We start from the raw sequence: 108,462 nt of genomic DNA, 5'->3' as shown, positions 1-108,462 counted from the left end.
CAGCCCAGGTGGCAAACGGTGTGTAGGTTGTCGCGCATTCTGCGTCGGCGATCCTACAAGACACACCGCCTTTGCTTTTCAGTCCGGAGTGATGCGTATAAGGCGCGATAGCCGACACACCGTTTGCCACCTGGGCGGCCTGGGCCGAACTGGTAAGGCCCGCTGAGACGCGGATGCTTGAAGAGGGTGATGCGCCCTTTAAGAGCGTGGGCAGCGGGCATCAAGAAGAGTGATGCCGTGTGAAGGATAGGACCGGCTGCGGGCCCGCAGGCAAGGACCGTAGTGGGTGGTGTTCAGCGGCTTTCTTTTGCCTACTTTTCTTTGCCGCGGCAAAGAAAAGTAGGTGCTGCCCCGCACAGGGGCGACGCATGAAGTACCAGTAAGAAATCGCGGACGCCAGCGAAAGCAAAACCAAAACCAAAACCAAACCCTAACTCTCTTCAAACTCCCGCCACATCCCCTCCAGCGCGTCCTCAAAATTCCGCGCAAACCTCTGCGCATCACACATCGGCGACACCATCACCTGCTCCCGTAATCCAGCCCGCAGCGCAGCAAGCGCATCGACATCACTCACCAGCTCGCAAACCTTACGCACATACCCATCCTGATCACCGCAAATCCACTCACCAAACCCGGCCGAATGCAAAACGCTCTCGCAGATATGCCCAAGAAACCGGTCACCCTTCATCGCCACGACAGGCACCCCCATCCACAAGGCTTCCGCCGTCGTCGTCCCGCCAGGATACGGAAAAGGACTCAACACCACATCCACGCGATGGTACGACTTGAAGTACTCGTCACGCTTGGCTCCACCCTCAAACACAAGCTGCGAAGCACCAACCCCACGTGCCGCGAAACGCTGCAGCGTCGCGTCAACAGCATGCTTGCGGTCGAGTTCGTGCGCCTTCACGAGCAGTCGTGAGCCGGGCACCGCGCGCAACACGCGCGCCCACAGATCGAGCACGTCGTCCGTCATCTTGGCGAGCTTGCCCAGATAACCAAAGGTCACGCAACCATTCGACTGCATCGGCAGCGGCCCGACCTCAACATCATGCGCAGGCGGCGTCATGCACAGATAGCCGTCAGGCAGACGCCACGGCTTTTCGATGAAGTGATGCGCCTCGTCAGGCGGCAACACATAACGATCGCCGAGCACGTAATCCATCGCGGCAATGCCCGTCGAGGCGAAAAAGCCCAGCCACGTCGCCTGCACGGGTGCCGGCTTCATCGCGAACACAGGCAAGCGGTTGAATGCAGTGTGACCCGCCATGTCGAGCAGAATGTCGATGCCGTCATCGAAGATGCGCTGCGCCGCCGCGTCGCGTGAAAGCTTCCACAGCGGTGTCCATGCGTCGAACAACGGCCGGATGCGATGCGTCATCTCATCGACGACTTCGCTGGTCGGATAGGCAATCAGCTCGACCCGCAAAGGATCGATGTGCCGCAGCATGCTCTCGGTGAAAATGCCCACCGGGTGCGTGCGCAAATCGCCTGACACAAACCCGACGCGCAACGGCCGCTTGCCACGCGGCGCACGTCGATGCGTGAAGCGCTTCACGTTTGCCGCGATCCGCTCGCCAAAATAGATGGCGTCGGCCAGATACGCTTCGACCGACCGCTGCGACATGCTCGCTTCGCAGAACAGCAGCGCCGTGTGCGCGGTATCGGCATCCGGCGATCGCTCGATCGCGCTGCGATAACTCGCTGCGGCAGATTCCAGATCGCCTAGCGCACGCAACACGTCGCCGAGATTGATGTGCATCCGCGACGAGCCGTCTTTCAGCGTCAGTGCCTTGCGGGCGTACTGCACGGCTTCACCGGCACGTTCCGTCTTCAGATACGCGACAGCAAGGTTGTGATGCACTTCGGCATCGTCTTCCGCAAGTTCGATGGAACGCAGATAGCTTTCGATCGCTTCGTCATAGCGATAGAGTCCGTACCAGGCGTTGCCGATCGTCGCATACGCTTCGGCAAGCGTCATGCGCGGCTCCGCAGCGCGCGATTGCGCAACCGGCAACGCGCTGTCCGCATCGTACTGGTACGAATCGACGATCGCCTGCGCGAGTTGCAGCGCTTTCCTGTAATGCATCACAGCGCTGTCGCGATCGCCCAGATCGCGCAACGTGTTGGCCAGATTGTTGTGCACGCCAGGGCGCCCGGAATCCAGTTCGATGGCCCGGCGCAGGCTCGCTGCGGCATCCTCGAGTTCACCGCGCGCAAGCAGCAGCGTGCCCAGACTGTTGTGCATCAGCGCGCGGTCAGGGTCGAGTGAAATCGCGCGGCGATAGCTCTCGATGGCCTCGTCGTACTTGCCCTGCTCCATCAGCGCGTTGCCAAGATTGTTGTGTGCGTCCGCGTAGTCGGGCTTGAACGAAATCGCCTTGCGATATGCGAGCACAGCGCTGTCCGCTTCGCCGAGATCTTTCAGCGCATTGCCGAGATTGTTGTACGCCTCGACATATCCGGGACGCAACTCGATCGCCTGTGCGCAGCTTCGCATCGCCGCGTCGGGCTGCCGGTCCTCGCGCAGCGCGTTGCCGAGGTTGTTGTGCGCTTCGGCATAGTCGGGATTGAGCGACACCGCTTCGCGATAACCATCGATCGCCTGCTTCAGTTCGCCATGCTCGCGCAACGCGTTGCCGAGATTGTTGAAGTAGATCGCGTTCGGCAGGATAGCAATCGACTGCCGCATCAGCGTGATGCCAGCCTCGTGCTGCTGGATCTGGCACGCGAGCAATCCGAGAAAATGCAGCGCATCCGAATGCCGCGGATTGGCGCGCAAGATCGTGTCGTATATCGCCTTGGCTTCGGCGAGACGGCCAGCCTGATGAAGCGCGAGCGCCGAGTTGAGAAGATTAGCGTGGTCCACTGTGATCCCTTGATTCTTCAGTCGAAGCGGGCACACGCCCGTTTCGCATCATCGCGTTTGCGGCACGGCGTACTGCGCCCACATGCCTTCGAACGCCGTCTTCAGATTCCGTGCGAAACGCCGCGCGTCGCATAGCGGTGACGCAAGCGTCTGCGCGCGCAAACCCGCGCGCAACGCCGCGAGACGCTCGGGTTGTGCCGCCCATGCGCTCGCCAGCGTGCGATAGCTGTCTTCATCGCGCGCGATCCAGTCGGCCAGTCCCGCCGCGCTCAGCACGCTTTCGCAGATGTGCGTGACGAAGCGGTCGCCCTTGAGCGCGACGACTGGCACGCCCATCCACAGCGCTTCCGCTGTGGTCGTGCCGCCCGGATACGGAAACGGACTCAGCATGATGTCGACGCGGTTGTACGACGCGAGATACTCGTTGCGCGGCGAGCCGCCTTCGAGAATCAGGCGCGATGCATCGATGCCCTGCGCGGCGAATCCCTCCAGCGTCGAGCGGCACGCATGCGCAGCGCCGAGTTCGTGCGACTTCATCATCAGCTTCGCATCAGGCACGGCATGCAGCAGGCGCGACCATTCGACGATCACGTTCGGCGTGATCTTCACCAGCTTGCCGAAATAGCCAAACGTCGCGTAGCCGTTGCGTGCCATCGGCAACGGGCCGACGCGCACGTCATCGCCGGGCGGCGTGAAGCACAGATAGCTGTCGGGCAGGCGCCAGACTTTCTCCACGTAATGCGATTCTTCATCGACGGGCAGCACATGCGGATCGCCCAGCACGTAGTCCATTTCCTCCAGCCCCGTGGTGCCGAAGTAGCCGAGCCAGCTGACCTGCACCGGCGCGGGCTTCCACGCGAATACGGGCAAACGGTTATGCACCGTATGGCCCGACAGGTCGACGAGAATATCGATGCGATCGTCGCGAATCATCTGCACGGCCTGCCCGTCAGGCACGTTCACGAAACTGCGCCACGCGGTGAAGCGTTGCTTCAGACGCGCCGTGATGTCGTCTTCACTGGCGCGAGTCGAATACGCAATCAGATCGAAGCTGCCGTCCGCGAAATGCTCCATCACCGATTCGATGAAAATACCCACGGGATGCAGTTGAAGATCGCCGGATACGAAGCCGATGCGTAGCTTGCGCCCATCGTTTTGAGGCGCCGCATGCGAGCAGCGATGCGCACGCGCAGTCATGCGTGCGCCGAAATCGCGTGCGGCAGCGAGCGTGACGGACGGCGCTGTCGGTGCGTGAGTCGCGAGATCGAACAACAGGCGGTTGTGCGCCAGTTCCATCTCGCCGTCGAACGCGATGCCACGCCGATAGCTGGCAATCGCGCCATCTGCGTCGCCGAGCACGCTGAGCACATCGCCCATGTTCACGTGCAGCACAGCGGAATGCGGTTCCAGCGCAAGCGCCTGTTGCGCGCTCGTGAGCGCTGCGTCGGCACGGCGATGCTTGAGCCATGCGACAGCCAGCCGATGATGCGCATGGGCATCGCGTGGCGTGAGTTCGGTTGCCGTCCGATAGCAGAGAATCGCCGCGTCGTATTTCTCGGCCTGTTCGTATGCATCGCCCAGATCGATGTATGACGACGCATCATTGGGCGCGCGTTCGACTGCACGCGTCAGCACCTGCGCCGCTTCGTCCCAGCGCCGGCGGTCACGCAGCCATTGCACCAGCTTGCGATGACGCGCGACATTGGCAGGTTCGCGCTGTGCAGCGCGTTGCAGCACCTCGATAGCACCATCGACGTCGCCCTTCGCATGCAGCAGCGTCGCGAGACTGTCGTGGCTTTCGACGTGACCGGGATCGAGCGCAACGGCGCGACGGAACGCGGCGATCGATTCATCTGCATTGCCGCGCCCCGCTTCTGCACGCGCAAGATTTCCGAACGCGGCCGCGTAGTCGGGCCGAAACGTCACAGCCTTGCGATACGCGAGCACTGCGTTGTCGAGATCGCCGAGATCCTTCAGCGCGTTGCCGAGATTGTTGTACGCCTCCGCATAGCCGGGCCGCAATTCGATGGCCTGCGCGCAGCTGAGCATCGACGCGTTCGCGTCGCCCGCTTCGCGCAGTGCGTTGCCCAGGTTGTTGTGCGCTTCCGCGTAATCGGGACGCAGCGTGACGGCGTGCCGGTAGCTGTCGATGGCCTCGCCGGGCAGCTTGCGTCCGAGCAGCACATTGCCCAGATTGTTGTAGTAGACGGCATTCGGATTCGCAGCGATCGACGCGCGCATCAGCGCGATGCCCGTGTCCGCCCGATCCGTCTGGCAAGCGAGCAATCCCGAGAAGTGCAGCGCATCCGATTGCGCCGGCTCGCTTTGCAGAATGGCGTCATACAGCGCCTGCGCATCGGCAAGTCTGCCTGCCTGATGATGCGCGAGCGCCGCGTTTAGAAGGCCCGGAATATCGTGCATGTTCGACTGTCCTGCCGCGCTCAATACGGATGCGTTTGCGCGAAGAAATCGACCAGGCCGCCTTCGTGCTCGATCATCACGCTCTTCGTCGCGATGCCTTCACGCGTCATTTCAGCGATGATGTCGCGCGCGCGCCATTGCGTCGGAATCACGATCACATCGACGTCGGTCTGTTTCAGCACGTCGCGGTACTCGATCCGTTGTCCGGTGCCCGGCACGAAGGTGCCGACCTTGCCCAGGTCCGAATCGACCACGAGGGGAAAGCGCTCGGCGTCCGCGCCGAAATGATGAATGAACGCCGCTGCCTTGCCCGTGCCGCCCCAGATCGCAACGCGCTTGCCCGACGCACTCAATTGCGACAGTTGCTGCGCGATCGTTGCGCGGCTTTCGACCGTGCGCGCAGCGAAACGCGTCGCCGCTTCCGCACGCGAACGCGCCTGCGCAGGCACCGCGAGCTTGACGAGCGCGTACACCACTTCGCCGTCGTAGCCGTGATCGAGCGCGACGACATCACCCGCGCGCGACATCAGCGTACGGAACGATTCCGTCGTGAAGTGCGACACGTGTTCATAGAAAAAGTCGGCGAGACGCTGTGTGTCGAACACACGGTCGATGCACGGCACTTCTGCAAACAGCCACGCGTCCTTGCCCGCCGACATCGCGCCCCATGCAAGCGCTTCGAGGAGCCGCGCGGGTTCCGTCAGATGATCGAGCACGTGGCGAATCACCACGGCATCCGGCTGGAACGCCTTCATATCCGCGAGCGGTTCGAACAGGCGGGGATGAAACTCGACACCAAGCCCTGTCTCAGGCGTCGCATTCGGATCGAAGCCGATGAAGCGTCCGCCAGGTTTCGCTTGCGCCAGTCCGCGCACAAAATGCCCTTCACCACAGCCGATCTCGACAACATTGGGTGCATCAGGCAACTGCGACAGCACGAGATCGCGCGTATGCGCGAGATGGCCTTTCCAGATGCTGCCGTTGTTGAACATCCGGTTCGGATTGCTTTGATACGGAATCGCGTCGTATTCGAAGCGGTGATTCCACACGTGCGTGCACGACGGGCACTGCACGAAATCCTGCGCATGACGCGGCAGCGATTGCGCGGCGTGCGCGGAATCGGGCCACGCGAGCGTCGCCAGCGTCTGCTCGCCTGCCGGGAAAAACCGTGCGGCCACCGTGTTCGAGCAAACGGGGCACGTCGCTTCGATCAGATCGCAATTCATTGCTTCACTACCTTTTTGAAGTACGCGATGGTCTCTTTGAGACCATCTTCGAGCATCACGCCCGGCTCCCAGTCGAGATGTTGACGGGCCTTCGCGATGTCGGGACGCCGCTGCACGGGATCGTCCGACGGCAGCGGGCGATATTCGATCCGCGAGCGCGAACCCGTCAGCCGCAACACCGTTTCCGCCAGCTCGCGAATCGTGATCTCGCTCGGATTGCCGATGTTGAACGGTCCCGGCTCGCCTTCGTGATCCATCAGCCGCATCAGCCCTTCGACGAGATCGTCGACGTAGCAGAACGAACGCGTCTGGCTGCCGTCGCCGTACAGCGTGATCGGTTCGCCTTGCAGCGCCTGCATGATGAAGTTGGACACCACGCGGCCGTCGTCGGGACGCATGCGCGGGCCATACGTGTTGAAGATCCGCGCGACGCGAATATCCACACCGTGTTGCCTGTGATAATCGAAGAACAGCGTTTCCGCGCAGCGCTTGCCTTCGTCGTAGCACGCGCGCGGACCGTTCGGGTTCACGTTGCCCCAATAGGTTTCCGGCTGCGGATGCTGCTGCGCGTCGCCATACACTTCACTCGTCGATGCCTGCAGAATGCGCGCGCCGCAGCGCTTGGCGAGCCCGAGCATGTTGATCGCGCCGAGCACGGCCGTCTTCACCGTCGATACAGGATCGCTCTGGTAATGCACCGGGCTGGCCGGACACGCCATGTTGAACACGCGGTCCGCTTCGACGTACAGCGGCAGCCACACGTCATGGCGGATCACTTCGAAATTCACCTTGCCGATCAGGTGATGAATGGTCTGCTTGCTGCCCGTGTGAAAGTTGTCGACGCACATCACGTCGTGACCGGCCGCTACCAGCCGGTCACACAGATGCGAGCCGAGAAAGCCCGCGCCGCCCGTAATCAGGACCGACTGCGCACTCACTTACACGGCCTCCGAAACCTGCGCGACGCGCTGTTCCCACATGCCGTGCAAGGCAGTTTCCAGATTGCGGGCGAAACGCGCCGCATCACACAGCGGCGACGCGAGCAGTTGCGCGCGCAGGCCAGCGCGCAGCGCGGACAGATGCGCCTGGTCTGCGGCGAACGCGACGGCCTTGTCGACGTAAGCCGCGTCGTCTTCGGCGATCCAGTCGGACAGGCCTGCCGTGTGGCACAGCGTTTCCGCGATATGCGTGACGAAGCGCTCACCGTGGCGAACCAGCACGGGCACGCCCATCCAGAACGCTTCCGCTGTGGTGGTGCCACCACCGTACGGGAACGGACTCAGCATCATGTCGACACGTCGATAGGCAGCGAAATACGCATCGCGCGCCGAGCGACCTTCGATGATCAGGCGCGAGGCCGGAATGCCGCGCGTCGCAAAGCGGCGCACGAATGCGTCGCGCACGTGCGCGTCGTCGAACTGACCTGATTTGAGGAACAGCACTGCATTCGGCACTTTCTGCAGCAGCGCCGACCACACGCCAACCACATGATCCGTGACTTTCGTCACGTTGCCGAAGTAGCCGAACGTCACATGACCGTTCGCGAGCATCGGCAGCGTGCCCGTTTCGACGTGCTCGGCGGGCGGTGTGAAGCACAGATAGCTGTCAGGCAGACGCCACGGCTTTTCGATGAAGTGCGATGCTTCGGCTTCCGGCAGCACATGCGCATCGCCGAGGATGTAATCGATCGCGCGCACACCCGTGCTTGCGAAATAGCCCGGCCAGCTGACCTGCACGGGCGCCGGCTTCCACGCGAACAGCGGCAGACGGTTATGCGTGCTGTGGCCGGATGCGTCGATCAGAATATCGATGTTGTCTTCACGGATGCGCTGCGCAGCCGCTTCGTCGCTTACGCCGGCGATGCTGGTCCACGCGGAGAACGACGGCTTGATGCGCGCCGTGAGTTCGTCGGCGATATCGCGTGTCGGATAGGCAACCATTTGCACGCGCGACGCATCGAGATTCGCCAGCACGCTTTCGATGAAGTAACCGACCGGATGCTTCTTCAGATCGCCGGACACGATGCCAACGCGCAGCGGACGGTCGACGCGCGAGCCTGCATCGACCAGCCACGTCGTGAACGGCGTCGCGCGCGCTTCCATCACTTCGCCGTAACGCAGCGCTTCGTCCAGATACGCTTGCGGCGTGGTCTGCTGCTGATAGTTCAGCGCAAACAGCAGATTGCTGCGCGGCTCCGCGAAATCGGGGCGCAGCGCGATCGAGTTACGCCAGGCCTCGATGGCCGCGTCGAGCTCATCGAGCTCCATCAGCGTGTTCGCGAGGTTGTTGTAGGCACGCGCGTCATCCGGCTTCAGGTTGATCGCCTGGCAGAACGACTGCACGGCCGCGTGATGATCCTTCAGCGCGCGCTGGGCGTTGCCGAGGTTGTTGTGCGCATCCACGTATTCCGGCTGCAGTGCGAGCGCCTGGCGGAAACATTCGGCAGCGGCGGCAGGCCGGTTGTTCGCCTGCATCACGTTGCCGAGGTTGTAGAAGTAGAACGCCTGCGGATTGCGCGTGATGGCAGCCATGATCAGATCGCAAGCCGTCGCGTACTGGCCGAATTCATGCGCGATCAGGCCGAGCAGATGCATGGCGTCCGCGTGATTCGGATCGATCGCGAGAATCTGCCGATACAGCGTTTCTGCTTCATCGAAGCGCTCGGCTTCGTGATGCTCGCCGGCCGTTTGCAGCATCGCTGCGATCTGCGCCTGCGCAGTCGCATCCGGTGCCGGTTGCGGCTGCGGTGCCGTGCCGAGGTTGGTGGGCGTCGGCATGCGCTGCCACGAGCCATTCTGATTCTGATTGAAGTCTGTCATGCGATATTGCGCTCCACGCGATGGCGGGCGTCTCCTGATGAAAGTCGATCCGTTTGGGCAGAGCGCCCGTTACTGGCGTGATGACATGCGACGTGGTGCGCCCACATGCCGTGAAATGCGTCTTCGAGATGGCGTGCAAAACGCGGCGCGTCGCACAGCGGCGAAGCAAGCAGGCGTTCGCGCAACGTGCTTCTGAGCGTCGCCAGTTCATTGCGCTGCTCGCTGAAGCGAACCGCTTTGGCGACGTAGTCGTCATCGTCTGCGGCGATCCATCCCGGCAGGCCCGCCGTGCTCACGATGCTTTCGCCGACGTGCGACAGAAAGCGTTCGCCGCGCCGCGTCAGCACGGGCACGCCCATCCACAACGCTTCGACACTCGTCGTGCCGCCTGCATAAGGGAACGGATCGAGTGCGATGTCGACGCGCTGATACGCCGCGAGCAGTTCGTCGCGCGGCGACTGTCCTTCGAGCAACAGGCGCGCAGCGTCGATGCCGTGCGCGTCGAATCGCGCCAGCGTGGCGTGGCGAACGGCGGGATCGTCGAGTTGCCGGGTTTTCAGCAGCAGACGCGAAGCGGGCACGGCGTCGAGCACGCGCGACCATAAAGCGACCACGGCATCGTTGAGCTTCACCAGATGGTTGAAGCAACCGAAAGTGATGGCACCGTGCTCACCAGCGGGCAGCGGGCCGGCATCGATAGCGAACGGCGGCGGCGTGAAGCAAAGATAGCTGTCGGGCAGATGCCACGGCGCTTCGACGAATTGCGATGCTTCTTCGAGCGGCAGCACGTGGCGATCGGCAATCACGTAATCGATCGATGCGAGTCCCGTCGTCGCGAAGTAGCCAAGCCATGTGGCCTGAACGGGTGCGGGCTTACGCGCGAACACGGGCAGACGGTTGTGATTCGTGTGACCCGACAGATCGACGAGCACATCGATCGCGTCGTCGCGGATGCGGCACGCGCACGCTTCGTCGTCGAGCCGCGAGACATCGTGCCACGCGCTGAAGTGCGGCATCAGACGCTGCGATACTGCATCGTCGCGCTTGCGTGTCGCGTAGGCGATGAGTTCGATGCGTTCGCGGTCCAGATGGCCGAGCACGCTTTCGAGGAAAAAGCCGACAGGATGCGAGTTCAGATCGCCGGATACGAAGCCGACGCGCAGGCGCTTGCCTTCAGTCGCGACGTGCGCGGTGTGGTCGATGCGTTGTGCCCTCGCCGATTGCTGTTCACCAAACGCGCGTGCTTCGTCGAACTGCTCTCGCAAGCTCACGTCCGGTCGCGTGTTGACCAGCAGCAGCAGATTGCTGTGCGCCTGCGCGAAGCCGGGGTCGAGTTCGACGGCGCGACGATAGCTCTCTGTCGCTTCCTCCGTAAGCCCCTGATCGCGCAGCACGTTGCCGAGGTTGTTGTGCAGCGACGCGCGCATCGGTTCCAGTGCGAGCGCGCGTTGATAGGCGTCAGCAGCGCCCGCGGCGCGGCCATATTTCTCCAGGATGTTGCCGACGTTGTTGTGGGCGTTCGCGTCATTCGGGTTCAGCGCGATTGCCTTCATGTAGCTGTCGAGCGCGCCTTCGTCGCTGCCCAGATCCAGCAGCGCGTTGCCGAAATTGATCCACGCCTGCGCAAGCCCCGGCTCGAGCCGAATGGCCTGCTCGCAGCTGGCGAGGGCAGCCGTTGGGTCACCCGCCTCGCGCAATGTATGGCCGAGATTGCTGTGCGCCTGCGCATACCCGGGTGCCAGCGACAGCGCCGCGCGATATGCAGCGATCGCGCCCTGCTGGTCGCGCGCGCGGCCGCGCATGTTGCCGAGGTTATTCAGATAGATGGCGTTCGGATGCAACTGGATCGATTTCTCGATCAGATCGATGCCCGCCGGCAGATCGCCGACGTCACACGCGAGCACGCCCAGAAAATGCAATGCATCGGCATGCGTGTCGTCGTGCTGGAGAATCAGCTTGTAAAGCTCGGCCGCTTCGCCCATGCGACCCGTCTGATGATGCGCGAATGCAGCCTGCAATGCGGCGGCGGGATCGAATGCGGGCACGGCCGGCGGCGGCGCGTGCAGCGTCCCGTCCATCCGGACGTCGCCGCTTGTGGTGGATGCGTGATCGGCTGGCGCTTGCATCGGAAACCTTGACGTGACGCGTTGACGACGCGCTCACACGCCCATGTACTTCTGCATGTAGCGCTCGTAACCGCCGCGCCACGACGGACTGCCGAAAGATCCACCGCTTTCGTGGACCACGCTCATCGGCCAGGTTCCCATGCGCAATCCGCGTGATTCGGCCTGGCGGCAGAAATCGAGATCGTAGAAGTGGAAGTCGAAGCGCTCGTCGAAGGTGAGACCGCTGGCGATCAGGCGCTCGCTGTCGGCGGCCAGCAGCAGGCCGTCGAGCAGCTTGCATTCGCGGCCAGGCGGCCCGTAAATCGACATGTTCGAGCACGGGAAGCCACTGCCGTGTCCGACCACGCCGCTTAGATATTGCGGCTCGTCGCGCGTCAGGGATGCATCCTTGAAGAACCACGAAGGCTGTCCCGGCAGACGGCGCGTGTTACCCGCCAGACCGACGATGTCGAACTGCGTGACCGCTTCGCGGATGCGGTCCATCCAGTAGAAGTCGCACAGATGCAGGTCGTCGTGCAGGAACACGAGGATGGCGGGATCGTGGCGCGATTGCTCGATCGCGTAGTTATAGATCGACGAAAGTCCGGCCCGGTTGTTGTCGAACAGCATCAGCTGCGGCGGCGTCGCATGACGGAACAGCGAGAGCGAGCGGCCGAGGGCTGTCTTCAGCGGAAAATCGTCGTAAGAGGCGCGCGTGCCACAAACCAGGCGAATGGGCTTCATGAAAGCGGAAAACAGGAAAAGAGTCGATCGGGCGCGCGGTCGGCGCGGCGCTGCCATACGACGGCGCGACGCAGCCGGACACGCACCGGCTTCAAGGGCAACTCGACACGCAATGAGCTACCGTGACGCTATTCTGTCCGCGAGGGCGATAGGGTGATCGGTGGATCAGATGGAGTTAATGGCCGTATTTCGGCGAACTGTCACAAAGCCGCGGGGAGGGAGTGCGGGCCGTTGCGCGGTGAGACGCGCAAACAGATGGCGTAAAAAAACCCGCTCGGGGCGGGTGCTGGATGGTGGCGGGTGGCAGCTTTGGGTGCCGTTTCGGTTCGGGTTTTGAACCACCACGCTTGATGTATTCTTGGCGCGCCCGGCTGGGATCGAACCAGCAACCCCTGCCTTCGGAGGGCAGTACTCTATCCATTGAGCTACGGGCGCATTCGGCAAAGAATCGGCAAAAGCGCTGCAAAATCACACAGTTGATGCAGATTGCGGCGCCAAAGCGAGACCGAGAGCATACCCGGTTTCGTGATGCCCGTCCACCGCAAGCCCGTCAGCGCGTGCTTCCCCCGCCTTCGCGGTGTTCCCGGCATGCGGGCCATCTCGCACGCCAGGTGCAACAAATCCCACCCAAAGCGCAAAAATGTTCGCGTAAACGCCTACTGAACACCTTCCGGGCCCGCTCGCCCGCGCCGAAACCTTCCGTCTATAATCGTTCGTGGCTGATCAAGAACAAGATGTTGCCGTCGCGCTGTACCGCTCACAATACCCACGGGAGACGAGACAAGCATGAGCGAAGCACCACACGGAGCCCCGATCAAGACCCCCGGACAGCTCATCGCCGCAGTCATCGCTGGCTTTGCTGTCCCGATCATCATCATCATTCTGCTCGCGTATTACGTCGACAATTCGACCCGCACGGGCGCAGGCACGGACAGTCTGTCCGACGCCGCCGTCGACGCGCGCACCGCACCGTTTGCCCAGGTCGACATCCGCGACGCCAACGCGCCGCGCGTCTACAAGACAGGCGAAGAGGTCTACAAGGCCGTCTGCTCGGCGTGTCACGCGTCGGGCGCAGCGGGCGCGCCGAAGTTCACCAATACGGGCGACTGGGCGCCGCGCATCGCCGAAGGTTTCGACACGCTCTGGCACAACGCGCTGATGGGCAAGGGCGCGATGCCTGCGCGCGGCGGCACGAGTCCGGACGATTACAGCGATTACGAAATCGGCCGCGCCGTCGCCTATATGGCGAACAATGCGGGCGCGAAATTCGACGATCCGCCGAAGCCCGTGCCGGGTCAGGCAGCCGCCGCTCCAGCGGGCGCTTCGGGCGCAACGGCAGCCGGTGCCGATGCGGCGTCGGGTGCGACGGCAGCAGCAGGCGCCTCCGATGCCGCAGGCGCGCAAGCCGCCGCCGCGATGGCCGCCATGGCCAACGTACCGCAAGCCGCAGCGCCCGCCTCGGGCGCGACGCAAAGCGCGGATGCCTCGCAGGCAGGCAAGGCGCTGTATCAGCAGGTTTGCCAGGCGTGCCACGCAGCAGGCGTGCTGAACGCACCGAAGTTCGGCGACAAGGAAGCCTGGGCGCCGCGCCTCAAAGACCCGATCGACACGATCTACAACTACGCGCTGCACGGCAAGGGCGCGATGCCGCCGAAGGGTGGATCGAATGCATCCGATGCCGACGTGAAAGCCGCCGTCGATTACATGATCAGCGCGGCGAAATAAGCAGCGCGCATTTTTTCAGCGCGCAAAAAAAAATCCCCGCTCCATGCGGGGATTTTTTATGTCGTCAGCATCGACGAATCAAGGCTTCTGCAACAGCGCCTTGAGACTCGCGAGCCGATCTTTCGGCGACATCGGCGCTTCTTCGGGTGTGGGCGGCGGCGCTTCGTCGAGTCCCATTTCGGGGATGAAGCGCGACGGCTCGCACACGACTGTCTCGCGCGCCCGCTTGCGCTTCTTGCACCAGTTCAAATGCAGGCTGCGCTGTGCGCGCGTGATCGCCACATACATCAGGCGGCGCTCTTCCTCGATGCGCTCGTCGTCGATCGGGCCGTCGTCTTCGGTGCCGCCGCGATGCGGCATGATGCCTTCCTCGACGCCCACCAGAAACACGTGCGGATACTCCAGACCCTTCGACGCATGCACCGTCGATAACCGCACCGCATCGGGATCTTCATCCTTGCCTTCGAGCATCGACATCAACGCGACAGTCTGAATCAGTCCGAGCAGATTCTTGCCGGTGTCGGTCAGGCCATCAGCGGTGTCAAAGCCGGTCTGTTCCGCGCCCGCTGCCGGTTCAGGCTTGGTGCCCTTCCGCTTCAGCCATTCCAGGAACTCCAGCACGTTTTGCCATTTCGCCTGAGCCTGACGTTCATCGAATGCGTCGTACAGATAGGCTTCGTAGTGGATCGCTTCCATCAGGTCGTCGAGCACGGTACTGGCAGGATCATGCTCAGCGCGATCCCGCAGACGCTGCATGAAATCGCAGAACATGCGCAACGGCTCGACCTGTCGCGCCGACAGTCGCGCCTCGAGGCCGCCCATGTACACGGCTTCGAACAGCGACACCTTCGCCTGCCCGGCAAACGCGCCGAGCGCTTCGAGCGTCGTGTTGCCGACGCCACGGCGCGGCGTCGTGATCGCACGGATGAACGCGGGATCGTCGTCCGCGTTGGCGATCAGGCGCAGATACGCGCAGAGATCCTTGATCTCAGCCTTATCGAAGAACGACTGGCCACCCGACAGCACATACGGAATCCGCTCGCGGCGCAGCACCTGTTCGAAGATCCGCGCCTGGAAGTTGCCGCGATACAGGATCGCGTAATCGCGGAACTGCGCGCGGCGCTCGAACTTGTGCGCCGACAGCCGAAACACGACGGATTCCGCCTCATGCTCCTCGTCGTTGCAGCCGGTGACGGTGATCGAATCGCCCATGCCGTGTTCGGACCACAGCTTCTTCTCGAACAACTTGGGATTGTTCGCGATCACGTTGTTCGCCGCCGTCAGGATGCGCACCGTCGAGCGATAGTTCTGCTCGAGCTTGATCAGGTGCAGCTTCGGAAAGTCCTTGCCGAGCTGCGCGAGGTTTTCGAGCGTCGCGCCGCGCCAGCCGTAGATCGCCTGATCGTCGTCGCCCACGGCCGTGAACGCCGCGCGCGGACCGGCCAGCAGCTTCACCAGTTCGTACTGGCACGCGTTGGTGTCCTGATACTCGTCGATCAGCAGATAACGCAGCTTGTTCTGCCAGCGGTCGCGCACCTGCTCGTTGTTCTTGAACAGTTCGGCGGGCAGGCGGATCAGATCGTCGAAATCGACGGCCTGATAGGCGTGCAGCGTCGCCACATAGTTGCGGTAGACGATGGCCGCCTGATGCTCGTCCTCGTTCGACGCAATTGCCATCGCCTCGTCCGGCATGATCAGGCCGTTCTTCCACAGGGAGATAGTCGTCTGGATCTTGCGGATAAAGCCTTTATCCGTCGAACCGACCTGCTCCTGGATCATGCCGAAGCAGTCGTCGGAATCCATGATCGAGAATTGCGGCTTCAGGCCGACGTGCTCCGCTTCCTGACGCAGAATCTGCACGCCGAGCGAGTGGAACGTGCTCACCGTCAACTGATTGACGGGCACCTTGCGGCCTTCCTTGCCGGGCGCGCTAAGCGTCTTGCCTTCGAGCAGCTTGCCGACGCGCTCGCGCATTTCCGCCGCGGCCTTATTCGTGAAGGTGACGGCGGCGATATGGCGCGGCTCGAAGCCTTTGTTTTCGATCAGGTGCGCGATCTTCTGCGTGATCACGCGCGTCTTGCCGCTGCCCGCGCCCGCGAGCACGAGACACGGACCGTCGAGATAGCGCACCGCTTCGCTTTGGGCGGAATTCAGGCCTGCGGACATCGTGTGTGGATGAGTAATCGATTGAGGGCGCGATTCACGAGGAATGGCCGGGGAACATGCAGCGAAACGGCGCGAGCCGCGCACCGTGGCGAAATGCGCCACGCAATTGATTCCATGCGCTTTTTGCCGTTCGCGTGAGAGCCGCGATGTTAACACGAATGGCCTTTCCGATGCCTCGTCTTATGCCTTCCGGCCAAAGCGGAAACCATGTCGCGCGGCGAGCCGATCAGGAACCGAAAGGCGTCCGTGTAACAATTATGTCGTTGCGCGCCGCCCCCGCGGCGCGCCGCTATTGCAGGGAACACGCATGTCTTCATCGCTGAAAATTGGCTTGATGGGCTACGGGTTCGCCGGCGCCACGTTTCACGCGCCGGTGATCGAACATTGCGGACGCGCGAGCGTCGCGGCGATCGCGACAGGTCAGCCGGACAAGGCGCGCGCAGATTATCCGGACGCGCAGATCGTCGCCGATATCGACGCACTGCTCGCACTCGCCGACATCGAATGCATCGTGATCGCGACGCCGAACGACACGCACTTCGACCTCGCGCGCCGCACGCTCGAAGCGGGCAAGCACGTCGTGGTCGATAAACCCGTCACGCTCTCAGCCGCCGACGCGCGCACACTCGCCGCTCTCGCGACAAGCAAAGGGCTGCTGTTCGCGCCGTTCCACAACCGGCGCTGGGATGGCGATTTCATGACAGTGCGCGAACTCATCGCGAGCGGCGAACTGGGCCGCATCACGCATTTCGAATCGCACTTCGACCGTTTTCGTCCGGGCATCCGGCAGCGCTGGCGTGAGGAAGCGTCACGCGGCGGCGGCCTGTTATTCGATCTCGGCCCGCATCTGATCGATCAAGCGTTGACGCTGTTCGGCGCGCCCGAAACGGTCTACGCGACGGTGAAGGCGTATCGCGATAACGCGAGTGCACCGGATTACGTGCATCTGCTGCTGGGCTATGCGAATCACGAAGTCGTGCTGCACGCGAGCGCGCTGACGGCGATCGTCGCGCCGCGCTACACGATTCACGGCACGCGCGGCAGCTATGTGAAATTCGGTCTGGATACGCAGGAAGACCAGTTGAAAGCGGGCCTGCGTCCGGGCGAGGCGGGCTTTGGCGGCGGCAACGAGGCAGGCACGCTGCGTGTGCTCGAAGGCGAGCAGGAAACGCAGCGCGCACTGCCGACGCGCGATGGCGCCTATGCCGACTTCTATCGCGCGCTGGCGGCTTCGATTCACGATGGCGTGCCGTTCCCCGTCAGCACGGATGATGCGGTCGATGTGATGGCCATCGTCGAACTGGCCAATCGCAGCGAGCAGGAAGGCGTGCGGCTGCCGTTCCGGCGCGGCGCCTGACGCGGCGGCGGCGTTCGAGCCGCTGTCTCACGTTTGGCCTTCATTGCGCCTTCAGCGGCATTGCATTTCGACGTCCCCTCGCCGCAGATCACCCTGATCAGCAAACATTAGTTACAAACTGTGCCTGCGATGCGTCATCGCGCATTGCGGGCCGACCGTTGCTTCCCATACCTACCGGAAACAACCAGAAAAGGAGAACTTCATGCAACGTATCGTTCGCGCGCTCGCCTGCTGTGCGCTGGTTTCGTCGCTTGCCGCGTGCGTGGTGCCGCCTGCCCAGCAGATCGCCGAGCCGTCACCTCCGCAGAATCCGCATGAAGCGGCTGCGCGCCGCTTCGATCAGGTCAATGGCCGCATCGACAACATGAGCCGCCGCATCGACACACGCGTGAACCAGGGCTATTACCCGCCGCCCGAAGGCGGTGCGCTGCATCGCCGGCTCGATACGATCCGCCAGGAAGCACACGACATGGCCGCACAGCACGGCGGCGGTCTTTCCGGCGACGAACAGCGCGTGCTGAATCAGGAACTGGATACGGCTGCGGCGGCGATCAACCGCTGATCGGCGAGCAGGCTTTTCCGGAGCGCGGTCCCGCGAGGGTCCGCGCTTTTTTTCGCCCGCGTTTTTGCACTCTGTGGGCGCGTAAGCGCAAACCCCCGTTTGCCCGTTTCGGGGTGTCATTTTTGACCACCGGAATACCGCCGCAGCCCTGCAACGCAAGCCAGACACAGCCTCCATGTCGCAATTTGACAACCCTCCCACCCTCGCGTACATTCGCCGCACGCGTCGGGAGAGCGTGCTTTTTGCTGTCGTCTGATGGTTCAGGATCATCCAGCAGCGAGCGCCGCCGAAGGGGCATACCCGCAAACTCTCAGGCAAAAGGACCGACCGCGTCGAAAAACCCGCTTGTTCGAATGAGCGTCCGTTTTTCGCACTCTGGAGAGCGGCAGTAGCGCCGGTGCACTCAACTGCACGCGCAGGCTGCCCACCGAAGGGGCGCGCGCCTCGCCAGTCAGCACTCGCTGACAGCAGCGCAATCTCTCAGGTATCGAGGACAGAGGGGGCATGCAGTTATCGCTCGTTGGCCCGAGATGGATCCGGCCGCGAGGGGTTTCGCCGCATGGCCTTTCCTGTTTAGCGATGCACGAGGCCCCGATGACCGAACTCAAACACACCCCGCTCCACGCCACGCACCGCGCGCTCAATGCCCGCATGGTCGATTTCGGCGGCTGGGACATGCCCGTCAACTACGGCTCGCAGATCGAAGAGCATCGCGCCGTGCGCACCGCCGCCGGCATGTTCGACGTGTCCCATATGTGCGTGGTCGATTTCACCGGTCAACGCGTGCGCGCCTTTTTCGAGCGCGCGCTGGCGAACAACGTCGGCAAGCTGCAAACGCCCGGCAAGGCGCTCTACTCCTGTCTGCTGAACCCGGAAGGCGGTGTGATCGACGATCTGATCGTCTACTACTTCGGCGAAGATCATTTCCGCGTGGTCGTGAATGCCGGTACGGCGGAAAAAGACGTCGCGTGGTTCAACCAGCTCAATGAAAAAGAAGGCTTCGGCCTGACCATCACGCCGCGCCGCGACTACGCGATCGTCGCCGTGCAAGGCCCCAACGCGCGCGAAAAAGTCTGGTCGACGGTGCCGCACGCCCGCGCCGCCAGCGAAGCGCTCAAGCCCTTCAACGCCGCACGCGTCACCGATACGCCGTTCGGCGAACTCACCGTCGCGCGCACCGGCTACACGGGCGAAGACGGTTTCGAAATCATCGTTCCCGCCGCTCACGTCGAAGCACTCTGGAACGCGCTGCAGGCGCAAGGCGTGCGCCCGGCCGGTCTCGGCGCGCGCGACACGCTGCGCCTCGAAGCGGGCATGAACCTGTACGGCCAGGACATGGACGACAACGTCTCGCCGCTCGACGCCGGTCTCGCATGGACCGTCGATCTGTCGGCACCGCGCGATTTCATCGGCCGCGCGAAGCTGGAAGCGGACGGCTCGCAGGCGTCGTTCGTCGGCCTGATCCTGCACAAGGACAACGGCAAGGCAGCGGGCGTGCTGCGCGCGCATCAGAAAGTCGTCACGCCGAACGGCGAAGGCGAAATCACCAGCGGCACGTTCTCGCCGACCATGCAGGAATCGATTGCGTTTGCGCGCGTGCCGAAGGGCGTGCAGCCGGGCGATGTCGTGCACGTTCAGATCCGTGACAAGGCACTTCCCGCCAGCGTGGTTAAACTGCCATTCGTGCGCAACGGCAAAGTGCTCGTCGGCTGATCGTTCATACGATCCGCGTCACGACACCGTCACCAGACAGACACGAAAGCGTCGCGTGCGTCCCACCATTTACATCAACCGAATTACCGCATAGGAGCATCCGATGAGCATCCCGGCCGATCTGAAATACACCGAATCGCACGAATGGGTCCGCACCGAAGCAGACGGCACGCTGACGGTCGGCATCACCGATCACGCGCAGGAAGCGCTCGGCGACATCGTCTTCTTCGAAGTGCAGCAACTGGGCCAGACCGTCTCGGCAGGCGACACCGTTGCCGTCATCGAATCGGTGAAGGCCGCGTCCGATATCTACGCACCCGTTTCGGGCGAGATCATCGAAGCAAACCAGAACGTCGCCGACACGCCGGACGCCGTGAACAGCGCCCCCTACGACAACTGGCTGTTCAAGATCAAGCCGGCTGCAGGCGCATCGGAAGATCGTCTGATGGACGCTGCCGCTTACGGCAAGTCGATCGGCGAATAAGCCCGCGCTCAAGCCACTCACCCACGAAGGGCGCGGCGTTTGCGCATATGAACGCACGCCGCGCCAGCAGGAACACTCAATGAAGCTCGAACACCCGGATCGTCTGATGAACCGCACTCCCCTCTCGCTCGCCGCGCTCGAAGTGCATGACGCCTTCGCTGAACGGCATATCGGCCCGGACGGCGCCGATCAGCAGTCGATGCTCGAAGCCCTTGGCTTCGCATCGCGCGCCGCGTTGATGGACGCGGTGATTCCGAAGGCGATCCGCCGCCAGGACGTGCTGCCGCTCGGCCCCTTCGCGCAGCCGAAGAGCGAAGCCGAAGCGCTCGCCGCCCTGCGCGAACTCGCGGACAAGAACCAGGTGTTCCGCACGTACATCGGCCAGGGCTATTACAACGCCCACACGCCGACGGTGATCCTGCGCAACGTGCTCGAAAACCCCGCCTGGTACACGGCGTACACGCCGTATCAGCCGGAAATCTCGCAAGGCCGTCTGGAAGCGCTGCTGAACTATCAGCAGATGATCGTCGACCTGACGGGTCTCGCAATCTCGAATGCATCGCTGCTCGACGAATCGACGGCCGCCGCCGAAGCGATGACGCTGCTGCAACGCGTCGGCAAGCCGAAGTCGAACATTTTCTATGTGGCAGACGACGTGCTGCCGCAAACCATCGAAGTCGTGAAGACGCGTGCGAAGCCGGTCGGCATCGAGGTCAAGGTCGGCCCGGCTGCCGACGCAGCGACGTCGAATGCATTCGGCGTGCTGCTGCAATATCCGGGCGTAAACGGCGACGTGCGCGACTACCGCGCGCTGGCTGACGCGATCCACGCAGCGGGCGGCCACGTGGTCGCCGCCGCCGATCTGCTCGCGCTGACCATGCTCACGCCGCCGGGCGAATGGGGCGCGGACGTGGCTGTCGGCAACTCGCAGCGCTTCGGCGTGCCGGTTGGCTTCGGTGGCCCGCACGCGGCGTATCTCGCCGTGCGCGACGAATTCAAGCGTCAGATGCCGGGCCGTCTGGTCGGCGTCACCGTCGATGCGCAAGGCAATCCCGCGCTGCGTCTCGCACTGCAAACGCGCGAACAGCATATCCGCCGCGAAAAGGCGACGTCGAATGTGTGTACCGCGCAAGCACTGCTCGCGATCATGGCCAGCATGTACGCCGTCTACCACGGCCCGCGCGGCCTGAAGATGATCGCGCAGCGCGTGAACCGTATCGCTGCATTGCTCGCGGAAGGCGCGAAGCAACTCGGCTATACGCTCGTCAACGAATCGTTCTTCGACACGCTCACGTTCGAAACGGGCGCACGCACGCAAGCGCTGCACGATGCCGCGACGGCTCGCCGCATCAATCTGCGTCGCGTCAGCGACACACGCGTCGGCCTCTCGATCGATGAAACGACTTCGCGCGCCGATCTCGCCGATCTGCTGGCAGCATTCGCACAAGCCGCATTCGTCGAAGCCGTGCCGCAAATCGATGAACTCGACGCGAAGCTCGGCGCATCGAATTCGTTCCCGGCTGCGCTCGAACGCGAAAGCGCGTATCTGACGCATCACGTGTTCAACCGTCACCATTCCGAAACGGAAATGCTGCGCTATCTGCGCAGCCTGTCGGACAAGGATCTCGCGCTCGACCGCTCGATGATCCCGCTCGGCTCGTGCACGATGAAGCTGAACGCGACGTCGGAAATGCTGCCCGTCACGTGGCCCGAGTTCGGCCAGATTCACCCGTTCGCGCCCGCTGAGCAGACCGTCGGCTACCGCGAAATGATCGATCAACTCGAACAGATGCTGGTCGCGGCGACGGGTTATGCAGCTGTGTCGCTGCAACCGAACGCCGGTTCGCAAGGCGAGTACGCTGGCTTGCTGATCATCCACGCGTATCACGAGTCGCGCGGTGAAGGTCATCGCAATGTCTGCCTGATTCCCGCTTCGGCACACGGCACGAACCCGGCGTCGGCGCAGATGGCCGGCATGCAGGTTGTCGTCGTCGCGTGCGATGCGCAAGGCAACGTCGATCTCGAAGACCTGAAGAAGAAGGCCGAACAGCATTCGGACAAACTCGCGGCGATCATGATCACGTATCCGTCGACGCACGGCGTGTTCGAGCAGAACGTCCGTGAAGTCTGCGAGATCGTGCACGCGCACGGAGGCCAGGTGTATGTGGACGGCGCGAACATGAACGCGATGGTCGGCCTCGCAGCGCCGGGTCAGTTCGGCGGCGACGTTTCGCACCTGAACCTGCACAAGACGTTCTGCATTCCGCACGGCGGCGGCGGACCGGGCGTTGGCCCTGTCGCTGTCGGCGCGCATCTGGCGAAGTTCCTGCCGAATCAGACCTCGACGGGTTACGAGCGCGATGCGAACGGCATCGGCGCTGTCTCCGCTGCGCCTTACGGCTCGGCATCGATCCTGCCGATCTCGTGGATGTACATCGCGATGATGGGCGCGAAGAATCTGACGGCCGCCACCGAAACCGCGATCCTCAACGCGAACTACGTCGCGAACAAGCTCGCACCGCACTACCCGGTGCTGTACTCGGGTCCGGGCGGACTGGTCGCACACGAGTGCATTCTCGATCTGCGCCCCATCAAGGAAACGAGCGGCATCTCGGTCGATGACGTCGCCAAGCGCCTGATGGATTACGGCTTCCATGCACCGACGATGAGCTTCCCGGTGCCGGGCACGCTGATGGTCGAGCCGACGGAATCGGAATCGAAGGAAGAGCTGGATCGCTTCATCGAAGCGATGATCGCGATTCGTAACGAAATCCGCGCTGTCGAAGAAGGCCGCAGCGATCGCGAAGATAATCCACTGAAGCACGCGCCGCATACGGCGGCTGTCGTGGTCACGAACGACTGGAAGCACGCATATGCGCGTGAAACCGCGGCGTATCCGTTGCCCTCGCTGATCACGAAGAAGTACTGGCCGCCCGTTGGCCGTGCGGACAACGCGTATGGCGATCGCAATCTGTTCTGCTCGTGCGTGCCTATGGCGGATTACGAGTAACGAACCAGCCTTCGCCCGCCCCAAGGCGGGCGCACCGGAAGCAGACGTAAAAAAGCCCGGCAACGTTTCGTTGCCGGGCTTTTTTGTTTGCAGGCGGGCAATGGCCGTCAGCCTTTCAGCGGATCCTTTTCGATCAGCAGATGGAACTGGATCGTGCACAACTCCATCAACTCGTCGCGCGTCACGTCCTTGAGCTTCATCCGGTCCATGTTGATCTCGGTGAGGCCGGGCTTCGCCTGGTTCTGGTTCCAGAACTCCCTGAGTCTCCCGTCGATCGCATGTTCGGCGCGCACGATGCGGTAGCCCGTCTCCGCGACGAACTTCACGATCTCCGCAAGCGTGAAGAAACGGATATGCGTGATGTCGAGCAGTCCGGCTGCGGCGTAGGTCCAGTTGCCTTTGCTCAGATCGTCCATCAGCATCAGGTTGCGCACGTTGGGGATGCTCAACACCAGCTGACCTTTCGGCGACATGTACGGACGCAGCTTCACCATCACGTCCCACGGGTTGTACATGTGCTCCAGCACGTCGGCGAGCAGCACGCCGTCGAGCGTGCCTTTCGCGATACCTTCGCGCTCGAGATCGAAATCCTCGAACTTGCCGACCAGCACGCGATCGATCCTGCTGCTCGCCACCTCTGCGGCGGCACGGTTCATTTCGATGCCCCAGACGCGGCTCGCGGGAAAGCGCTGCTTGATCAGCGCCGCCGTGCTGCCTGCCGCGCAGCCGATATCGATCACCGTGGCGGGATCGTTCGAATACATCGCGACCAGATTCGGGCGGCCCGGCGTGTGATAACCATCGGCGATCTCACCGGATTCGACATCCAGATACTGCTGCCACACGTGGCGCTGCATGCGCGGCTGGAACCCTTTCGCGGTCGACGCGAGCACCTGCGCGACACGCGTCGACGCCATGCCGTCGCCGTCGTTGTGGTTGTAGTGCGCGGCGCGCTTCTGGCCGAGTTGCAGCAGGCCGGCGCGCAGTTCCGGATTAGTGAGAATCTGGTGGAGCGCCGAAGCCAGCTCATGCGCCTCGACTTCGACGACGCCCGTTTCGGCCTCGAAGCACGGACCCATCAACATGCCGGCCGTGTTCATCAGATTCACGACGGGCGTATGCGCCAGCATGCCTTCGACGAGATAGTTCGAATCCACGGCAACGAGCACGTCGGCACCCGCCGCGAACTGCTCCGTGTCGTCGCTCGCGTAGTAGTACCCTTCGCCCGATGCACCCAGCTTCGCGAGAATTTCAGCGCAACGCTTTTCGCCAAACGCGGTATTCGAGGGACGATCCTTGATGACGGCGTTGATGCGCAAGCCCGCTTTTTTCAGGCTCTCGCACGCGATCAGGAATGCGCGCACCGACTCGTCGTAGATATCTTCGATGCAATGCGCGCTGAGATTCGCGGCCCACGTCGTGCCGAACACGACGAGCGGCCATTCCGGCTTCAAGCCGTACTTCGCGTTGAGTTGCTGACGGCACGCGGGCTTCTGGTTGCGCAGCGCGGCGTAGCCGTCCCACGCGGGATTGCCCGTCGGGATCAGCCGCTCCGGCGCGACACCCAGATCGCGATAACCCTCGACGCCACGCTGACCGTACACAACCAGCTTGTCGGCGACCAGTTCGTTGTGCACGGTGTACGGATCGACCAGCGCAATCGAGTGCGCGAGATGCACGCTCGGAATGCCTTGCGCACGCGCCCACGAGGTCGCCGTCTTGCCGGTGCGCGTCATGTCGTCGTTGGTCGCGAGCAGGGTGATGTCGTACTGCGCAGCCGCGCCTTTCAGGCATTCGAGCAGATGTACGATGGCGGGCAGATCGCTCTTGACGCTCTCGAACACGATGGGCCGCAGCTTGTCCGACGCATCGGCAGCGAAGCCGCAGAATTCCGGCTGCTGCTGGATGTGACGCTCGAACGCGCCCAGCAGATGTTGTGTTTCTGCGCTGATGGTCTGCGCAGCGCTCGCGTCCTGCGCAAAGCTGTCGATCGACACCAGCGTGCATCCCGTCTGCGCAATGGCCGCCTGCATGTGCGACGACAGCGAACCCAGCGACGCGATAACCGTCAGCGGTTCCTGCATCTGCAGGAACTGCAGCAGCGCGTTGAAATGCTTGCCCCAGAGCAGGCTGATAATGGCCTTTTGCTTCATTGCCGGCCCTCGTTAAAAATGCCGAAGTATCGGGACAGCAGTGCCCGAACCAGGTTGTATTCCGCGCCGACGGTCACGTCGGTGCCTGCCTTGAATTTGTCCGCCAGTCCCGCCGACCAGCTGCGTGCGATTTCCGTCGACTTCTGGTCGAGCGCATTGCTGACCAGCCATGTCGACAGTTCGCGCAGCATCGCGGGTGAAACGGCGCCGGCGAACTCGACGTTCGGAAGGCGCGTCAACAGGCACTGGAACAGCAAAAAGAAAAAGTGACGGCTGCGCAGCGGCTTGAGCAGCTTGTCCAGTTCTGCGCTGATGGCCTCGGGCGCCAGCGGCAGCCAAGGCGCGAGCTTCGCGACGTCGAGCGAATCGAGCGCTGCATCGCGCGCGGCCATGTCCGCGGCAAAACGCGCGTTGGCAGCGGGATCGGCCCGGTTATCCATCACCACGAACATGCGGCCCGCGATCTTCGGCGCGAGATGGGCGACGATCGATTCTTCGATGAACAGCCCGAGATCGGCGAGACCCTTGTCGCGCGCGAACCACGACAGCGTGCGCTTCCAGCTCGCCTTCTGTTCCAGCGATTCGTACAGCAGCCAGTTCGTGTTGCCACCGCCGAGAAAGGCGCCGTAAGGCACGACTGTTTCGATTGCAAAGCCTTGCGCGTCGGCGAATTCGACCAGATCGGCGACACTCGCGCGCGACATGTAGAGGCCGAACTTGCCGGCTTCATCGGTGGCGCGCAGCGCGTCGGGCCAGCGGGATTTGTCGGCACCGTAGGCGGCGACGACGTGATCCTGCGTGTGAATGTCGAAAATGATCCGGCCGCCGGGACGCACCACGCGCTTCCATTCGAGCAGCGCTTCACGCCAGTTCGGAAAATGCACCAGCACGTTCAGCGAGACCGCGCAGTCGAACGAAGCGTCGTCGCACGGCAGGCTCGTGACGTCGCCGACCTGCAGCCGGATCGGCGCGCCGTTGGCGAGGCGCCGGGTTTCGTCGAGCATCGCCTGGGAACTGTCCACGCCCATCACGTCATAACCATCGGCGACTAGCGGCAGCGCGGCGCGGCCGGTGCCGACGCCAATGTCGATGATCTTCGGCCCGCGCGCATGACGGCGGATCGTATTGACCTCGACGGCGTTCTTCAGCAGGTTGGTGGTTTCGCTTTGAACCATCCGGCCCGAGTACCAGCTCACCATGCCGGGATCTTTCCAGGCATCGGTTTTCCACTGGATCAACTCTTGCCGGCCTTGCGGCCCAGCGTTGTCGGGTTGTGCGCTCATTTCAGAATGTTCCACGTAAGAGGTGTGCCGCGCTTGATCGGCGCACGCGCCGTCATGCCGATCACCGTATCCAGATGCTTGGGCGCCATGCCGAGTCCGGGCCTGATCGCGCGCACATGGTCGGGCGTGAGCGCTTCACCCGCGCCGACGTCCTTGACCACATACAGCGAGCGCCGGAAGACCATCGACTTGCGTTCCTGTTCGTTGGTGCCGTAGGTGGCCTGTCCGAGCGATTGCCACGCGCGCTCGGTTTCGATCACGAGCGAGCGCATTTCCTCCGGCTCCAGCGAGAACGCCGAATCGACGCCGCCGTCGGCACGCCGCAACGTGAAGTGTTTTTCGACCACGGTCGCGCCGAGCGCGATGGCAGCGACAGCCGCGCCGACACCCATCGTGTGATCCGACAGGCCGACCTGGCAATCGAACAGCTCGCGCATATGCGGAATCGTGCGGATGTTGCTGTGCTCGGGCGGGGCGGGATACGAGCTGGTGCACTTGAGCAGGATCAGGTCATTGCAGCCGGCGCCGCGCGCTGCGCGCACGGCCTCGTCGAGTTCCGCGACGCTCGCCATGCCCGTCGAGATGATCATCGGCTTGCCCGTTGCCGCGACGCGCCTGATCAGCGGCAGATCGGTATTTTCGAAGCTCGCGATCTTGTACGCGGGCACATCGAGCGTTTCCAGAAAGTCGACCGCCGTTTCGTCAAACGGCGTCGAGAAGGCGAGCATGCCCAGTTCGTTCGCACGATCGAACAGCGGCTTGTGCCATTCCCACGGCGTATATGCCTGCTGATACAGCGCGTAGAGCGATTTGCCCGCCCACAGGCTGTTCTCATCGCCGATATGGAACTCGCCTTCGTCGATGTCGAGCGTCATCGTATCGGGCGTATAGGTCTGCAGCTTGAGCGCATGTGCGCCGCTGCGTGCCGCTGCCTCGACGATTTCCAGCGCGCGTTCGAGCGACTGGTTGTGATTGCCGGACATTTCCGCGATCACGAACGGCTGGTGGCCGGGTCCGACGGACCGGTTCGCGATTCTGATTTCTTTCATCGATAGTTTCCTCACGCCTTGCCGTGCGGCCCGTCAGCGGGGCGCGCGGTTCCTCTGTTTTGCGCTTTTGCGCGTCATCCGTTCGATTGCGCGAGCGCCCGCAGCGCCGCGAACATCAGTTCTGCGCGCCGCCAGTCTTCGGGTGTGTCGATGTCCTGCACGAGATGGCGCGGCAGCACGACGGGCATCGACAGCGGCGAAAAGAGCGTGTCGCCGCGCTGCCATGCCTGCGTGCGTCCCCAGTAGAACTGGCCGGCGTCATGCCAGGTTTCCGGCAAGTCCTGCGAACGCGTCAGACGATGCTCGGGATACACGGCATCGAGCCCGCCGTCGGCCGTCAGGCGCAGCGCCCGTTGCACGGGAAACGCGAAAGTCGTCACCGAAAACGCATACGACTTGTCGCGCTGCGCTTCGAGCATCGCGATACCCTCGCGCAGATAGCGCACGTCGATGAACGGCGCGGTAGCGTAAATGCAGCAGGCGTAGTCGTAGGGTTCGCCCAGCGCGCTCAATGCGTGCTGCACGACTTCGAGCGTGCCGGCATGGTCATTGGAGAGTTCGGCAGGACGCATGAACGGCGTCTGCGCGCCGTACTCGCGCGCGACCGCGGCAATGTCTTCACTGTCGGTGCTGACCACGACGCGATCGAACAGCTTGCTGTCGAGCGCTGCGCGGATCGAATGCGCGATGATCGGCACGCCGTCGAACAGGCGAACGTTCTTGTGCGGAATGCGCTTGCTGCCGCCGCGCGCGGGAATGATGGCGACGCGGCTCATCCGAGCACCCGTTTCAGTTGCGCGACCACGCGATCCTGCTGCGCATCGGTCAGCGTCGCGAACAGCGGCAGGCTGAGCGCCTCGCGGTAGTACTGCTCCGCTTGCGGAAAATCGCCGGGCTTGAAACCGAGCCGACGATAGTACGGCTGCAGATGAACAGGGATGTAGTGCACGTTGACGCCGATATCGGCGCTTCGCAACGCATCGAACACTGCGCGGCGATCGGTGTCCTTCACCCGCACCACATAGAGATGCCACGCCGATTCGTCGAGTGCATCGAGTTGCGGCAATTGCAGCGGCAAGTTCTTCAGCAGCGTGTCGTAGCGCTGCACGAGCGCGCGGCGCCGTGCCAGAAACCCGTCCAGCCGCTTGAGTTGCGACAGGCCGAGCACGGCCTGGATATCGGTGATGCGGTAGTTGAAGCCGAGTTCCTGCATCTCGTACGCCCACGCGCCTTCGTCCGGCTCATCCATCTGCGCGGCGTCACGCGTGATGCCGTGACTGCGCAGGCGGCGCAGGCGGTCGCACAGCGCGGCGTCGTTGGTCAGCACCACGCCGCCTTCACCCGTCGTCACGATCTTCACGGGATGAAAGCTGAACACCGTCATGTGCGCAACGTCGCCGCAACCGACAGGGCGCCCTGCGTACGTTGCACCAACGGCATGCGAAGCATCTTCGATCACCGTGAAGCCGTACTCGTCGGACAGACGCTTCACGTGCTTCATGTCGCAACTGCGGCCGGCGAAGGCGACAGGAATCACCACCTTCGGCAAGGTGCCCGTCTGCCGCGCGACCTGCAACTTCGCTTCGAGCGCGGCGGCATCCATGCACCACGTCAGCGGATCGATATCGACGAAATCGACGTCCGCGCCGCAGTAACGGCCGCAATTGGCCGATGCGACAAACGTATTCGGCACGGTCCACAGGCGGTCGCCCGGCCCCAGTCCGGCGGCGGCACACGCAATGTGCAGCGCCGCCGTCGCGTTGCATACGGCCACGGCATGACGCGCAGTCGCGCGGCGCGCCAGTTCTTCCTCGAAGGCGGCGATCGCCGGGCCTTGCGTGAGCCAGTCGGAACGCAGCACCGCTTCGACTGCCGCGATGTCCTCGGCGTCGATCGATTGCCGGCCGTACGGAATGAACTCGCTCATGGATGTTGCTTGTCGAGGGCAGCCAGTTCGTCCACCGTGAGGACCCAGCCGTTGTTATCGGACGTGTACTTGAAGCCTTCCGTGACGCGCTTGCCCGTTTCGCCCATGCCGTTCGTCTCGTACTCGCTTTGCACGACAAAACGGATGGCCGGCGTGATGACGTAGTGATCGTGATATTCGAGCGTGTGCAGGCTGTCGTCGCGCGCGATCATCATCTCGTGCAGTTTCTCGCCGGGACGGATGCCGATCACATGCTGATCCAGTTCGGGCGCCATCGCTTTCGCCAGATCGACGATCTTCACCGACGGAATCTTCGGCACGAAGATTTCGCCGCCCTGCATGCGCTGGAAGTTCTTCAGCACGAAGTCGACGCCGTGATCGAGCGTGATCCAGAAACGCGTCATGCGCTGATCGGTGATCGGCAGGCTCTTCGCTTCTTCGGCAATCAGCTTGCGAAAGAACGGCACCACGGAACCGCGCGAGCCCACCACGTTGCCGTATCGCACGACGGAGAAACGGGTGCGATGCTTGCCGACCAGATTGTTGGCGGCTACGAACAGCTTGTCGGACAGCAGCTTGGTCGCGCCGTACCGGTTGCTCGGGCTTGCGGCCTTGTCGGTGGACAGCGCGATCACTTTTTCGACGCCGTTCTCGATGGCCGCGTTGATCACGTTTTCGGCGCCGGTCACGTTCGTCCGGATGCATTCCGTCGGGTTGTATTCGGCGGCGGGCACCGGCTTGAGCGCGGCGGCGTGAACCACGTAATCGATGCCGCGCATGGCCTGGCGCAGACGCTCCGCGTCGCGCACGTCGCCGAGGAAGTAACGCATGCACGGCGCGTCGAACTTCTGCTGCATTTCGTATTGCTTCAGCTCATCGCGCGAAAACACCACGACGCGCGACGGCTTGTATTGCGCCAGCACAGCCGAAATGAACTTGTGGCCGAAGGAACCCGTGCCACCCGTGATCAAAATTGCCTTGTTGTCCAACATTGTTCGCTTCCTTGATATCGAGCCGTACTTCGCGTGAACCGCGTATGCGTCCTGGTTGCCCGTCTAATCCTTGCCATGCCCTTGCACTGTCTCCGCGAGCAGCGCGCGATGACGCCGCCGCAGAACCGGGATAGGCACGTTCCATCCTTCGTTGCCCAGCAGCGCATCCTTGAGCGCCGCCAATTCGCTCGCGCGGTGAAACGTGCCGCTGCCCGTTTGCGCGCGCGGCGCGATGCGTCCGTCGCGCAGCGAAGACCAGTTCTCCATGAACAGTTCGCCGATCGTCTGCTGCAATTGCGCGTAGCTGCTGCCGAGCGTCTCGCTGTCTTCGTCGAACGACACTTCGCGCTGCAGCAGCAGCGCGCCCGTGTCGATACCTTCATCGATCAGGTGGATCGACACGCCTTTGGGGGTGTCGTCGAGAAACGACCACAGGTTTGGATCGGCGCCCCGGTTGTAGGGCAACAGCGAGATATGGAGATTGATGAACCGGTCCGGCGCGGCAGCCAGCACGTCGCGCTTCAGAATGTGGCGGTATGAGTGACTTACAATCAGGTCCGGCGCGAGCGCTGCGATCTCGTGCGCGCTCACGGGCGTCTCCCGCACGGTCAGCGTCTCGCGTTGGCCGAGCCACCCGGCCAGCGGCCGCGCTGCCTCGCCACTCGTCAAAAACAGTACTTTCATTTGCCTATGCCGAACCTTAAAGATTTCACCGACGCCCGCTACGACGCCGTCGTGGTCCTCGCAAATCTGATGGATGCGGACGGAACCCTGAACGACGAAACCCGCGCACGCGTAGACCTCGGCATCGAGTCGATGCGATCGGCCGAGGCGCCACTGCTGGTGATGTGTGGCTGGGCCTATCGCGAAGACTCGGATATCTGCATCGCCGACGCCATGCGCCGCTACGCACTCGATCACGCCCACCTCGATGCATCGCGCGTGATCGCGGAGACCACTTCGCGCGATACCGTCGGCGACGCCGTCTTTACGCTGCGCAACCTTGCCGCCACCTTCGGCGGGCCGCGCATTCTGGTCGCCACCAGCCGCTATCACGCTGCCCGCACGCTCGAAATCTTTTCCTTTGTCTACGGTCCTACCTTCCACATCGACGTCGTGGGCGCGGGCGATCCGCCGACGCAGGCGCAACTGACCAGCGAGGCGCGTTCGCTCGACGCCTTCCGCACGACTTTTGCGGGCGTCCCGCCGGGCGATGCCGACGCGGTCTTCGAGCGTTTGCGCGAGCGCCATCCGTTCTACAACGGCGACGTTTATCCTCGGGTCTGATGCAGCGTGCTGCCTTGCGGCATCCGTCCACTCAAGACGCAATCCCTGTAACACGGTAGGCAGTATCGGGGACATCCGGAAAAAACGACGCGTGGAAATGCGGGCGAAAAGACCGCTAATTCGGCCTATGAGGCGGCACTGTGCGACGCGCGGGGAACCGGCCAGCAGTGCCGCCGGACGCCTGCCAGGCAAGGGCCACGGTATGCACGGAGCACTCGCAGGCGCCCGTCGGGCTGTCGCTTTGCGCGGCGGACGGTTAACATCTCACCTTGGATCGAACCAGAGGAGCCATGCATGAAACGAAACGGTCAGGCGCCGATGCGCCCCAGCGCGCGCATATCATCGACGCATCCGTTTCTTCCGCGCATTGCCGCCACGTTGCTCGCCACGGGTGTATTCGCGCTGTCAACGAGCGTGGCCCACGCCGCCATGAACCTCTGCGCCGCGCCCGCGCTGCAAACCAGCGAGCGCACGAATTCCGATCCAGGCGTGAAGGCACTGGTCAGCAATGTGCAGGCGCAGCTGAACATGCCCGCGCATGCCGTGCGCCAGTTACATACAGAAGGCACACTGCCGCACGAAGGCATCTACGACCAGAGCAAGGAAGCCGAGAAAGATCTCGATCTGCTGCGCGACGCCGCGCTCGCCTGGCGCGCCACTAGCGACGACCGCTATCTGAAACTGGTCGACCGCCTGCTGTACGCTTGGGTCACGACCTACCAGCCGTCATTCAATCCGATCGACGAAACGCCATTCGAAGGGTTGATCCTCGCCTACGACATGACGGCGAGCGCGCTGCCCGTGAAAACGCGCAATGCGACGATGGCGTTCCTCACGAAGCTCGCGAACGGCTACATCGCGCAGATCGACGCGCAAAAGCGCCCGCTGACCGGCACGTTCCGCAACAACTGGCAGAGTCATCGCGTAAAACTGATCTCGATGGCCGCCTTCACGCTCGATAATCGCAAGATGATCGAAGCCGCGCAGCGTCTGTACGTCGAGCACATCAACGACAACATCGCGCCCGACGGCACGACCGTCGATTTCGGTGAGCGTGACGCGCTGCACTATGTGACGTATGACCTTCAGCCTCTCGTGACGGCCGCGCTGGCGGCGCGCCGCCACAACCGCAACTGGCTCAACGAGCGCGCGCCGAGCGGCGCGACGCTGGCGGCGGCGCTGAACTGGCTGACGCCTTACGCAACAGGCGAGAAAACGCACGACGAATTCGTGCGATCGAGCGTACCTTTCGACGCCAAACGCCGCGAAGCCGGTTTGCCTGGCTATAGTGGTCAGTGGGATCCCAAAAATGCGGCCGAGTTGTATCACCTCGCCGCACGGCTCGACGGACGCTATACGCCCGTCGCGCTGAAACTGGCACCGACGCCGCCCGCGTGGCTCGCCGTGTGTCTGCCCTTGCCGGCGCGTTGATCACGCGCGGCATTTTCTGCTGCCGCGTTACCCGCGCCGTGCAGCACAAACGAATTTCCAGTTAGCAGGAGCAGTGATGGCAGTCAGCGTTTTCGATCTTTTCAAAGTCGGCATTGGCCCGTCGAGTTCGCACACGGTCGGTCCCATGCGCGCGGCGCTGATGTTCGCGCAAGGACTCGAGCGCGATGGATTGCTGGCGAACACGGCATCGGTGAAAGTCGATCTGTATGGCTCGCTCGGTGCAACGGGCAAAGGCCACGGCACCGATCGCGGCGTGATGCTCGGTCTGCTCGGCGATGCGCCCGATACCGTGAATCCCGATACGATCGCGGCCTGTCTCGAAGAAGTCCGCACGTCGCGCAAGCTGTCGCTGCTTGGCACGCATCCGGTGCCGTTCGTGCTGAAGGACAACATTTCGTTCTATCGACAGGCGCTGCCCGAGCATCCGAACGGCCTCAAGCTGCGTGCCTTCGACGCGAACAGCGAGACGCTGCGTGAATCGACCTATCTGGCGGTGGGCGGCGGTTTTGTCGTGACGGCAGGCGCGCCGAATACGAAGGTGCTGTCCGCCGTCGAGCAGTTGCCGTATCCGTTCCGCTCGGGCGCCGAACTGCTGGAGATGTGCAAGACGACGGGCAAAAGCATCGCGCAACTGATGTGGGAAAACGAGCGCGCGTGGCATACGGAAGAAGAACCGCGCACGGGCCTGCAGAAAATCTGGGACGTGATGCAATCGTGCGTCTCGCGTGGCTGTGGCATCAACAATCCGGCCGCGGACGGCAATCTGCCCGGCCCGTTCCAGGTGAAGCGCCGCGCGCCGCAGCTGTATCGCGCGCTGACGGGCAATCCCGAACGCGCGTTGCAAGATCCGCTGTCGATGGTCGACTGGATCAACCTGTACGCGATCGCCGTCAATGAAGAAAACGCGGCGGGCGGCCGCGTGGTGACCGCACCGACCAATGGCGCAGCGGGCATCATCCCCGCGGTGCTGCATTACTACACGCGCTTCATGCCGAACGCGAACCAACAGGGCGTGTTCGACTTCCTGATGACGGCCGCCGCGATCGGCATTCTCTACAAGCTGAACGCGTCCATTTCCGGCGCGGAAGTGGGTTGTCAGGGCGAAGTGGGCGTCGCGTGTTCGATGGCGGCGGGCGCGCTCGCCGCCGTGATGGGCGGCACGCCACTGCAAGTGGAAAATGCCGCGGAAATCGGCATGGAACACAATCTCGGCCTCACGTGCGACCCCGTCGGCGGGATGGTGCAGATTCCGTGCATCGAACGTAACGCGATGGCGTCGGTGAAAGCCGTGAACGCCGCGCGCATGGCGCTGCGCGGCGACGGCAGCCACTACGTCTCGCTCGATTCCGTCATCAAGACGATGCGCGAAACAGGCGCCGACATGAAGACCAAGTACAAGGAAACGTCGCGCGGCGGCCTTGCAGTGAACATCATCGAATGTTGACGCTTTTGCGAATGACATCGGGAAGGCTCTCGGCGTAAGCTGTCGGAGCTCTTCTGACTGGAGGTGTCTTCGCAATGTCGCTGTCTTCCGATGCTTCAAATATGACTACCGGCGCGCGGCTCATGGTCGACGCGCTGGTGACGCATGGCGTCGAGCGCGTGTTCTGCGTGCCCGGTGAAAGTTTTCTGGCAGTACTCGATTCGCTGCACGACGAGACTTCGCAAATCCAGACGGTCGTCTGCCGCCACGAAGCGGCAGCCGCCAACATGGCGGAAGCCGTCGGCAAGTTGACGGGGCGGCCTGGCGTCGCGATCGTCACGCGCGGGCCGGGCGCGACGCACGCATCGATTGGCGTGCACACCGCGTTTCAGGATTCGACGCCGATGATTCTGCTGATCGGCCAGTGCGCGCGCGAGCATCTGGACCGCGAGGCGTTCCAGGAAATCGACTATCGCCGCATGTTCGGCCAGATGGCGAAGTGGGTTGCGCAGATCGACGACGCGCGCCGCATTCCCGAGTACATGAGCCACGCGTTCCACACGGCGACGTCGGGCCGTCCTGGTCCCGTCGTGTTGTCGTTGCCGGAAGACATGTTGAGCGATGCATGCGCGGCGATGCCGGGCGCGCCTGCTTATCAGCGCGTCGCAGCAGCGCCCGCGCCGCAACAGATGGAACGCCTGCGCAGCCTGCTCGAAAGCGCGAAAAAGCCAATGGTGATCGCAGGCGGAAGCGGCTGGACGCCGGAGGCGTGTGAAGACTTGCGCACGTTCGTCGAAAGCTGGCAGTTGCCGATCGGCCTTGCATTCCGCTTCCAGGACACGCTCGATAACGAGCATCCGAACTATGCGGGCGATGTAGGTCTCGGCATCAACCCCGCGCTGGCCAAACGCATCGAAGATGCAGACGTGTTGCTGGCACTTGGCCCGCGTCTGGGCGAAGCGACGACGGGCGGCTACACGCTGCTCGACATCCCGAAGACGAAGCAGACGCTGATCCACGTGCATCAGGGCGCGGAAGAACTCGGCCGCGTCTACGCCGCCGATCTGCCGATCGTCTCGGGTATGCCGGAAATCGCATCGATGCTGGCGCAACTGAAGCCATCGACGAAACTCGCGTGGGAAGGCTCGGCAAAGGAAGCACACGACGCCTACCTCGCATGGCGCAAGCCGCGCGCGATTCCGGGCGACGTGCAGATGGGCGAGATCATGTTGCAACTGCGCGAGCACTTGCCGAAGGACGCGATCCTGACGAACGGCGCGGGCAACTATGCGACGTGGTTGCATCGGCACTTCGCGTACCGCCATTTCCGTTCACAGCTGGCGCCGACGAGCGGCGCGATGGGCTACGGCGTGCCGGCGGCGATTGCAGCGAAATCGATGTATCCGGACAGAACGGTGGTGGCATTCGCGGGTGACGGTTGTTTCATGATGTCGTCATCGGAAATTGCGACGGCGATGCAATACGATCTGCCGGTGATTTTCATCGTCGTGAACAACAGTCAGTACGGCACGATCCGGATGCACCAGGAGCGGCATTATCCAAACCGCGTACACGGCACGGGCCTGACAAACCCGGACTTCGCGGCATTCGCAAGATCGTTCGGCGCGCACGGCGAAACGGTGGAGCGCACAGAAGACTTCATGCCTGCATTCAAGCGTGCGCAGGAATCGAAGAAACCGGCGGTGATCGAAGTGCGCATGATTCAGGAAGCGAGCACACCGGGCGCAACGCTGGAGCAGGTTCGCGAGCAGGGCAAGAAACTGCGAGGCGAATAAGCCAGAAGCACGGTCGCCCACGGCGCCGTGCAGCAGGAGCCACGGGCCGATGGCGGCCTGTGGATAGAGGTCAAGCGGATCGGTGTGAGCGGCTTTCTTTTGCCTACTTTTCTTTGCCGCTGCAAAGAAAAGTAGGTGCCGCCCCGCACAGGGGCAACGCGTGAAGAACCAATACCAAATCGCGGACGCCAGCGACAACCTTCGCAAAAAGAAAAAGCCTCGCAGAGCATTAACCCCACGAGGCTTACATAAAATCAGCAGCGCCCAGCTAAAAAACCAAAGCGCCGCACGGCAAAAAACCCTTACTTGCCACCCACGCTCTGCAGCGTAGTCCACTTCCCATCGACAACCTTATACAGCGTAATACCACCGTTCTTCAGATCACCCTTGCTGTCATAAGCGAGATCCTTGGTCGTCACAGCAGGCATGCTCGTCTTCGCCAGCATCGGCAGATACTTCGCCGGATCCGTCGAATTAGCCTTCTTCATCGCATCGAACAGCGCCATTGCGCCATCGTAAGCGTACGGCGAGTACGTCTGAACGTCTTCACCAAAACGCTTCTTGTACTTCGCGACATAGTCCTTACCGCCAGGCATTTCTTCCAGCGGCAGACCAGCCAGCGAAGCCACCGTACCATTAGCCGCATCACCAGCGACTTGCAGGAACGTCGGCGTGTGGACCATTTCGCCGCCCATCAGCGGCGCCTTGATACCCAGCGTCTTCATCTGCTTGACCATCGGTGCAGCCTGCGAATCGGCGCCACCGTAGTAGATCAGATCCGGCTGCACCGACTTGAGCTTCGTCAGAATTGCCTTGAAGTCGACAGCCTTGTCGTTCGTGAACTCACGATCGACGATCGTGCCGCCCGCTGCCTTCGCTGCCTTTTCGAACTGGTCGGCCAGACCCTGGCCATAAGCCGTGCGGTCATCGACGATTGCGATCTTCTTCACGCCCAGGTTCTTCACAGCGAACGTGCCCGCGACGGAGCCTTGCTGCGTGTCCGACGTCATCATGCGGAAGGTCGTCTTGAAACCTTGCTGCGTGTATTCCGGTGCCGTCGCCATCGCGATCTGCGGAATGCCCGCGTTCGCGTAAATGCGCGATGCCGGGATCGTCGTGCCCGAGTTGAAGTGGCCGAGCATGCCCTTGATGTTGTCGTCGACGAGCTTTTGCGCAACCGTCGTGCCCGTGCGCGGGTCAGCCTGGTCGTCGGCCACGTCCAGCACGAAGCGAACCGGCTTACCGCCGATCGTCGGCTTCGTCGCGTTCATGTCTTCGACTGCGAGCGTGATGCCGTTCTGGAAGTCCTTACCGTAGTGCGCCTGTGCGCCCGTCATCGGGCCGGCGAAGCCGATCTTCACGTCTTCGACCTGCTGTGCATGCGCAGTCCCCGCCAGCGACATGGCAGCGAACAGCGTCGCGCCTGCCAGCTTTTTCATCGTATGTTGCATAGCTTCTCCTTGGTACCAGGTGTGGACGGCGCGGTGATCGGGGTCGCCGTCTCGCGCCATTTTTTTGAATCGATCGAGCGAGGTTCGCTCAGCCGATCGTCATCAAATTCGCATTACCGCCTGCTGCTGCCGTATTCACGCTCACCGAACGCTCGGTCAGCAGACGCTCCAGCGCGTAATCTTCGTCGCCGCTTTCGAGCGCGCGCGCCGCAACGCCCTGCACCGACACGATCGGACCCGCGCGCTTCGCGATGTCCTTCACGAGTGTCAGCAGTTCATCGCTGTCGCCTTCGAAGAGCACGGCATCGAACGATGCTTCGGCGTTCTTCTTCACGCTCGCGTACTGCTTCAGCGATGCGGGCAACGCAGCATACAGCTGCTCGCCTGCCGCGCCTTCGAACAACGCCTTGTTGCCCGTCGCCAGCGCCGCCGCGAACTGCACGCGCGCGCCGCTTGCCGTCGATGCCACGCACAGCACCGTGCCGCGTGCGCCGAGCGTGTACGTGTTGCGCTCGCCCGTCGGACCGGACAGCACCGCCGTCGCGCCCGCCGGAATGTGCGACAGATAGCCGTCGCAACGTGCGGCCAGCATCGGCTCGCGTTCGGCGATCAGCCAGTCGCGCAGCGCGGTCAGCGCAGCGGCAGGATTATCGCTTGCGGCGTTGCCGTTTTGTGCGCCATTCGATGCAGCTTGCGAATTGTCGACCATCAGCGTCTGCGCCAGCGACTTCGGCAAGCCCGCCGGACGCGTCGCCAGCAGACGTTGCAGATACAGCGCGCCGCCTGCCTTCGGACCTGTGCCCGACAGCCCTTCGCCACCGAACGGCTGCACACCGACCACGGCGCCGATCACGTTGCGGTTCACGTAGATGTTGCCCACGTGCGCGCGGCTGATCACATGCGCGATCGTTTCGTCGATACGCGTGTGAATGCCGAGCGTCAGACCGTAACCCGTCGAGCGGATCTGTTCGAGCAGCTTGTCGAGCGCGCTGCGGCGATAACGCACCACATGCAGCACCGGACCAAACACTTCACGCTTCAATTCGTCGATGCTGTCGAGTTCGATCAGCGTCGGCGGCACGAACGTACCGGCATTGCAGCCTTCGGGCATCGGCAGTTGCGTGACCTTGCGGCCCTTTTCGCGCATCGACGCGATGTGCGCATCGATACCGCGCTTCGCTTCCGTGTCGATCACCGGGCCGACGTCCGCCGACAGACGGTCCGGATTGCCGACAGCCAGTTCCTTCATCGCGCCCGTCAGCATTTCCAGCGTACGGTCTGCAACATCGTCCTGAAGACAAAGAACGCGCAGCGCCGAACAACGTTGACCTGCCGAATCGAACGACGACTGCAGTACGTCAGCTACAACCTGTTCAGCAAGTGCCGAAGAATCGACGATCATCGCGTTCTGGCCGCCCGTTTCGGCGATCAGCGGAATCGGCTTGCCGTCCGGATCGAGGCGGTTCGACAACGTCTTGTTGATCAGACGCGCGACTTCCGTCGAGCCGGTGAACATCACGGCACGCGTGCGTGCATCGGCAACCAAAGCGGCGCCGACCGTTTCGCCATCGCCCGGCAGCAATTGCACCGCACCTGCCGGCACGCCGGCTTCGCGCAGAATCCGCACGGCTTGCGCGGCGATCAGCGGCGTCTGCTCCGCGGGCTTCGCGAGCACCGTGTTGCCTGCTGCAAGCGCAGCCGCAACCTGACCCATGAAGATCGCCAGCGGGAAATTCCACGGGCTGATACACACGACAGGACCAAGCGGACGGTGCGTGTCGTTCGAGAATTCGTCGCGGATCTGCGTCGAGTAGTAGCGCAGGAAGTCGATGGCTTCGCGGATTTCGGCAACCGCATTCGGCAGCGACTTGCCCGCTTCACGCACGACGAGACCCATCAGCGTGTGCATCTGCGCTTCGAGCAGATCGGCGGCACGCGCAAGGCAATCGGCGCGCGCTTCGACGGGCGTCGCCTGCCAGATCGGCGCAGCAGCCACTGCATGCGCGAGCGCGGCGCTCACGTGTTCCGGCGTGGCTTCCACAACCGTGCCGACGAGATCGCGATGATCGGCGGGATTGCGCACGTCGCGTGCATTGCCGACGGCGATCTCGTTGTCTTCGAGCATCGGCGCGGCGCGCCACGGATGATTCGCGCTCGCCAGCAACGCCGACGACAGCGACGCGAGACGATGCTCGTTCGACAGATCGAGACCCATCGAGTTGGTACGTTCCGCGCCGAACAGATTGCGCGGCAGCGGAATCTTCGCGTGCGGCGCGCCGAGCGGCACGACCTTCGACGCTTCTTCCACCGGATCAGCAACCAGATCCTTGATCGCAACCGTCTCATCAGCGATGCGATTCACGAACGACGTGTTCGCGCCGTTTTCCAGCAGACGACGCACGAGATACGCGAGCAGCGTTTCATGCGTGCCGACGGGCGCGTACACGCGGCACGGACGGTTCAGTTTCTCGCGGCCCGTGACTTCTTCGTACAGCGGTTCGCCCATGCCGTGCAGGCACTGGAACTCGTACTGGCCGGGATAGTAGTTCTGACCCGCGAGGTGATAGATGGCCGACAGCGTGTGCGCGTTGTGCGTCGCGAACTGCGGATACACAGCATCCGGCGCGCTCAACAGCTTCTTCGCGCACGCGAGGTACGACACGTCCGTGTAGATCTTGCGCGTGTACACCGGATAGCCTTCGAGACCATCCACCTGCGCACGCTTGATTTCCGTATCCCAGTACGCGCCCTTCACGAGACGCACCATGATCCGGTGACGGCTGCGGCGCGCCAGATCGACGATGTAGTCGATCACGAACGGGCAGCGCTTCTGATACGCCTGCACCACGAAACCGATGCCGTTCCAGCCTTGCAGTTCCGGATCGAAACACAGCGCTTCGAGCAGATCGAGCGAGATTTCGAGGCGGTCGGCTTCTTCCGCGTCGATGTTCAGGCCGATGTCGTAACGGCGCGCGAGGATCGCAAGTGCACGCACGCGCGGCAGCAACTCGCTCATCGTGCGTTCCTGCTGCGAACGTGAGTAGCGCGGATGCAGCGCCGCCAGCTTGATCGAGATGCCCGGACCTTCGTAGATGCCACGGCCGCCGGCAGCCTTGCCGATCGCGTGGATCGCCTGTTCGTACGACGCGTAGTAGCGCTGCGCGTCGGCTTCCGTCGTCGCGGCTTCGCCGAGCATGTCGTACGAGTAGCGGAAACCGCGCGCTTCGAACTTGCGGCTGTTCGCCAGCGCTTCGGAAATGGTCTCGCCCGTGACGAACTGCTCGCCCATCAGGCGCATCGCCATGTCGACGCCCTTGCGGATCAGCGGCTCGCCGCCCTTGCCGATCATGCGCGTCAACGCCGACGACAGACCCGTTTCGCTATTCGTCGTCACCAGCTTGCCGGTGATCATCAAGCCCCACGTCGCCGCGTTCACGAACAGCGACGGCGCGTGGCCGACGTGCGAACGCCAGTCGCCCTTGCTGATCTTGTCGCGGATCAGCGCGTCGCGGGTCGCGCGGTCGGGAATGCGCAGCAGCGCTTCGGCCAGACACATCAGCGCGACGCCTTCCTGGCTCGACAGCGAGAACTCGTGGATCAACCCTTCGACGCCGCCGCCGGTGCTCTTGCCGCGCAGCGTTTCGACCAGCTTGCCTGCCAGCGTCTGCACGTCGTTCGCGATGTTTGCGGGCAGACGCGCCTGGCCGAGCAGGAACGGCACGCATTCCGGCTCGGGACGGCGATACGCGGCCGTGATCGCCGCGCGCAGCACCGACTGCGGCTGCACGTTCTGCGCGAATTCGAGGAACGGATGCAGGCCGTCACTTTCGTCGTGATCGGCGCCGTCGGCCAGTTCGGTTGCGCCGTGATGGCCCGACAGTTCGGCGGGAAGCTGGCCGTGTTCGATCTTTTCCAGATACGCGAAGATCGCCTGCTTGATCAGCCAGTGCGGAGTGCGCTCGAGACGTGTGGCGGCAGCTTTCAGCCGGGTACGCAGCAGGTCGTCGACTTTGACGCCAAGGGTGGTGCTCGCCATGGTTCCTTCTTTATGCGCCGGGCGGACGCCGGCCAAAGACTAAAAAGTTGGGCGAATCGTACCCCTCTCAATAAAAAGGTGCAACCAGTTACGAGAATCGGTTGCACCCTTTGCTGAGGCTTGTCACATAAGGGTTTGCGGGCAATGTGCACCGTCTGGAGGCGCGCGGTTGCGCTCGGTGTTTTCCCTGGATCGGTATTTTTTTTGACAACCCTTATCGAAATGGAAAACGCGCCGTTATACCGGTCATGAGATGCGCAATGACGCACGGTACGGGGTTTGAAGTTTCGCTATACGGGGTGACCAAAATGGAAAAATGGCTGGTTGTTGCAGGTGTCTGGATGATGTTCGCGACGTGCATGGTGCTGTTCATTCGCGGCGCGACGGGTATATCGCGGCGTGAATTGATCCCCGTCGAAGTCAGCGACGGCGAGCACGATGCAAAAGCGGAGACGATGCGCAGCTAAGCGCGTCGTCAGCCGAAACGCGGCGCCATACGCGCGCGTTTCGGTGACGCAGGTGCGCTCAACGTAGCGGCGAGAAGCGGCGGCAGCTGTCGCGCGGTGCGACGAGCTGGTCGTGAATCAGACACAGGCGGCTGTCGGCGACACTCGCGCCGAAGCCCGAACTGAAGACAACGAGGCCCGGAATGCTTTGCTCCAGCGAATGCCGATCGTCGGCACGAAACCGGCAATCGGCGCAGCATGGCCGGCGCTCGCCGGGCGTGGCCATGTCGTCGAGAACGGCGGGCGCGCTCATCAGCTTTACCCCAAGCTATTCCAATACGGTGCGAACACGTGCGCGGACAGCGCGTAGCCGATGGCGATATTGACGGCCACGCCCACCGTGAACGCGATGAACGGCTTGATGCCCGTGGCCGCGAGTGAACGCACGCGCGTCGTCAGTCCGATGCTGAAGAAGCAGAAGATGAACGCCCACGTGCGCAGCGCGGTAATCGGTGCGACGAACTCTGGCGTGACGACCTTGCGGTAATCCGCGAGCGAGTAATGGCTCGCGATCCACGTGACCAGCGCCGACGCGATCACGAAGCCAATCACGAACTTCGGAAAACGCGCCCAGATCTCACGCGCGTCGGCCTTTGCAGCGACGCCGCTTTCGCTGGATTCCCAACGCGTCGTCGCGACGATCGCGAGCAGGAACGCCCAGATGCCGATCCAGATGTCGCGGCCCACCACTTTCATCAGCGTGAAGGCTTGCAGCGACGCTTCGGGCGATCCGGCGATCGCGCCGCCGGCGTGCTTCGCGAAGTCTCCGTAGGCTTGCGCGGCGGCGATGCCCGCGGCGTCAGCGAACTCTGACGTGCCGATCCATGCGCCCGCGACGGCAGTCGAAAGACCAAGCGAGCGCGACGCGAACGGCAGCACGAAGATCATCACGATCGCCCACAGAATCACCAGCGTGATCGCCACCGATGCCTGCTCGCGCTTTGCGCGCACAGCACCCGCAATCGCGATGGCCGCCGACACGCCGCACACCGCGCCGCCCACGCCGAGCACGGCAGCGAAGCGTTTGTCCAATCCGAGCGATTTCGCAGCAAAAAAGATCACGAAGAAGGTGACTAGCGAGACGATGGTCGCCTGTCCGACGGCGACCGGGCCTGCCCAGACTAAAAGCGTGAACGGCAGCGTCGCGCCGAGCAGCACGATCCCGACCTTGATGTAAAACTCGACGCGCAATCCTGCCGAAAACCATTCGGGCAACTTGAACACATTCGAAATCAGCAAGCCGAGCGCAAGCGCGACGAGCGGCGGCTCGAGGTTGTACTTCGACGCGTTAGCCCACGCGCCGACTTCGAAGATCAGCACCGACACCACGAACAGGATCGCGAACGACGCCAGGAAGTGGCCGATCCGCTGCCTCAGCACGCTCAGGCTGACGCCGAACAGCACGGCGAACACGACAAACAGCGCGACATAATTCGGCAGATGCCTGACGAGGTCTTGCACGGCCACACCCGGATCGCTCCATTTGGCGGGCGCCGTCGCGAGCCACTTGATGCTGCTGCCGGACGCGAACAGCGCCCACGCCACCACGATCACCAGCAGGCCGACCCACACGGCCCACCAGTCTTCCGTCGAAAACAGCCCACCGCCGCCTGTCGTGCCTGCCCGTCGCGAAAGCTGTGCGCCCGCCGGCAAGGTGTGTCTCGTTTCGCTCATTGCTGTGCCCCGGTCGAAGTTGCGGCGCACGCGCTATCGATTGTTGTGAGTCATGCGCCGATTCGGCGAAATATAGTCGAGCGTCGATGCGAAACGAAACGACCTTTCGTTTGATCGATATGACTTAAAGGGATTTGCACGCAAATGCGCGCGAATTGGCGCTAAAAGCTTGCTTAAATATCGAGAGGATCGACTTCGATGCTCCAGCGCAGCACGCCTTTCAGCGTGCGCAGCAGCAGCTGCCAGTCGCGCAAGGTCGCCTGCAGCGCCACACGCGACGCGCTTTCGAGCAGTAATTGCGCGCGATGCACGTGCATCACCTTGACGATGGTGAGCGGCACGGCGTCGTAGACGGTCACGCGGCTCGCGGCGGGAATCTCGCTGAGCGCGGTCGCTGCCTGTTGTAGGAAGGTCAGCGCGGCATCGAGCGTGCGGCCTTCGGCGCGAAGCATCGCCTGATAGACGAACGGCGGCAGATGCGCGTCGCGCCGTTCCGCGAGCGTCGAATTGGCGAAGCCGATGTAGTCCTGGCGGCCGAGCGCGTGATAGAGCGCATGCGTCGGATAGCGCGTTTGCACCAGCACTTCGCCCGGCAGACCGGCGCGGCCCGCGCGGCCGCTCACCTGCATCAGTTGCGCGAAAAGACGCTCGCTTGCGCGGAAATCGTGGGAAAACAGCGCCGTGTCGGCGTTCAGCACGCCGACCAGCGACACGCGCCGGAAGTCGTGCCCCTTCGCGATGATCTGCGTGCCGACGAGAATGTCCACTTCGCCCGCGTGTACGTCCGAGAACAGCGCCTGGGCGCTGCCTTTGCGGCGCGTGCTGTCGGCGTCGATGCGCAGCACGCGCGCGCCGGGCACGGCGCCCGCCAGCGCTTCCTCGATGCGCTGCGTGCCGCGTCCCATCGGCGCGATATCGACGTTGCCGCATTCCGGACACGAACGCGGAATACGCGCTTCCCAGCCACAGTGATGGCAGCGCAGCGCACGCTCCGGCTTATGCAGCACGACGTAGGCGCTGCAGCGCGGACAGCCGGCGACCCAGCCGCATGCGTCGCAGGCGAGTTGCGGCGCGTAGCCGCGGCGGTTCAGAAACACGAGGCTCTGTTCACCGCGTTCGAGGCGGGTTTTCAGTGCGGCGATCAGCGGTCCCGACAAGCCTTCCACCGAAGCACGCCCACGCCGCCGCTCATCTTCGAGATCGATAAGGCGCACGGTGGGCAGCACGGCGTCGGCAACGGCACGGCGCGACAAGGTAAGCCGCGTATAACGTCCTTGCTCGACCTGCCACCAGCTTTCCAGCGACGGCGTCGCGGAACCAAGCACGACAGGAATGCCGAGTTGCTTCGCCCGCCAGACGGCCAGATCGCGCGCGGAATAACGCAGACCTTCCTGCTGCTTGTAGGCGGGATCGTGCTCTTCATCGACGACGATGATGGCCAGATGCGGCAACGACGCCAGCACGGCCAGGCGTGTGCCGAGCACGATGCGTGCGCGGCCGGTGTGCGCAGCGAACCAGTTGCGGGCGCGTTCGCCTTCGGCGAGTCCGCTGTGCAAGGTCACGATGCCCGTGTCGTCCATCGACGCGAAACGTGCGCGGAACGCGGCTTCGAACTGCGGCGTCAGGTTGATTTCCGGCACCAGTACGAGTGCCTGCGCGTGTGGATTGGCCGCCAGCAATCCCGCCAGCGCACGAAGATAGACCTCGGTCTTGCCGCTGCCCGTCACGCCGTGCAGCAGAAAAGGCGCAAAGCCCTGCGCACTGCCGATCGATTCGACAGCGGCTGCCTGCTCATCGGTGAGAGTTGGCAGGGCTGCGCTTTGCGGCGTGACATCTTGCGCGATGCGAGCCGCTGCGGGATCGATGATGTCGAGCGCCACCCAGCCTTCGGCTTGCCATGTTTCGAGGGTGGCGGTTGCCTTCGCGTGAAGCGCTCGGGCTTCGGTAGCAGGCAGCGACTCGGCGTCGGCAAGTGCAGCCGCGAGGCGGCGCAAAGCAACCGCGCGCACTGGAAGCGCATCGGGCAGCGCGGCACGTCCCGCGGGCAATAGGCGATAGTGTTCTTCAGGCGCAAACAGCCGCGTCCAGCGCGCCGCATCGCGCAAAGCCTGAGGAAGGGCAGGCAACGCAACTTCACCGATACCGCGCTGGTAATACTCGGCGGCAAACTGCGCGAGGTCGAGCCAATGCGCCGACAGTGGCGGGCAAGCGGCACACACGCTATCAACCGATTTCAGACGGTCAGCGGGTACCTCACTGTGAGCGGTCACTTCCATGATGAGGCCCACGACGTGCCGCTTGCCGAAAGGCACGCTGACGAGCATGCCCGGCGCAGGCGCCCGCGCGGCGTCGCAGCGGTAATCGAAAAGCGTCGGCAGCGGGTGATCGAGCGCGACGCGGACGTAGACGCCCGTCAGATCGTCGATCCGCATAAACGCTGTTTGCACGAGAAGTTATCCACAGGTCGGAAGCCGTGGTCGTCACACTTAAAGTAAAACTTCAACTTTGGCGCTAAGTTTTGGTTTTGCATCGACAATTGCGCCCGACCTCGCCTGCCTGTGGATAACTTTGTTGAGAACTTGGCCTGGATAGCCCGTAAGTGGCGCGGGACGGGCCTCTTTGTGGGATAGCGCACATTCGTCTTAGGAACCCGGAAACCCTTGTCGCTCAAGGCAGTGAACAGATTTCCGCGTACTTTTCAAGTTAGTTGCGACGATCCATCCCTCTACCGCGCCGCAGCGTGACAAATGTGCATAAGTCAAGTCTTGACAACGCGAGGAGCGCCTCGGGGCGGCGTCTGGAACGCTATTTTCCCCCTTACGCCGAGAGCCCACGTCGCTGCGCCGCAACAAAAACGTCACACTTCGAAAGACTGCTTCAAGCTTTGGCAACCCCGCCCGATGCCCGCAGCGCACGGCTATGGCGATGCACCTCGTCGACCAGTTCGGCGACATGCTCCGGCGGCGTGAACTGCGAAATACCGTGCCCCAGATTGAAGACGTGGCCGGGGAAGTTGCCGAAGCTTTCCAGTACCGCGCGCGCTTCCATGCGAATGGTCGCAGGCGGAGCGAACAGGACGGACGGATCGATATTGCCCTGGAGGGCAACCTTGCCGCCCACGCGCTCACGCGCCTTGCCCAGATTCACTGTCCAGTCCAGCCCGACGGCATCGACGCCCGTCGCGGCGATTTCTTCGAGCCACAGGCCACCGCCCTTCGTGAACGTGATCACGGGCACGCGGTTGCCGTCGTGCTCGCGCTTTAGCTGACTGACCACTTGCTGGATGTAGTGCAACGAGAAGCGCTGATAGATGCCGTCTGCCAGCGCACCGCCCCACGTGTCGAAAATCATCACGGCTTGTGCGCCCGCTTCGATTTGCGCATTCAGATACGCAGCGACGGCTTTCGCGTTGACGTCGAGAATGCGGTGCATCAGGTCAGGACGTGCGTAGAGCATCGATTTCACGGTGCGGAAATCGTCCGAGCCGCCGCCTTCGACCATGTAGCACGCAAGCGTCCACGGGCTGCCTGAGAAGCCGATCAGCGGAACACGCTGACGGCCTTGCGCGTCGGTCAGCGCGGTGCGGATCTGGCGCACGGCGTCAGTAACGTAGCGCAGCGTGCTGTCGATATCGGGTACGGCGAGGCGCGCGACATCCTCTTCGGTGCGCACCGGCCGCGCGAACTTCGGCCCTTCGCCCGCCTGAAAGTCGAGACCGAGGCCCATCGCGTCGGGAATGGTGAGGATGTCCGAAAACAGGATCGCGGCGTCGAGCGGATAGCGCTCGAGCGGCTGCAACGTGACTTCCGTCGCGTAATCGGGATTCTTCGCGAGTCCGAGGAAACTGCCGGCACGGCTGCGCGTGGCGTTGTACTCAGGCAAGTAACGTCCTGCCTGGCGCATCAGCCAGATCGGCGTGTACTCGGTCGGCTGGCGCAGCAACGCGCGCAGGAAGGTGTCGTTCAGGAGGTTATGGGCCACGTTGCTTGCGACTGAAGGCAAAGGCTTATTTTAACCGCTGAGGGCGCAACGCCGTGTCCGTAATCCTGGCAATTGCTGTTTGTCCTATGCCTTCCAGTCGATAGTCACAGCTAGTTGCGCGGACTATGATCGGTTCCGTTGCATGACGATAAACAACGATAAAGGAGACTCAATGAAGAAAGCTGCTCTGGTCCTTGTGAGCGCGCTGTGCTGTGCCGGCGCGGTCCATGCGCAAAGTGCCGCACCCGCGGCGGCATCGACGTCTGCGTCGCGGCTCGATGACGTTCTGGCACGCGGTACGTTGCGGGCGTGCACGACGGGGGACTACAAGCCGTATTCGTTTTACAGACAAGACGGTCAGTTCGAAGGCATCGATATCGACATGGCCGAGTCGCTGGCCAAATCGCTCGGCGTGAAGGCGGAATTCGTTAAGACGTCCTGGTCGAATCTGATGAACGACTTCGTCGCAAAATGCGATGTGGCCGTGGGTGGCGTATCGACGACCCTCGACCGGCAAAAGCGCGCTTTTTTCACGGACGCTTATCAGATCGATGGAAAGTCGCCTATCGTGCGTTGCGGTGACGTCGACAAATATCAGACGGTCGCGCAGATCGACCATTCGTCTACACGCGTGATCTTCAATCCGGGTGGCACCAACGAGCGTTTCGCCAGGCAGTATTTCCCGCATGCGAATCTCACCGTCTATCCGGACAACGTGACCATCTTCAAGCAGATTCTGGCTGGAAAGGCCGATGTGATGGTGACCGATGCCTCGGAAACGCTCTTGCAGCAGAAACTCAATCCGGGGCTATGCGCCGTGCATCCGGACAAGCCTTTCCAGTATGGCGAGAAGGCGTGGCTGGTGCCGCGCGGTGATGTGGTGTTCCAGCAATACGTCGACCAGTGGTTACATCTCGCTCGCGCAACGGGCGAATATCAGGCAATTTCCGACAAGTGGTTGAAGTGATACCGAGTTTGTGACGATCGGGGCAGTCGCACTTACCGATTGGTCTGAGCGACTGTCTGCGGGTCGGAGGGAGCGTGAATCACGTTAGTCTGATGAATGACCAGTCTCGTCGGGATGGTCGGTTATTGCGGCAGCGCAACAATCCATATGCTCAATGGCAAACGACAGTTTCAAACAGATAGCCGCGCAATCCGTATGAGCATTGGACTTTGCGGATTTGTGCCGATGAGAAAAGTGCTGCGCAAGCAGTCGAATTGTTGATCACGCAGCGCAATATCCAATGCGAACGGTCGCGCGAAAGTTGTCCCGATTGACTCGAAAGGTATCGGTATAAATTGCCGAATAAGCGTATCGGGTTCGCAAAAAATCCCGCAGCGCCTTATCTGGCGGGCGTTACAACCTGAAACACTTTGTTACCGCGCGCGCCGGGTAATTCGCCCACAATGCCTTTCACGGGTTCAGCACGGATGCGGCCGGGTAGTAGTGTCTTTGTACACAACTTCTCTGGCGGTCGGCAAAAATTGGCCGAAGCTCTCCAAAGGGGCATCTCTGCTGGAATCGTGATCGGTGTTAGTAGCACCGATAGTCGGTTCCTCCAATGGTCTCCTCGCGCTAACCCCGTAGCGTGTGGTTTTTAGCGGGCTCCAGGCCCGCTTTTTTTTTGCCTCGCCAAACGTTTGCGCGCTATCTAGCAGCCCTGCGCGAACGGGCGTCTAGTACCAAAAAGGAAACGCCGTGTGCAGTGCACACGGCGTTTTTCTTTTCGTCCGGCGAAGTTGCGTCAGGCCGTCTTGCCTTCCTTCAGATGCAGTTCATCGATCATGCGCTCGCGCATCACGAACTTCTGCACCTTGCCCGTTACCGTCATCGGCAGTTCATCGACGAAGCGGATGTATTTCGGAATCTTGTAGTGAGCAATCTGGCCGCGGCAGAATTCCTGCACGTCTTCCGCCGTGAGTGATTCACCGCCGCGCAAGACGATCCACGCGCACACCTCTTCGCCATACTTGGCGTCCGGCACGCCGAATACCTGCACGCTCTGAATCTTCGGATTGCGGAACAGAAACTCTTCGATCTCGCGCGGATAAATGTTCTCGCCGCCGCGGATCAACATGTCCTTCAGCCGGCCGACGATGTTGCAGTAGCCGTCGGCGTCGATGGTTGCTAGATCGCCGGTGTGCATCCAGCCATCGACGATGCTTTCGCGTGTTTTCGCTTCGTCGCCCCAATAGCCGTTCATCACCGAATAACCACGTGTGCACAGCTCGCCCGTTTCACCGACGGGAACGATATTGCCGAGCGGATCAACCACTTTCACTTCGAGATACGGCTGAATCCGGCCGACGGTTGTCGTGCGCTTGTCCAGCGGATCGGTCGTCGAACTTTGGAACGAGACCGGACTTGTCTCTGTCATTCCATAAGCGATCGTGATTTCAGCGAGATGCATCTGCGACACGACGCGTTTCATCGTCTCGATCGGGCACGGGGAACCCGCCATGATGCCGGTACGAAGGCGCGTCAGATCGAAGCTGGCGAAATCCGGATGATCCAGTTCGGCGATGAACATGGTCGGCACGCCGTGCAACGCCGTGCATTTCTCCTCGGAGACGGCACGCAGCGTCGCGCCCGGATCAAAGGCTTCGCCGGGGAAGACCATCGCGGCGCCCACGGAGACGCACGCCAGCACGGCCAGCACCATTCCGAAGCAGTGATAGAGCGGCACGGGAATGCACAGCGAGTCCTCTTCGGTGAGTCGCATCGCCATCGCGATATAGCGTGCGTTGTTCACCACGTTCCGGTGCGTCAGCGTCGCGCCCTTTGGATTTCCCGTCGTACCGCTCGTGAACTGGATGTTGATCGGATCGTTCGGATTGAGCGTCGCGCCAATCGCATCGAGCCTGGTGGGATCGAAGACCGCACGCCCGCTTTCGATCACGTCGGAGAAAGTCAGCATGCCCGGCGTTTCGGTGTCGCACATGCGAATCACGATACGCAGGTCAGGCAATCGCGCTGCGTGAAGATCGCCGGGAGTGGCTGTCGCGAGCTCGGGAGCGAGCTCCTGCAGCATCTGCAGATACATCGACGTCTTGAACTTCTCGGCGGAGATGATCGCCTTGCAACTCACCTTGTTCAGCGCGTATTCGAGCTCGGCAAGCCGATAGGCGGGGTTGATGTTCACCATGACTGCGCCAATCCGCGCCGTCGCGAACTGCGCCATCAACCATTCGATGCGATTCGGCGACCAGATGCCGACGCGGTCACCCTTCTGGATGCCCAATTCCAGCAAGCCCGTCGCCAAAATGTCGACTTCCTGCTGAAACTCCCGCCAACTCCAGCGAATGTCCTGCTCGCGAAACACCGCGGCCGGGCGTTCCGGGAAGCGCTGAGCCGTCTCGACAAGGAACTGCCCGACGGGCAATTCGCTGAGCGGCACTTCCGTGGAACCGCGCACGTACGACAGCCCATCTTTCGGCTCGATGAGCGCGCCCTCTCCTGCAGCTTGCGTTGCCATGCTGTTGTCTCCAGAGGTGAATCCAGTATTGAAATGCGTTTGCGACCGATTGTGCTCCGGCGACGATTCGTCCGGCATCAAGTCTTACCCGCAGCTTTCTAGCTGTTTCGGGCATCGGTATGATTTTGCTGACCTTTCCGTAAACGTCAAGTAGAAGACGAAAAAAAAAGCAGCCACAAGGGCTGCTTTCGATTGTGCTGCTTACTGCTGTCCGCGCAGCTTGCGCAGACGCTGGATCGCCGCCAGCTGTGCCGTCGCGTACGCCAGTTCTGCTTGCGCAGTCGCGTATTCGAGGTTCGAGCCGGTGTTTTGCAGCGCTTCTTCTGCGCGCTTGCGTGCCTGCTCGGCCTTCGCTTCGTCGAGATCCTTGCCGCGGATTGCCGTGTCGGCCAGAACCGTCACCGCGCCGGGTTGGACTTCGAGAATGCCGCCAGCGACGAACACGAACTCTTCTTCACCGCTTTCCGATTCGATGCGCACCGCACCCGGACGAATCCGCGTGATGAGCGGCGTGTGGCCCGGCAGAATACCGAGCTCGCCCGCTTCGCCCGGAAGCGCAACGAACTTCGCCTGGCCCGAGAAGATCTGCTCTTCCGCGCTGACGACGTCTACCTTGATGGTTGCCATTTATGTCGACTCCTGTCGGCCAGAGTTGACGCCTGAGCGTCCGCCTCTGGGCCTTTGGTTGAGTGTATGTCGAGGCGCCCGCTTTGCCCGGTGGCCGTCTTTCGACAACCACCGTGCGCGAGCCGGCGCCCGCTTCGTTACACCCAGCCTTTACTGGATCTTCTTGGCCTTTTCGAAGGCTTCGTCGATCGTGCCAACCATGTAGAACGCCTGCTCCGGCAGGTGATCGCACTCGCCTTCAACGATCATCTTGAAGCCACGGATCGTTTCCTTCAGCGGCACGTACTTGCCCGGCGAGCCCGTGAACACTTCAGCAACGTGGAACGGCTGCGACAGGAAACGCTGGATCTTACGAGCGCGCGCGACCGACAGCTTGTCTTCCGGCGACAGTTCGTCCATGCCCAGAATCGCGATAATGTCGCGCAGTTCCTTGTAGCGCTGCAGCGTTTGCTGAACGCCACGCGTGATCGAGTAGTGCTCTTCGCCGATCACGTGCGGGTCGATTTGACGCGAGGTCGAATCGAGCGGATCCACTGCCGGGTAGATACCCAGCGAAGCGATGTCACGCGACAGAACGACGGTTGCGTCCAGGTGGCCGAAGGTCGTAGCCGGCGACGGGTCGGTCAAGTCATCCGCAGGGACGTACACGGCCTGAACCGACGTAATCGAGCCCGTCTTCGTCGACGTAATACGCTCTTGCAGCTTGCCCATTTCTTCAGCCAGCGTAGGCTGATAGCCCACTGCCGACGGCATACGGCCGAGCAGTGCCGACACTTCCGTGCCAGCCAGCGTGAAACGGTAGATGTTGTCGACGAAGAACAGCACGTCGAGGCCTTCGTCACGGAAGTGCTCAGCCATCGTCAGACCCGTCAGCGCGACGCGCAGACGGTTGCCCGGCGGCTCGTTCATCTGGCCGTACACCAGCGCGACCTTGTCGAGAACGTTCGAGTCCTTCATTTCGTGATAGAAGTCGTTCCCTTCACGGGTACGCTCGCCAACACCGGCGAACACGGAGTAACCACCGTGTTCCTTAGCGATGTTGTTGATCAGTTCCATCATGTTGACGGTCTTGCCCACGCCGGCACCACCGAACAGGCCAACCTTACCGCCCTTCGCGAACGGGCAGATCAGGTCGATAACCTTGATACCCGTTTCGAGCAGTTCCGTCGACGGCGACAGTTCGTCGAACGCCGGAGCCTTCTGGTGGATCGAGCGCGTCGTTTCGCTCGAGATCGGGCCAGCTTCGTCGATCGGACGGCCCAGCACGTCCATGATGCGGCCGAGCGTCGGCTTGCCGACGGGCACGCTGATCGGCTTGGCCGTGTTCTTGACGATCACGCCGCGGCGCAGACCATCCGACGAACCCAGACAGATGGTACGGACAACGCCGTCGCCCAGCTGCTGCTGGACTTCGAGCGTCAGTTCCGAACCTTCGAGAATGAGCGCGTCGTAAACCTTCGGCATCGATTCACGCGGGAATTCCACGTCGATCACCGCGCCGATGCACTGTACGATCTTGCCTTCTACCAAAGCAGTAGTACTCATCGCTTTTCCTTTAGATACTCAATTCTTCACTCGCGCAGGGCGCAGTTCCGGTGGACTCGCCTGATGGCGCTTCCGCGTGTCGACGTTAGCGTCAGACTGCCGCGGCGCCACCGACGATTTCCGACAGTTCCTTCGTGATCGCTGCCTGACGGCTCTTGTTGTACACGAGCTGCAGTTCGTTGATGACCGTCTTCGCGTTGTCCGAAGCGGCCTTCATGGCGACCATCCGTGCCGACTGTTCCGACGCCATGTTTTCCGCGACGGCCTGATAGACCAGCGCTTCGACATAACGCACCAGCAGTTCGTCGACGACGGTTTGCGCGTCCGGCTCGTAGATGTAGTCCCACGAGGTAGCCGGCGTCGGGTTGTCCGTATCGTCCTTGCGCTCGAACTGCTCAGCCGACAGCGGCAGCAGCTGCTCGATCACCGCTTCCTGCTTCATCGTGTTGACGAAGCGGGTGTACGCGAGGTACACGGCGGAAACCTTGCCTTCCGAGTACAGGTCGAGCTGAACCTTCACCGCGCCGATCAGCTTCTCGAGGTGCGGCGTGTCGCCCAGTTGCACGACATTCGACGCGACCTTTGCGCGCAGACGGTTCAGGAAACCCAGACCCTTGCCACCGATTGCCGTCGCTTCGACCGTCTTGCCCTGGCCTTCGAGCTCCTTGAACTTCTGGAGCGAAGCGCGCAGCACGTTCGTGTTCATACCGCCGCACAGACCCTTGTCAGTCGTGACAAGGATAAAACCTGCCGACTTCGCGCCTTCGTTCGTCACCATGAACGGGTGACGGTATTCCGGCGTTGCACGGCTCATGTGCGCAGCGATATCGCGGACCTTGTCGGCGTACGGGCGAGCAGCGCGCATGCGCTCCTGAGCGCGGCGCATCTTCGATGCGGCCACCATCTCCATCGCTTTGGTGATCTTGCGCGTGTTTTGCACGCTCTTGATCTTGCCGCGAATTTCCTTCATTCCAGCCATTGCTTGCTCCTTGATCGAAGCAGCACGGACATGCTTTCACGTGCCCACGCTGCTTCAAGGTCCGTTTATGCCTTGCGGATCACTCGCGGATCAATAAGCGCCCGACTTCTTGAAGTCCTTGAGTGCGGCATGCAGCGCGCCCTCGTCGTCCTTCGACAAGTCTTTGTTGTCTTCGATGCGCTTGACCAGGTCAGCATGCTTCGACTTCAGGAATTCGCGCATGCCCTTTTCGAAAGGCAGCACGCGCGACACTTCCAGATCGTCGAGGTAGCCGTTGTTCGCTGCGAACAGCGACACAGCCAGTTCCCACACCTGCAGCGGCTGATACTGCGGCTGCTTCAGCAGTTCCGTCACGCGGCGGCCGCGCTCGAGCTGCTTGCGGGTGGCTTCGTCCAGGTCCGATGCGAACTGCGCGAATGCTGCCAGTTCACGGTACTGTGCGAGGTCGGTACGGATACCGCCCGACAGCTTCTTCACGACCTTCGTCTGAGCCGCACCACCAACGCGCGACACCGACACGCCGGCGTTAATTGCCGGGCGGATACCTGCGTTGAAAAGGTCGGTTTCCAGGAAGATCTGGCCGTCGGTAATCGAGATCACGTTCGTCGGAACGAATGCCGTCACGTCGCCTGCCTGCGTTTCAATGACGGGCAGTGCCGTCAGCGAGCCGCTCTTGCCCTTCACTTCGCCGTTCGTGAACTTCTCGACGTACTCTTCCGAGACGCGAGCAGCACGTTCGAGCAGACGCGAATGCAGATAGAACACGTCACCCGGGTAAGCTTCACGGCCCGGCGGACGGCGCAGCAGCAGCGAGATCTGACGGTATGCCCAAGCCTGCTTGGTCAAGTCGTCATAAACGATCAGCGCGTCCTGGCCGCGGTCGCGGAAGTATTCGCCCATCGTGCAACCGGCGTACGGCGCGAGATATTGCATCGCTGCCGATTCCGAAGCCGAAGCCGCGACGACGATCGTGTATTCCATCGCGCCCGTTTCTTCGAGCTTGCGAACCACGTTCATGATCGACGAAGCCTTCTGACCGATCGCGACGTAGATACAGAAGAGGTCTTTGCCCTTCTGGTTGATGATCGTGTCGACTGCAACTGCGGTCTTGCCGCACTGGCGGTCGCCGATGATCAGCTCGCGCTGGCCACGGCCGATCGGCACCATCGAGTCGATCGACTTCAGACCCGTTTGCACCGGCTGCGACACCGACTTACGCCAGATCACGCCCGGCGCGATCTTTTCGATTGCGTCGGTCTTCTTTGCGTTGATCGGACCCTTGCCGTCGATCGGGTTACCCAGTGCGTCGACCACGCGGCCGATCAGTTCCGGGCCAACCGGCACTTCGAGAATGCGGCCCGTCGTCTTGACGATGTCGCCTTCCGAGATGCTTTCGTACTCGCCCAGAATCACCGCGCCGACCGAGTCACGCTCGAGGTTCAGCGCGAGGCCGTACACGTTGCCCGGGAATTCGAGCATTTCGCCCTGCATCACTTCCGACAGGCCGTGGATACGCACGATACCGTCGGTCACGGAGATCACGGTGCCCTGGTTGCGAACGTCTGCGCTCGCTTCAAGGCCCTGGATCCGGCTCTTGATCAGCTCGCTGATCTCAGAGGGATTGAGTTGCATTATTCGCTCCTGATAGTCAATTCTGTTGCGTGCCAGCCGCCACAGCCACGTGAGGGCTTCAGGCGGTCAGAGCCGTCTGCATGCTGGCGAGCCGCGCGCGGACCGAGGTATCGAGCACTTCGTCGCCGACCGTCACGCGAACGCCGCCGATCAGCGACGAGTCCACCTGGACTGTCGGCTTCAGCTTGCGTTTGAATTTGCGTTCGAGGCTTGCGACGAGGTCGTCCAGCTGCGCACCTTCGAGGGGGAATGCGCTGACGATCAGCACATCGGCCGCACCTTCGCGGGCGTTCTTCAACTCTTCGAACTGCGTGGCGATTTCCGGCAGAAGCGGCAGACGATGATTGTCGACCAGCATCTGAACCAGATTCTTCGCTTGCGCATTGTCCTTGAGCGGCGATTTCACCGCGGCGAGCAGCAGGTCGCTGATCTGTGCACGGCTGACTTTCGGGCTCGAGGAAATCGACAGCACTTCGGGCAGACGCGCAACCTGTGCCAGCTCCTGCACGAGCGTGGACCAGGCGGCGATGTCACCAGCTTCGGCCACGCCAAACAGCGCTTCTGCGTACGGACGGGCGATGGTTGCAAGTTCGGCCATGATCAGAGCTCGGCTTTGAGTTGATTCAGCAGGTCGGCGTGAGCCGCCTGGTCGACTTCGCGCTTCAGGATCTGTTCGGCACCCTTCACAGCGAGCGCTGCGACTTCGCCACGCAGCGTTTCACGCGCCTTGACGATCTGCTGGTCAGCGTCAGCCTTCGCCTGAGCGATGATGCGTGCTGCTTCAGCTTGCGCCTGTGCCTTGATTTCGTCGGCGACCGCGACTGCACGCTTTTCTGCGTCAGCGATGCGTTGCTGGCCTTCGTTACGTGCCGAGGAGAGTTCCTGGTCGACGCGCTTGTGCGCGGCTTCGAGTTCCGCTTTGCCCTTTTCAGCGGCCGAGAGACCGTCGGCGATCTTCTTTGCGCGCTCGTCGAGGGCGTTGATCAGCGGCGGCCACACGAACTTCATCGTGAACCACGCGAGGATCAGGAACACGACCATTTGCGCAAACAGGGTTGCGTTGAGATTCACGGTGTTTCCTTAAACGTTGCTTGATCGGAGGGGGAAACGGCAAGGCGCTCATCGATTCAGTCGATCAGCGCCTTAGTGCCCGTTCCGCTTTGCGCCCTTACCAGTTATAGGTCAGGCGCGCACTTCCGAGGAACCTCAGCCTGCCAGCTTCGACAGCAGCGGGTTCGCGAACGCAAACAGCATTGCCACACCAACGCCAATCAGGAACGCCGCGTCGATCAGACCAGCCAGCAGGAACATCTTGGTTTGCAGCGGGTTCATCAGTTCCGGCTGGCGAGCGCATGCTTCGATGTACTTGCCGCCCATCAGACCGATACCGATACAGGCGCCGATAGCACCCAGGCCGATGATGATGCCGATACCGATGGCGGTCAGACCCTGGATGTTGGCGATGAAAGCTTGCATGATCACTCCTTGTGAAAAGTCTTTTTGGAACTGGGATTTAAAAAACTACGATTCTAGAAACTCTGATTCTTTCTCTACGACGCCACGTTAGTGAGTGTCGTGTGCCTGGCCGATGTACACCAGCGTCAGCATCATGAAAATGAACGCTTGCAGCAGAACGATCAGGATGTGGAAGATCGCCCACACGCTGCCTGCGATCACGTGGCCGATGAAGCCAAGCACCGTCGTGTCCGCGCCGAAGCTCCAGATGCTGCCGAGCAGGGCAATCAGCAGGAACAACAGTTCGCCCGCGTACATGTTGCCGAACAGCCGCATGCCGAGGGAAACCGTCTTCGCGACGAACTCGATGATGTTCAGTGCAAGGTTCGGGATCCACAGCAGCGGATGCGCGCCGAACGGAGCGGACAGCAGTTCGTGAACGAAACCGCCTGCGCCCTTGATCTTGAAGTTGTAGTAAATCATCAGCGCGAACACACCCAGCGCGATACCGAGCGTGCCGTTCAGGTCGGCCGTCGGAACGATGCGGTGGTGCGGGATGACTTCAGACAGACCCAGCCAGCCGATCACGCGGCCCGGCAGGTCGACGGGGAGAAAGTCGAGCGAGTTCATCAGCGCGACCCAGACGAACACGGTCAGCGCGAGCGGCGCGATGAAGGTGCGGTTGCCGTGGATCATCGACTTCGATTGATCTTCGACCATCTCGACCAGCATTTCGATTGCGCACTGGAAACGGCCCGGGACGCCCGGCGTTGCCTTACGCGCTGCGAGACGCAGGATCAGAATGGTGGCGAGACCGCACACGATCGACCAGAAGAGCGTATCGAGATTCCAGACGTGGATGTCGAAAATCGACGTCTGATGAGCGGTGGAAAAATTCTGCAAGTGGTGCGCAATGTACTCGGACGGATCCAGAGCGCGCGTTCCTTCGCTAGCTGCCATATCGTTAATGCCACCCAAATTGTCGAAAATCTTTCCGGGCCGCTCCCGCCGCAATACTGTATTGCGGGAACACGCCAGCGCGAGTCTTTGTCGAACCCGCGCGCCTCGTTGCCGATGTCGCGTTGTGCACGCCGTACACCAGCCTAGTGTCTCGCTTGCTTCAGCGCCAGGCGAGCGCGATCCAGTACGTCTTGAGAGCGATGAGGTACGTGACGAGTAGCGGAATCCACCGTACGTCGTGATACCAGAACGCGATGGCTACGAACATCGCGATCGTTGTCCCCATCTTGAGCGCTTCGCCGATCATCCAGCTCATCGCTGTCTGTGCGCCGCTCAACTTCTTAAGACGTGCCGCGAACAATGCGCTTGGCACCCAGCAAATCGCTCCTCCCAGGAAGGCGGACAGCGCAGCATCGCCCGGCGGCTTGTAGAACAGCCACCACAACAGCGTCGCACCCAGGGACAAAACCATTTGCGCAATCACGACCTTGAACGGTGTGACACGCGATGGACGACTCACGTTTGGACCGAAGAGCTTCTCGGCTTCAGCCCGCGTGAGCGGAACGATATTGTTATCTTGCTGCCCGGCATCCCATGCGTCGTCCTGCATGGCGTGCTGACCCTCAGTTGACTGCGAACCACTGCCATTTTCGCGGTGTTCGTCGTGCCGTTGTTGCGGCGTTTGGTTCGACGCTTTGACCGCCATCGCAGTGTTCCGCAAAGTCCTGTTCAGCCCGCCAGCTTTCGCAGCGCTTACGGGGTTGCCTAGCAAATAAATCCGGGCGATTGTAAGCGATAGTTGCAGGCAATTCAAGACTTTAGCCCGACCAATAACCCGCATGAAACGGTGCTTCACGATACGGGAAAACTCTGATGTTGCGGGTGTCGCACTTCAAATGTAAGGCGGTCGCGGGAGACCGGGAAATGCGGGTCGGGGTGTGGTAAAGCAGCGCGATTGCAAGTGTCATTTTGCCGCGCGCAGGAGTGTCAAAAATGCAACAGGAGCCAGCCGCCGAGCGCACCGCCGACCACCCAGAACGGGATCGAAAATAGGTGGAATTGCGTCCACATTCCACGCTCTCCTGAAAGCCTCATTGCAATCAGATTCGCGAGCGAGCCGATCGCGAATCCAAAGCCGCCGACGCTGACGCCGAACGCGAGCGCACGCCAATCCTTCGAGAACTCGGCGAGCATGATGGCAGCCGGCACATTGCTGATGAATTGCGACAACACGGCGCCCGCCGTGTAGGCACGCAGCGGCGTCGCAAGGTGCAGTTGGCCGACAGCGTGATGCACCCAAGGCAACGCTGCGACGCTTCTCAGCACGATGAACATGAACACGAAGATGAGCAGCAATAGCCAGTCGATCTTCAGAACGATCTTGGGGCGCCAGAAGATAAATCCGACGCCGACACCGATCAGTCCTATCCCTGCCCTGTGCGCATCGGCTAGCAGAACAAACGCTATGAACAGCACAGCGGCGACAGCGAGCAACGGTCGATCGACGGGGTGCGGTTCCGTGTCGTTGGAAAGATCCAATGTGGTGCGCTTGAACGAAAACGTGGCCAACAGGTACAGCATGGCCATCAGCACGATACACAGCGGCGCAAGCGCCACGACGAAACCGCCAAATGAAACGCCGCTCGTCTGCCACAAGAACAGATTCTGTGGATTTCCCAATGGTGTGAGGATCGAGCCCGCATTCACCGCAATCGCGATGAAAATGACGAGGCGCTTGAGCGGCAGCGGCGTCAGCTCATTCAGCGACAACGCGAGCGGCACGACGACGAACAACGCGACATCGTTGGTGAGCAATGTGGACAGTGCTGCTGCAAGCGCAATCAACAGATACGCGAGCGCTCGCTGCGAGCGGATACGATGGACCACGCGATGCGCGAGCCACATCAGGAATCCTGAATATTCGACAGCTTTAGTCAGAACAAGAAGACCGGCAAGCGTCATCACCGTTTGCCAGTCGACCAGCGCCGGCAACGTTCCCCACGGACGTGGATGAAAAACCTGCAGCACGATCAATGCAGCGACGAGCACGGTAAGGACCGGCTCTTTCGCTACATAGTGGATGATCGTGCGGAACAGGTTGCGATGTGGTTTTAGCGCGTGCTCGGCTGCCGGCATCAGTGGGATTTTTATGCAGGCGCCGTGTTGCCGCGCAAGCGGACGAGAATGCCTTCCAGCGCGTCGAGATCGCCGAAATCGACGAGCACCTGCCCTCGCCCGCGGCGTCCGAGCTTGATCTTCACCGTTGCGGCAAGCAGATCGGACAATTCTTCTTCGAGTCGTCGTGTGTCACGGCCGCCGTCGTTGCTTGCTTTCGCCTTGACGGCAGGCACGGCTTTCGTGGTCGCCGTGACCAGCTTCTCGGTTTCACGCACCGACATGCGTTTGTTGACGACCTGATTGGCCAGCGTGATCTGCGTGGCGGCATCGACGGCAAGCAGTGCGCGCGCGTGGCCCATGTCGAGGTCGCCGGCGAGCAGCATCGTTTGCACGGGTGAAGCGAGGTTCAGCAGACGCAGCAGATTGGACACCGCACTACGCGAACGGCCAACCGATTCGGCCGCCTGCTCGTGCGTGAAATTGAATTCGTCGAGCAGGCGCTGGATACCTTGCGCCTCTTCCAGCGGATTCAGATCCTCGCGCTGGATGTTCTCGATGAGCGCCATCGCGGCCGCGGCCTGATCGGGCACGTCGCGCACCAGAACCGGCACTTCTTCGAGGCCCGCAAGACGCGCAGCGCGAAAACGCCGTTCACCAGCAATGATTTCAAACTTCTCCGCGGAAACCGGTCGCACGAGAATCGGCTGCATCAAACCCTGCGCGCGAATGCTGGCCGCGAGTTCCTGCAGCGCGCCCTCGTCCATGCGCGTACGCGGCTGGTACTTGCCCGCCTGCATCTTGTCGAGCGGCAGCGTGTGAGGCGCAGTGTCGATCTTCACTGCTTCCGTGATGTCCGCGCTTCCGCCGAGCAACGCTTCCAGTCCCCTGCCCAACCCTTTCTTCCGTGCTACTGCGTTCATCGTGGTTCCTCGATCCGCTTTGGATGATTGGCGTTGCGTCATAGCGCGCGCACCCGTTCGATCATTTCCGCGCCGAACTGCACATAAGCCTGCGCGCCTCGCGACGCGCTATCGAACACGACGCCAGGCAAGCCATAACTCGGCGCCTCGGCAAGCCGCACGTTACGCGGAATGACGACGTCGAATACCTTGTCGCCGAAGTGCTCTTTCAGTTGTTCCGACACCTGCTGTTGCAGCGTGATGCGCGGATCGAACATCACGCGCAACAGGCCGATCACCTTCAGGTCACGATTCAGGTTAGCGTGCACCTGTTTGATCGTGTTGACCAGGTCCGACAGGCCTTCCAGCGCAAAATATTCGCATTGCATCGGAATGACGACGCCGTGCGCGGCGCACAAGCCGTTCAGCGTCAGCAGAGACAGCGCGGGAGGACAATCGATCAGCACGAAGTCGTAGTCCTGCACGACTTTCGCGAGCGCCTCCTTGAGTTGCCGCTCGCGGTTGTCCATGCTGACGAGTTCGACCTCGGCGCCCGCCAGTTCACGGTTTGCGGGCAATACGTCATATGAAAGTGATTCTGGCTTCACGCGCGCGTCGGCAACCGACACGCCGTCGACCAGCACTTCGTACACCGTGTGTTCGCAAGCCGCCTTGTCGATGCCGCTGCCCATGGTGGCGTTGCCTTGCGGATCGAGATCGATGAGCAGGACTCGTTGTCCCTGCGATGCGAGGCTCGCGGCGAGATTGACCGCGGTCGTCGTTTTGCCGACTCCACCCTTCTGGTTCGCAACGCAGAAGATTTTTGCCATCTTTTAGGTGTCCCTTTGCAGCCTGTTTAATCAAGTTTCGATTGGAAATTCAGTGCACCGTGACTTCGACCAGATGCCGTTCAGCGTCCAATGCCGGCACTTTGAGGCGAATCACCTGCTTCGCCTGCGCGCCGTCGGGCAAACGTTCGATTTCCGCATCGGGTCGCACGCCCTTCATCGCCCAGATCGCGCCATGGTCCGCAACGAGGTGACGGGCCAGTGTAACGAAATCCGCGAGCTCTGCGAATGCGCGTGAGACGATCACATCAAACTTTCCTGACACCTCGACGCCCGGACGCAGCGTTTCGACGCGCCCCGTAACAACCGACAGGTTGCTCAAGCCAAGTTCCGCCTTGGCCTGCGACTGGAAGGCGGATTTTTTGTGAACAATGTCGTTGACGGTGATCGACCAGTCCGGAAAAACAATCGCGAGCACGATGCCAGGCAAACCACCACCCGATCCGACGTCGAGTAATGTCGCCGGGCCGAGCGCGGCCAGGTGCGGAACGATCGAAAGAGAATCGAGGATGTGCTGAATCAACATCTGGCGCGGATCGCGGATCGCCGTCAGGTTGTAGACGGCGTTCCACTTGGCGAGCAGCGCGACGTAGTCGAGCAGCTTGCCCTTCTGATCTGCACTGAGATCAATGCCCAGTTCGCGCAGCCCTTCGTCCAGCAAACTGGCGAGCGCGTCGCGCCCGCCATTCACGTTCGAGCGCGCCGTCATTGAACCACCGGCGGGTTGTCGGAACCTGCAGCAGGCTTTTGTGAGCGCCGTCCAAGACCTCGCTTAAGGTGAACCATCAGCAGTGAGATCGCAGCCGGCGTGATGCCCGAAATACGGGACGCCTGACCGATTGTTTCCGGGCGGAACTGCATCAGCTTCTGACGTGCCTCGAACGACAATCCGCGAACTTCTGCGTAGTCGAGATTCTCGGGCAACCGGGTGCTTTCGTGCGCCTCATTCCGCTCGATTTCACCAGCCTGCCGCTCGATATAACCCTGGTATTTGACGCCGATCTCGATCTGTTCCTTGATCTGTGCGAGCAATACTTCGTCTTCAGCCAGTGGTTCTGCAGGGCCACAAGCGCCCTCTCGCAGACCACAAACGCCGTCGTACGAGACGCCCGGGCGACGCAGCAAATCGGCCAGACTGTATTCGTGGTCGATCGGCTTGCCGAGCAAAGCGGTCGCTTCCTCAAACGAAAGCGTCTTCGGATTCACCCACGTCGTGCGCAGCCGCTCTGTTTCACGTGAAACAGCGTCGCGTTTACGGCTGAATGCGTCCCAGCGCTCGTCATCGACAACGCCAAGCTCGCGACCGATTTCCGTCAAACGCATATCTGCGTTGTCTTCCCGCAGGCTCAGGCGATATTCGGCGCGGCTGGTGAACATCCGGTACGGCTCAGACACGCCACGCGTCACCAGATCGTCTACGAGCACGCCCAGATAAGCCTGATCGCGACGCGGGCACCACGCTTCCTTGCCCTGCACATACAGGCCAGCGTTGATACCGGCCAGCAGACCTTGTGCCGCCGCTTCTTCGTAACCCGTCGTGCCGTTGATCTGGCCGGCAAAGAACAAGCCGTTGATCACCTTCGTTTCCAGCGACGCCTTCAGCCCACGCGGATCGAAGTAGTCGTACTCGATCGCATAGCCCGGACGCAGAATGTGCGCGTGCTCCAGACCGACCATCGAACGCACCAGTTCCAGCTGCACATCAAACGGCAAGCTGGTGGAGATTCCGTTCGGATAGAACTCGTTGGTCGTCAGCCCTTCGGGCTCAAGAAAGATCTGATGCGATTCTTTCGAAGCAAACCGGTGAATCTTGTCTTCAATAGACGGGCAGTACCGCGGTCCCACGCCTTCAATCACGCCCGTGTACATCGGCGAGCGATCGAGACCACTGCGAATAATGTCGTGCGTCTGCGAGTTCGTGTGCGTGACCCAGCACGGAACCTGACGCGGATGCTGCTCGACGCGGCCCAGGAACGAGAACACGGGAATCGGATCGAGATCGCCCGGCTGCTCTTCCAGCTTCGAAAAATCGATCGTGCGGCCGTCGATACGCGGCGGCGTACCCGTCTTCAGCCGGCCTTGCGGCAGCTTCAGCTCTTTCAGCCGCGCCGACAGCGACACGGCAGCAGGATCCCCTGCCCGTCCGCCCGTATAGTTGTTGAGACCGACGTGAATTTTGCCGTCGAGGAACGTGCCCGCCGTCAGCACCACAGCGCGCGAGCGAAAACGCACGCCAACCTGCGTAATAGCGCCGACAACACGGTCACCTTCGACCATCAGATCATCGACCGATTGCTGGAAAAGCCAGAGATTCGGCTGATTTTCCAGGCGGTGACGGATCGCCGCCTTGTACAAAATGCGGTCGGCCTGAGCGCGCGTTGCCCGAACGGCCGGCCCTTTCGACGAATTCAGAATACGGAACTGAATGCCGCCTTCGTCGGTGGCAGCCGCCATGGCGCCGCCGAGCGCATCGACCTCTTTCACCAGATGGCCTTTGCCAATGCCGCCGATCGACGGATTGCAGCTCATCTGGCCGAGGGTTTCGATGTTGTGCGTCAGCAAAAGCGTCTTGTTGCCCATGCGCGCGGACGCCAAAGCGGCTTCCGTGCCGGCATGACCGCCGCCAACGACGATTACGTCAAACTCTGTGGGATAAAGCATCGCGGATCTCACGCAGGACGTCGCGCGAGCCTAAAAAAGAAAGGTATGGGCGAAATTATAGCGGTTTCGCTTTTGGCCCGAATTCAGTCGAAAGCAATAGGACAAAAAAAGCGGTGTGTTTCACGTGAAACACACCGCTCATTTGACAGCCCAACAGCCAAAAATTCCGTCGGCTACGCGACTTTCTTCGTCAGACCCAGATACGTTTCGATCACGCGCGGGTTTTGGGCCAGCGCACTTGCCTCACCTTCCAGCGCAAGCTCGCCCGTTTCGAGAACATAGCCGTAGTCGGAAATCTGCAACGCTGCGCGTGCGTTCTGCTCGATCAGCAGCGTGGCCACGCCCGTCTGACGCAACGCGCTAATGATGTGGAAAATCTCCTTCACGATCAGCGGCGCCAGCCCCAAACTCGGCTCATCCAGCATCAACAGATCCGGCTTGCCCATCAACGCGCGGCCGACCGCAAGCATCTGCCGCTCGCCACCGGACAACGTCCCCGCCGCCTGCTTGCGCCGCTCCTTCAGGCGCGGGAAAAGCGTGAACACAGGTTCGAGCTGATCCAGAAAATTGCGCTCGCCGGCGCGCTTACGTCGATAGGCACCCAGCACGAGGTTGTCCTCGACCGTCATCGCGGAGAACAGCTCCCGCTTCTCCGGGACGAGGCACATGCCGCGTGCGACGCGCTTCTCGACAGGCACATGGCTCACGTCCTCGCCGCGATACATGACGGCGCCCTTTGCGTGCCCGGTCACGGGCAGCGCGCCCATGATGGCATTGAGCAAGGTCGACTTCCCTGCGCCGTTCGGACCGATCACCGAGACGATCTGCCCCGGACGAACCGAGATCTTCGCGCCATGCAACGCTTCGACCTTTCCATAACGCACGGAAAGATCGCCCACCTCGAGAATCGGCGCAGCAGTCGTTGTCTGATTCACCATCACTCCACCCCACCCAGATAGGCTTCCAGCACCGCCGGATCGTTCTGCACATCCTGCGGCAGGCCTTCCGCAATCCGCGTCCCAAACTCCATCACGACGAGCCGATCCGTCAGATTCATCACGAAATCCATGTCGTGCTCAACCAGCAGCACACTCATGCCCTCTTCGCGCAGCTTGCGCAGCAAGGTCGCGAGTTGCTGCTTCTCCTGATAGCGCAGACCCGCCGCCGGTTCGTCCAGCAACAGCAGCGTCGGATCGCAGCACAGCGCACGTGCGATCTCCAGAATCCGTTGCTTGCCGAGCGCGAGGCTGCCCGCTTCGTCGTACATATGCTCTTCGAGACCGACGCGGCGAATCTGGCGAGCCGCTTCCGCCATCAGGCGCGCCTCTTCCCCGGCATTCAGCCGCGCCACGCTGCGCCAAACGCCCGCATGCCCGCGCAGATGCGCACCGATTGCGACGTTCTCAAGCACCGTCATGCCCGGGAGCAATTTGACGTGCTGAAACGTGCGCCCGATTCCCCGTTTAACGATTTCACGTGAATTGAGTGCATCGATACGCTCGCCCCGGAACGTGATCGCGCCGCTCGTCGGCTGCAGAACGCCTGTGACCAGATTGAACGTCGTCGACTTGCCCGCGCCGTTGGGGCCGATCAGGCCGATGATCTGCCCTGCCTTCACCTCGAAGCTCACGTCGTTGACAGCAACCAGACCGCCGAACTGCTTGCGAGCCTTCTCAACAGTGAGCAGCGATTCCCCCGCCGTCGGCTTGCTGCGCTGCGGTAACGCTTCCGCGTGATCCGGAACGTGTGCACGCGGGCCGCGTGGGAACAGTCGCGCGACGAACGGCCAGACGCCTTGACGCGCGTATTGCAGCAACAGCACCATCAGGATGCCGAAAACGATAATTTCGAAGTTGCCGTTCTCGCCGAGCAGTTTCGGCAGTAGCGTCTGCAGATAGTCCTGGAGGATCGTCAGGATCGCTGCGCCGAGCACCGCGCCCCAGACGTGCGCGACGCCACCGACCACCGCCATGAACAGAAACTCGATGCCGTGATTCAGCCCGAATGGCGTCGGATTCACCGCACGCTGCAGATGCGCGTACAGAAAGCCCGAAATCGACGCCAGCACCGCCGCGTAGACGAAGATCGTCACACGCATCCACGCCGTGTTGACGCCCATCGCTTCAGCCATCAGGCCGCCGCCACGCAGTGCACGAATCGCGCGTCCCGGACGGCTATTAAGCAGATTCTGAACAGAGATAACTGCGCCGAGCACGACGACCCAGATCAGGTAATAGATATGGCGGCCCGATTCCAGGTTGATACCGAGCACGTTCAGCACGGGAATTCCGTTGATGCCGTCGTACTTGCCAAGGATCTCCATATTGCCGAACAGGAAGAACAGCGCGAGACCCCACGCGATCGTGCCAAGCGGCAGGAAGTGACCCGACAGCCGCATCGTGACGGCGCCCAGCAGCAGCGCGATCAACGCAGTCAAGACGACGCCGACGATCAGCGCGAGCCACGGCGACACGCCGAACTGCGTCGTCAGATACGCCGTCGTGTAGGCGCCGACGCCCACGAACGCAGCCTGCCCAAAGCTTGTCATGCCGCCGATCCCCGTCAGCAGCACGAGACCAATCGCGACGATCGAATACAGCCCGATGTAGTTGAGCAGCGTCACCCAGTACTCAGGCACGCGGATCGGCTGCGGCAGCACCGGCAGCGCGAACATGACGATGAGGAACAGCCAGAAGAACCTGTTTTTCATGATCCGATTCATCGCGTCACTCCTCCTCTTCTTCCGCATGCGGGCTGGCGAGACTCCGCCAGAGCAGCACGGGGATGATCAGCGTGAACACGATCACTTCCTTATACGAGCTGGCCCAGAACGACGAATACGACTCCAGCAGGCCGACGAGAATCGAACCCGCAGCCGCGAGCGGATAACTGACCAACCCGCCGATAATCGCCCCGACGAAGCCCTTCAGACCAATCAGGAAGCCCGAGTCGTAGTAGATGGTGGTCAGCGGTGCGACGAGGATCCCGCACAACACGCCGAGGCCCGCTGCAAGCGTGAACGCCAGACGCCCCGCCTGCGTCGTGCCGATGCCGACAAGCCGCGCTCCAAGCCGGTTCACCGACGTCGCACGCAAGGCCTTGCCCGAAATCGAGCGATCGAAATAGACATACAGCACGCCGATCATCACGAGCGCCACGCCGATCACCCAGATGCTCTGCCCCGAGATCGCCATGCTGCCGATGTTGAACGTGGAATCGGTGAACGCGTTGGTACGCGAGCCTTCCGCACCGAACATCACCAGCCCGAGTCCGACCATCGCGAAGTGCACAGCAACGGACACGATCAGCAGCAGCAGCGTCGTTGCTTCCGCAACCGGTTCATAGGCAAGCCGATACACGAACGGCCCCATCGGCACGACGATCAGCAATGTGAGCGCAATCTGCGCCAGCATCGGCAGCGGCTGCATGAACACGCCGCGCGTGACGGCATAGACGGCAACGGGAAACAGCAGATACTTGCCGACCAGCATCACCAGCGTGCGCGCCGCGTGACGCCGCCGCTCCGCGTGCCGCGCCATGCCGATGATCTCGACGACAAAGCACGCCAGCCCCATCGCCATCAGCAGCCAGCAGGTCGCGGGAAACTTCTGCGTCTGCAATGCAGCCAGCGTCAGCGCGCCGTACGAAACGAACTCCCCTTGCGGGATGAAAATGGCGCGCGTCACGGAGAACACGAGCACCAACGCGAGCGCGAGCAATGCGTAGATCGCGCCGGTCGTGATGCCGTCCTGCGCGAGGATCGCCGCAATTGATAGATCCATACTTCCTCGTCCTGGAACGTCGATATCGAAACAGAGAAACAATGAGAGCCGGCTTAACGACCACCAGCCACGAAGCGAAGCAGCAACACATAAAACAACTGCCGCGCCTGAGATACGGCGCGGCAGAGCTTGCCATTGTTATCGATCAGAATTGGCTACGTGGCATAAGAGCCGTCTCATATGCTCGTCACCACGTCTTGCGCGAGAGGCGCGTACCTTCTTGGTCGTTTAGTCGTTCTGGAGTTTCCACTTGCCGTCAGCAATCTCGACGATCACGCGAGCGCGTTTGTCGAGACCATTGTGGTCAGCGGGTGTCGTATTCATGATGCCGTGCGAGAGTGGCAAGTCCTTGACGTTCTCGAGCGCATCACGCAGTGCGACGCGGAATGCTTCCGTACCCGGCTGGCCCTTCTTCAGAGCCTCTGGAATGGCTCGCTGGAGCATCTGGCCAGCATCCCATGCATGACCGCCGAACGTCGCCACAGAACCCACGCCATAGGCCTTCTCGTACGCCTCCTTGTACGCGAGCGACGACTTCTTCACCGGATTCGAATCGGGCAGCTGATCGGCGACGAGAATCGGGCCTGCGGGCAGCAATTCGCCTTCGCAGTCCTTGCCGCAAACGCGCAGGAAGTCGTTGTTGGCGACGCCGTGCGTCTGATAGATCTTGCCCTTGTAGCCGCGCTCCTTGAGCGCCTTCGCAGGCAGCGCGGACGGCGTACCCGCGCCGGCGATCAGCACCGCATCCGCGTTCGACGCAACGATCTTCAGCACCTGACCCGTCACCGAAGCATCGGTGCGGTTATAGCGTTCGTTCACGACGAGCTTCAGATGATGCGCGTCGGCCGCCTTGCTGAAGACGTTGTACCAGCCCTCGCCATACGCGTCTGCGAAGCCGATGAAGGCCACCGTCTTCACGCCGTGCTTCTCCATGTACTCGGCGATCGCGTCGGCCATCAGGCTGTCGTTCTGCGGCGTCTTGAAGGCCCACGTGCGCTTCGCATCCATCGGCGCGATGATCGCCGCCGATGCCGCGAGCGAGATCATTGGCGTCTTGCCTTCGGAAACGGGATCGAGCATCGCGAGCGAATTCGGCGTGACGGTCGAACCGATAATCGCGTCGACGTGATCTTCGTCGATCAGCTTGCGTGTGTTCTGCACGGCGCGGCTCGTATCCGATGCATCGTCCAGCACGATGTATTGCACGCTCTTGCCAGCGATCTCCTTCGGCAGCAGCGCAATCGTGTTCTTCTCAGGAATACCGAGCGATGCCGCCGGCCCCGTGGTGGAGAGCGTGACCCCGATCTTCACCTGCGCCATGGCGGCGCTTGCACCGCAAACGAGCGCCATCGCGATCGCATTGCGGACCCACTGCTTTGTCGTTTTCATTGCTTGTCTCCAAACGCTTTAAATGCGTGTCGTAATCCAGTTCGAGAACCGGGTAACTGAATCTAGTTATCGGGTATAAGCCTGCCAAGCATGGTTTTCCCTGCTCGTTGCAATTGCGTCAAACGTGAAACGCAGGCCTTACCGCTTTAGTCTTCTCCCCTCTCCATGCACGTGTTTTTTATTTAAACATCTCGCGTGCAATAAAAAAGACGCGTCAACTGCTCGCGTCTTTTTGTTCATTCGAGTTCGTTAATTCGCCTCGCTTAGTCGGAAGCAAGCTTCCACTTGCCATCGACGATCTGCACCATTACGCGCGCCCGTTGATCGAGGCCCGAGTGATCGTTCGTGCTCATGTTGAAGATGCCGTGCGAGCCCGGCAAATCTTTCGTGTCTTCGAGTGCTGCACGCAGTGCTTCGCGGAATTGCGGCGTGCCCGGCTGGCCCTTCTTCAACGCGATAGGAATTGCATGTTGCAGCAGCAAGCCTGCGTCCCATGCGTGACCGCCGAACGTCGAGATCGAACCCGCGCCATTTGCGCCTTCATAAGCGTGCTTGTACGCGAGCGATGCCTTCTTCACCGGGTTCGAATCGGGCAGTTGATCCGCGACGAGCAGCGGGCCGGCGGGCAGATACGTGCCTTCGCAATCCTTGCCGCACACGCGCAGGAAGTCATTATTGGCAACGCCGTGCGTCTGGTAGTACTTGCCCTTGAAGCCGCGCTCGCGCAGCGTCTTTTCCGGCAATGCGGCTGGCGTGCCCGCACCGGCGATCAGCACGGCATCCGGATTCTGCGACATCATCTTGAGCACCTGGCCCGTCACCGACGCATCGTTGCGCGCGAAACGTTCATTCGCGACGATCTTGATCTTCTTGAGATCGGCGGCCTTGGTGAATTCCTTGAACCAGCTCTCGCCGTACGCATCCGAGAACCCGATGAAGGCCACCGTCTTCACGCCGTGGTTCGACATGTGCTGCGCAATCGCCGTGGCCATCAGAATGTCGTTCTGAGGCGTCTTGAAGACCCACGCGCGCTTCGCATCCATCGGCTCGACGATCGACGCTGCCGCCGCCATCGAGATCATCGGCGTTTGCGTTTCATTGGCGATGTCGATCATCGCGAGCGAGTTCGGCACGACGGTCGAACCGATCAATGCATCGACGTGATCTTCGCTGGTGAGCTTGCGTGCGTTCTTCACGGCTTGCGTCGAATCCGTCGCATCGTCGAGCACGATGTAGTCGATCTTCTGGCCCGCGATTTCCTTCGGCAGAAGCGCGCTGGTGTTCTTCTCCGGAATGCCGAGCGAGGCGGCCGGCCCCGTTGCCGACACCGTCATGCCGATTTTCACATCGGCGCTCGCTGCGCCGCTATACGTTGCACACACGCCTGCCGCGACGAGCGCCGCGCTGATCCACCGCAATGCCGACTTCATTCCGCTCCTCTACGCCCCGATGTTCGAATTGATTCGAGTGTTCCAAAGGCCGACCCGATGGTCGGCGAATGGCGAGTGTAGCGGACGCATAGCGCACGCGGCAAGCGGTTTGAAGGCTTTGAATCTTTGGGGAAAATTGCCGGACGCGGCGGACAGGAAAGCGCCAGATTTACAACACGGCGCGACGCGCGAAAGCGCAGAGAAGCAAATGGAATTCAGAGCTTAAAAAGTAAAAAGCGCTGTTGGATTCCGTCCAACAGCGCTTTTGTATGGGCACTTATGCGCCTCATGTCTCCTCGTTCTCCACCTGCAAAATTCGGTGCATCAGAACTGTGTGAAGATTAAACGGGGACCGTTTCATGAGCAACTAGCATTTACCCTAGTGGTGCAGTGCCGCACAGAAATGGGGCGCATTCTTGTAGTTTTGCTCCATATTCGCGTCAATTAGTACCAGCAAGCCGTTATTTCGGATCGCAAACCAATTTCACCGATGCATCACGCACGCAGTGGTTTGACCCTCTCCACTATCTCACCGACGATACCGCGCCGGAACGCCAGCACGCACGCGATGAAAATCAGGCCCGTCACGATCGTCGCGGATTCGCCCAGAGAGCGGAACCACTCCACGCCAGTCATCGACGCCAGGCCGGTGCCGATATCGCCGAGCCGGTCTTCGAGCGACACGATCAGCGCTGCACCCACCAGCGGCCCGAACAGCGTACCCATGCCGCCTACCAGCGTCATCAGCACGACGAGGCCGGACATGGTCCAGTACGCATCGCCGAGTGTTTCGAAGCCCAGCACGACCACTTTCAGCGCACCGGCCAGACCCGCAAGACCCGCCGACAGAATGAACGCGAGCAGCTTGAAGCGGTTCGTGTCGTAGCCAAGCGAAATCGCACGCGGCTCATTTTCCTTGATCGCGATCAGCACCTGCCCGAACGGCGAATGCACGATACGCACGATCAGCAGGAACGCGAGCACCATCACGGCGAGCACGATGAAGTACAACGTCAGGTCCGACGATAGGCTCAGCGCACCGAACAGCTTGCCGCGCGGCACGCCTTGCAGCCCGTCTTCGCCATGCGTGAACGGCGCCTGCAAATAGACGAAATACACCATCTGCGCGAGCGCGAGCGTAACCATCGCGAAGTAGATACCCTGTCTGCGAATCGCGAACAGACCGACTATGAGGCCGAGCAGCGTCGCAGCGGCGGCGCCCGCCAACACACCCAGTTCAGGCGACAACCCGAGCGTCTGGATTCCATAACCGCAGATGTAGCCAGCCGTCGCGAGAAACATCGCGTGACCGAACGACAGCAAACCCGTATAGCCGATCAACAGATTGAACGCGGCCGCAAACAGCGCAAAGCACAGCACCTTCATCACGAACAACGGATATGCGCCGACAAACGGTGCGACGATCAGTCCGATCAGCAGCAGCAGGTAAAGCGCTTTTCTCTGCATCATTTTTCCTTGCCGAAGAGACCCGCCGGACGCACCAGCAACACGAGCGCCATGATCACGAAGACCACCGTCGCCGAGGCTTCCGGATAGAACACACGCGTGAACCCTTCGATCACGCCCAGCAGCAAACCCGTGAGGATCGAACCCATGATCGACCCCATCCCGCCGATCACGACGACAGCGAACACGGTGATGATCATCGGTTGGCCCATCAGCGGCGAGACCTGGATCACGGGCGCGGCGAGCACGCCTGCAAATGCGGCCAGCGCAACGCCGAAGCCGTAGGTGAGCGTGACCATCATCGGCACGTTCACGCCGAATGCTTCCACGAGCTTCGGGTTTTCCGTGCCCGCACGCAGATAGGCACCAAGACGCGTCTTCTCGATCACGAACCACGTCGCGAAGCACACGGCCAGCGACGCAACCACGACCCACGCGCGATAGTTCGGCAGAAACATGAAGCCGAGATTGGTCGCGCCCGACAGCGCCGACGGCACGTCGTACGGCTGACCTGACGAACCGTAGATCGAATGAAACACGCCTTCTACAACGAGCGTCAAACCAAAGGTGAGCAGCAAACCATAGAGGTGATCGAGCTTGTACAGCCAGCGCAGCATCGAGCGTTCGATCACGATGCCGAACAGGCCGACGAGCACAGGCGCGAGCACCAGCATCACCCAGTACGGCAGATTGAAATACGACAGACCCATCCATGTGAGCATCGCGCCCAGCATGAACAACGCGCCGTGCGCGAAGTTGATCACGTTGAGCAGACCGAAGATCACGGCTAGTCCCAGACTCAGGATCGCGTAGAACGATCCATTCACGAGTCCGAGCAGCAACTGGCTGAGCATCGCCGGTAGCGGAATGCCAAAGATTTCCATTGAACCCGCCGTCAGAATAATATCGACGCAGCCTGCTCCTGATACATAACGGGCGACGCGTACGCCGCCCATTCATCACAGTTGCAAACCGCTTACTTCCACAGCGCGCAGCGCGATTCCGCCTTGGTCCCGAAGGCCTGTTCGCCAGGAATCGTTGCCGTGATCTTGTAGTAGTCCCACGGCTCTTTCGATTCCGACGGCTTCTTCACTTCCATCAGATACATGTCGTGAATCATGCTGCCGTCCTGACGGATGTAGCCCTTCGCATAGAAGTCGTCGATCTTCATCTTGTGAAGCTGTTCCATCACCTTGTCGCTGTCGGTCGTGCCTGCTGCCTGCACGGCCTTCAGATACGTCGTAACGGCCGAGTAGTCTGCTGCGTGCAGGCTGGTCGGCATCTTCTTCATCTTGTCGAAGTAGCGTTGCGCCCACTTGCGGGTATTGGCGTCCTTGTTCCAGTACCAGCTATCCGTTGCGACGAGGCCTTGCGTCGTTTCGAGTCCCAGGCTGTGGATGTCCGTCAGGAAGATCAGCAGCGCCGCGATCTTCATCGACTTGGTGATGCCGAATTCCTTTGCCGCCTTGATCGAGTTGATGGTGTCGCCGCCTGCATTCGCGAGACCCAGCACTTGTGCCTTCGATCCTTGCGCCTGCAACAGGAACGATGAGAAATCCGATGCCGACAGCGGATGACGCACTGCGCCGAGCACCTGGCCGCCGTTTGCCTTCACGACATCCGACGTGTTCTTTTCAAGCGCCTTGCCGAACGCATAGTCCGCCGTCAGGAAGTACCACGTCTTGCCGCCCTGCTTCGTCACGGCGGAACCCGTGCCCTTGGCGAGCGCCATCGTGTCGTACGCGTAGTGCACCGTGTACGGCGTGCATTGCTCGTTCGTGAGGTTATCCGCGCCCGCGCCGATGTTGATGTACGGAATCTTCTTTTCGCCTGCGACCTGATTGGTCGACAGCGCAGTGGCCGAATTCGTGCCGCCGATAATCACGTTCACGCCATCGCGGTCGATCCACTCACGTGCACGCGATGCCGCGATATCCGCCTTGTTCTGGTGATCCGCGTAGACGAGTTCGATCGGCTTGCCATTTACCTTGCCACCGAAATCGGCAATCGCCATACGGATCGACTCGAGGCCGCCCTGGCCGTCGATGTCCGCGTACAGGCCGGAAAGATCGGTGATGTAGCCGATCTTCACGGTCTGGCCATCGGCGGCCTGCGCGCTACCCGTTGCGAACATGGCGCCCGCAGCCGCGAAACAGACGGCCGACAATCTGGCGAAAGTCTTCAGTTTCATGCGTGTCTCCTGTTTTTCATGCTTGTGGTTATCAGAGGCATCTGGGTGTGTCGTGCGTCGCTGTTCCCATGACGACCCCGCTTCCAGTCCGGGATTCGTCCACCCCGTTTAGACGCCGAGCAAATCGTGCAGCACCGGCATTTTGCTTTCGAGCTCCTTCGCCCCGAAGTGCTCGACGATGCGCCCATGCTCCATCACATAGAAACGGTCGGCGAGCGGCGCGGCAAAGCGGAAGTTCTGCTCGACCATAACGATCGTGTAGCCGCGTGCTTTCAATGTGATGATCATGCGCGCGAGCGCCTGCACGATCACGGGCGCGAGGCCTTCGGAAATTTCATCGAGCAACAGCAGGTTCGCACCCGTGCGCAGAATCCGCGCGACAGCGAGCATCTGTTGCTCGCCGCCCGACAGACGCGTGCCCTGACTCATGCGCCGTTCCTGGAGATTGGGAAACATCTGGTAGATCTCGTCGATCGACATCATCAACGACTTGTCGCCGACGGGCGGCGGCAGCAGCAGATTTTCCTCGCACGAGAGACTCGAAAAGATGCCGCGCTCTTCCGGGCAATAACCGACGCCGCAATGCGCGACCCGATGCGTCGGCATCGAAATGGTTTCGCGTCCACCGACGCGGATCGACCCCGTGCGGCGGCCCGTCAGGCCCATGATCGCGCGCAAGGTGGTGGTACGGCCCGCGCCATTGCGGCCAAGCAGCGTGACCACTTCGCCGCGGCTCACGTTCAGATCGACGCCATGCAGGATGTGCGATTCGCCATACCAGGCCTGCAGCCCGGCGATCTCCAGCGCCGGCTCGCCGCTCACCACACTCACCGCTGCGTTTTCCCGTTCGCTCACTGTGCTCATGCATGCGCTCCGGCAAGCGCTGCGTCCGCACTGCCCATATAGGCCTGCATGACGAGCGGGTTCTTCGAGACTTCCGCGTACGTGCCTTCGGCGAGCACCTCGCCGCGTTGCAGGACGGTAATCGTGTCGGAGATGCCGGCAATCACATTCATGTTGTGTTCGACCATCAGGATCGTGCGACCCGCCGATACCTTCTTGATCAGCGCCGTCACACGGTCGACGTCTTCGTGACCCATGCCTTGCGTCGGTTCATCGAGCAGCATCAGTTCGGGTTCCATGCCGAGTGTCGTGGCGATTTCCAGCGCACGCTTGCGGCCGTATGAAAGCTCGACGGCGGGAACATCGGCGAAATCGGTCAGACCCACTTGTGTGAGCAGATCGATCGCGCGGTCATTAAGCTGGCGCAACGTGCGCTCGCTTCTCCAGAAATGAAACGCCGTGCCCAGCTGACGCTGCAAACCGATACGTACGTTCTGCAATGCTGTCAGATGCGGAAATACAGCGGAAATCTGAAAGGAGCGAATGATGCCGCGGCGCGCGATCTGCGCGGGGCGCTCACCCGTAATGTCGATACCGTTAAAGACGATCTGACCCGCAGTGGGCACGAGAAATTTGGTGAGCAGATTGAAGCAGGTGGTCTTGCCTGCACCGTTCGGACCGATGAGCGCATGGATCGAACCGCGCTTCACGCGCAGGTTCACGCCATTGACTGCGGTAAAACCCTTGAACTCACGAGTGAGCCCGCGCGTCTCGAGTATCGTATCGCCGAGAATCATGTTCCCTTCCATGCCGAAGTAAGGCGAAGCACTACCGCGTTTTATTCCGCGCTGATCCGGCGCGACTGTTATTGGCGATGAAACCCCCGAGCCAATCGTGGCGTGGTGCACCAATGCGGACGGTAATCCATGCCGCACCACGCAGCATGGATGCCATTGTCGCGCCAATGATGCAGCGCAATCATTGGGATTTGCACTTAGTGTTTAATGCGACCTTTAGCGCTCGAAACGTTAAACGTTGCGTGTCATGCAACCGACATCGGTGACACAGTCTGTGTCTCGATCTTGAGATTTTCGGTTCGCGCACGACGGTCGGCGCGAATCATGTCACTCGCGCGTTCGGCAATCATCAGCGTTGGCGAATTCGTGTTGCCCGACGTGATGTTGGGCATCACCGACGCATCGACCACACGCAAACCTTCGACACCAATCACACGCAGGCGGCTATCGACCACCGCGCCGGGATCGTCCAGCGTGCCCATGCGGCATGTGCCGACAGGATGAAAGATGGTCGTGCCCACGTTGCCCGCTGCAATCTGCAACTCTTCTTCCGTCTGAAACTGGATGCCAGGCAGAATCTCTTCAGGACGATAAGGCTGCAACGCCGGCGCAGCAGCAATGCGCCGCGTGAGACGCAACGCGTTTGCTGCCACGTGACGGTCATGATCAGTGGACAGATAATTCGGCGCGATCAACGGCGCCGTATGCGGATCGCGCGAATCGACATGCACACTGCCGCGCGATGTCGGACGCAAATGACAAACCGATGCCGTGAATGCATTGAAGCGATGCAACGGCTCACCGAACTTTTCAAGTGAAAGCGGCTGCACGTGATACTCGAGATCGGGACGCGTCAGCGATTTATCGTTCACGTCCGACTTCGCAAACGCGCCAAGCTGCGATGGCGACATCGACATCGGTCCGCTCTGCGTCAGCAGATATTGCAGGCCGATCATCATCTTGCCCCACCAATGCGCGGACGCCGTATTCAACGTGCGCACACCGTGCACCTTATACGCCATGCGCAGCTGCAAATGGTCCTGCAAATTCTCGCCGACGCCGCGCAGATCCTTCACAACGTCAATGCCGAGTTTTTGCAGACGCGCGCCATTGCCGATGCCGGAAAGCTCGAGTAATTGCGGTGAGTTCACCGCACCCGAACTCATGATCACTTCGATGCGCGCCTTCGCGAAGTACTCGACATCAGCACCGCGATAGTCGACACCGACACAACGCTTGCCTTCGAAGACGACGCGCTGCGTATGCGCTCCCGTGATCACGGTGAGATTCGGCCTTTGCATGGCAGGTCGCAAAAAAGCCTTCGACGCATTCCACCGAATGCCGCGCTTCTGGTTCACATCGAAATAGCCGACACCTGTGTTGTCGCCGCGATTGAAATCGTCGGTGGCGGGAATGCCGGCTTCCTGTGCGGCTTCGGAGAACTTCTCGAGAACCTTCCATTTGAGGCGCTGCTTTTCCACACGCCATTGACCACCCGCACCATGAAAATCATTCGCACCGCCATGATGATCTTCGCTGCGTTTGAAGATGGGCAGCACGGCATCCCATGACCACGCTGAATCGTTCGTCACGCGTGCCCACTCGTCGTAATCTTCGCGCTGCCCGCGCATATAGATCATGCCGTTGATCGACGAACAGCCGCCCAATACACGGCCGCGCGGATACGACAGCGCGCGTCCGTTGAGGCCCGCTTCCGCCTGCGTTTTATAGAGCCAGTCGGTGCGCGGATTGCCAATGCAATAGAGGTAGCCAACGGGCACGTGAATCCAGTGGTAATCGTCCTTGCCGCCCGCTTCGAGCAGCAGCACTGTCACGTCGGGATCTTCAGTCAGGCGATTCGCGAGCACGCAACCTGCCGTGCCCGCACCAATGATGATGTAGTCGAATTCGCCTTCGAGTTTTCTTGCGGTCGTGCTCACCGTTGTCTCCTTCGCATCGTTATTGCGGCGTCACTTCGCAACGGGCATCGTGAATTCCGCGCCCTTCGCGATGCTGTCCGGCCAGCGCTGCATCACGCTCTTGTAGCGCGTGTAGAAACGCACGCCTTCTTCACCATATGCATGGTGATCGCCGAATAGCGATTTCTTCCAGCCGCCAAACGAGTGCCACGCCATCGGCACAGGAATCGGCACGTTGATGCCGACCATGCCGATCTGGATCTGCCGCGAGAACGCGCGCGCCACGCCGCCATCCGATGTGAACAGCGATACGCCATTCGCAAACTCGTTCTTGTTGATCAGGTCAACAGCAGCCGCAAAATCCGGCACACGCACCACGCACAGCACCGGTCCGAAAATCTCTTCGCGATAGATCTTCATATCGGTCTTCACGTCGTCGAACAGACTGCCGCCGAGGAAGAATCCCTTCTCGTGTCCGGCCACCTTGTGCCCACGTCCATCGACCACGAGCTTCGCGCCCGCGTTGACGCCTGCATCGATATAACCCGACACCTTCTCGCGATGCGCCGCCGTCACGAGCGGCCCCATTTCAGCTTCGCCTTCCATGCCGTTCATGATCTTCAGCGACTTCACGCGCGGCGTGAGACGTTCGATCAGTTCGTCAGCGATATGACCGACTGCGACGGCAACCGAGATCGCCATGCAGCGCTCGCCAGCCGAACCGTACGCTGCGCCGATCAACGCATCGACAGCCTGATCGAGATCGGCATCGGGCATCACGACGAGATGGTTCTTCGCACCGCCCAGCGCCTGCACGCGTTTGCCGTGCTTCGTGCCTTCCGTGTAGATGTATTCGGCAATCGGCGTCGAGCCGACGAACGACAACGCCGTGACATCGGGATGCGCAAGCAGTGCGTCGACAGCGACCTTGTCGCCATGCACGACGTTGAACACGCCATCGGGCAGACCCGCTTCCTTCAGCAATTCGGCAAGCCGCACCGATGCCGACGGATCGCGTTCCGACGGCTTCAACACAAACGTATTGCCGCACGCGATCGCAACAGGGAACATCCAGCACGGCACCATCATCGGGAAGTTGAATGGCGTGATGCCCGCAACGACGCCCAGCGGCTGACGCAGGTTCCAGTTGTCGATGCCGCCGCCAATCTGATCGGTGAAATCGGTCTTCAACAGATTCGGAATGCCGCAAGCGAACTCGACGATCTCGATGCCGCGCATCACCTCGCCCTTCGCATCCGAGAACACCTTGCCATGCTCGCGCGTGATCAGTTCGGCGAGTTCATCGTGATGACGGTCTAGCAGTTCCTTGAACTTGAACAGCACGCGTGCGCGCTTGATCGGCGCCGTTTCGCTCCATGCGGGAAACGCGGCCTTCGCGGCAGCGACTGCGGCATCCACTTCCGCGACGCTCGCGAGCGGCACGCGCGAACTCACTTCGCCCGTGGCGGGATTGAACACGTCGCCGAAACGCTGGCTCGTGCCATCGACGGGATGGCCATTGATCACGTGCGTCAGCGCGCGCACCTTGCCTTGATCTGTCTCGCTCATGGTGTCTCCTGGGTAGGCTTTGTGATGGTCGATGCTGCAGCGCAACGCGTCGCGCCTCTGCATGCGATTGAAAAGCGTAACCGCGAAGCGATCCCCGAATCCAATGAGTAATGCTCAAATGCGATATAAGGCGCGTTAATATCAATGGATGGACCTCACCCTGCTCCGCGCCTTCGCGACGGTAGCGCGCGAAGGCAATCTGACGCGCGCGGCCACGCAACTGCATCTGACCCAGCCTGCCGTCAGTCTGCAGATCAAGAATCTGCAAGCCATGCTCGGCGTAACGCTGTTCACGCGCACGTCGCATGGCCTCGCGCTCACGCGCGACGGTCAGGCCTTGTTGCCGCACGCCGAACGCGCGCTGGCCGCCGCGAGCGATGTCGAACGCGCCGCGGCCACGCTGCGTCATGAAGTACACGGACGCCTGCGCATCGGCACGATTCTCGATCCGGCGTTCCTGCGGCTTGGCGGCTTTCTGAAGCAACTGGTCGAAACCTGGCCGCACATCGAAACGCAGTTACGGCACGGCATGTCCGGCTGGGTGCGCGATCAGGTGCGCGCGGGCGAACTGGACGTGGGCTATTACATCGGCCAGCCGGACGATGAAGAACCGCGCGAAGCCGCGATTTTCCACGCCGTCACGCTGACGCATTTCCAGTATCGGGTGCTCGCGCCGCCCGGCTGGAAGGATCGTGTAAAGGGTGTGCGCGATTGGCGTGCGCTCGCCGCGCTGCCGTGGATCTGGACGCCGCCCGCGTCCGCGCACAACCGGCTGCTGACACGCCGTTTCGCCGAAGCCGGTGTCAAGCCGATCAAGGTCGCGGAAGTCGATCAGGAACCGTCGATGCTCGATCTCGTCAAATCGGGCGTTGGCCTGACGCTCGCGCGCGATTCGACCGCGCTGGCGGAAGCGCACGCGCATGCACTCACCATCGTCGAAGGGATCACCGTGCCGACCGAGCTGACCTTCATCACGCTCGCTGCGCACAGGGAAGAACCGGCCATCGCTGCGGCGCTGAAACTGATCGAACAGCAGTGGTCCGCGTGAGCGGACTGTCACGCAGCGATATGAGCCGGCCTCATGACGCAGCAGCGTGTCCCGCGCATGCTCTTGCATCCTTCAGACGCCGTGGCCTTTAACCACATCGTCATGAGCTTTTTGCTAGATTGACGTTTTGCCCGATCAAGCCTGCAGTTTTCATCCGGCTTTCCGTTTCCCGCTGTTCGTCTCTCAGGTCTCTGCCGTCCGGTTTGCGCATTCAGGTAACCGGCGTGAACCGGTCGTCGTCAGAAGCCGTCTACGTTCATCTTCCGACAGGAGCTTCACATGGCACGCAACATCGAAATCAAAGCCCGCGCCCAGCAGTTCGAGCAGCTTCGCGAGCGCGCCGCCGCGCTGTCGCCTGACGCTCCGATGATCTTCCGCCAGCAGGATTTCTTCTACGACGTGCCGCGAGGCCGTCTGAAGCTGCGCCAGTTCGACGACGGCACGCCCGCCGAGCTGATCTTCTATCAGCGCGACGACCGCGACGGCCCGAAGGCGTCGTACTACACGCGCAGCCCGGTGACGAACCCCGAAGCGATGCACTCGCTGCTCGCCACCGCGCTGACGACGCGCGGCATCGTGTCGAAGGAACGGCACGTGTATATCGTGGGCCGCACGCGGATTCATCTCGATCGTGTGGATGGTCTGGGGGATTTCGTCGAACTCGAAGTCGTGCTCGCGCAGGATGACGACGAAGAAGGCGGCGAGAAGGAAGCGCACGCCGTATTCGCGAAGCTCGGCGTGCCGGAATCGGACCTCGTGGCCGTCGCATACGTGGATATGCTGAATCAGGAGCCTTTGAAGGCTGCGTGAGCGCCAGCACGCCTGCCGGCTGAACCAGTCAAGTCAGTCGGCGGCGGCGCCCGGCGCCAGATGACCGAGTGGCAGCGGGCCATTACGCTTGAACGTCGTCAGCACGATGTTCGAGCGCACGCTGTCCACACCCGGCACGCGCATCAGCTTCTTCATCACGAATGAAGACAGCGCGTTGAGATCCGGCGCGACGATACGCAACAGATAATCCGCGTCACCGACCACGGCGTGACACTCCAGCACTTCGGGCAACACGTCGATCTGCTGCTGGAACTGCTCGATGATGGAATCGCCGTGGTGCTTCAGTTTCAGGCTGGTGAAAGCCGTCACGCCGAGCCCGAGCTTTTCCGGCCGCAGCACGACACGGTAGCCGTCCACCACGCCAATCGATTCGAGCCGCTGCAGACGCCGCCCGATCTGCGACGGCGACAGCGGCACCTGCTCGCCGAGCTGCTGGTGCGTCGCGCGGCCGAAGCGTTGCAGGACGTCGAGCAGCGCGAGATCGAAGTGATCCAGTTCCAGCATGTTAATTCTCCGCACGGATTCGCGTTTTGATGCACGATTATCGCATCATCACCGGGCAATCTGGAAAACTTGCGCCCTTTCCGCACGTTACCCGCACTAGACTTGCACGATTCCCGTTACTGCGCGATCCGCGCCGCAAGTCATGTCAGTCCCGAACACCGCGAAGCTCAAGGAGCAATTCGACGCCGGCCTCGAAACCCGCGCCGACTTCACCATCGATCAGCCGATGCATCGCTACGGCGCAGTCGATCACGCGGTGTGGAAGCAGCTTTATACGCGGCAGACAGCGCTGCTCAAGGGACGCGTGTGCGATGAGTTTCTGGAAGGCGTCGAGCGGCTGAATCTGTCGCCGGAAAGCGTGCCTTCGTTCGAAGCTATCAATCAGCAACTGATGCCCGCAACCGGCTGGCGAATCGTCGCCGTGCCTGGTCTCGTGCCCGATCAGGTCTTTTTCGAGCATCTGGCGAACCGGCGCTTTCCCGTGACCTGGTGGATGCGCCGTCCGGATCAGCTCGATTATCTGCAGGAGCCGGACTGCTTCCATGATCTGTATGGGCACGTGCCGCTGCTGATCAACCCGGTTTTCGCCGATTACGTGCAGGCATATGGACGCGCCGCACTTGCCGCACACGATGCCGATGCGTTGCCGCTGCTCGCGCGCCTCTATTGGTACACAACCGAGTTCGGTCTGATCCGCGACGCCGCGAGTCCGAACGGCGTGAAGATCTACGGCGCGGGCATCGTGTCAAGCAAGGGTGAGACGCTTTATAGCCAGCTGAGCGACGCACCCAATCGCATCGGCTTCGATCTCGAGCGCGTGATGCAGACGCAATACCGGATCGATACGTTCCAGAAGACCTACTTCGTGATCGACGATTTTGCTCAACTGTTCGATGTCGCGAATACCGATTTCGCACCGCTGCTGGCAAGGCTCGCGAACACGAAGCCGTTCCCGGCTGGTGAAGTGCGCTCAACCGATACCGTGATCACACGCGGCACAGGCGAAGGCTGGGCAACTGACGCCGACGTTTGAAGCGACGCGCAACGTCGCACCCTCAACCGTGGAAGAATAGAACCGCCGCCGATGCGCTCGCTATGTCGATGCGCATGGCATTAAAGGGGAAACACCATGATCCAGAAACTTTCTTCAGAAGAACGCGCGTCGCAGATTGCTCAACTCGACGGCTGGCAGAACGTCGAAGGCCGCGACGCGATCAAACGGCAGTTCAAATTCGCGGACTTCAATGAAGCATTCGGCTTCATGACGCGCGTCGCGATCAAGGCTCAGGAGATGGACCATCACCCCGAATGGTTCAACGTCTACAGCAATGTCGAGATCACGCTATCGACGCATGATGCAAACGGAATCACCGAACGCGATATTCAACTTGCAAGGTTTATCGATGGGATTGCGGCGGGCAAGTAATACGCGGTAAAGAGAAGTGATGCGGCGTGCGAACCCTCCAAAACCCTTATAAAACCCCGTAATGAAAGCGTTTTGCAGGTAATCAGGCCACCAATCCTTCACTTTCTTAGGCCATTTTTAATGGACACGTAAGAATCCCACGCGGCGCGGGCAATCTCGTCCAATCCGTCCTGCGGCAGCGTGGTCTGTCGCTGTACAATCATCAGCGCATACGGCTTGGAGAGCGCGCTTGCCTCCTTGCACAGAACAAGTTCGTCACCGCTCGAAGGCGAGCGGGAACGCCAGAAATTGATCGCGGCTTCCAGTTCGTAGATCGTAATATTGGACATGGCTGGCTGATCCGTTGAAGGCCGCATCGAACGGAACATCGCACGGCATTCTGTGCAGCAGGCGCCCCGGCGAACCGCGTGCCTCTGGCCCAACCCATTGTACTTGAGTGAAACCCATGCGACTCCTTCTGATCGAAGACGACCGCCCTATCGCGCGCGGCATCCAAAGCAGTCTCGAACAAGCCGGCTTCACGGTCGACATGGTCCATGACGGCATCTTTGCCGAACAGGCCCTCACGCAAAACCGCCACGAACTCGTGATCCTCGATCTGGGCTTGCCCGGCATCGACGGTATGACGCTGCTCTCGCGTTTTCGCCAGAGCAACCGTCACACGCCCGTGATCGTTCTGACGGCACGCGACGAACTGAACGACCGCGTGCAAGGCCTGAATTCCGGCGCAGACGACTACATGCTGAAGCCGTTCGAACCGGCTGAACTCGAAGCCCGCATTCGCGCCGTGATGCGCCGCAGCGGACCGCATGGCGACATGCCGCGTCCGGAAGTGTCGCTCGGCGGCGTGCGTCTGTCGGGCGTCGACCGCCGCATCTTCAACGACGACAAGCCGCTCGAACTGTCGCCGCGCGAATTCGCGGTGCTCGAAATGCTGCTGCTGCGTCATGGCCGAGTGGTCAGCAAGGCGCAACTGCAGGATCACCTCACGCACTTCGGCGGCGATCTCGGCGATACGGCCATCGAAGTCTACGTGCACCGCGTGCGCAAGAAGCTCGAAAACTGCCGCGTCGAAATCGTCACGGTGCGTGGTTTCGGCTATCTGCTCCAGGAAATCCGCCAGGCGTCATAATGGTCGACAAGACCGTTGTGGTCTGACGGCGTCCGGGTTGTCCGACGGGCGGCCGCAAGCGCATTTTGTATGCGCGGCGGCCGCCTGTGTCATTCAGCCCGCCGTCTGAACCACAGTTTGTACCCATGACGGGCGCTCACTGCGCCGTCCTTTACCGCGGGTTCGATCATGACCTACCCCGCCGCGAATAGCCTGCGCCGCCAGTTGCTGCGCCGGCTCGCCGCCCCTCTCTCGCTGCTCGCACTGATGAGCGGCCTCATCGCGTACTGGCTGGCGTGGCAATACACGCAGCATGTGGTCGACCGCTCGCTTGCGGATCTCGCCACGGCCATCTCGAAGCAGATCCAGATTGCCGGCCCCGACGCGCCGATCACCGTGCCACCGCTCGCGCAGGCGATGTTCTCCGATCCCGTCGAGCAGCTGGTGTACCGCATCAGCAACGGCGAAACCGAAATCGCCGGTGATCCGAAACTGCCGCTGCAAGGCACCAACGTGCGCCGCATGCACTATGCGTATGTGTTCGAGACGCAGCATGAGGGCACGGCTGTGCGCGTCGCGCAGGTTCGCGTCGATCAGCCGACGGGCAATCCCGTCGTCATCGAAGTCGGCCAGCCTGTGCATCATCGATTCCGCATCGCTGCCGAGTTCCTCGTGGCGATCATGATGCCGCTGCTGCTATTGCTGCTCGCCGGCTGGGTGATCGTGTGGCGAGTGGTGAACCAGCAGTTGAATCCGCTGACCGATCTCGCCGATTCACTCAACCGTCAGACGCACACGTCGCTGGAACCCGTCGACGAAACCTTCGTCCCCGTCGAAATCCGTCCGCTGACGGGCGCGCTGAACGGCCTGCTCGACCGCCTGAAAGCCGCGCTCGATGCGCAGCGCAAATTCATCGCCGATGCCGCGCATCAGCTGCGCACGCCGCTCACGGCCATCAAGCTGCATGCGGAACAGGCGGCCATCGCGCGTGATCCGCATCAGACCATCGCCGCCGTGAAGGAACTGCGCGCCGCCGCCGACCGCGCGGTGCGTCTGTCGAATCAGTTGCTGTCGCTGGCACGCGCCGAACCGGGCGAACAGGCTGCGCGCTTCGTGAATCTGGATGTCGCGTCGCTCGCATTCGATACGGGCGCCGAATGGGTGCCGCGCGCACTCGCCGTGCACGTGGATCTGGGTTTCCAGCGTCTCGACGATCCATCGAACGATCATCCGCTGATCGCGCGCGGCAATCCCGTGCTGCTGCGTGAAGTGATCGCCAATCTGCTGGATAACGCGCTGAAATATGTGCCGCCGTCGCGCATCAACGGCGCGCGGATCACGATGACGGTCGCGCAAACCATCGTCGATGGCGTCGCAATGGCCGAAGTCGCCGTCGAAGACAATGGCCCCGGTGTGCCGCCCAAACAGCAACCCGAACTCTTCAAGCGCTTCTTCCGCGGCGACGGCCAGGGACAAGCCGACAGCAGTGTCGACGGCGGCGCGGGGCTGGGTCTTGCCATCGTGCACGACATCATGGCGCTGCATCGCGGCAGCGTGCATTACGAAGATGCTGCCGATGGCGGCGCACGCTTCATCGTGCGAGTGCCGGTGGTGACGGGTGTGGTGCTGCGCGAACCGGAGCCGCCGCGCGAAACAAAAAAACCGGCGCATGCGCCGGTTGATCTCTGACGTGTGACGCACAACCTGCGCTGCGTTCGAACCGAACCGCAGCGCACGCTGGTCACTTTTTCTTCTTCGCTTTCTTCTCGTCTTTCTTGTCCGGCGCCGCGAGCATCGTGCCACGGCACTTGCGCGCGCCGCAACGGCACTCGTATTCCTTCTTGAGCTTCTTCGTCTGACGCGCGTCGATCACGAGGCCGTAGTCGTAGAACAGCTCTTCGCCGGCTTCGATGTCGCGCAACGCGTCGATAAAGACGTGACCGTCGATCTCTTCCGCTTCGCAATTCGGCGCGCATGAATGATTGATCCAGCGCGCGCTATTGCCCTTCACCTTGCCGTCGATCACGTCGCCGCTATCGAGCGCGAAATAAAACGTGTGATTCGGTTCGTCCGGATTATGCGGATGCCGGCGCAACGCTTCCTTCCACGAAATCCGTTCGCCCTTGTATTCGATCAGCCGCTCGCCGGCTCCGATCGCTTCGAGCGCAAACACGCCTTTGCCGTGCACGCCCGATTGACGCACAGCGATCCTGCGTGAACTCATTGAATCAATCCTTTGTAGAACGGTGGATGAGCAAACTCTTGTTCGCCGATGCCTCCGCGTTCGACACGCCATCACAGACGCTCGGCTTTTCTGACGCGAATAGCAAACGCGGCGCCTTGCTGGCGCCGCGTCGACATGCAACGCACAAGGCGTCACAACCGAAATCGTACACGGATGATGTGGCTTCGTTCAACCGTCTTACGTACAGATCCGCATCGCATCACTGCACGATGCGGATTTTGCACGACGGATTGAACGCGCCAGTCAGCGCTGACCGAACGAAATGTCACCAAACAGTGCCTTTTGCTCACGCGGTTGCGAGCGCCAGTACTGCGGCGGAGCATCGACGGACGCGCCGAGTTTCGCTGCCGCATGCCACGGCCAGCGCGGATCGTAGAGCATGGCGCGCGCCATCGCGATGAGATCGGCGTCACCTTCTTCGATCAGGCTGTTGGCGTGATCGGGATCGGTGATCAGGCCGACGGCCATCGTCGTCATGCCCGTTGCTTCCTTCACCGCTTTCGCGAACGGCACCTGATAACCGGGCTCGAGCGGGATCTTCTGCAACGGCGATACACCACCCGTCGATACATCGACCCAATCGCAGCCACGCTTCTTCAGCTCTTGCGCGAAGGCGATGGTGTCTTCGATGGTGATGCCGCCCTCGACCCAGTCGACAGCCGACACGCGCACGCCAACGGGTTTGTCGGCAGGAAATGCCGCGCGCACGATGTCGAAGATTTCCAGCGGAAAACGCATGCGGTTTTCACGCGAACCGCCGTATTCGTCGCTGCGCTGATTGGCGAGCGGCGACAGGAACTGATGCAGCAGATAGCCGTGCGCGGCATGCACTTCGACTGCGTCGATGCCAAGACGTGCCGCGCGGCGCGCCGAAGCGGCGAACGCTTCACGGATACGGTTCAGGCCCGCGTTATCGAGCGCGAGCGGCGGTTCTTCGCCGGCCTTGTGCGGCAGCGCAGACGGCGCGTGCGGCAGCCAGCCACCTTCGGCGACGGGAATCAGCTGGCCGCCTTCCCACGGTACGTGGCTCGATGCCTTGCGCCCAGCATGCGACAACTGCATCGCAACGTGTACCTTCGAGTGCTTGCGGATCGCCGCGAGCGCGGGCTTCAGCGCTTCTTCCGTCACGTCGTCCCACAGGCCGAGGTCGCCGGGTGTGATGCGGCCATCGGGTTCGACAGCCGTTGCCTCGATGCACAACATGCCCGCGCCGGATAGCGCGAGAGAACCGAGGTGAATCATGTGCCATGCCGTGGCTTCGCCGCGCTCGGCGGAGTATTGACACATCGGTGACACGACGATGCGATTGGGCAGCGTCACGCTACGCAGCGTGAGCGGTGTAAAGAGTGCGCTCATGGTGGTGGGATAACCCATCGAAACTCAAGAGCGGTCGAGGATAGCATCCGGTCCGATTTGCTGCAGACGGGCTCGCGCATGCTTGCCACCGAACGGCGCGATCTTGCCCGTCAGCACGGCATCGACAATAAAACCCTCTGGTCCACAGCAGTCACGCTATGCGTTCAGGGCTGCGCGGCCAGTTGATCGAGCCACTCGCCGAACATGTTCGTCGCGGACATTTCCAGCTTCGGGCCATGCTTTGCTGTGTCGGCGCGCAGCGCGCGCACGTCGATACCATGGCTCGCGATTTCGCCGGCATTGCCGATCAGCCAGGGTTCGAAACGATCCGTGCGGATCTCAGGATGACATTGCAGTGCGAGCACATGCTTGCCCCACGCAAACGCCTGGTTCTGACAGGCGGGTGTGGACGCGAGATGCACGGCCCCTTGCGGAAGATCGAAGGTATCGCCGTGCCAATGCAGCATCGACGTATGCGCTGCGTCCAGATGACGCAGCGGCGACTGCTTGCCGGCGTCAGTGAGCGTGAGCGGTGTCCAGCCGATTTCAGTCTGCCCGGACGGATACACGCGTGAGCCGAGCACCCGCGCGATCAGTTGTGCGCCGAGACAGATGCCAAGCGTGGGCAATCCGGCCGCAATGCGCTTTTCGATCATCGCCACGAGCGGCGCGATGGTTGGATAGAGATCGTCGTCGTACGCGCTGATCGGGCCGCCGAGAATCACCATCAGCGACGGCCGGACAGGATCGGGTGCCTCGATGCGCGCCACGCCGACATCCAGATAGCGCACGGGCCGCCCGCGTTCACCGAGTACCCGTTCGAGACTGCCCAGATCCTCGAAGTGCACATGGCGTATGGCCAGAACTTCGTGATGCATCGGCAAATCCCACCATCAGGTTGACTGGGCGCGCATAAAGACGCGCTGGAAGACACGCCGTCTGCGCGCACACGACTGCATGACGAAGACGGCGACACTCACCCGCCCCGCTCGCGTCATATCCGCGAGCGGCGGCCGGCTCCGCAGTTTAGCCGACTCAGGCTTGCTGCGCGAAGATCTTCCAGGTCTTTTTCTGCGTCGCTGCGTCGGCTGTTTCGTGCACCGAGCAATCCAGACGCAGATCGGTGTCCGACATCGACAGATCGAGCAGCACGCAGCGATGCGGCGTCTTCTTCGGGTTCTTGCTCGGCTCGAAATGCGCGCACGTCACGCACATGCGGTGCGGCGGAATGTGGCCTTGCACTTCCAGCTGACGCACCGTCTTCAACAGCGTGCGATAGAAGATCGACTGTTCTTCGTCACGCAGCGTGCCGACCGCCTTGGCCAGAAAATCAGGCCATTGCGCAGCGCGCTTGGCCGCCGTGCGGCCGCGTGCCGTCAAACGCACAGCCAGTGCGCGGCCGTCGTCGAGTGCGCGGCGCTTTTCCACCAGACCCTTGCCTTCCAGCGTGCTCACGGCATCGCTGGTGGTTGCGGCTGTCAGCGCGGTTTCGCGTGCGATCTCACCGAGTCGCATCGGCCCCTTGCGCTGCATCAGCAACACGAGGATTTCACCTTGGGTAGGCGTCAGACCTGCGCCTTCCGCCCATTCCCATGCCTGGCTCCGCATGGCCGTGCTGAGTCGCAGCAGGCTGTGGGTCACCCGCCCGGTTGCCTGCTCTCCGTATACGCCTTCGCTCATAGGCTTTCGTTCGTTGTTGACAGCATGCCGTTGCCCGTCGACATCCGATTTTCCGATGCCGGCGCGCCGACAGTCTGTGGGGGGAAGCTTCGCCGGTCAACCCGGCTCGCCGAATCCTACTATCTCAAAAAATTCCTGCGATGCTGGCCTTATCCTGGCTGCTTACACAGGCATTGCAAACACTCTGTGCCGTGCTGCGATCCCTGTTCGTGAAACACGCTTTCACGTGATTCCCGCAGGCCGCAGCGACGAAAAACGACATTCTATGCGAGAGCGGCAAATCGTACAGCTAAGTTATCCAATGCAATCTGTGGATAACCTCGGGATAAGGCAGGGGACGACATGTGCGCCGATTCTTGATAACTCACGCGACGGCAGCAACCCTGAGTATCGTTCTCCCAGGTTACGGCTCGGGATTCATGTCCGATCCGCCCGGTTATCGTTTACGCAGCCTGTTGAGTTTGCAGGAAATTATTCGGTTGTCCACAGGCAAACGCAATGCTTGTTAACTACTACTACGTTTGTATACGTAAACTTTGAGAAAAGCTTGAGGATCCCTCATCGGATTTCGAAAAAAATAAAAAAACCCGCAAAAAGCGGGTTTCTTCACGGTTAGCTCATTCTCGAGGCAGGTGCCCGAGCGAGCAAAACGTCTCGTGTGGCGTTGATTCAGTCAGGCACGCCACTGCAGACACTGCTGCCGTACGGCTTCGTGCAGCGATTTTTCCTGTTCGACCACATTGCGCAGCCACGTCGCGTCGTTCACCTGCCCGCGCGCAATCGTGCCGATTTCTTCGAGCGCCTTGCCCGAACCCAGCGCGTCCGCATGCGGCGCGATCTGTTCCAGCGTGTGAATGATGTCTTCGGAAATCGTGCGGCGCTCGCCTGTCTGCGGATCGATGCAGGTGCCTGCAAGACCGAAGCGGCAGGCCTCGAAGCGGTTGAACGTATAGACGAGATAGTCGTCTTCCTTCGGCATCAAAGGCTTGTCGAGCAGCAGATGGCGCGCGAGCGTCTGGATGTAGCACGCAATCGCCGCGGCGCGATCGACGGAAAGCGGCGTGTCCATCACCCGGACTTCGATGGTGCCGAAGCCCGGCTTCGGCCGGATGTCCCAGTAGAAGTCCTTCATGCTGTTCACGACACCCGTGTGAACCATCTTCGAAAAATACTCTTCGAAGCTGTCCCACGTCAGCACGAACGGCGCACGGCCGGACAGCGGGAACGCGAACACGGAATTCAGGCGTGCCGAGTGAAAACCGGTATCGACGCCCTGCACGAACGGCGACGAGGCCGACAACGCGATGAAGTGCGGAATGTAGCGCGACATCGAATGCAGCAGGAACAGCGCGCTATCGGCATCCGGACAGCCGATATGCACGTGCTGGCCAAACACGGTGAACTGCTTGGCCAGGTAGCCGTAGAGTTCCGAAAGGTATTGAAAGCGTGGGGTGTCGACGATCTGCCGCTCGCTCCATTGCTGGAACGCGTGCGTGCCGCCGCCGCACAGGCCGACGTTCAGGTGATCGGCCGCATCGACCAGTACGTCGCGGATCGTGCGCAGATCGGCAACCGCCTGTTCGTGCGTCGTGCAGATGCCCGTCGACAGTTCGATCATGCTCTCGGTGATTTCCGGCGTGATGTTGCCGGGGATCTTTTCGTCCTTGATGAGCCGGAGCAGGTCTGTCCCTGCTTTGGTCAGATCATAGTCATGGGTGTTGACGATCTGCATCTCGAGTTCGACACCGAAGGTGAACGGTTTCGAATCGACGAAGGCTTCGAGTGACATGGCGTTTCCTGATTCATGTCGGCACGGGCGCCCGTGACGGGCGGCGCCGGCCAGATTAACTGTCGAATGCTGCAGCTAACGCTGAAGCTGCATGGAAAAACGTTGCGTCGGCAAATTGTGTCCGCTTGCTGTGCCCAATGGCCTCGCCCGGATTCACTCGCGGCGTTCGCCCACCAGCGCGAGCGAGCGATAGACCAGCCACGGCCCGACCAGCTGCAGCACGACGATCGAGCACATGATCACCGCGCGCAACATCGGGTCGGAATTCGGATAAAGCTCGTACGTGTCGTCGACGAGCAGATACGCAAGCGCGGACATCGGCGACAGCGACAAACCGAGCGCCATGCCCTGCTTCATATTCAACCCGCTTGGCTTCGCAAACGCCAGCACGCCGATCAGCTTGGCGACCAGCCGCGCAACGATCAGGCCAATCGCGGCGACGCCGCCCATCGCGACATCGCGCCATTCGAAGGTGGTCAACGTGAGCACGAACAGGATCACCGTGAGTAGCCAGCCCGCCGTACCGAAATGCTCCGGCCACAATTGCGGACGCGCCTCCAGATTCTTCACGATGATGCCGGCAGCGAGCAGGCTGAGAATGGTCGACAGCTTGAAGATGTGCGCAATCGCAATCGCGAGCAGCACGAGACCGAACAGCGCGACGAACGAATGCTCATCCTGCAGGTTCACGCGCTTGTAAAAGAACGTGATGGTGCGGGCGAGCAGATACGCGAGAATCAGCGAGCCAACCAGCAGATAGAGCGGCTGGACGATGGTCGCGAGCAGGTTGCCGTAGGCTTCCTGATGCAGCCAGCCCGACGCGAGCTTTTCGATCACCACCGCGTACATGCTGTTGAGCGCCGTCAAGGTCATCAGACGCTGCGTGACCTGTCCTTCTGCGCGCAACTCGGTTTTCAGCTGGATCACCATCGCCGGCGACGTCGCCATGGCGATAGCGGCAAGCACGAGCGCCGTCACCGTCGAAACCTTCAGGAACAGCAATACCAGCAGCACCAGCACGAAGGTGAGCGTCGATTCCGCGAGGCTCGACACGATGAGCCACGTATTGCGGCGAATCCAGCGCAGATCCAGCCGGCTCCCAAGCTCGAACAGCAGCAGGCCGAGCGCGACATCGAGGAGCGGCCGCGCAGCACTGGCGGATTCCGCATCGATCACGCCCGATCCTGCCGCGCCTGCGATCAGTCCGATCACCGCATAGCCGGTAATGCGCGGCAGATGCCACGCGCGATAGCACAGCTCGCCAACGAGACCTGCGGCGAGCAGCGCAAGGCCTGCCCAGAAGATCGCATCGGGCGTGAGCGGCCAGGCTGGAAAAAATGAAAACGCCGACTTCATCGTGGTGGCTTCTCCTTTGCAGCAACGGCGGGCAACGCGAACGGACAGACGCCATCGGCACGCAAGGCGCGCGCCGCGTCCGTTGCCGCGATCGGTTCGCGTCGGCCGGCGTTGCGGTTGTCAACGATCGGGTGAAAAACTGAAACGACCACGCCGATGCTGCGACTACGGGCAGCCCGACGTGTGTGAAAAGAGCGCCGTCGACTTTTGAATCAGATTCTGTGGGTCCGGCAACCGTTCCATTGGCGCGTCGGTTGCGGGGGCAAAACACGACGCGGAAGAACGGCGATTGTGCCATAGCTTTTTTACACTTGACGGAAAAGCGTCGAACAAGCGCTCAAAGCGGTAAAACGTACGCTAACTTAATGACATCAGGAAAAAGCGACCGGCAAACCCGCAGACTTTCGAGAAAAATGGCCTTACGACAGGTGTTTTTGTAGCGCCTGGACCGTGGCGTTGCGCTTGTTTGAGGGTGCTTGCGTTTGAGTCTTGCCGTGCGCTCGCGTTCCTGTTGTGAACGAGGAACAGCGAAGAAATGCAGCAGGTCGTCACCATGCCGCATGGCTCCTGTTATCAGACGAAAACACGGGACTGCCGCGCTTCGCTCGACCCCGGGCTTTTCATCTATAGGTTTACCGTATGTATACGTAGTAGAAGTTAACAAGCATCGCGCTTTTCTGTGGATAACTACGGTTTACCGAATCGAATCAGCACTTTGCCGAACGCATAACCGGATGCACTTGATGTGCGCGTCCGATGGGCATCGAAGGATAACTTTTGGCCTCGCGTTAACGTCTGTCGAGTTACCCCGTTTACGTCCACATCGATTCCACACGAGTTTCGCCTGCAATTTCCCCGGTTATCCACAGACCGGCGTGGATAACTTTTCCACAGGCTGGTGGTCAGCTGGCTGTTCCCTGGCGTAACGCGCGCAAGAGAAAACGCGCCGGGTCGAGGGCTTCGGCGAGATCGCGCTCGATCGGCCAAGGCTCCCCTTCTATTTGCGACGCGATCAGTTCCGCTCCGAGCGACGCCCACACCAATCCGCGAGATCCGAAGGCAAACGCGCCGTATACGCCATGCGTGCGTGGAAGATCGAGTGGCCATGCGCCGCCCAATCTGCCGGCATCGCGGATTGCGGCGGCTTCGTCCGCGAATGCGCCGATCATCGGCAGACGGTCGCTCGTGACGCAGCGAAACGCGACGCGTCCTGTCAGCGATGCAGGTATCTGTCTGTCGAGTGTTTCGCGCATGTCGGGCAGCATCTGCGCGAGCCGCTCGATGTTTTCGACGTGACCGTCTTCGCGGATATGAGCATCAGGATCATCGATGTCATAAGTGGCGCCCGTCAGCGTGATGCCATCGGGCAGCGGCACTGCGTACCCTTCACCGATTACGGGGACGAGCGGCGCGTATTCAGGACCGTCGCGCAGCAGTGTCAGTTGACCGCGCACGCTGCGGGTCGGCGCGTAGCGCAACCCGGCGATGCGCGCCGCTTCATGCGCATTGGCGAAGATCACGACAGGCGCGCTGGCAATCGCAACGCCTTGTGCGTCGAACACAATCCACTGATTTTCAAGGCGTTCGATCTTCGTGGCTTCGACATTGAAGCGGCGTTGGAGCAGACCGCCTGCCGCTTCGCACTGCGCCGCACATAGCGATGCAGGATCGATCCAGCCGCCATGCGGAAAGAACCAGCCGCCGCGCGCAACGCGCAGGTTTGCGATGTGTTCGGCTTCGTCGCGCGTGACAGGTGTCACGTAGTCCTGCGGATAAGCGAATGCAGCGAAAGACTTTGCCATCGCCGTGGCTTCGTGTTCGTCGGCGGCAATCTGCAGCAGTCCTTCCGCGCCGCGCAACGGACGATATCCGCGCCGCTCGAGCGCGGACCACTGCTGTAATGCATAAAGAAAGCCAGCGCGCGTGATGCGCGAGCCGACGCTATCGTCGCGGGACATCATCGGGTGAAACACGCCGGCTGGGTTTCCCGATGCATCGCGCGCCACACCGGCATGCCGTTCAAGCGACGTGACACGCCAGCCGCGTGCAGTCAGACGCTCGATTGCCGCGCATCCCGCCAGTCCCGTGCCGATCACAATGGCATGCCGTTCATCGACAGCGAGTGGAAGCGGCGGTTCATGACGCCGCACGCGATAGCGCGGCGCAAAGCGGCCGACCAGCATTGCGCGCTTCCATCCAAAGCCATCGATTTTTCTGTACTCGAAGCCTGCTTGCTGCAAGCCGCGTTTCACATCCCCGGCACTCGTGTATGTCGCGAAAGTCGCGCCATCACCAGCGATGCGTGCGAGTGCCTTGAAGATGGCAGGCGTCCACAGTTCGGGGTTTTTCGACGGCGTGAAGCCGTCCAGATAGAACGCGTCGGCGCGTAGCCAGAGCGAGTGCAGTGTTTGTGCTGCGTCGCCGAATACGAGCGTGAGTGTCACGCGCCCTGCCTCGAACTCCAGCCGATGCGTGCCCGGCACGAGTGTTGGCCATGCGTCGGCGAGTTGTTGGGCGAGCGGCGCGATCGATGTGTCCGCAACGGCCGACGCGCTCGCGACGATCAGATCGTCGCGTGAGAACGGATGTTTTTCCGTCGATACGAAGTGCAGCCGCTCGCAACGATCCGGATCCGCGCGCCATGCTGCCCAGGTCATGAGGAAGTTGATACCCATGCCGAAACCCGTCTCCAGCACGGTGAATACGCGCCGCTTCTGCCAGCGCGAAGGCAGCTCGTTACCCTTCAGAAAGACATATTCCGCCTGTGCGAGTGCGCCGACTGCACTGTGATAGATGTCCTCATGACGCGGCGAATAAGGCGTGCCGTTATCGCGGAACGCAAGGATGGCGGGAACGAGCGGGTCGGTCATGCGCGATGAAATGCTGTGCAAGGAAGAGAGCCGGACGGCGGCGACCATACGCTGACTGAGGCAACGACCAGGCAACCGATGGCAGCGAATTCACACCCGCTTCGCCCTGCCGACACCCGCTGCAGCCCGTCCAGACGGCCTCTGCAGCCTGTCCTGGCGGTCCTGAACGTTGGCAAAAACCAACGTTGACGGGGCTTTGCGCGACTCGGATAGCATCTATTCGATGCCCTGCATGACAAAAATGCTGTTTTCCATGCTGTATCAGGCGTTGCAGCGTGTAATTCTTCGAAACCCTTATCCAGATTGGGTTTGCGCTGCGCTATGATAGCAAGCGCCGCGAGGGAAGCGGCAGCACGGTGCATTGCGCGGTGCCTGGCGCGCCGCGGGAGTCGGGGGTATTCCCGAGCCGTCGCTGCTCGACGGCGCGGCGCGCGCACGTATAATCGGCGCGTTCGCGCTGTTCGTGTCAACCTAAACCAGAAAGGAACCTTAATGAACAAACAGGAACTGATCGACGCCGTCGCAGGTCAGACGGGCGCCAGCAAGGCTCAAACCGGCGAAACGCTGGACACGCTGCTTGAAGTTATCAAGAAGGCTGTGGCGAAGGGTGATGCAGTCCAGTTGATCGGCTTCGGCAGCTTCGGTTCGGGCAAGCGCGCAGCACGTACGGGCCGCAACCCGAAGACGGGCGAAACCATCAAGATTCCGGCCGCAAAGACCGTCAAGTTCACGGCTGGCAAGGCGTTCAAGGACGCAGTCAACAAGCGCTAAGCATCAGCGCTGAGTTGTTGACACCCGCCATAGGCGGGTTTTTTTTCGTCTGCGTTTTCTGTGGCGAGTGTCAGTCCGTATGTCACTCGCCTCATGCAGCCATCATGTTCAATGATGGTGATGATGATGTCCGTCATCGTCGTGATGATGATGATGGCCGTGATCGTGGTCATGATCGTGATTATGGTCATCGTCTTCGAGATCCCATGCAGGAAACGGATCGGCCAGTTCGAGCCAGCCTTGCGCACCCGATGCATATTCATCGTCGGTCAGAAGACATGCATTGAACTTCGCGCGCCAATGCGCGGGATCGAGACCGATACCGATCAGCACCAGCTCCTGCCGGCGATCACCGATCGTGAAGTCGTCGGCATCGCCGTACCAGTCCGCAGCGATCTCTTCCAGCAGTTCTTCATCGCCTTCGGGCCATTCGCTGCGATCCTGCGCGGCCCACCATGTGCCTGCGGGCGCTGGCCGGCATGCGCCTCCCGCCTGCGACAACGAACCGCCGATCTCGTTGCGCGTCGCCAGCCAGAAGAAGCCCTTGCCGCGCAACACGCCCTTCCACTCTTCGTGCAGCAGCGCCCATAGACGCTCGGGATGAAACGGCCGCCGCGCGCGATACACCACATGGCCGACGCCTTGCCCGCTGCCCGCATGCTCATGGCTCGAAGCGTCGTGCAGCAGCGCAAGCCAGCCAGCCGCGTTCGACGTCAGGTCGTAATCGAAACGCGCCGTGCCGACCACTTCCTCGACGGGCGCGTTGCCGTAACTGCTGACGATTTGCGCCGCGCGCGGATTGAGCGCCGCGAGCACCGTCTGCAGATGAACAAGATCGTCGGCGGAAACAAGATCAGCCTTGTTGATGACGAACACATCGCAGAACTCGACCTGCTCGATCAGCACTTCGACGACGTTGCGATCGTCGTCTTCATAGGCTGCGATGTCGCGCTCGGACAAGGAATCCGTCGATGCGAAATCGCGCAGGAAGCCTGCCGCATCGATGACGGTGAGCGCGGTATCGACGCGTACCAGCGTCGCAAGCGATTCGTCTTCGAGGATCGATTCGGCGATGTTAATCGGTTCGTCGGTGGCGGCTGCCTCGACGACGATGGCATCGAAGCGGCCAGCCGATGCCAGTTCGGCGATCTGTTCGAGCAGATCGTCATCTGCCTGCACGCACAGACAGCCATTCGGCAAATCGATCTGCGCAGCCGTTGAAGATGCGGGCGCCGCATTATCGACATCGAGCCGCACAGCACTGAGATCGGTGACGATCACAGCGATACGCGGGCTTAGCCGGTTCGACAGAATCTGATCGACGAGCGTGGTCTTGCCAGCGCCCACAAAACCGGAGATCACGGTGACGGGCAAAAGCGGCTGGTTCATCGCGGTTCAGAAAACTTGAAGGTGAAAAACGCATGTGCCGGGCGGACGTTCGAATAAACGCGTGCGCGAACCGGCAGCAGCACGAAGCCGCATTGTGCATCAACTGGAGCAAGGAGACGCCGCTCAGTGGCGCGGCAGTGATGTGGATTCAACGACTGCGTTGCCCAACTATCGGGCAAAACCAGGCAATTACCGCGCAGGCATCAGATTCCACTTGCGGAGAATGGCAACGATCTGACGCGCATATTCGTCGCGCAGCGTCGGCGTTTCCGAGTGATAGGCACCAACGGCCGCCCATGTGTTGCCGTACTTATTCATCTTCTGGCGCAGATGCCACGCGGCGATGTACACGTTCTTGCACGGTTCCATCAGCGTGCCTTGCGAGATGCCGTATTGCGCCAGCACGGGCAGATGCACGGAGTTGATCTGCATGACGCCGTAATCGGTCGAACCGTTGGCGTTCTTGTGCACGGCGGTGGGACGGTTATGCGATTCCTGCCAGGCAATGGCGCGCAGGATAAGGGGATTGACCTTCTGATAATTAGCCGCCTCGTCGAAGCAGTCGGCGCGTGCGGACCCGGCGCTCAGCAGCGCGGCAAGTCCAGCGGCGACAGTGACGGCAATCGGATTCATCGGTCAAGATGACGAACTATGTTCGATTCCTAAGCAATGGAACGGTAAAGAAGACCCGGAACCCAAATTCGGGTGGGCCTGCACTCGGGAAAACCCGCTATTTTGACAATACGCGGAAGCTCGATCCGCCCGTATGATACCGGCAGGACATGACGCCTCAAAGTTGGCCAACCGACATAAGCCAGTAACTTGCGGCCAAAGACGTCAATCAATGCGTGCGAGCTCAGGGCGCAGAACTTTCAAGAACTTAACAGAATACGCAATTCGACGAGCGTCGGACAGCAATCGTTAGAGGAAACGCACGGGACCGCGCTGTTTTGTGACATTTCCGACATGAAAAGCTGTTACTGTTCGTTGTTTTCGGTTACAGGGAGGAAAGGCATTCTTGGCACTGGCTGCCATGGAGCGCCTGTCAGACCGAGGACGGCTGGGTGTCGGCCGGTCGTCCACTGTGCATGACCGTCGGCGGATCACAACGTCGGCTTCGAAATCACATCCATGAGAAGAAATCGTATGGCATTGCGTCGCGTCGCGACGGCGCTGCTGGTCGCTGGCATGATCACAACGCAGATCGCCCACGCCCAGGTGACGCTCAATTTCGTCAACGCCGACATCGATCAGGTGGCGCGAGCCATTGGCGCGGCGACGGGTAAAACGATCATCGTCGATCCGCGTGTGAAAGGGCAATTGAACCTCGTCTCCGAGAACCCCGTTCCGGAAGATCAGGCGCTCAAGACACTGCAGTCCGCGCTGAGAATGCAGGGCTTTTCACTTGTTCAGGATCATGGTGTCCTGAAGGTGGTGCCCGAAGCCGATGCGAAGCTGCAAGGCGTGCCGACCTATGTCGGCAACGCACCGGCGGCGCGCGGCGATCAGGTGGTCACGCAGGTCTTCCAGCTGAGGAACGAATCGGCCAACAACCTGTTGCCTGTGCTGCGTCCGCTGATTTCGCCGAACAATACAGTGGCGGCCTATCCGGGTAACAACACCATCGTCGTGACCGATTACGCGGATAACGTGCGCCGTATCGCGCAGATCATCGCGGGTATCGACACGGCGGCGGGCCAGCAGGTGCAGGTCGTGCCGCTGAAGAACGCGAACGCCATCGACGTCGCGCAACAGATGTCGAAGATGCTGGACCCCGGCACGATCGGCAATACCGACGCGACGCTCAAGGTTTCCGTGCAGGCCGATCCGCGCACCAATTCGCTGCTGCTGCGTGCGTCGAATGCCGGACGTCTGGCGGCTGCAAGAAACCTCGCGAAGCAACTCGATGCTGCAACCGGCCAACCCGGCAACATGCACGTCGTGGCACTGCGCAACGCCGACGCCGTGCGTCTCGCGAAGACGCTGCGCGGCATGCTCGGCAAGGGCGGCGGCGGCAATGACTCGGGGTCGTCGGGCGGCAGCAATGCTGCTAACTCGTTCAACCAGAACAACTCGCCGACATCGACAGGTTCTTCGGGCAGCCCGCCGCTGCCTTCGGGTTCGTTGGGCGGATCGTCGTCCTCGTCGTTAGGCAGCAATCCGCTTGGCGGCGGAACAGGCGGCGGTTACGGCGGCCAGGGCAACAACGGCTCGGACTTCCTGGGCGAGAAAGAAGGCGGCAACAACGACGACAATCAGCCGGGCGGCATGATCCAGGCCGATGCAGCGACGAACTCGCTGATCATCACCGCGTCCGATCCCGTCTATCGCAACCTGCGCACGGTGATCGATCAACTCGACATACGCCGTCCGCAGGTCTATATCGAAGCGCTGATCGTCGAGTTGACCGCGAACACAAACGCGAACCTCGGTATTCAGTGGCAGATCGGCAATGGCAACGTGCTGGCGGGCACCAACCTGACAGCCGGAAGCGCCGGCAACAGCATCATCAATCTGACGGCGGCGGCCGCCACGGGCGGTACGGCAGGTGCGCTGGCCGGCCTTTCGCAAGGCTTGAATCTCGGCTACGTGAGCAATGTGTTCGGCGTGCGCGGACTTGGCGCATTGCTGCAGGCACTGTCGCAGTCCAACGACGCCAACGTGTTGTCTACGCCTAACCTCATCACGCTGGACAACCAGGAAGCGAAGATCGTCGTCGGCACGAACGTGCCGATCCAGACGGGCTCGTATTCGAATCTCACGAGCAGCACGACGAGCTCGGCATTCAACACGTTCGATCGCATCGACGTCGGTCTGACGCTGCATATCAAGCCGCAGATCACCGACGGCGGCATCCTGAAGCTGCAGTTGTACACGGAAGATTCAGCGATCGTGCCGGGTACGACCAACGTGACGAGCAATCCTGCCGGCCCCGAGTTCACCAAGCGCTCGATCCAGTCGACGGTGCTGGCCGACAACGGCGAGATCATCGTGCTGGGCGGCCTGATGCAGGACAACTATCAGACCAGCAACAGCAAGGTGCCGCTGCTCGGCGACATCCCGTGGATCGGCCAGTTGTTCCGCTCGGAAAGCAAGATTCGCTCAAAGACCAATCTGCTGGTGTTCCTTCGCCCCGTGATCATCAATGACCGTGAGACGGCGCAAGCGGTGACGGCGAACCGCTACGACTATATTCAGGGCGTGACGGGTGCGTACAAGTCCGATAACAACCTGATCAAGGACAAGGACGACCCGGTCGTGCCGCCGATGCCGGCCGGCCCGAGCCAGGGCGGATCGGCGTTGAACCTGTTCGATCTCGACAACATGCGGCGTCAACAGATTATGGGTGTGCCGCAGCAGCCACAGGTGCAGCCTCAGCCGCAAGTTCAACCGCAGACGGTGGTTCCCGCGCAACCCGGCACGGGCACCACGGGAGTCCAGCCGTGAGCACGCCCCACGCGCCCGGCAGTGCGCCGCTCGATGCAGCGGCGACGGGCGTTGCGCATCGCGAGCCGCCCTCCGCGCTCGCCGCACGGCTCGTGCCGTATGGCTTTGCGAAGAGCGGCCAGATCCTCGTCGCGCATCAGCATGCCGATTCCGTCGAAGTCTGGATCAGCGATCGCACGACGCAGGCTGCCCTCGCGGAAGTCGCGCGCAATTTCGGCGCGGTATCGGTGGTTCGGCTCGATGCGACTGAGCTTTCGAACGCGATCAACCAGGCGTATTCGCGCCAGGACGGCAGCGCGGCGCAAGTGGTCGGCGAAGTGGAAGGCGAAGTCGATCTGTCGCGTCTGATGCAGGACATTCCCGAAGTGGAAGACCTGCTGGAATCGGAAGACGACGCGCCGATCATCCGTATGATCAACGCGCTGCTTACGCAAGCGGCGCGCGAACAGGCATCGGATATTCATATCGAGCCGTTCGAGAATGCATCGGTGGTGCGTTTCCGTGTCGATGGCACGCTGCGCGATGTCGTGCGGCCGAAGAAAGCGCTGCACGGCGCGCTGATCTCGCGGATCAAGATCATGGCGCAGCTCGATATTGCCGAGAAGCGTTTGCCGCAGGACGGCCGCATTACGCTGCGTGTCGGCGGAAGACCCGTCGACGTGCGCGTCTCGACCTTGCCGACAGGTCACGGCGAACGTGCCGTGTTGCGTCTGCTCGAAAAGGATGCACAGCGCCTGAATCTCGAAGCGCTCGGCATGGCATCCGACACGCTCGGCCAGTTCGACAAACTGATCTCGCGTCCGCACGGCATCGTGCTCGTCACGGGCCCAACGGGTTCGGGCAAGACGACCACGCTGTATGCGTCGATGTCGCGGCTCGAAACGGCCACGACGAACATCATGACCGTCGAAGACCCGATCGAATACGATCTGTCGGGCATCGGGCAGACGCAGGTCAACGAGCGGATCGGCATGACCTTCGCCCGCGCGCTGCGCTCCATTCTGCGGCAGGATCCCGACATCATCATGATCGGTGAAATCCGCGATCTGGAAACGGCGCAGATTGCCGTGCAGGCGTCGCTGACGGGCCACCTCGTGCTCGCCACGCTGCACACCAACGACGCCGCTTCCGCCGTGACGCGTCTGACGGATATGGGCGTCGAACCGTATCTGCTGGCGTCATCGCTGCTCGGCGTGCTGGCGCAGCGCCTCGTGCGCCGTCTGTGTCCCGTTTGCAAGGAAGAGCGCGAAGAGGAAGGCGGCCGCAAGGTGTGGCATCCCGTCGGTTGCGACAAGTGCGGGCATTCGGGCTATGCGGGACGACGCGGCGTGTATGAACTGCTCAATGTCGACGAACCGATTCGCGCGCTGATCCACCGCAACGCCGCCGATGCTGAAATCGCCGAAGCCGGCCGTCAGCAAGGCATGCGCACCTTGCGCGAGGACGGCGACCGCTGGCTCGCGTCTGGCATGACGTCGCTGGAAGAAGTGATACGCGTGACGGGCGGGGTCTGACGGCATGCCGGCATTCCGTTTCGAAGCGATCGATGCCACCGGCAAGGCGCAAAAAGGCGTGCTCGACGCCGACAGCGCGCGTGGTGCACGCACGCAGTTGCGCACGCAAGGACTCACGCCGCTGGTCGTCGAACCCGCCGCGACGCGCACGCGCGGCGAGCGTAGTCAGCGTCTGTCGCTGGGGCGCAAACTCTCGCAGCGCGAACAGGCGATTCTCACGCGCCAGCTCGCGAGTCTGCTGATCGCGGGTTTGCCGCTCGACGAAGCACTGTCGGTGCTCACCGAGCAATCGGAGCGCGATTACATCCGCGAACTGATGGCTGCGATCCGCGCGGAGGTGCTGGGCGGCCATTCGCTGGCGAACGCGCTGTCGCAGCATCCGAAGGATTTCCCCGAGATCTATCGCGCGCTCGTCGCCGCCGGCGAGCACACGGGCAAGCTCGGTCTCGTGCTGTCGCGACTCGCCGATTACATCGAGCAGCGCAACGCACTCAAGCAGAAGATCGTGCTGGCGTTCACCTACCCCACCATCGTCACGATCATCGCATTCGGCATCGTCACGTTTCTGTTGAGCTACGTGGTGCCGCAGGTCGTCAACGTGTTCGCAAGCACGAAACAGCAGCTGCCGATCCTCACGATCATGATGATGGCGTTGTCCGGCTTCGTGCGTCACTGGTGGTGGGCGGTGCTGATCGCGCTGGTGATCGTCGTGTATGTGGTGCGCGGGATTCTTTCGCAGCCTGGTCCGCGTCTCGCATTCGACCGCTGGACGCTCACCGCACCGCTGATCGGCAAGCTCGTGCGCGGCTACAACACGGTGCGTTTTGCCAGCACGCTCGGCATTCTGACGGCGGCGGGCGTGCCGATTTTGCGCGCCTTGCAGGCCGCCAGCGAAACGCTCAGCAACAAGGCGATGCGAGGCAATATCGAAGATGCCATCGTGCGCGTGCGCGAAGGCACGTCGCTATCGCGCGCGCTCGGCAATACGAAGACGTTTCCGCCCGTACTAGTGCATCTGATCCGTTCAGGCGAAGCGACGGGCGACGTGACGACCATGCTCGACCGTGCCGCCGATGGCGAAGCACGCGAACTGGAACGGCGCACGATGTTCCTGACGAGTCTGCTGGAACCGCTGCTGATTCTGGCGATGGGCGGCGTGGTGCTGGTGATCGTGCTGGCCGTGATGCTGCCGATCATCGAGTTGAACAACCTCGTGCAGTGACGTCGGTAACGATCGCGAGGTAAACGCAGGAAAGAATTGCAAGCCGCACCGATGCTTTCTGCTTGCATCGACGCGGCACAGAATCAGATCAGCGCACGTAGATGGTCGGACCGGGTGCGTTGGCGGGAAGGAAGATTTCGGAGTGGGAGCCGTTGCGGTCGATGATGATCGAACGGGGCCGCACTTCGGACAGTTTGGCGCCTTGCATGATCATGCTGCCGAGCGATACGGCGTGCGCCGGTTCACCGCCCGTGCTGATGATGGCAGCCGCACCGTGGCTCAAGGCAAGGATGCCGAACAGATGAATATCCTGATTGGCCGTGCGCGTGAGCTGACCGCCGAACAGCGTGGCAGCCTGGTCCGTCGAAACGGGCGCGCGTACGGCAGCGGCAGGAACGGGAGCGCCTGGATGCGACGTGAGCGTGACGATCCAGTAAGTAAGGGTCGCGCAGAACACGGCGAAAACGGCGAGCGAAATCAGGCGGATCTGGAGTGCGTTCATGCGTGTAATTGTACGGACTATTGTGAATTTTGCGGCATACGGAACGGCAATTCGGAAGCCTTCAACTGCATGACATTAAAATGACCGACCGGACGTGCAGAGTGCTGAATTCTCAACGCATTGCGTGACGTCCGATCGATCGACAACTTATCCAGAAGAGGTAGCAAGCTATGCAAATGTGGACCAGTCGCCGCAACGAGGTTGAAGGCATGCGCGCGGGCCTGCGCGCCCGCCGTCAACGCGGGTTCACGCTGATCGAAATCATGGTCGTGATTGCGATTCTCGGCATTCTGGCTGCGTTGATCGTGCCGAAGATCATGAGCCGCCCCGACGAAGCGCGCCGCGTGGCCGCGAAGCAGGACATCGGCACGATCATGCAGTCGCTCAAGCTTTATCGTCTCGACAATGGCCGCTATCCGACGCAGGAACAAGGCCTGCGCGCGCTGATCGAAAAGCCGAGTACCGACCCCGTGCCGAACAACTGGAAGGACGGCGGTTATCTTGAGCGTCTGCCGAACGATCCGTGGGGCAATGCGTATCAGTATCTGAACCCAGGCGTGCATGGCGAGATCGACGTATTCAGTTATGGCGCGGACGGCAAGGCGGGCGGCGAAGGCAACGATGCCGACGTCGGCTCGTGGCAGTAAGCGGCGCTGATCCTTCTGACGCTTTTCAGATCGACATCGATCATCACCGGCCCCATGCGCTTTTCCGACAGCGTTCTTCCTGAAGCCAGACGGGCGCATGCGCGCCAGCGCGGCTTCACGCTGCTGGAAATGCTGGTCGTGCTGGTGATTGCCGGCCTGCTGGTGTCGCTGGCTTCGTTGTCGCTGACGCGCAATCCGCGCACCGATCTGAACGAAGAAGCGCAGCGGCTGGCGCTGCTGTTCGAATCGGCGGGTGATGAAGCGCAGGTGCGCGCGCGCCCTATTTCGTGGCTGCCGCTCGACGGCGGCTTTCGTTTCGATATCCATACGAACGACGGCTGGCGTCCGTTGCGTGACGATCTGCTCGGGCCGCGTCGCTGGGAAGGCGGCGTGACGGGCGTGGCAATCGACTATCCGGGCTCGGATACGCATTCGGACCGCATCGTATTCGGCACGGAAGCCATCGATACGCCCGTGCAGGTGACGCTTTTTTCGGCAGTCGGGCGCGTGACGATCATCGGCACGGGCAACGGCCGCTACGAGGTGCGCTGATGCAGCGTGCGCTCAGGTTTCGCCGCGTGCGCGGTGCAGCAGATAACGCGCCGCTTGCGCGCAGCAAGGGTTTTACGATGATCGAAGTGCTGGTCGCGCTGACGATCATCGCGGTCGCGCTGGCGGCGTCGCTACGTGCTGTCGGCAGTCTCGCGACGGGTGAAGCCGATCTGCATCGCCGGCTGCTGGCTGGCTGGAGTGCGGACAACGCGCTCGCCCAATTGCATCTGGCGCATGCGTGGCCCGATGTCGGTTCGCAAAGCTTCGACTGTTCGCAGGGCAACCTGCAACTGATTTGCACGGAAAACGTGAGCGCAACGCCGAACCCGGTGTTTCGACGCGTCGAGGTATCGGTGACGTCGCCCGGCAGGTCGGGCAACCTCGCGCAGATGGTGACGGTGATCGCGAATGAAACGAACCGGTCGCTCTGAGGGCCAGGTGCCGCGCGTGCGCCGTTCGCCGCTCTTCAGGAAGACGGCGGGCGGCTTCACGCTGATCGAACTGCTGGTCGCGATTGCGATTCTGGCCGTGATCGCGGTGTTGTCGTGGCGAGGGCTCGACCAGATCATCCGTGGCCGCCAGACGATCACGAACGCGATGGAAGACGAGCGCGTGTTCGCGCAGTTCTTCGATCAGATGCGTATCGACGTGCGCAACGCCGCCTCCGACGACGAAGCAGGCGAACCCGCCGTCGCGGTGAACGGCAATGCGTTGCAGATCGTGCGTTACATGCGCTCGCCTGGGACGGCGCCGCGGCTGGTCGTGGTGCGATATCGGATTACCGAGGGACGCATCATTCGTTACGCTTCGCCGCCGCTCGCGAACATCGGCGAGGTGCATCGCGCGCTCGGCGGTGGCGAGAACGAAAACTGGAGCAGCGTGCCATTGATGGGCGGCGTTGGCGCGATCACGGCGCGGCTGTATGTGCCGAAAGTCGGCTGGACGACGCAGATGAAAGACGTGCAGTCGGCAATCACCGAGAACGACAACAATCTGAAAGTGCCTCAGCTCGGCAATGCGCCGCTGCCGAGGTCGGTGACGGGGCTGGAGGTGAGCATCGGCGCGAATTCGCTCGCGCGGCCCATCACCCGTGTGTTTCTCGTTGGGGAGTGAGTTCTGGTCATGCGCATGCGCCCTGCCCGTCCGAAACCGTCGACACGTCCGACACGCTCGACTCAGCGCGGCGCTGCCATCATCAGCGCGCTGCTGGTCGTGGCGCTGTCGGCGATTCTCGTGTCGGGCATGCTGTGGCGCGAGCAGGTGCAGATCCGGCGCATCGAAAACCAGCGGCTGCTGGCGCAGGCGCAATGGGTGTCGCGCGGCGCGCTCGACTGGACGCGCCTGATTCTGCGGTCCGAAGGCGATACGTCGGCGGGCATCACTTATCTGGGCGGCGTCTGG

87 protein-coding genes, 1 tRNA gene and 2 riboswitches (1 of these 90 cut by a window edge) are annotated in these 108,462 nt (G+C 61.7%); of the genes, 27 read left to right on the top strand and 61 right to left on the bottom strand.

All coding sequences use genetic code 11. From position 1 onward, the window contains the following. Positions 1–430: 430 nt before the first annotated feature. From DK391_RS04525 to DK391_RS04490, 8 genes are all read right to left on the bottom strand, one after another. Positions 431–2,869, bottom strand: coding sequence for a tetratricopeptide repeat protein (locus DK391_RS04525; RefSeq protein ID WP_109476790.1), 2,439 nt, complete (start codon positions 2,867–2,869; stop codon positions 431–433). A gap of 48 nt (positions 2,870–2,917) precedes the next feature. After that, the gene (locus DK391_RS04520; protein ID WP_109476802.1) at positions 2,918–5,290 is read right to left on the bottom strand and encodes a tetratricopeptide repeat protein; all 2,373 of its coding nucleotides are present in this window, start codon (positions 5,288–5,290) and stop codon (positions 2,918–2,920) included. Between the two features lie 20 nt (positions 5,291–5,310). Further along, positions 5,311–6,516, bottom strand: coding sequence for a class I SAM-dependent methyltransferase (locus DK391_RS04515; RefSeq protein ID WP_109476789.1), 1,206 nt, complete (start codon positions 6,514–6,516; stop codon positions 5,311–5,313). After that, on the bottom strand, positions 6,513–7,454 hold the full coding sequence (locus DK391_RS04510) for a UDP-glucuronic acid decarboxylase family protein (RefSeq protein WP_109476788.1): 942 nt from the start codon (positions 7,452–7,454) through the stop codon (positions 6,513–6,515). The genes DK391_RS04515 and DK391_RS04510 overlap by 4 nt, the downstream gene beginning before the upstream one ends. After that, complete coding sequence (locus DK391_RS04505) at positions 7,455–9,335, bottom strand: tetratricopeptide repeat protein (protein ID WP_109476787.1); 1,881 nt, start codon at positions 9,333–9,335, stop codon at positions 7,455–7,457. It lies immediately after the preceding gene. After that, positions 9,332–11,413, bottom strand: a complete 2,082-nt coding sequence (locus DK391_RS04500; protein ID WP_239482694.1) for a tetratricopeptide repeat protein — start codon at positions 11,411–11,413, stop codon at positions 9,332–9,334. The genes DK391_RS04505 and DK391_RS04500 overlap by 4 nt, the downstream gene beginning before the upstream one ends. An 81-nt stretch (positions 11,414–11,494) precedes the next feature. Beyond that, positions 11,495–12,184 carry a glycosyltransferase gene (locus DK391_RS04495; protein WP_109476785.1) on the bottom strand — a complete coding sequence of 230 codons (690 nt, stop codon included), beginning with the start codon at positions 12,182–12,184 and terminating at the stop codon, positions 11,495–11,497. A gap of 359 nt (positions 12,185–12,543) precedes the next feature. Further along, positions 12,544–12,619, bottom strand: a tRNA-Arg gene (locus DK391_RS04490). 351 nt (positions 12,620–12,970) lie between these two features. Between DK391_RS04490 and DK391_RS04485 the strand changes: the two genes are divergently transcribed. After that, positions 12,971–13,909, top strand: a complete 939-nt coding sequence (locus DK391_RS04485) for a c-type cytochrome (RefSeq protein ID WP_109476784.1) — start codon at positions 12,971–12,973, stop codon at positions 13,907–13,909. A 78-nt stretch (positions 13,910–13,987) separates the two neighbouring features. Here DK391_RS04485 and DK391_RS04480 read toward each other — a convergent pair whose 3' ends face one another. Next, complete coding sequence (locus DK391_RS04480) at positions 13,988–16,075, bottom strand: UvrD-helicase domain-containing protein (protein ID WP_109476783.1); 2,088 nt, start codon at positions 16,073–16,075, stop codon at positions 13,988–13,990. Positions 16,076–16,382: 307 nt separating this feature from the next. Here DK391_RS04480 and DK391_RS04475 point away from each other — a divergent pair, with 307 nt between their 5' ends. The 5 genes from DK391_RS04475 (at position 16,383) to gcvP (ending at position 23,201) form a co-directional block, all read left to right on the top strand. Beyond that, positions 16,383–17,432, top strand: a complete 1,050-nt coding sequence (locus DK391_RS04475) for an oxidoreductase (protein WP_109476782.1) — start codon at positions 16,383–16,385, stop codon at positions 17,430–17,432. Between the two features lie 202 nt (positions 17,433–17,634). Next, positions 17,635–17,994 (top strand): hypothetical protein, encoded by a 360-nt coding sequence (locus DK391_RS04470; protein ID WP_109476781.1) that lies wholly within the window; start codon positions 17,635–17,637, stop codon positions 17,992–17,994. 216 nt (positions 17,995–18,210) lie between these two features. Next, positions 18,211–18,331, top strand: a riboswitch (glycine riboswitch). Between the two features lie 28 nt (positions 18,332–18,359). Further along, positions 18,360–18,501, top strand: a riboswitch (glycine riboswitch). Between the two features lie 87 nt (positions 18,502–18,588). After that, the gene (gene gcvT, locus DK391_RS04465) at positions 18,589–19,707 is read left to right on the top strand and encodes a glycine cleavage system aminomethyltransferase GcvT (RefSeq protein ID WP_109476780.1); all 1,119 of its coding nucleotides are present in this window, start codon (positions 18,589–18,591) and stop codon (positions 19,705–19,707) included. A gap of 103 nt (positions 19,708–19,810) precedes the next feature. Then, positions 19,811–20,191 carry a glycine cleavage system protein GcvH gene (gene gcvH, locus DK391_RS04460; RefSeq protein ID WP_054929301.1) on the top strand — a complete coding sequence of 127 codons (381 nt, stop codon included), beginning with the start codon at positions 19,811–19,813 and terminating at the stop codon, positions 20,189–20,191. Between the two features lie 79 nt (positions 20,192–20,270). Further along, complete coding sequence (gene gcvP, locus DK391_RS04455; RefSeq protein ID WP_109476779.1) at positions 20,271–23,201, top strand: aminomethyl-transferring glycine dehydrogenase; 2,931 nt, start codon at positions 20,271–20,273, stop codon at positions 23,199–23,201. 107 nt (positions 23,202–23,308) lie between these two features. Here gcvP and DK391_RS04450 read toward each other — a convergent pair whose 3' ends face one another. The 7 genes from DK391_RS04450 to DK391_RS04420 all read right to left on the bottom strand — a co-directional run bounded on the left by DK391_RS04450 (position 23,309) and on the right by DK391_RS04420 (position 31,289). Continuing rightward, the gene (locus DK391_RS04450; RefSeq protein ID WP_109476778.1) at positions 23,309–25,354 is read right to left on the bottom strand and encodes a methyltransferase domain-containing protein; all 2,046 of its coding nucleotides are present in this window, start codon (positions 25,352–25,354) and stop codon (positions 23,309–23,311) included. Further along, positions 25,351–26,637: a class I SAM-dependent methyltransferase gene (locus DK391_RS04445; RefSeq protein WP_109476777.1), complete on the bottom strand. Its 1,287-nt coding sequence runs from the start codon at positions 26,635–26,637 to the stop codon at positions 25,351–25,353. Before DK391_RS04445 ends, DK391_RS04450 begins: the two co-directional genes overlap by 4 nt. Further along, positions 26,634–27,686 carry a pseudaminic acid synthase gene (gene pseI, locus DK391_RS04440; protein WP_109476776.1) on the bottom strand — a complete coding sequence of 351 codons (1,053 nt, stop codon included), beginning with the start codon at positions 27,684–27,686 and terminating at the stop codon, positions 26,634–26,636. The genes DK391_RS04445 and pseI overlap by 4 nt, the downstream gene beginning before the upstream one ends. Positions 27,687–27,760: 74 nt before the next feature. Then, a complete protein-coding gene (gene pseF / locus DK391_RS04435; protein WP_109476775.1) occupies positions 27,761–28,462 on the bottom strand; it encodes a pseudaminic acid cytidylyltransferase in 702 nt (233 codons plus the stop codon). Continuing rightward, complete coding sequence (gene pseC, locus DK391_RS04430) at positions 28,459–29,613, bottom strand: UDP-4-amino-4,6-dideoxy-N-acetyl-beta-L-altrosamine transaminase (protein ID WP_109476774.1); 1,155 nt, start codon at positions 29,611–29,613, stop codon at positions 28,459–28,461. Before pseC ends, pseF begins: the two co-directional genes overlap by 4 nt. After that, a complete protein-coding gene (pseB, locus tag DK391_RS04425; protein ID WP_109476773.1) occupies positions 29,610–30,605 on the bottom strand; it encodes a UDP-N-acetylglucosamine 4,6-dehydratase (inverting) in 996 nt (331 codons plus the stop codon). The genes pseC and pseB overlap by 4 nt, the downstream gene beginning before the upstream one ends. A gap of 63 nt (positions 30,606–30,668) precedes the next feature. Then, the gene (locus DK391_RS04420) at positions 30,669–31,289 is read right to left on the bottom strand and encodes a formyltransferase family protein (RefSeq protein ID WP_109476772.1); all 621 of its coding nucleotides are present in this window, start codon (positions 31,287–31,289) and stop codon (positions 30,669–30,671) included. A 6-nt stretch (positions 31,290–31,295) separates the two neighbouring features. On the opposite strand from DK391_RS04420, the gene DK391_RS04415 reads away from it, so the two are divergent. The 4 genes from DK391_RS04415 to DK391_RS04400 all read left to right on the top strand — a co-directional run bounded on the left by DK391_RS04415 (position 31,296) and on the right by DK391_RS04400 (position 36,563). Continuing rightward, on the top strand, positions 31,296–31,892 hold the full coding sequence (locus DK391_RS04415) for a YdcF family protein (protein ID WP_109476771.1): 597 nt from the start codon (positions 31,296–31,298) through the stop codon (positions 31,890–31,892). Positions 31,893–32,321: 429 nt separating this feature from the next. Next, positions 32,322–33,323 carry an alginate lyase family protein gene (locus DK391_RS04410; RefSeq protein WP_239482697.1) on the top strand — a complete coding sequence of 334 codons (1,002 nt, stop codon included), beginning with the start codon at positions 32,322–32,324 and terminating at the stop codon, positions 33,321–33,323. A gap of 76 nt (positions 33,324–33,399) precedes the next feature. After that, positions 33,400–34,788, top strand: a complete 1,389-nt coding sequence (locus DK391_RS04405) for an L-serine ammonia-lyase (RefSeq protein WP_109476769.1) — start codon at positions 33,400–33,402, stop codon at positions 34,786–34,788. Between the two features lie 74 nt (positions 34,789–34,862). Continuing rightward, a complete protein-coding gene (locus DK391_RS04400) occupies positions 34,863–36,563 on the top strand; it encodes a thiamine pyrophosphate-binding protein (RefSeq protein ID WP_109476768.1) in 1,701 nt (566 codons plus the stop codon). Between the two features lie 302 nt (positions 36,564–36,865). Here the strand turns inward: DK391_RS04400 and DK391_RS04395 are convergent, their stop codons facing one another. Then, the gene (locus tag DK391_RS04395; protein ID WP_109476767.1) at positions 36,866–38,014 is read right to left on the bottom strand and encodes a branched-chain amino acid ABC transporter substrate-binding protein; all 1,149 of its coding nucleotides are present in this window, start codon (positions 38,012–38,014) and stop codon (positions 36,866–36,868) included. A gap of 88 nt (positions 38,015–38,102) precedes the next feature. Then, positions 38,103–42,050: a trifunctional transcriptional regulator/proline dehydrogenase/L-glutamate gamma-semialdehyde dehydrogenase gene (putA, locus tag DK391_RS04390; RefSeq protein WP_109476766.1), complete on the bottom strand. Its 3,948-nt coding sequence runs from the start codon at positions 42,048–42,050 to the stop codon at positions 38,103–38,105. Positions 42,051–42,358: 308 nt separating this feature from the next. Between putA and DK391_RS44770 the strand changes: the two genes are divergently transcribed. Then, a complete protein-coding gene (locus DK391_RS44770) occupies positions 42,359–42,517 on the top strand; it encodes a hypothetical protein (protein WP_204117283.1) in 159 nt (52 codons plus the stop codon). 58 nt (positions 42,518–42,575) lie between these two features. Here DK391_RS44770 and DK391_RS04380 read toward each other — a convergent pair whose 3' ends face one another. From DK391_RS04380 to hemE, 4 genes are all read right to left on the bottom strand, one after another. Continuing rightward, the gene (locus DK391_RS04380; protein ID WP_109476764.1) at positions 42,576–42,809 is read right to left on the bottom strand and encodes a hypothetical protein; all 234 of its coding nucleotides are present in this window, start codon (positions 42,807–42,809) and stop codon (positions 42,576–42,578) included. A gap of 5 nt (positions 42,810–42,814) precedes the next feature. Next, positions 42,815–44,230: a putative sulfate exporter family transporter gene (locus DK391_RS04375; protein ID WP_109476801.1), complete on the bottom strand. Its 1,416-nt coding sequence runs from the start codon at positions 44,228–44,230 to the stop codon at positions 42,815–42,817. 173 nt (positions 44,231–44,403) lie between these two features. Next, positions 44,404–46,662, bottom strand: a complete 2,259-nt coding sequence (locus DK391_RS04370; RefSeq protein ID WP_109476763.1) for a primosomal protein N' — start codon at positions 46,660–46,662, stop codon at positions 44,404–44,406. 445 nt (positions 46,663–47,107) lie between these two features. Then, a complete protein-coding gene (hemE, locus tag DK391_RS04365) occupies positions 47,108–48,211 on the bottom strand; it encodes a uroporphyrinogen decarboxylase (RefSeq protein WP_109476800.1) in 1,104 nt (367 codons plus the stop codon). A 172-nt stretch (positions 48,212–48,383) separates the two neighbouring features. Here hemE and DK391_RS04360 point away from each other — a divergent pair, with 172 nt between their 5' ends. Next, positions 48,384–49,178, top strand: a complete 795-nt coding sequence (locus DK391_RS04360; RefSeq protein WP_109476762.1) for a transporter substrate-binding domain-containing protein — start codon at positions 48,384–48,386, stop codon at positions 49,176–49,178. Between the two features lie 781 nt (positions 49,179–49,959). On the opposite strand, the gene DK391_RS04355 is transcribed toward DK391_RS04360, so the two are convergent. From DK391_RS04355 to DK391_RS04225, 27 genes are all read right to left on the bottom strand, one after another. Then, positions 49,960–51,690: an AMP-binding protein gene (locus DK391_RS04355; protein ID WP_109476761.1), complete on the bottom strand. Its 1,731-nt coding sequence runs from the start codon at positions 51,688–51,690 to the stop codon at positions 49,960–49,962. A 201-nt stretch (positions 51,691–51,891) separates the two neighbouring features. Then, the gene (locus DK391_RS04350) at positions 51,892–52,317 is read right to left on the bottom strand and encodes a F0F1 ATP synthase subunit epsilon (protein WP_007748963.1); all 426 of its coding nucleotides are present in this window, start codon (positions 52,315–52,317) and stop codon (positions 51,892–51,894) included. A gap of 150 nt (positions 52,318–52,467) precedes the next feature. Further along, the gene (atpD, locus tag DK391_RS04345) at positions 52,468–53,862 is read right to left on the bottom strand and encodes a F0F1 ATP synthase subunit beta (RefSeq protein WP_109476760.1); all 1,395 of its coding nucleotides are present in this window, start codon (positions 53,860–53,862) and stop codon (positions 52,468–52,470) included. A gap of 91 nt (positions 53,863–53,953) precedes the next feature. Further along, entirely contained in the window at positions 53,954–54,841 is an 888-nt protein-coding gene (gene atpG, locus DK391_RS04340) for a F0F1 ATP synthase subunit gamma (RefSeq protein WP_109476759.1), read from the bottom strand. Between the two features lie 90 nt (positions 54,842–54,931). Further along, the gene (atpA, locus tag DK391_RS04335) at positions 54,932–56,473 is read right to left on the bottom strand and encodes a F0F1 ATP synthase subunit alpha (RefSeq protein ID WP_109476758.1); all 1,542 of its coding nucleotides are present in this window, start codon (positions 56,471–56,473) and stop codon (positions 54,932–54,934) included. 58 nt (positions 56,474–56,531) lie between these two features. After that, a complete protein-coding gene (locus DK391_RS04330; protein ID WP_109476757.1) occupies positions 56,532–57,071 on the bottom strand; it encodes a F0F1 ATP synthase subunit delta in 540 nt (179 codons plus the stop codon). A 2-nt stretch (positions 57,072–57,073) separates the two neighbouring features. Beyond that, a complete protein-coding gene (locus DK391_RS04325) occupies positions 57,074–57,544 on the bottom strand; it encodes a F0F1 ATP synthase subunit B (protein ID WP_109476756.1) in 471 nt (156 codons plus the stop codon). A 135-nt stretch (positions 57,545–57,679) separates the two neighbouring features. Beyond that, positions 57,680–57,949, bottom strand: a complete 270-nt coding sequence (gene atpE / locus DK391_RS04320) for a F0F1 ATP synthase subunit C (RefSeq protein ID WP_007180033.1) — start codon at positions 57,947–57,949, stop codon at positions 57,680–57,682. Between the two features lie 87 nt (positions 57,950–58,036). Further along, positions 58,037–58,888 carry a F0F1 ATP synthase subunit A gene (gene atpB / locus DK391_RS04315; protein WP_109476755.1) on the bottom strand — a complete coding sequence of 284 codons (852 nt, stop codon included), beginning with the start codon at positions 58,886–58,888 and terminating at the stop codon, positions 58,037–58,039. A 160-nt stretch (positions 58,889–59,048) separates the two neighbouring features. Further along, a complete protein-coding gene (locus DK391_RS04310) occupies positions 59,049–59,594 on the bottom strand; it encodes an ATP synthase subunit I (RefSeq protein WP_109476754.1) in 546 nt (181 codons plus the stop codon). Positions 59,595–59,875: 281 nt separating this feature from the next. Then, positions 59,876–61,024 (bottom strand): SLC13 family permease, encoded by a 1,149-nt coding sequence (locus DK391_RS04305; RefSeq protein ID WP_109476753.1) that lies wholly within the window; start codon positions 61,022–61,024, stop codon positions 59,876–59,878. 11 nt (positions 61,025–61,035) lie between these two features. Beyond that, positions 61,036–61,926 (bottom strand): ParB/RepB/Spo0J family partition protein, encoded by an 891-nt coding sequence (locus DK391_RS04300; protein ID WP_109476752.1) that lies wholly within the window; start codon positions 61,924–61,926, stop codon positions 61,036–61,038. A gap of 38 nt (positions 61,927–61,964) precedes the next feature. Next, positions 61,965–62,735, bottom strand: coding sequence for an AAA family ATPase (locus DK391_RS04295; protein WP_109476751.1), 771 nt, complete (start codon positions 62,733–62,735; stop codon positions 61,965–61,967). 49 nt (positions 62,736–62,784) lie between these two features. Then, positions 62,785–63,462 carry a 16S rRNA (guanine(527)-N(7))-methyltransferase RsmG gene (gene rsmG, locus DK391_RS04290; protein WP_109476750.1) on the bottom strand — a complete coding sequence of 226 codons (678 nt, stop codon included), beginning with the start codon at positions 63,460–63,462 and terminating at the stop codon, positions 62,785–62,787. Then, positions 63,459–65,414 (bottom strand): tRNA uridine-5-carboxymethylaminomethyl(34) synthesis enzyme MnmG, encoded by a 1,956-nt coding sequence (gene mnmG / locus DK391_RS04285; protein WP_109476749.1) that lies wholly within the window; start codon positions 65,412–65,414, stop codon positions 63,459–63,461. The genes rsmG and mnmG overlap by 4 nt, the downstream gene beginning before the upstream one ends. Positions 65,415–65,587: 173 nt before the next feature. Then, positions 65,588–66,352, bottom strand: a complete 765-nt coding sequence (locus DK391_RS04280; RefSeq protein WP_109476748.1) for an ABC transporter ATP-binding protein — start codon at positions 66,350–66,352, stop codon at positions 65,588–65,590. Then, positions 66,352–68,136 carry a branched-chain amino acid ABC transporter ATP-binding protein/permease gene (locus DK391_RS04275; protein ID WP_109476747.1) on the bottom strand — a complete coding sequence of 595 codons (1,785 nt, stop codon included), beginning with the start codon at positions 68,134–68,136 and terminating at the stop codon, positions 66,352–66,354. Before DK391_RS04275 ends, DK391_RS04280 begins: the two co-directional genes overlap by 1 nt. A 4-nt stretch (positions 68,137–68,140) precedes the next feature. Continuing rightward, complete coding sequence (locus tag DK391_RS04270) at positions 68,141–69,196, bottom strand: branched-chain amino acid ABC transporter permease (protein ID WP_109476746.1); 1,056 nt, start codon at positions 69,194–69,196, stop codon at positions 68,141–68,143. Between the two features lie 228 nt (positions 69,197–69,424). Next, a complete protein-coding gene (locus tag DK391_RS04265) occupies positions 69,425–70,585 on the bottom strand; it encodes an ABC transporter substrate-binding protein (RefSeq protein WP_109476745.1) in 1,161 nt (386 codons plus the stop codon). 263 nt (positions 70,586–70,848) lie between these two features. Further along, positions 70,849–72,015 carry an ABC transporter substrate-binding protein gene (locus DK391_RS04260; protein ID WP_109476744.1) on the bottom strand — a complete coding sequence of 389 codons (1,167 nt, stop codon included), beginning with the start codon at positions 72,013–72,015 and terminating at the stop codon, positions 70,849–70,851. Between the two features lie 495 nt (positions 72,016–72,510). Beyond that, positions 72,511–73,482: a branched-chain amino acid ABC transporter permease gene (locus DK391_RS04255; RefSeq protein WP_162600668.1), complete on the bottom strand. Its 972-nt coding sequence runs from the start codon at positions 73,480–73,482 to the stop codon at positions 72,511–72,513. Further along, positions 73,482–74,366 carry a branched-chain amino acid ABC transporter permease gene (locus tag DK391_RS04250; RefSeq protein ID WP_109476742.1) on the bottom strand — a complete coding sequence of 295 codons (885 nt, stop codon included), beginning with the start codon at positions 74,364–74,366 and terminating at the stop codon, positions 73,482–73,484. Before DK391_RS04250 ends, DK391_RS04255 begins: the two co-directional genes overlap by 1 nt. A 92-nt stretch (positions 74,367–74,458) precedes the next feature. Beyond that, on the bottom strand, positions 74,459–75,673 hold the full coding sequence (locus DK391_RS04245; RefSeq protein ID WP_109476741.1) for an ABC transporter substrate-binding protein: 1,215 nt from the start codon (positions 75,671–75,673) through the stop codon (positions 74,459–74,461). A 108-nt stretch (positions 75,674–75,781) separates the two neighbouring features. Continuing rightward, positions 75,782–76,537 (bottom strand): ABC transporter ATP-binding protein, encoded by a 756-nt coding sequence (locus DK391_RS04240; protein ID WP_109476740.1) that lies wholly within the window; start codon positions 76,535–76,537, stop codon positions 75,782–75,784. Next, positions 76,534–77,313, bottom strand: a complete 780-nt coding sequence (locus DK391_RS04235; protein ID WP_109476739.1) for an ABC transporter ATP-binding protein — start codon at positions 77,311–77,313, stop codon at positions 76,534–76,536. Before DK391_RS04235 ends, DK391_RS04240 begins: the two co-directional genes overlap by 4 nt. Before the next feature lie 245 nt (positions 77,314–77,558). Then, positions 77,559–79,253 (bottom strand): choline dehydrogenase, encoded by a 1,695-nt coding sequence (locus tag DK391_RS04230; RefSeq protein WP_109476738.1) that lies wholly within the window; start codon positions 79,251–79,253, stop codon positions 77,559–77,561. Between the two features lie 30 nt (positions 79,254–79,283). Continuing rightward, entirely contained in the window at positions 79,284–80,801 is a 1,518-nt protein-coding gene (locus DK391_RS04225; protein ID WP_109476737.1) for a CoA-acylating methylmalonate-semialdehyde dehydrogenase, read from the bottom strand. Positions 80,802–80,949: 148 nt separating this feature from the next. Between DK391_RS04225 and DK391_RS04220 the strand changes: the two genes are divergently transcribed. Together DK391_RS04220 and DK391_RS04215 are read left to right on the top strand one after the other, a co-directional pair. Next, positions 80,950–81,849 carry a LysR family transcriptional regulator gene (locus DK391_RS04220; RefSeq protein WP_109476736.1) on the top strand — a complete coding sequence of 300 codons (900 nt, stop codon included), beginning with the start codon at positions 80,950–80,952 and terminating at the stop codon, positions 81,847–81,849. A 279-nt stretch (positions 81,850–82,128) separates the two neighbouring features. Then, complete coding sequence (locus DK391_RS04215) at positions 82,129–82,659, top strand: class IV adenylate cyclase (RefSeq protein ID WP_109476735.1); 531 nt, start codon at positions 82,129–82,131, stop codon at positions 82,657–82,659. 33 nt (positions 82,660–82,692) lie between these two features. Here the strand turns inward: DK391_RS04215 and DK391_RS04210 are convergent, their stop codons facing one another. Next, positions 82,693–83,184 carry an Lrp/AsnC family transcriptional regulator gene (locus tag DK391_RS04210; RefSeq protein ID WP_109476734.1) on the bottom strand — a complete coding sequence of 164 codons (492 nt, stop codon included), beginning with the start codon at positions 83,182–83,184 and terminating at the stop codon, positions 82,693–82,695. Positions 83,185–83,326: 142 nt separating this feature from the next. Between DK391_RS04210 and phhA the strand changes: the two genes are divergently transcribed. Both phhA and DK391_RS04200 read left to right on the top strand, forming a co-directional pair. Continuing rightward, positions 83,327–84,217, top strand: a complete 891-nt coding sequence (phhA, locus tag DK391_RS04205) for a phenylalanine 4-monooxygenase (protein WP_109476733.1) — start codon at positions 83,327–83,329, stop codon at positions 84,215–84,217. Between the two features lie 96 nt (positions 84,218–84,313). Then, a complete protein-coding gene (locus DK391_RS04200; protein WP_109476732.1) occupies positions 84,314–84,610 on the top strand; it encodes a 4a-hydroxytetrahydrobiopterin dehydratase in 297 nt (98 codons plus the stop codon). Between the two features lie 98 nt (positions 84,611–84,708). Here the strand turns inward: DK391_RS04200 and DK391_RS04195 are convergent, their stop codons facing one another. After that, the gene (locus DK391_RS04195) at positions 84,709–84,939 is read right to left on the bottom strand and encodes a DUF3717 domain-containing protein (protein ID WP_109476731.1); all 231 of its coding nucleotides are present in this window, start codon (positions 84,937–84,939) and stop codon (positions 84,709–84,711) included. Between the two features lie 116 nt (positions 84,940–85,055). On the opposite strand from DK391_RS04195, the gene DK391_RS04190 reads away from it, so the two are divergent. After that, positions 85,056–85,742: a response regulator transcription factor gene (locus tag DK391_RS04190; RefSeq protein ID WP_007581727.1), complete on the top strand. Its 687-nt coding sequence runs from the start codon at positions 85,056–85,058 to the stop codon at positions 85,740–85,742. A gap of 168 nt (positions 85,743–85,910) precedes the next feature. Next, positions 85,911–87,410, top strand: coding sequence for a sensor histidine kinase (locus tag DK391_RS04185; protein ID WP_109476730.1), 1,500 nt, complete (start codon positions 85,911–85,913; stop codon positions 87,408–87,410). A gap of 52 nt (positions 87,411–87,462) precedes the next feature. Here DK391_RS04185 and DK391_RS04180 read toward each other — a convergent pair whose 3' ends face one another. The 7 genes from DK391_RS04180 to mnmC form a co-directional block, all read right to left on the bottom strand. Beyond that, entirely contained in the window at positions 87,463–87,945 is a 483-nt protein-coding gene (locus DK391_RS04180) for an SET domain-containing protein-lysine N-methyltransferase (protein WP_109476729.1), read from the bottom strand. A 264-nt stretch (positions 87,946–88,209) separates the two neighbouring features. Further along, the gene (locus tag DK391_RS04175) at positions 88,210–89,322 is read right to left on the bottom strand and encodes an NADH:flavin oxidoreductase/NADH oxidase (protein ID WP_109476799.1); all 1,113 of its coding nucleotides are present in this window, start codon (positions 89,320–89,322) and stop codon (positions 88,210–88,212) included. Between the two features lie 164 nt (positions 89,323–89,486). Continuing rightward, positions 89,487–90,200 carry a glutamine amidotransferase gene (locus DK391_RS04170; RefSeq protein WP_109476728.1) on the bottom strand — a complete coding sequence of 238 codons (714 nt, stop codon included), beginning with the start codon at positions 90,198–90,200 and terminating at the stop codon, positions 89,487–89,489. A 157-nt stretch (positions 90,201–90,357) separates the two neighbouring features. Continuing rightward, positions 90,358–91,002, bottom strand: coding sequence for a MarR family winged helix-turn-helix transcriptional regulator (locus tag DK391_RS04165; protein WP_109476727.1), 645 nt, complete (start codon positions 91,000–91,002; stop codon positions 90,358–90,360). Positions 91,003–91,675: 673 nt separating this feature from the next. Then, on the bottom strand, positions 91,676–92,791 hold the full coding sequence (locus DK391_RS04160) for a YbdK family carboxylate-amine ligase (protein ID WP_109476726.1): 1,116 nt from the start codon (positions 92,789–92,791) through the stop codon (positions 91,676–91,678). Between the two features lie 153 nt (positions 92,792–92,944). Beyond that, positions 92,945–94,147, bottom strand: coding sequence for a cation:proton antiporter (locus DK391_RS04155; protein ID WP_109476725.1), 1,203 nt, complete (start codon positions 94,145–94,147; stop codon positions 92,945–92,947). Between the two features lie 902 nt (positions 94,148–95,049). Beyond that, the gene (gene mnmC / locus DK391_RS04150; RefSeq protein ID WP_109476724.1) at positions 95,050–97,017 is read right to left on the bottom strand and encodes a bifunctional tRNA (5-methylaminomethyl-2-thiouridine)(34)-methyltransferase MnmD/FAD-dependent 5-carboxymethylaminomethyl-2-thiouridine(34) oxidoreductase MnmC; all 1,968 of its coding nucleotides are present in this window, start codon (positions 97,015–97,017) and stop codon (positions 95,050–95,052) included. Positions 97,018–97,509: 492 nt separating this feature from the next. Between mnmC and DK391_RS04145 the strand changes: the two genes are divergently transcribed. After that, positions 97,510–97,788 carry an HU family DNA-binding protein gene (locus DK391_RS04145; RefSeq protein ID WP_007581741.1) on the top strand — a complete coding sequence of 93 codons (279 nt, stop codon included), beginning with the start codon at positions 97,510–97,512 and terminating at the stop codon, positions 97,786–97,788. A gap of 108 nt (positions 97,789–97,896) precedes the next feature. On the opposite strand, the gene DK391_RS04140 is transcribed toward DK391_RS04145, so the two are convergent. Next, a complete protein-coding gene (locus tag DK391_RS04140) occupies positions 97,897–99,177 on the bottom strand; it encodes a GTP-binding protein (RefSeq protein ID WP_109476723.1) in 1,281 nt (426 codons plus the stop codon). Between the two features lie 189 nt (positions 99,178–99,366). Then, positions 99,367–99,810: a lytic transglycosylase domain-containing protein gene (locus tag DK391_RS04135; protein WP_109476722.1), complete on the bottom strand. Its 444-nt coding sequence runs from the start codon at positions 99,808–99,810 to the stop codon at positions 99,367–99,369. Positions 99,811–100,323: 513 nt separating this feature from the next. On the opposite strand from DK391_RS04135, the gene gspD reads away from it, so the two are divergent. Genes gspD through gspF form a run of 3 tightly spaced genes read left to right on the top strand, consistent with a single transcriptional unit; the run spans position 100,324 to position 105,360 of the window. Then, complete coding sequence (gspD, locus tag DK391_RS04130) at positions 100,324–102,624, top strand: type II secretion system secretin GspD (protein ID WP_109476721.1); 2,301 nt, start codon at positions 100,324–100,326, stop codon at positions 102,622–102,624. Further along, complete coding sequence (gene gspE, locus DK391_RS04125; protein ID WP_109476720.1) at positions 102,621–104,138, top strand: type II secretion system ATPase GspE; 1,518 nt, start codon at positions 102,621–102,623, stop codon at positions 104,136–104,138. Before gspD ends, gspE begins: the two co-directional genes overlap by 4 nt. Positions 104,139–104,142: 4 nt before the next feature. Further along, positions 104,143–105,360: a type II secretion system inner membrane protein GspF gene (gene gspF, locus DK391_RS04120; protein WP_109476719.1), complete on the top strand. Its 1,218-nt coding sequence runs from the start codon at positions 104,143–104,145 to the stop codon at positions 105,358–105,360. An 88-nt stretch (positions 105,361–105,448) separates the two neighbouring features. Here gspF and DK391_RS04115 read toward each other — a convergent pair whose 3' ends face one another. After that, the gene (locus tag DK391_RS04115) at positions 105,449–105,862 is read right to left on the bottom strand and encodes a type II secretion system protein N (protein ID WP_109476718.1); all 414 of its coding nucleotides are present in this window, start codon (positions 105,860–105,862) and stop codon (positions 105,449–105,451) included. 170 nt (positions 105,863–106,032) lie between these two features. On the opposite strand from DK391_RS04115, the gene gspG reads away from it, so the two are divergent. The 5 genes in view from gspG to gspK are tightly spaced (at most 54 nt apart) and all read left to right on the top strand, a layout consistent with a single transcriptional unit that may run on beyond the window. Then, the gene (gene gspG / locus DK391_RS04110; protein WP_109476717.1) at positions 106,033–106,509 is read left to right on the top strand and encodes a type II secretion system major pseudopilin GspG; all 477 of its coding nucleotides are present in this window, start codon (positions 106,033–106,035) and stop codon (positions 106,507–106,509) included. 54 nt (positions 106,510–106,563) lie between these two features. Further along, positions 106,564–107,061, top strand: coding sequence for a GspH/FimT family pseudopilin (locus DK391_RS04105; RefSeq protein ID WP_109476716.1), 498 nt, complete (start codon positions 106,564–106,566; stop codon positions 107,059–107,061). Beyond that, entirely contained in the window at positions 107,061–107,492 is a 432-nt protein-coding gene (gspI, locus tag DK391_RS04100; RefSeq protein WP_109476715.1) for a type II secretion system minor pseudopilin GspI, read from the top strand. The genes DK391_RS04105 and gspI overlap by 1 nt, the downstream gene beginning before the upstream one ends. Then, a complete protein-coding gene (locus tag DK391_RS04095) occupies positions 107,470–108,174 on the top strand; it encodes a prepilin-type N-terminal cleavage/methylation domain-containing protein (RefSeq protein WP_109476714.1) in 705 nt (234 codons plus the stop codon). The genes gspI and DK391_RS04095 overlap by 23 nt, the downstream gene beginning before the upstream one ends. Positions 108,175–108,183: 9 nt before the next feature. Then, positions 108,184–108,462, top strand: partial view of a type II secretion system minor pseudopilin GspK gene (gspK, locus tag DK391_RS04090; protein ID WP_204117282.1) — the beginning only. The gene runs 831 nt beyond the window's last position; the window shows 279 of its 1,110 coding nt (coding positions 1–279); it begins with the start codon at positions 108,184–108,186; the stop codon falls past the right edge of the window.

Origin of the sequence: Paraburkholderia sp. C35, assembly GCF_003121405.1 — a bacterium.
Taxonomy (GTDB): Bacteria; Pseudomonadota; Gammaproteobacteria; order Burkholderiales; family Burkholderiaceae; genus Paraburkholderia.
Note: the sequence above shows the minus strand (reverse complement) of the source record. Positions and strands in the feature narration are given on the sequence as shown.

Excerpts from the sequence above, each read along its gene's own strand:
- DK391_RS04520 (WP_109476802.1), bottom strand. The coding sequence starts at position 5,290 with ATGCACGATATTCCGGGCCTTCTAAACGCGGCGCTCGCGCATCATCAG.
- DK391_RS04515 (WP_109476789.1), bottom strand. The coding sequence starts at position 6,516 with ATGAATTGCGATCTGATCGAAGCGACGTGCCCCGTTTGCTCGAACACG.
- DK391_RS04505 (WP_109476787.1), bottom strand. The coding sequence starts at position 9,335 with ATGACAGACTTCAATCAGAATCAGAATGGCTCGTGGCAGCGCATGCCG.
- DK391_RS04500 (WP_239482694.1), bottom strand. The coding sequence starts at position 11,413 with ATGGACGGGACGCTGCACGCGCCGCCGCCGGCCGTGCCCGCATTCGAT.
- DK391_RS04495 (WP_109476785.1), bottom strand. The coding sequence starts at position 12,184 with ATGAAGCCCATTCGCCTGGTTTGTGGCACGCGCGCCTCTTACGACGAT.
- DK391_RS04485 (WP_109476784.1), top strand. The coding sequence starts at position 12,971 with ATGAGCGAAGCACCACACGGAGCCCCGATCAAGACCCCCGGACAGCTC.
- DK391_RS04480 (WP_109476783.1), bottom strand. The coding sequence starts at position 16,075 with ATGTCCGCAGGCCTGAATTCCGCCCAAAGCGAAGCGGTGCGCTATCTC.
- DK391_RS04475 (WP_109476782.1), top strand. The coding sequence starts at position 16,383 with ATGTCTTCATCGCTGAAAATTGGCTTGATGGGCTACGGGTTCGCCGGC.
- DK391_RS04470 (WP_109476781.1), top strand. The coding sequence starts at position 17,635 with ATGCAACGTATCGTTCGCGCGCTCGCCTGCTGTGCGCTGGTTTCGTCG.
- gcvT (WP_109476780.1), top strand. The coding sequence starts at position 18,589 with ATGACCGAACTCAAACACACCCCGCTCCACGCCACGCACCGCGCGCTC.
- gcvH (WP_054929301.1), top strand. The coding sequence starts at position 19,811 with ATGAGCATCCCGGCCGATCTGAAATACACCGAATCGCACGAATGGGTC.
- gcvP (WP_109476779.1), top strand. The coding sequence starts at position 20,271 with ATGAAGCTCGAACACCCGGATCGTCTGATGAACCGCACTCCCCTCTCG.
- DK391_RS04450 (WP_109476778.1), bottom strand. The coding sequence starts at position 25,354 with ATGAAGCAAAAGGCCATTATCAGCCTGCTCTGGGGCAAGCATTTCAAC.
- DK391_RS04445 (WP_109476777.1), bottom strand. The coding sequence starts at position 26,637 with ATGAGCGCACAACCCGACAACGCTGGGCCGCAAGGCCGGCAAGAGTTG.
- pseI (WP_109476776.1), bottom strand. The coding sequence starts at position 27,686 with ATGAAAGAAATCAGAATCGCGAACCGGTCCGTCGGACCCGGCCACCAG.
- pseF (WP_109476775.1), bottom strand. The coding sequence starts at position 28,462 with ATGAGCCGCGTCGCCATCATTCCCGCGCGCGGCGGCAGCAAGCGCATT.
- pseC (WP_109476774.1), bottom strand. The coding sequence starts at position 29,613 with ATGAGCGAGTTCATTCCGTACGGCCGGCAATCGATCGACGCCGAGGAC.
- pseB (WP_109476773.1), bottom strand. The coding sequence starts at position 30,605 with ATGTTGGACAACAAGGCAATTTTGATCACGGGTGGCACGGGTTCCTTC.
- DK391_RS04420 (WP_109476772.1), bottom strand. The coding sequence starts at position 31,289 with ATGAAAGTACTGTTTTTGACGAGTGGCGAGGCAGCGCGGCCGCTGGCC.
- DK391_RS04415 (WP_109476771.1), top strand. The coding sequence starts at position 31,296 with ATGCCGAACCTTAAAGATTTCACCGACGCCCGCTACGACGCCGTCGTG.
- DK391_RS04410 (WP_239482697.1), top strand. The coding sequence starts at position 32,322 with ATGAACCTCTGCGCCGCGCCCGCGCTGCAAACCAGCGAGCGCACGAAT.
- DK391_RS04405 (WP_109476769.1), top strand. The coding sequence starts at position 33,400 with ATGGCAGTCAGCGTTTTCGATCTTTTCAAAGTCGGCATTGGCCCGTCG.
- DK391_RS04400 (WP_109476768.1), top strand. The coding sequence starts at position 34,863 with ATGTCGCTGTCTTCCGATGCTTCAAATATGACTACCGGCGCGCGGCTC.
- DK391_RS04395 (WP_109476767.1), bottom strand. The coding sequence starts at position 38,014 with ATGCAACATACGATGAAAAAGCTGGCAGGCGCGACGCTGTTCGCTGCC.
- putA (WP_109476766.1), bottom strand. The coding sequence starts at position 42,050 with ATGGCGAGCACCACCCTTGGCGTCAAAGTCGACGACCTGCTGCGTACC.
- DK391_RS44770 (WP_204117283.1), top strand. The coding sequence starts at position 42,359 with ATGGAAAAATGGCTGGTTGTTGCAGGTGTCTGGATGATGTTCGCGACG.
- DK391_RS04380 (WP_109476764.1), bottom strand. The coding sequence starts at position 42,809 with ATGAGCGCGCCCGCCGTTCTCGACGACATGGCCACGCCCGGCGAGCGC.
- DK391_RS04375 (WP_109476801.1), bottom strand. The coding sequence starts at position 44,230 with ATGAGCGAAACGAGACACACCTTGCCGGCGGGCGCACAGCTTTCGCGA.
- DK391_RS04370 (WP_109476763.1), bottom strand. The coding sequence starts at position 46,662 with ATGCGGATCGACGATCTGACGGGCGTCTACGTCCGCGTCGCGCTCGAT.
- DK391_RS04360 (WP_109476762.1), top strand. The coding sequence starts at position 48,384 with ATGAAGAAAGCTGCTCTGGTCCTTGTGAGCGCGCTGTGCTGTGCCGGC.
- DK391_RS04355 (WP_109476761.1), bottom strand. The coding sequence starts at position 51,690 with ATGGCAACGCAAGCTGCAGGAGAGGGCGCGCTCATCGAGCCGAAAGAT.
- DK391_RS04350 (WP_007748963.1), bottom strand. The coding sequence starts at position 52,317 with ATGGCAACCATCAAGGTAGACGTCGTCAGCGCGGAAGAGCAGATCTTC.
- atpD (WP_109476760.1), bottom strand. The coding sequence starts at position 53,862 with ATGAGTACTACTGCTTTGGTAGAAGGCAAGATCGTACAGTGCATCGGC.
- atpG (WP_109476759.1), bottom strand. The coding sequence starts at position 54,841 with ATGGCTGGAATGAAGGAAATTCGCGGCAAGATCAAGAGCGTGCAAAAC.
- atpA (WP_109476758.1), bottom strand. The coding sequence starts at position 56,473 with ATGCAACTCAATCCCTCTGAGATCAGCGAGCTGATCAAGAGCCGGATC.
- DK391_RS04330 (WP_109476757.1), bottom strand. The coding sequence starts at position 57,071 with ATGGCCGAACTTGCAACCATCGCCCGTCCGTACGCAGAAGCGCTGTTT.
- atpE (WP_007180033.1), bottom strand. The coding sequence starts at position 57,949 with ATGCAAGCTTTCATCGCCAACATCCAGGGTCTGACCGCCATCGGTATC.
- atpB (WP_109476755.1), bottom strand. The coding sequence starts at position 58,888 with ATGGCAGCTAGCGAAGGAACGCGCGCTCTGGATCCGTCCGAGTACATT.
- DK391_RS04310 (WP_109476754.1), bottom strand. The coding sequence starts at position 59,594 with ATGGCGGTCAAAGCGTCGAACCAAACGCCGCAACAACGGCACGACGAA.
- DK391_RS04305 (WP_109476753.1), bottom strand. The coding sequence starts at position 61,024 with ATGCCGGCAGCCGAGCACGCGCTAAAACCACATCGCAACCTGTTCCGC.
- DK391_RS04300 (WP_109476752.1), bottom strand. The coding sequence starts at position 61,926 with ATGAACGCAGTAGCACGGAAGAAAGGGTTGGGCAGGGGACTGGAAGCG.
- DK391_RS04295 (WP_109476751.1), bottom strand. The coding sequence starts at position 62,735 with ATGGCAAAAATCTTCTGCGTTGCGAACCAGAAGGGTGGAGTCGGCAAA.
- rsmG (WP_109476750.1), bottom strand. The coding sequence starts at position 63,462 with ATGACGGCGCGCTCGAACGTGAATGGCGGGCGCGACGCGCTCGCCAGT.
- mnmG (WP_109476749.1), bottom strand. The coding sequence starts at position 65,414 with ATGCTTTATCCCACAGAGTTTGACGTAATCGTCGTTGGCGGCGGTCAT.
- DK391_RS04280 (WP_109476748.1), bottom strand. The coding sequence starts at position 66,352 with ATGGTGAATCAGACAACGACTGCTGCGCCGATTCTCGAGGTGGGCGAT.
- DK391_RS04275 (WP_109476747.1), bottom strand. The coding sequence starts at position 68,136 with ATGAATCGGATCATGAAAAACAGGTTCTTCTGGCTGTTCCTCATCGTC.
- DK391_RS04270 (WP_109476746.1), bottom strand. The coding sequence starts at position 69,196 with ATGGATCTATCAATTGCGGCGATCCTCGCGCAGGACGGCATCACGACC.
- DK391_RS04265 (WP_109476745.1), bottom strand. The coding sequence starts at position 70,585 with ATGAAAACGACAAAGCAGTGGGTCCGCAATGCGATCGCGATGGCGCTC.
- DK391_RS04260 (WP_109476744.1), bottom strand. The coding sequence starts at position 72,015 with ATGAAGTCGGCATTGCGGTGGATCAGCGCGGCGCTCGTCGCGGCAGGC.
- DK391_RS04255 (WP_162600668.1), bottom strand. The coding sequence starts at position 73,482 with ATGCAGAGAAAAGCGCTTTACCTGCTGCTGCTGATCGGACTGATCGTC.
- DK391_RS04250 (WP_109476742.1), bottom strand. The coding sequence starts at position 74,366 with ATGGAAATCTTTGGCATTCCGCTACCGGCGATGCTCAGCCAGTTGCTG.
- DK391_RS04245 (WP_109476741.1), bottom strand. The coding sequence starts at position 75,673 with ATGAAACTGAAGACTTTCGCCAGATTGTCGGCCGTCTGTTTCGCGGCT.
- DK391_RS04240 (WP_109476740.1), bottom strand. The coding sequence starts at position 76,537 with ATGAGCACAGTGAGCGAACGGGAAAACGCAGCGGTGAGTGTGGTGAGC.
- DK391_RS04235 (WP_109476739.1), bottom strand. The coding sequence starts at position 77,313 with ATGATTCTCGGCGATACGATACTCGAGACGCGCGGGCTCACTCGTGAG.
- DK391_RS04225 (WP_109476737.1), bottom strand. The coding sequence starts at position 80,801 with ATGAGCGAGACAGATCAAGGCAAGGTGCGCGCGCTGACGCACGTGATC.
- DK391_RS04220 (WP_109476736.1), top strand. The coding sequence starts at position 80,950 with ATGGACCTCACCCTGCTCCGCGCCTTCGCGACGGTAGCGCGCGAAGGC.
- DK391_RS04215 (WP_109476735.1), top strand. The coding sequence starts at position 82,129 with ATGGCACGCAACATCGAAATCAAAGCCCGCGCCCAGCAGTTCGAGCAG.
- DK391_RS04210 (WP_109476734.1), bottom strand. The coding sequence starts at position 83,184 with ATGCTGGAACTGGATCACTTCGATCTCGCGCTGCTCGACGTCCTGCAA.
- phhA (WP_109476733.1), top strand. The coding sequence starts at position 83,327 with ATGTCAGTCCCGAACACCGCGAAGCTCAAGGAGCAATTCGACGCCGGC.
- DK391_RS04200 (WP_109476732.1), top strand. The coding sequence starts at position 84,314 with ATGATCCAGAAACTTTCTTCAGAAGAACGCGCGTCGCAGATTGCTCAA.
- DK391_RS04195 (WP_109476731.1), bottom strand. The coding sequence starts at position 84,939 with ATGTCCAATATTACGATCTACGAACTGGAAGCCGCGATCAATTTCTGG.
- DK391_RS04190 (WP_007581727.1), top strand. The coding sequence starts at position 85,056 with ATGCGACTCCTTCTGATCGAAGACGACCGCCCTATCGCGCGCGGCATC.
- DK391_RS04185 (WP_109476730.1), top strand. The coding sequence starts at position 85,911 with ATGACCTACCCCGCCGCGAATAGCCTGCGCCGCCAGTTGCTGCGCCGG.
- DK391_RS04180 (WP_109476729.1), bottom strand. The coding sequence starts at position 87,945 with ATGAGTTCACGCAGGATCGCTGTGCGTCAATCGGGCGTGCACGGCAAA.
- DK391_RS04175 (WP_109476799.1), bottom strand. The coding sequence starts at position 89,322 with ATGAGCGCACTCTTTACACCGCTCACGCTGCGTAGCGTGACGCTGCCC.
- DK391_RS04170 (WP_109476728.1), bottom strand. The coding sequence starts at position 90,200 with ATGCATCACGAAGTTCTGGCCATACGCCATGTGCACTTCGAGGATCTG.
- DK391_RS04165 (WP_109476727.1), bottom strand. The coding sequence starts at position 91,002 with ATGAGCGAAGGCGTATACGGAGAGCAGGCAACCGGGCGGGTGACCCAC.
- DK391_RS04160 (WP_109476726.1), bottom strand. The coding sequence starts at position 92,791 with ATGTCACTCGAAGCCTTCGTCGATTCGAAACCGTTCACCTTCGGTGTC.
- DK391_RS04155 (WP_109476725.1), bottom strand. The coding sequence starts at position 94,147 with ATGAAGTCGGCGTTTTCATTTTTTCCAGCCTGGCCGCTCACGCCCGAT.
- mnmC (WP_109476724.1), bottom strand. The coding sequence starts at position 97,017 with ATGACCGACCCGCTCGTTCCCGCCATCCTTGCGTTCCGCGATAACGGC.
- DK391_RS04145 (WP_007581741.1), top strand. The coding sequence starts at position 97,510 with ATGAACAAACAGGAACTGATCGACGCCGTCGCAGGTCAGACGGGCGCC.
- DK391_RS04140 (WP_109476723.1), bottom strand. The coding sequence starts at position 99,177 with ATGAACCAGCCGCTTTTGCCCGTCACCGTGATCTCCGGTTTTGTGGGC.
- DK391_RS04135 (WP_109476722.1), bottom strand. The coding sequence starts at position 99,810 with ATGAATCCGATTGCCGTCACTGTCGCCGCTGGACTTGCCGCGCTGCTG.
- gspD (WP_109476721.1), top strand. The coding sequence starts at position 100,324 with ATGGCATTGCGTCGCGTCGCGACGGCGCTGCTGGTCGCTGGCATGATC.
- gspF (WP_109476719.1), top strand. The coding sequence starts at position 104,143 with ATGCCGGCATTCCGTTTCGAAGCGATCGATGCCACCGGCAAGGCGCAA.
- DK391_RS04115 (WP_109476718.1), bottom strand. The coding sequence starts at position 105,862 with ATGAACGCACTCCAGATCCGCCTGATTTCGCTCGCCGTTTTCGCCGTG.
- gspG (WP_109476717.1), top strand. The coding sequence starts at position 106,033 with ATGCAAATGTGGACCAGTCGCCGCAACGAGGTTGAAGGCATGCGCGCG.
- DK391_RS04105 (WP_109476716.1), top strand. The coding sequence starts at position 106,564 with ATGCGCTTTTCCGACAGCGTTCTTCCTGAAGCCAGACGGGCGCATGCG.
- gspI (WP_109476715.1), top strand. The coding sequence starts at position 107,061 with ATGCAGCGTGCGCTCAGGTTTCGCCGCGTGCGCGGTGCAGCAGATAAC.
- DK391_RS04095 (WP_109476714.1), top strand. The coding sequence starts at position 107,470 with ATGAAACGAACCGGTCGCTCTGAGGGCCAGGTGCCGCGCGTGCGCCGT.